122 protein-coding genes and 1 tRNA gene (2 of these 123 running past the window's edge) are annotated in these 110,516 nt (G+C 59.5%); 59 read left to right on the plus strand and 64 right to left on the minus strand.

Features of this window, described 5'->3' with window-relative positions; translation table 11 throughout:
- The 3 genes in view from JT51_RS17735 to dusB are tightly spaced (at most 17 nt apart) and all read right to left on the minus strand, a layout consistent with a single transcriptional unit that may run on beyond the window.
- Window positions 1-458, minus strand: partial view of a sigma-54-dependent transcriptional regulator gene (locus JT51_RS17735; RefSeq protein WP_037315911.1) — the start only. 910 nt of this gene lie to the left of the window's left edge; 458 of the gene's 1,368 nt are visible here — the first part of the coding sequence; the start codon lies at window positions 456-458; its stop codon lies beyond the left edge, outside the window.
- 17 nt (window positions 459-475) lie between these two features.
- Window positions 476-1,567 carry a two-component system sensor histidine kinase NtrB gene (locus JT51_RS17740; protein WP_037315915.1) on the minus strand — a complete coding sequence of 364 codons (1,092 nt, stop codon included), beginning with the start codon at window positions 1,565-1,567 and terminating at the stop codon, window positions 476-478.
- A complete protein-coding gene (gene dusB / locus JT51_RS17745; protein WP_037316340.1) occupies window positions 1,564-2,547 on the minus strand; it encodes a tRNA dihydrouridine synthase DusB in 984 nt (327 codons plus the stop codon). Before dusB ends, JT51_RS17740 begins: the two co-directional genes overlap by 4 nt.
- Window positions 2,548-2,733: 186 nt before the next feature.
- On the opposite strand from dusB, the gene JT51_RS17750 reads away from it, so the two are divergent.
- The 5 genes from JT51_RS17750 to JT51_RS17770 all read left to right on the plus strand — a co-directional run bounded on the left by JT51_RS17750 (window position 2,734) and on the right by JT51_RS17770 (window position 7,523).
- On the plus strand, window positions 2,734-3,864 hold the full coding sequence (locus JT51_RS17750; RefSeq protein WP_037315918.1) for a bifunctional 2-C-methyl-D-erythritol 4-phosphate cytidylyltransferase/2-C-methyl-D-erythritol 2,4-cyclodiphosphate synthase: 1,131 nt from the start codon (window positions 2,734-2,736) through the stop codon (window positions 3,862-3,864).
- Window positions 3,861-4,358 (plus strand): phosphatidylglycerophosphatase A, encoded by a 498-nt coding sequence (locus JT51_RS17755; RefSeq protein ID WP_037315921.1) that lies wholly within the window; start codon window positions 3,861-3,863, stop codon window positions 4,356-4,358. The genes JT51_RS17750 and JT51_RS17755 overlap by 4 nt, the downstream gene beginning before the upstream one ends.
- Window positions 4,355-4,846 carry a CinA family protein gene (locus tag JT51_RS17760; RefSeq protein ID WP_037315924.1) on the plus strand — a complete coding sequence of 164 codons (492 nt, stop codon included), beginning with the start codon at window positions 4,355-4,357 and terminating at the stop codon, window positions 4,844-4,846. The genes JT51_RS17755 and JT51_RS17760 overlap by 4 nt, the downstream gene beginning before the upstream one ends.
- Before the next feature lie 282 nt (window positions 4,847-5,128).
- Window positions 5,129-5,809 (plus strand): orotate phosphoribosyltransferase, encoded by a 681-nt coding sequence (locus JT51_RS17765; protein WP_037315927.1) that lies wholly within the window; start codon window positions 5,129-5,131, stop codon window positions 5,807-5,809.
- Window positions 5,810-6,032: 223 nt separating this feature from the next.
- The gene (locus tag JT51_RS17770; protein ID WP_037315930.1) at window positions 6,033-7,523 is read left to right on the plus strand and encodes a replicative DNA helicase; all 1,491 of its coding nucleotides are present in this window, start codon (window positions 6,033-6,035) and stop codon (window positions 7,521-7,523) included.
- 3 nt (window positions 7,524-7,526) lie between these two features.
- On the opposite strand, the gene JT51_RS17775 is transcribed toward JT51_RS17770, so the two are convergent.
- Entirely contained in the window at window positions 7,527-8,069 is a 543-nt protein-coding gene (locus JT51_RS17775; RefSeq protein ID WP_051927631.1) for a GNAT family N-acetyltransferase, read from the minus strand.
- A 217-nt stretch (window positions 8,070-8,286) separates the two neighbouring features.
- Here JT51_RS17775 and alr point away from each other — a divergent pair, with 217 nt between their 5' ends.
- The 12 genes from alr to JT51_RS17835 all read left to right on the plus strand — a co-directional run bounded on the left by alr (window position 8,287) and on the right by JT51_RS17835 (window position 18,427).
- The gene (alr, locus tag JT51_RS17780; protein WP_037316344.1) at window positions 8,287-9,321 is read left to right on the plus strand and encodes an alanine racemase; all 1,035 of its coding nucleotides are present in this window, start codon (window positions 8,287-8,289) and stop codon (window positions 9,319-9,321) included.
- Complete coding sequence (locus JT51_RS17785; protein ID WP_037315933.1) at window positions 9,318-10,100, plus strand: MlaE family ABC transporter permease; 783 nt, start codon at window positions 9,318-9,320, stop codon at window positions 10,098-10,100. The genes alr and JT51_RS17785 overlap by 4 nt, the downstream gene beginning before the upstream one ends.
- Window positions 10,097-10,843, plus strand: coding sequence for an ABC transporter ATP-binding protein (locus tag JT51_RS17790; protein ID WP_037315936.1), 747 nt, complete (start codon window positions 10,097-10,099; stop codon window positions 10,841-10,843). The genes JT51_RS17785 and JT51_RS17790 overlap by 4 nt, the downstream gene beginning before the upstream one ends.
- The gene (locus JT51_RS17795) at window positions 10,840-11,451 is read left to right on the plus strand and encodes a hypothetical protein (RefSeq protein ID WP_037315939.1); all 612 of its coding nucleotides are present in this window, start codon (window positions 10,840-10,842) and stop codon (window positions 11,449-11,451) included. The genes JT51_RS17790 and JT51_RS17795 overlap by 4 nt, the downstream gene beginning before the upstream one ends.
- An 84-nt stretch (window positions 11,452-11,535) precedes the next feature.
- Complete coding sequence (locus JT51_RS17800) at window positions 11,536-11,988, plus strand: paraquat-inducible protein A (RefSeq protein ID WP_037315942.1); 453 nt, start codon at window positions 11,536-11,538, stop codon at window positions 11,986-11,988.
- Between the two features lie 146 nt (window positions 11,989-12,134).
- A complete protein-coding gene (locus JT51_RS17805) occupies window positions 12,135-12,920 on the plus strand; it encodes a hypothetical protein (RefSeq protein ID WP_037315945.1) in 786 nt (261 codons plus the stop codon).
- Window positions 12,921-13,041: 121 nt separating this feature from the next.
- Window positions 13,042-14,406 carry a DNA repair protein RadA gene (gene radA, locus JT51_RS17810; RefSeq protein ID WP_037315948.1) on the plus strand — a complete coding sequence of 455 codons (1,365 nt, stop codon included), beginning with the start codon at window positions 13,042-13,044 and terminating at the stop codon, window positions 14,404-14,406.
- Window positions 14,407-14,447: 41 nt separating this feature from the next.
- Window positions 14,448-15,056 (plus strand): CvpA family protein, encoded by a 609-nt coding sequence (locus JT51_RS17815; RefSeq protein ID WP_051927632.1) that lies wholly within the window; start codon window positions 14,448-14,450, stop codon window positions 15,054-15,056.
- A 5-nt stretch (window positions 15,057-15,061) separates the two neighbouring features.
- On the plus strand, window positions 15,062-15,466 hold the full coding sequence (locus JT51_RS17820; RefSeq protein ID WP_037315951.1) for a hypothetical protein: 405 nt from the start codon (window positions 15,062-15,064) through the stop codon (window positions 15,464-15,466).
- Window positions 15,467-15,687: 221 nt separating this feature from the next.
- Window positions 15,688-17,211, plus strand: coding sequence for an amidophosphoribosyltransferase (purF, locus tag JT51_RS17825; protein WP_037315954.1), 1,524 nt, complete (start codon window positions 15,688-15,690; stop codon window positions 17,209-17,211).
- A 280-nt stretch (window positions 17,212-17,491) separates the two neighbouring features.
- Complete coding sequence (locus JT51_RS17830) at window positions 17,492-17,740, plus strand: hypothetical protein (protein WP_037315957.1); 249 nt, start codon at window positions 17,492-17,494, stop codon at window positions 17,738-17,740.
- A gap of 42 nt (window positions 17,741-17,782) precedes the next feature.
- Complete coding sequence (locus tag JT51_RS17835; RefSeq protein WP_037315960.1) at window positions 17,783-18,427, plus strand: SDR family NAD(P)-dependent oxidoreductase; 645 nt, start codon at window positions 17,783-17,785, stop codon at window positions 18,425-18,427.
- A gap of 60 nt (window positions 18,428-18,487) precedes the next feature.
- Here the strand turns inward: JT51_RS17835 and JT51_RS17840 are convergent, their stop codons facing one another.
- From JT51_RS17840 to tatA, 4 genes are all read right to left on the minus strand, one after another.
- The gene (locus JT51_RS17840) at window positions 18,488-19,330 is read right to left on the minus strand and encodes an ATP-binding protein (RefSeq protein WP_037316348.1); all 843 of its coding nucleotides are present in this window, start codon (window positions 19,328-19,330) and stop codon (window positions 18,488-18,490) included.
- A gap of 117 nt (window positions 19,331-19,447) precedes the next feature.
- Entirely contained in the window at window positions 19,448-20,365 is a 918-nt protein-coding gene (tatC, locus tag JT51_RS17845) for a twin-arginine translocase subunit TatC (RefSeq protein WP_037315963.1), read from the minus strand.
- Entirely contained in the window at window positions 20,362-20,820 is a 459-nt protein-coding gene (gene tatB / locus JT51_RS17850) for a Sec-independent protein translocase protein TatB (protein ID WP_037315966.1), read from the minus strand. Before tatB ends, tatC begins: the two co-directional genes overlap by 4 nt.
- Before the next feature lie 6 nt (window positions 20,821-20,826).
- The gene (gene tatA, locus JT51_RS17855) at window positions 20,827-21,042 is read right to left on the minus strand and encodes a twin-arginine translocase TatA/TatE family subunit (RefSeq protein ID WP_037315969.1); all 216 of its coding nucleotides are present in this window, start codon (window positions 21,040-21,042) and stop codon (window positions 20,827-20,829) included.
- Between the two features lie 216 nt (window positions 21,043-21,258).
- Here tatA and JT51_RS17860 point away from each other — a divergent pair, with 216 nt between their 5' ends.
- Both JT51_RS17860 and JT51_RS17865 read left to right on the plus strand, forming a co-directional pair.
- Window positions 21,259-21,567, plus strand: a complete 309-nt coding sequence (locus tag JT51_RS17860; protein WP_037316351.1) for a hypothetical protein — start codon at window positions 21,259-21,261, stop codon at window positions 21,565-21,567.
- Between the two features lie 15 nt (window positions 21,568-21,582).
- Window positions 21,583-22,254, plus strand: a complete 672-nt coding sequence (locus JT51_RS17865; RefSeq protein WP_037315973.1) for a helix-turn-helix transcriptional regulator — start codon at window positions 21,583-21,585, stop codon at window positions 22,252-22,254.
- A gap of 36 nt (window positions 22,255-22,290) precedes the next feature.
- Here JT51_RS17865 and JT51_RS17870 read toward each other — a convergent pair whose 3' ends face one another.
- From JT51_RS17870 to JT51_RS17905, 8 genes are all read right to left on the minus strand, one after another.
- Entirely contained in the window at window positions 22,291-23,448 is a 1,158-nt protein-coding gene (locus tag JT51_RS17870; RefSeq protein WP_037315976.1) for a peptidoglycan DD-metalloendopeptidase family protein, read from the minus strand.
- Window positions 23,449-23,512: 64 nt separating this feature from the next.
- The gene (locus tag JT51_RS17875) at window positions 23,513-24,163 is read right to left on the minus strand and encodes a protein-L-isoaspartate(D-aspartate) O-methyltransferase (RefSeq protein WP_037315979.1); all 651 of its coding nucleotides are present in this window, start codon (window positions 24,161-24,163) and stop codon (window positions 23,513-23,515) included.
- Window positions 24,160-24,942 carry a 5'/3'-nucleotidase SurE gene (gene surE, locus JT51_RS17880; RefSeq protein ID WP_037316354.1) on the minus strand — a complete coding sequence of 261 codons (783 nt, stop codon included), beginning with the start codon at window positions 24,940-24,942 and terminating at the stop codon, window positions 24,160-24,162. The genes JT51_RS17875 and surE overlap by 4 nt, the downstream gene beginning before the upstream one ends.
- Before the next feature lie 121 nt (window positions 24,943-25,063).
- On the minus strand, window positions 25,064-26,149 hold the full coding sequence (locus JT51_RS17885; RefSeq protein WP_200876106.1) for an ABC transporter ATP-binding protein: 1,086 nt from the start codon (window positions 26,147-26,149) through the stop codon (window positions 25,064-25,066).
- A gap of 80 nt (window positions 26,150-26,229) precedes the next feature.
- A complete protein-coding gene (locus JT51_RS17890; RefSeq protein WP_037315983.1) occupies window positions 26,230-27,276 on the minus strand; it encodes a methyltransferase domain-containing protein in 1,047 nt (348 codons plus the stop codon).
- A 108-nt stretch (window positions 27,277-27,384) separates the two neighbouring features.
- Window positions 27,385-28,497 carry a hypothetical protein gene (locus JT51_RS17895; protein WP_037315987.1) on the minus strand — a complete coding sequence of 371 codons (1,113 nt, stop codon included), beginning with the start codon at window positions 28,495-28,497 and terminating at the stop codon, window positions 27,385-27,387.
- Window positions 28,498-28,499: 2 nt separating this feature from the next.
- Window positions 28,500-29,279, minus strand: coding sequence for an SDR family oxidoreductase (locus JT51_RS17900; protein WP_037315990.1), 780 nt, complete (start codon window positions 29,277-29,279; stop codon window positions 28,500-28,502).
- A 70-nt stretch (window positions 29,280-29,349) separates the two neighbouring features.
- A complete protein-coding gene (locus JT51_RS17905; protein WP_037315993.1) occupies window positions 29,350-29,715 on the minus strand; it encodes a nuclear transport factor 2 family protein in 366 nt (121 codons plus the stop codon).
- Window positions 29,716-29,824: 109 nt separating this feature from the next.
- Here JT51_RS17905 and JT51_RS17910 point away from each other — a divergent pair, with 109 nt between their 5' ends.
- From JT51_RS17910 to JT51_RS17920, 3 genes are all read left to right on the plus strand, one after another.
- Window positions 29,825-31,432: a peptide chain release factor 3 gene (locus JT51_RS17910; RefSeq protein WP_037315996.1), complete on the plus strand. Its 1,608-nt coding sequence runs from the start codon at window positions 29,825-29,827 to the stop codon at window positions 31,430-31,432.
- 47 nt (window positions 31,433-31,479) lie between these two features.
- Window positions 31,480-32,241 (plus strand): hypothetical protein, encoded by a 762-nt coding sequence (locus JT51_RS17915; RefSeq protein ID WP_037315999.1) that lies wholly within the window; start codon window positions 31,480-31,482, stop codon window positions 32,239-32,241.
- A gap of 275 nt (window positions 32,242-32,516) precedes the next feature.
- Window positions 32,517-33,893, plus strand: coding sequence for a DEAD/DEAH box helicase (locus tag JT51_RS17920; RefSeq protein WP_200876108.1), 1,377 nt, complete (start codon window positions 32,517-32,519; stop codon window positions 33,891-33,893).
- On the opposite strand, the gene JT51_RS17925 is transcribed toward JT51_RS17920, so the two are convergent.
- From JT51_RS17925 to JT51_RS17935, 3 genes are read right to left on the minus strand one after another with little or no spacing between them, the layout of a single operon-like run.
- Entirely contained in the window at window positions 33,890-34,792 is a 903-nt protein-coding gene (locus tag JT51_RS17925) for a DMT family transporter (RefSeq protein WP_037316006.1), read from the minus strand. The two genes, JT51_RS17920 and JT51_RS17925, sit on opposite strands and share 4 nt — an antisense overlap.
- Before the next feature lie 20 nt (window positions 34,793-34,812).
- Entirely contained in the window at window positions 34,813-35,697 is an 885-nt protein-coding gene (locus JT51_RS17930; RefSeq protein WP_037316009.1) for a fatty acid desaturase, read from the minus strand.
- Window positions 35,690-35,893 (minus strand): DUF2061 domain-containing protein, encoded by a 204-nt coding sequence (locus JT51_RS17935; protein ID WP_037316360.1) that lies wholly within the window; start codon window positions 35,891-35,893, stop codon window positions 35,690-35,692. Before JT51_RS17935 ends, JT51_RS17930 begins: the two co-directional genes overlap by 8 nt.
- 106 nt (window positions 35,894-35,999) lie before the next feature.
- On the opposite strand from JT51_RS17935, the gene JT51_RS17940 reads away from it, so the two are divergent.
- Window positions 36,000-36,878: a helix-turn-helix domain-containing protein gene (locus JT51_RS17940; protein WP_037316012.1), complete on the plus strand. Its 879-nt coding sequence runs from the start codon at window positions 36,000-36,002 to the stop codon at window positions 36,876-36,878.
- 79 nt (window positions 36,879-36,957) lie between these two features.
- On the plus strand, window positions 36,958-37,140 hold the full coding sequence (locus tag JT51_RS17945) for a hypothetical protein (RefSeq protein WP_037316015.1): 183 nt from the start codon (window positions 36,958-36,960) through the stop codon (window positions 37,138-37,140).
- 3 nt (window positions 37,141-37,143) lie between these two features.
- Here JT51_RS17945 and JT51_RS17950 read toward each other — a convergent pair whose 3' ends face one another.
- From JT51_RS17950 to JT51_RS17965, 4 genes are read right to left on the minus strand one after another with little or no spacing between them, the layout of a single operon-like run.
- Entirely contained in the window at window positions 37,144-37,905 is a 762-nt protein-coding gene (locus JT51_RS17950) for an SDR family oxidoreductase (protein WP_037316018.1), read from the minus strand.
- Window positions 37,902-39,368, minus strand: coding sequence for a carnitine 3-dehydrogenase (locus JT51_RS17955; RefSeq protein ID WP_037316021.1), 1,467 nt, complete (start codon window positions 39,366-39,368; stop codon window positions 37,902-37,904). Before JT51_RS17955 ends, JT51_RS17950 begins: the two co-directional genes overlap by 4 nt.
- A 13-nt stretch (window positions 39,369-39,381) precedes the next feature.
- Window positions 39,382-39,729 (minus strand): hypothetical protein, encoded by a 348-nt coding sequence (locus JT51_RS17960; RefSeq protein WP_037316024.1) that lies wholly within the window; start codon window positions 39,727-39,729, stop codon window positions 39,382-39,384.
- A gap of 53 nt (window positions 39,730-39,782) precedes the next feature.
- Window positions 39,783-40,697: a 3-keto-5-aminohexanoate cleavage protein gene (locus JT51_RS17965; RefSeq protein ID WP_037316027.1), complete on the minus strand. Its 915-nt coding sequence runs from the start codon at window positions 40,695-40,697 to the stop codon at window positions 39,783-39,785.
- Window positions 40,698-40,829: 132 nt separating this feature from the next.
- On the opposite strand from JT51_RS17965, the gene JT51_RS17970 reads away from it, so the two are divergent.
- On the plus strand, window positions 40,830-41,816 hold the full coding sequence (locus JT51_RS17970) for a GlxA family transcriptional regulator (RefSeq protein WP_037316030.1): 987 nt from the start codon (window positions 40,830-40,832) through the stop codon (window positions 41,814-41,816).
- Between the two features lie 68 nt (window positions 41,817-41,884).
- On the opposite strand, the gene JT51_RS17975 is transcribed toward JT51_RS17970, so the two are convergent.
- From JT51_RS17975 to JT51_RS17985, 3 genes are read right to left on the minus strand one after another with little or no spacing between them, the layout of a single operon-like run.
- Complete coding sequence (locus JT51_RS17975; RefSeq protein ID WP_037316033.1) at window positions 41,885-42,931, minus strand: aldo/keto reductase; 1,047 nt, start codon at window positions 42,929-42,931, stop codon at window positions 41,885-41,887.
- A 37-nt stretch (window positions 42,932-42,968) separates the two neighbouring features.
- Complete coding sequence (locus JT51_RS17980; protein WP_037316036.1) at window positions 42,969-43,427, minus strand: DNA polymerase III subunit chi; 459 nt, start codon at window positions 43,425-43,427, stop codon at window positions 42,969-42,971.
- 4 nt (window positions 43,428-43,431) lie between these two features.
- Window positions 43,432-44,910: a leucyl aminopeptidase gene (locus JT51_RS17985; protein WP_037316039.1), complete on the minus strand. Its 1,479-nt coding sequence runs from the start codon at window positions 44,908-44,910 to the stop codon at window positions 43,432-43,434.
- A 241-nt stretch (window positions 44,911-45,151) separates the two neighbouring features.
- Between JT51_RS17985 and lptG the strand changes: the two genes are divergently transcribed.
- The 5 genes from lptG (at window position 45,152) to rsmA (ending at window position 51,547) form a co-directional block, all read left to right on the plus strand.
- On the plus strand, window positions 45,152-46,252 hold the full coding sequence (gene lptG / locus JT51_RS17990; RefSeq protein ID WP_037316043.1) for an LPS export ABC transporter permease LptG: 1,101 nt from the start codon (window positions 45,152-45,154) through the stop codon (window positions 46,250-46,252).
- Window positions 46,252-48,414 carry an LPS-assembly protein LptD gene (locus JT51_RS17995; RefSeq protein WP_037316046.1) on the plus strand — a complete coding sequence of 721 codons (2,163 nt, stop codon included), beginning with the start codon at window positions 46,252-46,254 and terminating at the stop codon, window positions 48,412-48,414. Before lptG ends, JT51_RS17995 begins: the two co-directional genes overlap by 1 nt.
- Window positions 48,405-49,658: a peptidylprolyl isomerase gene (locus tag JT51_RS18000; protein WP_037316049.1), complete on the plus strand. Its 1,254-nt coding sequence runs from the start codon at window positions 48,405-48,407 to the stop codon at window positions 49,656-49,658. Before JT51_RS17995 ends, JT51_RS18000 begins: the two co-directional genes overlap by 10 nt.
- Window positions 49,655-50,620, plus strand: a complete 966-nt coding sequence (gene pdxA, locus JT51_RS18005; protein WP_037316052.1) for a 4-hydroxythreonine-4-phosphate dehydrogenase PdxA — start codon at window positions 49,655-49,657, stop codon at window positions 50,618-50,620. The genes JT51_RS18000 and pdxA overlap by 4 nt, the downstream gene beginning before the upstream one ends.
- Window positions 50,621-50,704: 84 nt before the next feature.
- Window positions 50,705-51,547: a 16S rRNA (adenine(1518)-N(6)/adenine(1519)-N(6))-dimethyltransferase RsmA gene (gene rsmA / locus JT51_RS18010; protein ID WP_037316055.1), complete on the plus strand. Its 843-nt coding sequence runs from the start codon at window positions 50,705-50,707 to the stop codon at window positions 51,545-51,547.
- 60 nt (window positions 51,548-51,607) lie between these two features.
- On the opposite strand, the gene JT51_RS18015 is transcribed toward rsmA, so the two are convergent.
- The 3 genes from JT51_RS18015 to prfA form a co-directional block, all read right to left on the minus strand.
- The gene (locus tag JT51_RS18015; RefSeq protein WP_037316058.1) at window positions 51,608-52,189 is read right to left on the minus strand and encodes a DUF4167 domain-containing protein; all 582 of its coding nucleotides are present in this window, start codon (window positions 52,187-52,189) and stop codon (window positions 51,608-51,610) included.
- Between the two features lie 237 nt (window positions 52,190-52,426).
- Window positions 52,427-53,272: a peptide chain release factor N(5)-glutamine methyltransferase gene (gene prmC / locus JT51_RS18020; protein ID WP_037316060.1), complete on the minus strand. Its 846-nt coding sequence runs from the start codon at window positions 53,270-53,272 to the stop codon at window positions 52,427-52,429.
- On the minus strand, window positions 53,269-54,324 hold the full coding sequence (gene prfA, locus JT51_RS18025; protein WP_037316063.1) for a peptide chain release factor 1: 1,056 nt from the start codon (window positions 54,322-54,324) through the stop codon (window positions 53,269-53,271). The genes prmC and prfA overlap by 4 nt, the downstream gene beginning before the upstream one ends.
- A gap of 63 nt (window positions 54,325-54,387) precedes the next feature.
- On the opposite strand from prfA, the gene JT51_RS18030 reads away from it, so the two are divergent.
- A complete protein-coding gene (locus JT51_RS18030; protein ID WP_037316066.1) occupies window positions 54,388-54,675 on the plus strand; it encodes a hypothetical protein in 288 nt (95 codons plus the stop codon).
- On the opposite strand, the gene JT51_RS18035 is transcribed toward JT51_RS18030, so the two are convergent.
- From JT51_RS18035 to JT51_RS18050, 4 genes are all read right to left on the minus strand, one after another.
- Window positions 54,622-55,023, minus strand: a complete 402-nt coding sequence (locus JT51_RS18035) for a DUF1499 domain-containing protein (RefSeq protein ID WP_037316069.1) — start codon at window positions 55,021-55,023, stop codon at window positions 54,622-54,624. The two genes, JT51_RS18030 and JT51_RS18035, sit on opposite strands and share 54 nt — an antisense overlap.
- Before the next feature lie 63 nt (window positions 55,024-55,086).
- The gene (speB, locus tag JT51_RS18040; protein ID WP_037316072.1) at window positions 55,087-56,034 is read right to left on the minus strand and encodes an agmatinase; all 948 of its coding nucleotides are present in this window, start codon (window positions 56,032-56,034) and stop codon (window positions 55,087-55,089) included.
- A 92-nt stretch (window positions 56,035-56,126) separates the two neighbouring features.
- Window positions 56,127-57,089, minus strand: coding sequence for an agmatinase (gene speB / locus JT51_RS18045; protein ID WP_037316075.1), 963 nt, complete (start codon window positions 57,087-57,089; stop codon window positions 56,127-56,129).
- Between the two features lie 36 nt (window positions 57,090-57,125).
- Window positions 57,126-58,289, minus strand: a complete 1,164-nt coding sequence (locus JT51_RS18050) for a M20 aminoacylase family protein (RefSeq protein ID WP_037316078.1) — start codon at window positions 58,287-58,289, stop codon at window positions 57,126-57,128.
- A gap of 66 nt (window positions 58,290-58,355) precedes the next feature.
- On the opposite strand from JT51_RS18050, the gene mazG reads away from it, so the two are divergent.
- The 3 genes from mazG (at window position 58,356) to JT51_RS18065 (ending at window position 60,666) form a co-directional block, all read left to right on the plus strand.
- The gene (gene mazG / locus JT51_RS18055) at window positions 58,356-59,213 is read left to right on the plus strand and encodes a nucleoside triphosphate pyrophosphohydrolase (protein ID WP_037316363.1); all 858 of its coding nucleotides are present in this window, start codon (window positions 58,356-58,358) and stop codon (window positions 59,211-59,213) included.
- A 65-nt stretch (window positions 59,214-59,278) separates the two neighbouring features.
- Window positions 59,279-60,220, plus strand: coding sequence for a nucleoside hydrolase (locus tag JT51_RS18060; protein ID WP_037316081.1), 942 nt, complete (start codon window positions 59,279-59,281; stop codon window positions 60,218-60,220).
- Window positions 60,217-60,666: a GNAT family N-acetyltransferase gene (locus tag JT51_RS18065; RefSeq protein ID WP_037316084.1), complete on the plus strand. Its 450-nt coding sequence runs from the start codon at window positions 60,217-60,219 to the stop codon at window positions 60,664-60,666. The genes JT51_RS18060 and JT51_RS18065 overlap by 4 nt, the downstream gene beginning before the upstream one ends.
- A 370-nt stretch (window positions 60,667-61,036) precedes the next feature.
- On the opposite strand, the gene JT51_RS18070 is transcribed toward JT51_RS18065, so the two are convergent.
- The 7 genes from JT51_RS18070 to JT51_RS18100 form a co-directional block, all read right to left on the minus strand.
- Window positions 61,037-61,576: a GNAT family N-acetyltransferase gene (locus JT51_RS18070; RefSeq protein WP_037316087.1), complete on the minus strand. Its 540-nt coding sequence runs from the start codon at window positions 61,574-61,576 to the stop codon at window positions 61,037-61,039.
- Window positions 61,577-61,616: 40 nt separating this feature from the next.
- Window positions 61,617-62,894: a phosphopyruvate hydratase gene (gene eno, locus JT51_RS18075; protein ID WP_037316090.1), complete on the minus strand. Its 1,278-nt coding sequence runs from the start codon at window positions 62,892-62,894 to the stop codon at window positions 61,617-61,619.
- A 124-nt stretch (window positions 62,895-63,018) separates the two neighbouring features.
- Entirely contained in the window at window positions 63,019-63,903 is an 885-nt protein-coding gene (locus JT51_RS18080; protein WP_037316093.1) for a DMT family transporter, read from the minus strand.
- A 137-nt stretch (window positions 63,904-64,040) separates the two neighbouring features.
- A complete protein-coding gene (locus tag JT51_RS18085; RefSeq protein ID WP_037316095.1) occupies window positions 64,041-64,454 on the minus strand; it encodes a Fur family transcriptional regulator in 414 nt (137 codons plus the stop codon).
- Between the two features lie 72 nt (window positions 64,455-64,526).
- Window positions 64,527-65,231 carry an endonuclease/exonuclease/phosphatase family protein gene (locus JT51_RS18090; RefSeq protein WP_037316098.1) on the minus strand — a complete coding sequence of 235 codons (705 nt, stop codon included), beginning with the start codon at window positions 65,229-65,231 and terminating at the stop codon, window positions 64,527-64,529.
- Between the two features lie 48 nt (window positions 65,232-65,279).
- Window positions 65,280-65,642 carry a cupin domain-containing protein gene (locus JT51_RS18095; protein WP_037316101.1) on the minus strand — a complete coding sequence of 121 codons (363 nt, stop codon included), beginning with the start codon at window positions 65,640-65,642 and terminating at the stop codon, window positions 65,280-65,282.
- A gap of 132 nt (window positions 65,643-65,774) precedes the next feature.
- Entirely contained in the window at window positions 65,775-67,193 is a 1,419-nt protein-coding gene (locus JT51_RS18100) for a protein adenylyltransferase SelO (protein WP_037316104.1), read from the minus strand.
- Between the two features lie 88 nt (window positions 67,194-67,281).
- Between JT51_RS18100 and JT51_RS18105 the strand changes: the two genes are divergently transcribed.
- Window positions 67,282-67,701, plus strand: coding sequence for a cupin domain-containing protein (locus tag JT51_RS18105; protein ID WP_037316107.1), 420 nt, complete (start codon window positions 67,282-67,284; stop codon window positions 67,699-67,701).
- Between the two features lie 3 nt (window positions 67,702-67,704).
- On the plus strand, window positions 67,705-68,595 hold the full coding sequence (locus JT51_RS18110; protein WP_037316110.1) for a fatty acid desaturase: 891 nt from the start codon (window positions 67,705-67,707) through the stop codon (window positions 68,593-68,595).
- On the opposite strand, the gene JT51_RS18115 is transcribed toward JT51_RS18110, so the two are convergent.
- A complete protein-coding gene (locus JT51_RS18115; RefSeq protein WP_235216207.1) occupies window positions 68,561-69,637 on the minus strand; it encodes an anhydro-N-acetylmuramic acid kinase in 1,077 nt (358 codons plus the stop codon). The two genes, JT51_RS18110 and JT51_RS18115, sit on opposite strands and share 35 nt — an antisense overlap.
- A 356-nt stretch (window positions 69,638-69,993) precedes the next feature.
- Between JT51_RS18115 and JT51_RS18120 the strand changes: the two genes are divergently transcribed.
- Both JT51_RS18120 and tyrS read left to right on the plus strand, forming a co-directional pair.
- Window positions 69,994-71,259 carry an MFS transporter gene (locus JT51_RS18120; RefSeq protein WP_037316117.1) on the plus strand — a complete coding sequence of 422 codons (1,266 nt, stop codon included), beginning with the start codon at window positions 69,994-69,996 and terminating at the stop codon, window positions 71,257-71,259.
- Window positions 71,260-71,351: 92 nt separating this feature from the next.
- Window positions 71,352-72,605, plus strand: a complete 1,254-nt coding sequence (tyrS, locus tag JT51_RS18125; protein ID WP_037316121.1) for a tyrosine--tRNA ligase — start codon at window positions 71,352-71,354, stop codon at window positions 72,603-72,605.
- A 92-nt stretch (window positions 72,606-72,697) separates the two neighbouring features.
- On the opposite strand, the gene JT51_RS18130 is transcribed toward tyrS, so the two are convergent.
- Entirely contained in the window at window positions 72,698-73,657 is a 960-nt protein-coding gene (locus JT51_RS18130; protein ID WP_037316123.1) for a hypothetical protein, read from the minus strand.
- Window positions 73,658-73,866: 209 nt separating this feature from the next.
- On the opposite strand from JT51_RS18130, the gene JT51_RS18135 reads away from it, so the two are divergent.
- On the plus strand, window positions 73,867-74,622 hold the full coding sequence (locus tag JT51_RS18135) for a 3-hydroxyacyl-CoA dehydrogenase (protein WP_037316126.1): 756 nt from the start codon (window positions 73,867-73,869) through the stop codon (window positions 74,620-74,622).
- Window positions 74,623-74,631: 9 nt separating this feature from the next.
- Window positions 74,632-75,189 (plus strand): sugar O-acetyltransferase, encoded by a 558-nt coding sequence (locus tag JT51_RS18140; protein ID WP_037316129.1) that lies wholly within the window; start codon window positions 74,632-74,634, stop codon window positions 75,187-75,189.
- Here the strand turns inward: JT51_RS18140 and JT51_RS18145 are convergent.
- From JT51_RS18145 to JT51_RS18155, 3 genes are all read right to left on the minus strand, one after another.
- A complete protein-coding gene (locus JT51_RS18145; protein WP_037316132.1) occupies window positions 75,186-76,994 on the minus strand; it encodes an ABC-F family ATP-binding cassette domain-containing protein in 1,809 nt (602 codons plus the stop codon). The two genes, JT51_RS18140 and JT51_RS18145, sit on opposite strands and share 4 nt — an antisense overlap.
- A 41-nt stretch (window positions 76,995-77,035) precedes the next feature.
- Entirely contained in the window at window positions 77,036-77,770 is a 735-nt protein-coding gene (locus JT51_RS18150; RefSeq protein ID WP_037316366.1) for a GNAT family N-acetyltransferase, read from the minus strand.
- 100 nt (window positions 77,771-77,870) lie between these two features.
- Window positions 77,871-78,347 (minus strand): outer membrane protein assembly factor BamE, encoded by a 477-nt coding sequence (locus JT51_RS18155; protein ID WP_152563380.1) that lies wholly within the window; start codon window positions 78,345-78,347, stop codon window positions 77,871-77,873.
- Between the two features lie 84 nt (window positions 78,348-78,431).
- Here JT51_RS18155 and JT51_RS18160 point away from each other — a divergent pair, with 84 nt between their 5' ends.
- The 8 genes from JT51_RS18160 to JT51_RS18195 all read left to right on the plus strand — a co-directional run bounded on the left by JT51_RS18160 (window position 78,432) and on the right by JT51_RS18195 (window position 83,799).
- Window positions 78,432-78,968, plus strand: a complete 537-nt coding sequence (locus tag JT51_RS18160) for a YceD family protein (RefSeq protein WP_037316135.1) — start codon at window positions 78,432-78,434, stop codon at window positions 78,966-78,968.
- Window positions 78,969-79,174: 206 nt separating this feature from the next.
- A complete protein-coding gene (rpmF, locus tag JT51_RS18165) occupies window positions 79,175-79,381 on the plus strand; it encodes a 50S ribosomal protein L32 (protein ID WP_037316137.1) in 207 nt (68 codons plus the stop codon).
- Between the two features lie 24 nt (window positions 79,382-79,405).
- Window positions 79,406-80,494, plus strand: a complete 1,089-nt coding sequence (gene plsX, locus JT51_RS18170; protein ID WP_037316139.1) for a phosphate acyltransferase PlsX — start codon at window positions 79,406-79,408, stop codon at window positions 80,492-80,494.
- Window positions 80,495-80,515: 21 nt separating this feature from the next.
- A complete protein-coding gene (locus JT51_RS18175) occupies window positions 80,516-81,487 on the plus strand; it encodes a beta-ketoacyl-ACP synthase III (protein WP_037316142.1) in 972 nt (323 codons plus the stop codon).
- 97 nt (window positions 81,488-81,584) lie between these two features.
- Complete coding sequence (ihfA, locus tag JT51_RS18180) at window positions 81,585-81,887, plus strand: integration host factor subunit alpha (protein WP_037316145.1); 303 nt, start codon at window positions 81,585-81,587, stop codon at window positions 81,885-81,887.
- 18 nt (window positions 81,888-81,905) lie between these two features.
- On the plus strand, window positions 81,906-82,520 hold the full coding sequence (locus JT51_RS18185; protein ID WP_037316149.1) for a MerR family transcriptional regulator: 615 nt from the start codon (window positions 81,906-81,908) through the stop codon (window positions 82,518-82,520).
- 61 nt (window positions 82,521-82,581) lie between these two features.
- Window positions 82,582-82,658 (plus strand) — tRNA-Pro (locus JT51_RS18190).
- 61 nt (window positions 82,659-82,719) lie between these two features.
- Window positions 82,720-83,799 (plus strand): 2'-deoxycytidine 5'-triphosphate deaminase, encoded by a 1,080-nt coding sequence (locus JT51_RS18195; protein ID WP_037316152.1) that lies wholly within the window; start codon window positions 82,720-82,722, stop codon window positions 83,797-83,799.
- Here JT51_RS18195 and JT51_RS18200 read toward each other — a convergent pair whose 3' ends face one another.
- The 6 genes from JT51_RS18200 to argS form a co-directional block, all read right to left on the minus strand.
- Complete coding sequence (locus JT51_RS18200; RefSeq protein WP_037316155.1) at window positions 83,800-84,033, minus strand: hypothetical protein; 234 nt, start codon at window positions 84,031-84,033, stop codon at window positions 83,800-83,802.
- Window positions 84,034-84,097: 64 nt separating this feature from the next.
- On the minus strand, window positions 84,098-84,754 hold the full coding sequence (scpB, locus tag JT51_RS18205) for an SMC-Scp complex subunit ScpB (protein WP_037316158.1): 657 nt from the start codon (window positions 84,752-84,754) through the stop codon (window positions 84,098-84,100).
- A complete protein-coding gene (locus JT51_RS18210; RefSeq protein WP_037316161.1) occupies window positions 84,747-85,541 on the minus strand; it encodes a segregation and condensation protein A in 795 nt (264 codons plus the stop codon). Before JT51_RS18210 ends, scpB begins: the two co-directional genes overlap by 8 nt.
- Window positions 85,531-86,538, minus strand: coding sequence for a beta-N-acetylhexosaminidase (nagZ, locus tag JT51_RS18215; protein WP_037316165.1), 1,008 nt, complete (start codon window positions 86,536-86,538; stop codon window positions 85,531-85,533). The genes JT51_RS18210 and nagZ overlap by 11 nt, the downstream gene beginning before the upstream one ends.
- A complete protein-coding gene (locus JT51_RS18220) occupies window positions 86,535-87,599 on the minus strand; it encodes an SPOR domain-containing protein (RefSeq protein ID WP_037316168.1) in 1,065 nt (354 codons plus the stop codon). The genes nagZ and JT51_RS18220 overlap by 4 nt, the downstream gene beginning before the upstream one ends.
- Before the next feature lie 88 nt (window positions 87,600-87,687).
- Entirely contained in the window at window positions 87,688-89,433 is a 1,746-nt protein-coding gene (argS, locus tag JT51_RS18225; protein WP_037316171.1) for an arginine--tRNA ligase, read from the minus strand.
- Between the two features lie 133 nt (window positions 89,434-89,566).
- Between argS and JT51_RS18230 the strand changes: the two genes are divergently transcribed.
- Window positions 89,567-90,118, plus strand: coding sequence for a hypothetical protein (locus JT51_RS18230; RefSeq protein WP_037316173.1), 552 nt, complete (start codon window positions 89,567-89,569; stop codon window positions 90,116-90,118).
- Here JT51_RS18230 and JT51_RS18235 read toward each other — a convergent pair whose 3' ends face one another.
- Window positions 90,119-91,267, minus strand: coding sequence for a deoxyguanosinetriphosphate triphosphohydrolase (locus JT51_RS18235; RefSeq protein WP_037316175.1), 1,149 nt, complete (start codon window positions 91,265-91,267; stop codon window positions 90,119-90,121). It abuts the gene before it with no gap.
- A gap of 79 nt (window positions 91,268-91,346) precedes the next feature.
- Between JT51_RS18235 and JT51_RS18240 the strand changes: the two genes are divergently transcribed.
- Both JT51_RS18240 and xth read left to right on the plus strand, forming a co-directional pair.
- Window positions 91,347-91,670, plus strand: coding sequence for a HesB/IscA family protein (locus JT51_RS18240; protein WP_037316372.1), 324 nt, complete (start codon window positions 91,347-91,349; stop codon window positions 91,668-91,670).
- Between the two features lie 280 nt (window positions 91,671-91,950).
- The gene (gene xth, locus JT51_RS18245) at window positions 91,951-92,730 is read left to right on the plus strand and encodes an exodeoxyribonuclease III (RefSeq protein ID WP_037316177.1); all 780 of its coding nucleotides are present in this window, start codon (window positions 91,951-91,953) and stop codon (window positions 92,728-92,730) included.
- A 3-nt stretch (window positions 92,731-92,733) separates the two neighbouring features.
- Here the strand turns inward: xth and JT51_RS18250 are convergent, their stop codons facing one another.
- On the minus strand, window positions 92,734-93,885 hold the full coding sequence (locus tag JT51_RS18250; protein ID WP_037316179.1) for an FAD-dependent oxidoreductase: 1,152 nt from the start codon (window positions 93,883-93,885) through the stop codon (window positions 92,734-92,736).
- Window positions 93,886-93,955: 70 nt separating this feature from the next.
- The gene (gene dksA / locus JT51_RS18255; RefSeq protein WP_037316375.1) at window positions 93,956-94,378 is read right to left on the minus strand and encodes an RNA polymerase-binding protein DksA; all 423 of its coding nucleotides are present in this window, start codon (window positions 94,376-94,378) and stop codon (window positions 93,956-93,958) included.
- Between the two features lie 372 nt (window positions 94,379-94,750).
- On the opposite strand from dksA, the gene JT51_RS18260 reads away from it, so the two are divergent.
- The 5 genes from JT51_RS18260 to JT51_RS18275 all read left to right on the plus strand — a co-directional run bounded on the left by JT51_RS18260 (window position 94,751) and on the right by JT51_RS18275 (window position 98,885).
- Entirely contained in the window at window positions 94,751-95,596 is an 846-nt protein-coding gene (locus tag JT51_RS18260) for an AAA family ATPase (protein ID WP_037316181.1), read from the plus strand.
- A 113-nt stretch (window positions 95,597-95,709) separates the two neighbouring features.
- Window positions 95,710-96,159 carry a GNAT family N-acetyltransferase gene (locus JT51_RS18265; RefSeq protein WP_037316183.1) on the plus strand — a complete coding sequence of 150 codons (450 nt, stop codon included), beginning with the start codon at window positions 95,710-95,712 and terminating at the stop codon, window positions 96,157-96,159.
- Window positions 96,156-97,523, plus strand: a complete 1,368-nt coding sequence (locus JT51_RS18270; RefSeq protein WP_037316185.1) for a DUF2927 domain-containing protein — start codon at window positions 96,156-96,158, stop codon at window positions 97,521-97,523. Before JT51_RS18265 ends, JT51_RS18270 begins: the two co-directional genes overlap by 4 nt.
- A gap of 3 nt (window positions 97,524-97,526) precedes the next feature.
- Window positions 97,527-97,697, plus strand: a complete 171-nt coding sequence (locus JT51_RS22110; protein ID WP_200876110.1) for a hypothetical protein — start codon at window positions 97,527-97,529, stop codon at window positions 97,695-97,697.
- A 3-nt stretch (window positions 97,698-97,700) separates the two neighbouring features.
- Complete coding sequence (locus JT51_RS18275) at window positions 97,701-98,885, plus strand: vWA domain-containing protein (RefSeq protein ID WP_037316188.1); 1,185 nt, start codon at window positions 97,701-97,703, stop codon at window positions 98,883-98,885.
- Between the two features lie 47 nt (window positions 98,886-98,932).
- On the opposite strand, the gene JT51_RS18280 is transcribed toward JT51_RS18275, so the two are convergent.
- Window positions 98,933-99,415 (minus strand): hypothetical protein, encoded by a 483-nt coding sequence (locus JT51_RS18280; protein ID WP_037316190.1) that lies wholly within the window; start codon window positions 99,413-99,415, stop codon window positions 98,933-98,935.
- A 190-nt stretch (window positions 99,416-99,605) separates the two neighbouring features.
- On the opposite strand from JT51_RS18280, the gene JT51_RS18285 reads away from it, so the two are divergent.
- Window positions 99,606-100,295, plus strand: a complete 690-nt coding sequence (locus tag JT51_RS18285; RefSeq protein WP_037316192.1) for a M48 family metallopeptidase — start codon at window positions 99,606-99,608, stop codon at window positions 100,293-100,295.
- Window positions 100,296-100,365: 70 nt separating this feature from the next.
- Here JT51_RS18285 and JT51_RS18290 read toward each other — a convergent pair whose 3' ends face one another.
- The 5 genes from JT51_RS18290 to JT51_RS18310 are packed head-to-tail and all read right to left on the minus strand — an operon-like array spanning window position 100,366 to window position 105,592.
- Window positions 100,366-100,908: an RSP_2648 family PIN domain-containing protein gene (locus JT51_RS18290; protein ID WP_037316194.1), complete on the minus strand. Its 543-nt coding sequence runs from the start codon at window positions 100,906-100,908 to the stop codon at window positions 100,366-100,368.
- Entirely contained in the window at window positions 100,905-102,107 is a 1,203-nt protein-coding gene (locus tag JT51_RS18295) for an RSP_2647 family RNA methyltransferase (protein ID WP_037316197.1), read from the minus strand. The genes JT51_RS18290 and JT51_RS18295 overlap by 4 nt, the downstream gene beginning before the upstream one ends.
- 38 nt (window positions 102,108-102,145) lie before the next feature.
- Window positions 102,146-102,418, minus strand: a complete 273-nt coding sequence (locus JT51_RS18300; protein WP_037316201.1) for a hypothetical protein — start codon at window positions 102,416-102,418, stop codon at window positions 102,146-102,148.
- Window positions 102,405-105,194, minus strand: coding sequence for a [glutamate--ammonia-ligase] adenylyltransferase (locus JT51_RS18305; RefSeq protein WP_037316206.1), 2,790 nt, complete (start codon window positions 105,192-105,194; stop codon window positions 102,405-102,407). The genes JT51_RS18300 and JT51_RS18305 overlap by 14 nt, the downstream gene beginning before the upstream one ends.
- The gene (locus tag JT51_RS18310) at window positions 105,191-105,592 is read right to left on the minus strand and encodes a nuclear transport factor 2 family protein (RefSeq protein WP_037316209.1); all 402 of its coding nucleotides are present in this window, start codon (window positions 105,590-105,592) and stop codon (window positions 105,191-105,193) included. Before JT51_RS18310 ends, JT51_RS18305 begins: the two co-directional genes overlap by 4 nt.
- A gap of 217 nt (window positions 105,593-105,809) precedes the next feature.
- On the opposite strand from JT51_RS18310, the gene JT51_RS18315 reads away from it, so the two are divergent.
- Entirely contained in the window at window positions 105,810-106,100 is a 291-nt protein-coding gene (locus JT51_RS18315) for a hypothetical protein (RefSeq protein WP_037316212.1), read from the plus strand.
- 265 nt (window positions 106,101-106,365) lie between these two features.
- Here JT51_RS18315 and JT51_RS18320 read toward each other — a convergent pair whose 3' ends face one another.
- From JT51_RS18320 to JT51_RS18330, 3 genes are all read right to left on the minus strand, one after another.
- A complete protein-coding gene (locus JT51_RS18320) occupies window positions 106,366-107,067 on the minus strand; it encodes an RloB family protein (protein WP_037316214.1) in 702 nt (233 codons plus the stop codon).
- Between the two features lie 2 nt (window positions 107,068-107,069).
- Window positions 107,070-108,350 (minus strand): AAA family ATPase, encoded by a 1,281-nt coding sequence (locus JT51_RS18325; RefSeq protein ID WP_037316377.1) that lies wholly within the window; start codon window positions 108,348-108,350, stop codon window positions 107,070-107,072.
- Between the two features lie 479 nt (window positions 108,351-108,829).
- Window positions 108,830-109,255, minus strand: coding sequence for an NUDIX hydrolase (locus JT51_RS18330; protein ID WP_037316215.1), 426 nt, complete (start codon window positions 109,253-109,255; stop codon window positions 108,830-108,832).
- Window positions 109,256-109,675: 420 nt separating this feature from the next.
- Between JT51_RS18330 and JT51_RS18335 the strand changes: the two genes are divergently transcribed.
- Window positions 109,676-110,137 carry a hypothetical protein gene (locus JT51_RS18335; RefSeq protein ID WP_037316218.1) on the plus strand — a complete coding sequence of 154 codons (462 nt, stop codon included), beginning with the start codon at window positions 109,676-109,678 and terminating at the stop codon, window positions 110,135-110,137.
- 116 nt (window positions 110,138-110,253) lie between these two features.
- Here the strand turns inward: JT51_RS18335 and JT51_RS18340 are convergent, their stop codons facing one another.
- On the minus strand, window positions 110,254-110,516 hold the 3' portion of the coding sequence (locus tag JT51_RS18340; protein WP_037316221.1) for a hypothetical protein. 133 nt of this gene lie beyond the right edge of the window; 263 of the gene's 396 nt are visible here — the last part of the coding sequence; the start codon falls outside the window, past its right edge — the gene reads right to left on this strand; its stop codon occupies window positions 110,254-110,256.

The raw sequence follows: 110,516 nt of genomic DNA on the forward strand, positions 1-110,516 counted from the left end.
CGGTACAGCGTCTGCATGACCGGGGTACGCCCCACCAGAGGCAGGTCATCAGGCCGATCACCCGGCGTTTCCTGCACCTCTGCCTGCACGCGCTGCTTCTGTTCCAGCGCCCGCGCCGTGCGTTTCATCAGATCGGGCAGATCGAAGGGTTTGGGCAGATAGTCATAGGCCTCGGCCTCGGCCGCCTGAATGGCTGTCATGATCGTGTTTTGGGCCGAGATCACAATGACCGGCAACCCGGGTCGGTCCTGCGCGATCTTGGGCAGCATCTCTAACCCGTTGCCGTCTGGCATGACCACGTCCGAGATCACCACATCCCCTTTGCCTTCGCCAACCCAGCGCATCAGCGTCGTCAACGAGGATGTCGCATGCACCTTGCACCCGGCCCGCGTCAGGGCCTGGGTCAGAACGGTGCGGATCGTGCGGTCGTCATCTGCGACCAGTACTGTGCCATCCATCGGGTGCTCTCCTTGATTTATCCCGTCTCGGCTTTGACGTCTTGCAGGGTTTCTTGTGGCGCGCGCCTTAGCGAAAGGCGAAACACCGTGCGTCCGGGAACCGACTCGGCCGAAATCCAGCCGTCGTGGTCCGAGACGATCTTGCTGACCAATGCCAGCCCCAGCCCGGTGCCGTTTTCCCTGCCCGAAACAAACGGGTCAAAGATATCGCCGCGTATCTTTTCCGGCAGCCCCGGCCCGTCATCCACGATCTCAATCTGCAGCGGCAGCGAATGGCCCGAACCGTCACTGCGGCGCAGGCGAAAGGAATGTTCGAAGTAAGTACGCAGACGGATTGTTCCCCCTTTGGGATCAGCAACTTCTGAGGCGTTCTTGAGAAGATTTAGAACCACCTGCAAAAACTGATCCGCATCGCCATAAGCCAGTGGCAGGGACGGGTCGTAATCCTCGATGATGTTCATGTGCGCCCCGAACCCCAGCAGCGCGGATCGGCGCGCGCGGTCCAGAACATCGTGGATATTGACCGGCCTGACATCCGGTTGCGACAGGTTTCCGAATTGCTCCACCTGCTCTAACAGCTTTACGATCCGGCGACTTTCTTCGACGATAAGGTCAGTAAGTTCAACATCTTGCTGCGATATATTCATGCTAAGCAACTGCGCGGCACCGGTAATCCCGGCCAGCGGATTCTTGATCTCATGCGCCAGCATCTCGGCCATGCCGATGGCCGATTGCGCCGCAGATTTCACCGTGTTGCCGCGCGTCATCCGACCCGCCAGTTCACGTGGCGAGATGATCATGATCATTGAACCCGGATGCCCAACCAGCGGCGCGATCTGCAACGCACATTGCAATGGCGCGCGATTGCCCGATCCGGCGTCAACATCGTTTACGAACAGCGGCGTGCCATGCAGGCGTGCCCTCAGAAACGCCTCTTCCAGCGGCGCGTCCACGGCGATCTGGTCCCACACCGGATGCCCGATCACCGCCTTGCGTGAGGCATTCAGAAACCCCTCACCCGCCGAGTTCACATCCGCGATGCGGTCTTCGGCGTCGATGATGAAGGCCGGTACCGGCAGCGAGGTCCAGATGTTCTGATCCGATGTCATGCGGCGGCCTCCGCATTGCCGCTGAGCGCTTCGCCCAGCAGGTGCAGCACCCCATCCGTATCGCGCGAGGTCAGAACGGCGCGGCGCAGGGTGGTCGGTGTTGCGACCTCATCCATGTACCAGCCCAGATGTTTGCGTGCGACGCGCAGGCCCAGATCGGTGCCATAAAACTCCAACATCGACTGATAATGCGCCCGCACCATTTCGGTCAGGTCGTCACCCACAGGGATCTCAGGCGCATTGGCCCCGTAAAGGTCGTGGCAGATTTGCGCCAGCAGCCAGGGTTTGCCCTGCGCGCCACGCCCGACCATGACGCCATCCGCGCCCGACTGATCCAAAGCGGATCGCGCAGCGACGGTATCCACGATATCGCCGTTGGCAATAACCGGAATGGACACGGCCTGTTTCACCGACCGGATCGCGCGCCAGTCGGCGTGGCCCTTGTAAAACTGGCATCGGGTACGGCCGTGGATCGTGACCATGGAAATCCCCGCGTCCTGCGCCCGCCGCGCCACGTCGGGCGCGTTCAACAGGCTGTCGTCCCAGCCCAGTCGGGTTTTCAGTGTCACGGGGATATCAACCGCCCCGACCACCGCCTCGATCAGCCGCAGTGCATGATCCGGGGTCTTCAGCAGGGCCGAACCAGAATAGCCATTCGTCACCTTTTTGGCCGGGCAGCCCATGTTGATGTCAATTACCCGCGCGCCACGGTCGGCAACCTGCCGGGCGGCCTCGGCCATCCAATGCGCCTCGCGCCCGGCCAGTTGGACAGCGGTGTTTTCGACATCCGCCGACAGCTCGGCCCGCTCGCGCACGCCGGGCTTGGCCTGCACCATCTCTTGACTGGCGACCATCTCGCTGACGACCATGCCCGCACCAAAGCGCATCACCAAATCACGAAAGGGCCGATCGGTGATTCCAGCCATCGGTGCCAGCAATACCGGCGGGTTCAGAGCTTTGTCAGCAAGTTGCAGAGTCACCGTGCTTAATCCTTGGGCAGTTGCGGCTGTGATATAGAATTGAATGCATATGAACAACAAATCAGCGCCCATCAAGCCCGCAAAATCATCATTTGCCTATTTTTTAGGCAAGTTTACGCGGGTGATTGCCTCTGCATTCACCGCACCCTAAACAATGCCCTCAAACCATCCGGAGAGATTGCCCCCATGACCACCGCCGCCATCATCGTCGCCGCAGGACGCGGGCTGCGCGCCGGTGGGGGGATACCGAAACAGTGGCGCCCCCTTGGTGGGCGGCGCGTCGCGGATTGGACCATCGACAGGTTCCGGGGTCAGGTCGATCACATCGTGCTGGTCCTGTCCGGGGATGATCACGACGCCTGGGCCGAATTCGACGGGTCCGATCTGATCATAGCCCGAGGCGGCAACGATAGGTCTGAATCCGTGCGCAACGGGTTGAAGGCACTGGAAACCCTCAAGGTGCAGCAGGTTTTGATCCACGACGTCGCCCGCCCCTGCGTCAGCCTTCAGACCATTCAACAGGTATTAGGCGCGCTGAGCGCGCATCCCGCATCGGCACCGGGGTTGGCGGTCACCGATGCGCTTTGGACAGGGGATGGTGCCGTGGTGACCGGAACACAGGATCGCACCAGTCTGTTTGCCGCGCAGACTCCGCAAGGGTTTGACTATGACGCTATCGTCGCAGCCCATGCGGCCCACCCCGGAGGCGCCGCGGATGATGTCGAGGTCGCCCGTGCGGCGGGGCTGGACGTGGCCATCGTGCCGGGCGATGCAGATAACATCAAAATCACACGGCCCGAGGATTTTGCCCGGGCGGAACGCATATTGGGAACGGATATGGATGTAAGGCTGGGCAACGGGTACGACGTGCATCGGTTTGGTGACGGGGATCACGTGATCCTGTGCGGCGTTAAGGTGCCGCATGATCGGGGCCTACAAGGGCATTCGGATGCGGATGTGGGCATGCATGCCGTGACCGACGCGATCTATGGCGCATTGGCGCAGGGCGATATCGGCCAGCATTTCCCGCCCTCGGACCCGCAATGGAAAGGCGCGGCCAGCAAGATTTTCCTGCGCCACGCAGTCAAGTTGGCCCAGCAGATGGGCTATCAGATCTCAAACGTCGACTGCACGCTGGTCTGCGAATTCCCCAAGATCGGCCCCCACGCCCCCACCATGCGGAGTGAAATGGCGCGGATCATGGGTCTGCGCACTGATCAGGTCTCGGTCAAGGCAACAACATCCGAGCGTCTTGGCTTTACCGGTCGCAGTGAAGGCATCGCCTCGCTTGCCACAGCATGTCTGGTGAAATCATGACCGCCGCGCGCCTGATCGGAACCGTCTGCGGTGTCGGCTATCTGCGCCCCGCACCGGGCACATGGGGGTCACTGGCCGCCCTGCCCCTGGTGTGGGTTCTGCATACGCTGGGTGGTTTTCCCCTGCTGGTGATCGCAACGGTTGCCGTATTCTTCGGCGGACTATGGGCCACTCGGGTGATGACCGCCGGCAAAGACAATCACGACCCGTCGGAAATCGTCATTGACGAGGTCGCCGGGCAGTTCATTGCACTCTGGGCGATCTCTTACCCCTCCTGGGCGCATGGGATCGAGATCACGGCGCTCTGGCCCGGTTGGGTCGCGGGGTTCGTGCTGTTCCGGCTGTTCGATATCACCAAGCCCGGTCCCGTCGGCTGGGCCGACCGGCGCGATGATGCGATGGGGGTGATGCTGGATGATGTGATCGCGGGTATCCTTGCCGGGGTCGGTGTGCTGATCCTTGCGGGCATCGCGCATGGGGTCATGGGCCTGTGACCGTCGCCGACCTTTTGGACCGCGCCAAGGCGCAGCGGATGATGATCGCCACCGCCGAAAGCTGCACCGGCGGCATGGTCGCGGCGGCACTGACCGATATCCCCGGCAGCTCTGCCGTGGTCGAACGTGGGTTCGTCACTTACACCAACGCCGCCAAACAGCAGATGCTGGGCGTCCGGGCAGAAACGCTGACTGCGCATGGCGCGGTCTCGGAACAGGTTGCGCGCGAAATGGCTGACGGGGCATTGGCACAGTCGCAAGCACAGCTGAGCGTTTCGATAACCGGCATCGCCGGTCCGGGCGGGTCCGAATTCAAGCCCGAGGGGCGCGTCTGCTTTGGTCTGGCCGCAGTCGGCCAGCCGACCCACACCGAAACCGTCGAGTTTGGCGCGTTGGGTCGTGCCAACGTACGTCTGGCCGCGCGCGATCACGCGTTGTCTCTGCTGGACCGGGGGCTTTCCAAATCTACCACGGCATTGCCAGGATAATCGGGCATCCGTTCATTCAACCCCCATGGATTGACAGCGGTGCCCTGACGGCAACCACGGGTATTGTCACCCGCTGGGTGGTTGCACTTGGCACGTGGCATGGCGTAAAGGCACAAGCGGAAACAGACACGCGTCGCCAAGCCCACCTTGGCGCGCGCGGCCCGCAAGGGCCAAAGCGGACCTCTTGAGGGTCCGCTTTTGTTTTGCGCACAACCCTCTCGACTCTGGGCCAAGGCTCGGGCTATCAGCCCGCAACGCCATTCAGCCCCGAGGTCTCCTGCCATGATCCCCAGTTCATTCCCCGATAGCACCGAAATCGCCCGCCTGACCGCGCGGATGCTGCTGGAGATCAAGGCCGTTCATTTCAATGCGCGCGAGCCGTTCACGCTGGCCAGCGGCCTGCCCAGCCCGACCTACATTGATTGCCGCAAGCTGATCTCATACCCGCGCATCCGCTCGACCCTGATGGATTTCCTGACCGTCACCGTGATGCGCGACGCCGGGTTCGAGGCCTTCGACAACATCGCCGGTGGCGAGACCGCGGGCATTCCCTTTGCCGCGCTGGTCGCCGAACGCATGGCCCTGCCCATGACCTATGTGCGCAAGAAACCCAAGGGCTATGGCCGTAACGCCCGCATCGAAGGCGCGATGAGCGAAGGTGAACGCGTGCTGCTGGTTGAGGACCTGACTACCGATGGCGGCTCAAAGCTGTCGTTCGTCGATGCGATCCGCGAAACCGGCGCAACGTGTGGGCATACGGCTGTCATCTTTTACTATGGCATCTTCCCGGAAACGGAAAAAACGTTGGGTGATCACGGTGTGCAATTGCATCACCTTTGCACCTGGTGGGACGTACTTGCCGAAGCTAAGGCGCAGAAAGCGTTCGACAAAGAAACGCTGGACGGGGTCGAGACCTTCTTGAACGACCCCCGCGCCTGGCAAGATGCCAATAAATCCACGTAAACTTGCTGTGGATATTTTGGGGATAACCTGATTGGATTCGGCGTCGACTGAACAATATATGGTGACATTCCGATAATATCCTACATAATACGGCACATCCATTCTGGATCTGTGGTTATCCCGAAAGTTATCCCAAGGCTTTACCACCGGTTAACCACAGGTATTTCCAGATAGCCTGCACGTCAAAATTGCGTGTAAGAACACCGTGGGCAGCGGGGACAATATGAACGAGATTAGCAGCATCGAGCAGGCAGCGGCGAAGATTCAGAACGCCGAAACCATGCCGCATTCCATTGAGGCCGAGCAGCAGCTTCTGGGTGCGATTCTGACCAACAACGACCTGTATGACCGGGTTGCCTCGATTATCGGGGCAGAACATTTCTATGATCCGGTCCATTCACGCATTTACGAGGTCGCTTCGACCCGCATCGCCAAGAACGCGCTGGCCTCGCCCGTGACGTTGAAATCTTTCATGGCCGAGGATGAGGGCCTGAAAGAACTGGGCGGTCCGGCTTATCTGGTCAAACTGGCCGGGGCCTCGATCAGTGCCTTTGCGGTGCATGACTATGCCCAGATGATCTATGATCTGGCGATCCGGCGCGAGTTGATCCGGCTGGGCCGCGACATCTCGGACAAGGCGGCGCGGGTCGATGTATCAAGCGAGCCGAAAGAACAGATCGTCGAGGCGGAACAACAACTCTATCAGCTATCCGAGCAGGGCCAGACCGAACAGGGTTTTCAATCCTTCCTCAAGGCGGTCACAGAAGCCGTCAACGTCACCAACGAAGCGTACCAGCGCGGTGGCGGCATGGCGGGGATTTCCACCGGTCTGGCCGACTTGGATAAGCAATTGGGCGGATTGCACCCGTCTGACCTGATCATTCTGGCGGGTCGTCCGTCGATGGGAAAAACCTCGCTGGCGACCAACGTGGCGTTCAACGTGGCCAAGGCATACAAGCGCGGGCTGAAACCGGACGGCACCGAAGGCGCGATTGATGGCGGTGTTGTCGGCTTTTTCTCGCTCGAGATGAGCGCCGAGCAGCTGGCGGGCCGGGTTCTGGCCGAAGCGTCCGAAATCTCTAGCCACAAGATCCGTCAGGGTGACATGACGGAATCCGAGTTCCGCCGCTTTGTCGATGCTGCCAAGGAACTGGAAGCCTGCCCCCTGTTCATTGATGACACCCCTGCCCTGCCAATCTCGCAACTCGCCGCCCGCGCGCGCCGGTTGAAGCGGACGCACGGGCTGGACCTGTTGGTGGTCGACTATTTGCAACTGTGCCGCGGCATGGCCGAAAACCGCGTCAACGAGATTGCCGAGATTTCGATGGGCATGAAAGCCATCGCCAAAGAACTACAGATTCCGGTGATTGCCCTGTCCCAGTTGTCGCGTCAGGTTGAAAACCGCGACGACAAACGTCCGCAACTATCTGACCTGCGGGAATCAGGCTCAATCGAACAGGACGCCGACGTTGTGATGTTCGTGTTCCGCGAGGAATATTATAAGGAACGTGAAAAGCCCGGCGATCATGAGCTGGAAAAGATGGAAGAGTGGAAGCAGGCCATGGAGCGCCTGCACGCCAAGGCCGAAGTCATCGTCGGCAAGCAGCGCCATGGCCCCATCGGCACGGTCGAGTTGTCGTTCGAGGCGCAGTTCACGCGTTTCGGCAATCTGGTCAAGCCCTGGCAGCAGGATGCCCAGGTCGAAGGCTATTGACGCCTACCAAAGCTCGGGCCTGTTGAACGCGCTGACACAGTGGGACGGGCCTGACAATGGCGACGCATCCACGCCATTCAGCGATTGCCCCAGCCATCCATGCGGCTGGCTCAGCGGCATGGGCGGTTGTGCGAACGTGTCAGTGATTGGCTGAAACCCGGTTTTTCCATAATAAGCCGGATCGCCGTAGGTCACCGCGTAATCTACCTCGTTCCGGCGCAGCTCATCCAACCCAAAGCGGATCAGCTTTTGGCCAATTCCGGTTTTTTGCCGGTTGGTCCGCACCGCCACGGGCGACATCAAAAACACCTGTCGCGGGTCCTGATCATAGCGCAGCCGCGAAAACAGAATGCAGCCCGCCACTTCATCCCCGTCCAGCGCCAGAGTGGCCAGTAAATCGCCATCCAAAGTCGTCGCCAACAGGTCATCAACCAACGCACCAATCGCGCGCCCTTCGCCCTCGCCCTCAGAGGCCGCAAAGACATCACGAAACAGCCCCGGCAATTCGGTCACCCGCGCGCGAAAATCAGCAGTCAGCTTTACCATGTTCGGCCCCAGTCCATTTCGATCAACCACCCTGTTTCGACGCCGCAAGTTGATCATAGAACAAACAAAATGACGAGGCGTGGGCCGAACTCATCAAGGTATTTTTCCGCCATCCCCCCATGATACCAGCCACAATCGGCGCACGATCACCACCATCCGGGCAAGAATTGATGCATACCCCCTTGACCTGCCGTGATCCAATGTCATGAACAGCACCATGAGTACCGCACGTTTAACGATCAATCTTCAGGCGCTGGCCAGCAACTGGCGGGCGCTCAACGCGAAAACGGATGTCGAGACCGGCGCTGTGGTCAAAGCCGACGCCTATGGCCTGGGTGCCGGACCAGTGTCTGCGACCCTGGCCGAAGAAGGTGTCCGCAAGTTCTTTGTTGCCGTCGCCGAAGAAGGCGTGGCAGTGCGCAAAGCCATTGGGCCCGGTCCGATGATCGGCGTATTTTCGGGGCATGTCGAAGGTGACAGCGACCTGCTGCGCGACCACGACCTGACGCCCCTGATCAACTCACCGGAACAGTTCGTGCGGCACCAACAGGCGCTGCCGGATCAGCCATTTGGCATTCAGCTGGACAGCGGTATGAACCGCCTGGGGCTGGAACCATCCGACTGGGCCGAGCTGCGCCCCCGGGCCGAAGCCCTGAACCCGGTTGTGGTCATGTCGCATCTGGCCTGCTCGGACGAACCGGAACACCCGATGAATCGTCAGCAGCTAAAGACGTTCCAAGAGATGACGGATGGCGTCACGGCCCCCCGGTCGCTGGCGGCCACCGGCGGCACGTTTCTGGGCCCCGAGTTTCATTTTGATTTCTGCCGCCCCGGCGTTGGCCTTTATGGCGGTATGCCTTTTGCGGATGCAAAACCTGTGGTGACCGTCGATCTGCCCGTCATTCAGGTGCGCCCCGTCGCGGTTGGCGAATCCGTCGGCTATGGCAACAGCTGGATCGCCCGGCGTCCATCGCGAATTGCAACCGTCGCCGCGGGCTATGCGGATGGTCTGCACCGGGCCATCGGGGGTGGTATCGACACCTTTGCCGGTGATCAACCCTGCCCTGTGGTTGGACGCATCTCGATGGATCTGATCACCGTAGACGTGACCGACCTGCCCAAGGACCCTGAGCGTCTGCGCATTCTGAACGGACATCAAACCGTCGATGATCTGGCCGAGGCCGCAGGCACCATCGGATATGAAATCCTGACCTCGCTTGGCGCGCGGTATTCCCGGGGTTACGTGGAATGAACCCTTTTGATTTGCTGGGCGGACTGGGCCGTGCGGTTCTGGCGATGCTGGCCACTTTTGGTCAGGTCGCCCTGTTTGCCTTCAACGCAATCTCGCACATCTTTCGCCCACCGTTTTATCCGCGTGAATTCATCGTTGCCCTGATGAACATCGGCTGGCTGTCCCTGCCCGTTGTCGGCCTGACCGCCATTTTCACCGGCGGTGCGCTGGCCTTGCAAATCTACGCCGGCGGCGCGCGATTCAACGCCGAGGCCGTTGTGCCGCAAATCGTCGCCATCGGCATGGTCCGAGAGCTTGGCCCCGTGCTGGTCGGCCTGATGATCGCCGCCCGCGTGACCTCATCCATCGCTGCAGAAATCGCCACCATGAAGGTGACCGAACAGATCGACGCTTTGGTCACCCTGTCGACTCATCCGATGAAATACCTGACCGCCCCCCGCGTTCTGGCCGCCCTGATCACCGTTCCCGTGCTGGTCGGTATCGGCGACATCATCGGCATCGCAGGCGGCTATGTCGTAGCGACCCAAAACCTGGGCTTCAACGCGGCGGCCTATCTGCAAAACACGGTCAATTTCCTTGAGCCGCACGACGTCTTCTCGTCTCTGGTCAAAGGTGCGGCCTTTGGGCTGATCGCCGCCATCATGGGTTGTTATTACGGCATGAATTCAGGCCGGGGCGCGCAGGGCGTGGGCCGGGCCACCAAGTCCTCGGTCGAATCCGCCGCCATCATGATTCTGGCCGCCAACTTCGTTCTGACAGGGGTGTTCTTCTCGCTATGATCCGGATGGAGAACGTACATAAAGCCTTTGGCGACAACCCGGTGCTGCAAGGCATGAGCCTTGAGATCCCCAAGGGCACCTCGATGGTCATCATCGGCGGTTCAGGCACGGGCAAATCCGTGGCGCTGAAATGCGTGCTTGGCCTGATCAAGCCCGACAGCGGCATGATCTACGTCGACGGAAAGGATGCGAAAAAAGGTGACCGGGATGCGTTTCTGGCCCGGTTCGGGATGCTGTTTCAGGGCGCGGCGTTGTTTGACTCATTGCCGGTTTGGCAAAACGTCGCCTTCCGCCTGCTGCGCGGCCCATTGAAACGCCCGCCGGAATACGCCCGCGAGATCGCCATCGAAAAGCTGCGCCGCGTGGGGCTGAAATCCGACGTGGCCGACCGTTTTCCCTCCGAACTGTCAGGCGGGATGCAAAAACGTGTGGGCCTTGCCCGCGCCATCGCCGCCGAGCCCGAGATCATTTTCTTCGACGAGCCCACCACCGGCCTCGACCCGATCATGTCCGGCGTCATCAACGACCTGATCCGCGAGATCGTGACCGAGATGGGCGCCACCGCGATGACCATCACCCACGACATGAGCTCGGTCCGCGCGATTGCCGACAACGTGGCCATGCTGCACGGAGGCGTCATCCAATGGACCGGCCCGGTTGGGCAGATGGATGCCTCGGGTGATCCTTATGTCGAGCAGTTCATCAGTGGCAGCGCGGAAGGACCGATTGAGGCGGTGCGGTGAGCGAAGATATCGAAGAAATTGTCGACTTTTTCTACTTCGCGGATGCCTATTTCAAACTTTGTAGAACGCTCGTTCCGGAAGGAGATCTTGGAAAGAGCGTGAAGGGACTTTCAAGTCTGAAAGCGCAGATTTTTAGAATCGGGCCAGTTTACCAAAATCTTGGATTGGCAACGGAGCTTACGTTCAAATCCGCTCTGCTTCTTAAGGGTTGTTCAAAGGCCAAAGTTAGAAAAATGGGGCATGACCTCAGCGCACTACATGTTCATTTAAGTACTATCTATGATTTATCGAAAGTAGAAGATATTGCATTCCATGCGGCCGCATTGATTGGTCCACCCGCTGGTATTTTGTCGCGCATAGAGAGCACTGGTCAACCTACAAGTAGGTGGTTCAACCTTTCGACGCACATTAAGTCACTCAACAATAACTACAATTTGTTTGAGAAGATGTCTGGGGGACACAGCCAAGAAAAATTCCGTTCCCGTTACCCAGCAAAAGATCGAGCGTATAGAGAGGTTTGCGTTGAAGCTGTAATGGCTGGTATCGATGCTCTATTGTCGGAATTGCAGGTTGAATTGAACGCGAAGCTTTCGAATGACGAAAGATAAAGTGCTCAACCGAATGAGACACAATCGAAGCTTGCTGTTTGGGAAGCAGGCAGAAACTTTTTTTTGATCGAGATACACTGACACGTGACCCTCCGCCTCGCCACCCTCTCGCTCCTGATCCTCTACCCTATCGCATGGTTCGCCCCGCTGATGCGCGCAGGGCTGCTGCCGATCTTTGGCCTGTCCGAGATCAGCGTCATCACTGGCCTGCAATCCTTGTGGAAATCGGACGTCTTTCTGGCGCTGGTCGTCACCATCTTCGCCCTCTTCGCGCCCTACATCAAAACCATTGGCACCGCTTTGATCCAGTGGGACCTGCTTGACCCGCGCGTCCAACCCGCCCTGAACATCCTCGGGAAACTGGCGATGGCCGACATTTTTCTGATCGCGCTTTACATCACGCTGGCCAAAGGAATCTCCTACGCGACCGTTGAGACCGCATGGGGTTTGTACCTGTTCACGGGCTGCATTCTGGCCTCGCTCGCACTGGGCTACATTACCGAAATGACACGCGGATCACGAAATCCTCAGACGTAATTGATTGAAAACGCTTATCTGAGTACCATCTTTATATTTCGAGCAGTAAATTTTGTAGTTTCGGTCCTAAGCGGATCATTCTGTGTGTTTTAGGTGTTCCCCGCTTTGGGCCGGTGTGTTCCGGTTTCAAAAGGAGTTCGTCTAAGATGACTGCCCTCCACAATATTACATTGCAATTTCAAAATGCCTTTTTGAGGCTGACTTTCTTCCTGATCTGTATGGCGGCATTTCTCGCGGTTGCCACCACGATGTTGTCCGCGCTGGGGGTCCTTCCTTGGCTATCCATGCAGGCGGGCTTCGGGGACGGAACTGTCATCGACGCAGGCATGTACATTCAGATTGCCTTGACGGCTTTGGTTCTGATGCTGGCATTCTACCTGCCAGCCAATGCCCGCATGATGGCCTTGGAAAACGCCCATCGTAAATTCGCGTTGAACATGCACGACATATCGACAGCGTATCAGGTCGCTCATGCCGCAGATCGTGGCGATACCTTCCTGATGTCTTCGGAATTTGACGCGGTTAAGGAACGAATGGCCTTTTTGCGCCAACACCCCAACCTGCAATCGCTGGAACCCGAAATCCTGGAACTGGCCGCACAGATGAGCCAGATCAGCCAGGAACTGGCCGAAACATACGGCGATACTCGCGTCGCCCGCGCGCGGTCCTTCCTGCAGCAACGCCAGGAAGAGATTGAACTGTTCCAGCAACGGATCGAAGAAGCCCAGGTCATTCAGCATGAGTTGCGCCAATGGACTCAAGATGTCGAAATGGAAGAAACCATCGCGAAATCTCAGCTGACCCGCCTGCGCGACGAATTGTTCGAACTGTTGCCCGAGCTTTCGGCACAGTTGCAATCACCACCCGGTGACAGCGCGCCCAAAGCGTCCAGCGTCATTGCCATGTCGCCCCCCCCGCGCGCCGCAGAATAGGCGCGTCAGCGCCCGCCGGGGACGATGGCCCAAGGGGCCTGAGGACGTGGCGCGCCACCGGCGGGGATGAAAGCCCTGCAAGGGCTTGAAGAACCGCCCATCCTCGGGCACCAAGGGCCGCATGGCAAAGACGACAACTTTCTCCTGCTCGGCCTGCGGAGCCGCCCATACCCGATGGTCCGGGCGTTGCGACGGCTGTGGCGATTGGAACACCATCATTCAGGACGTCCCGATTTCGGCGGGCCCGGCCAAGAAATCTCTCGGCGGCAAGCGGGGCCAGTCTATCGTACTCACTGACCTGTCGACCGAGGAAACACCCCCGCCCCGCACGCTCTGCGGGGTCGAAGAACTGGACCGCGTGTTGGGCGGTGGCCTCGTCCCCGCCTCGGCCTTGCTGGTGGGTGGGGATCCCGGTATCGGTAAATCCACCTTGCTGTTGCAAGCGGCGGCGCGGTTTTCCCGGGCGGGGGTGAAAACCATCTATGTCTCGGGCGAGGAAGCCAGCGCGCAGGTGCGTATGCGCGCCCGCCGTCTGGGGTTGGAAGACGCCCCTGTCCAACTGGCGGCCGAGACCAACCTGCGCAACATCCTGACAACGCTTGAGGCTGAAAAACCCGGCCTTGCCATTATCGATTCGATCCAGACCATGTGGGCCGACAATGTGGACAGCGCCCCCGGCTCGGTCTCTCAGGTCCGCGCCGCCGCGCATGAGCTGACGACCTTTGCCAAGCGTCATGGCGTGTCGATCATCATGGTTGGCCACGTCACCAAAGAAGGCCAGATCGCAGGTCCCCGCGTGGTCGAACATATGGTCGACACAGTTCTGTATTTCGAAGGCGAACGCGGCCACCAATTCCGCATCCTGCGCGCAGTCAAGAACCGCTTTGGCCCCGCCGATGAAATTGGCGTTTTTGAAATGACCGGCAAAGGCCTGGCCCAGGTCACCAATCCTTCGGCCCTGTTTCTGTCGGAACGCGGCACGCCCAGCCCCGGATCGGCGGTGTTTGCCGGGATTGAAGGAACCCGCCCCGTATTGGTGGAATTGCAGGCGCTGGTCGCCCCTTCGCCCCATTCGCAACCGCGTCGTACCGTGGTTGGATGGGACAGCGGGCGGCTCGCCATGATCCTCGCGGTGCTCGAGGCGCGCTGCGGCATCCCCTTTGCCGGGCTGGATGTGTATCTGAATGTCGCCGGAGGGTTGAAGATCGGCGAACCCGCCGCCGATCTGGCCGTGGCAGCTGCCCTGCTCAGCGCGCGCGAGGACACCGCCCTGCCCGTTGATACGGTCGTTTTCGGAGAAATCTCGTTGTCAGGGGCACTTAGACCGGCCCCTCAGACAGAAAACAGGTTGAAAGAAGCGCAAAAACTTGGTTTCACATCGGCAATCGCTCCGGCGGGCGGCAAAACCGGTACTGTGGCAGGTCTGACACTCACCCGACCCTCTGATTTGGTAGGGTTTGTTGGCGAAACCTTCGGAGCAGGTTAAGGTAACGCCTTGAGGGGCAGAAAAAATTACGGGCGAGGGCCATGGAAGGTTTTACAATAATTGACGGGGTTGTTGCCCTGATCATCGTCGTGTCGGGCTTGTTGGCCTATTCGCGCGGCTTCTTGCGCGAGGTTTTGGCGATCGCTGGCTGGGTTGCAGCCGCCGTTCTGGCCTTTATCTTTGCGCCCCAGGCGGTACCGCTGGTGAAAGAGATCCCGGTGGTCGGCGATTTCCTGCGCGACAGTTGCGAACTTTCGGTCATTACCGGATTTGCCGCAGTCTTTGCCATCGCGCTGATCGTGGTCAGCATCTTTACGCCGCTGTTTTCATCTATCGTTCAGCGCTCGGCCCTGGGCGGGCTGGATCAGGCGCTTGGCTTCTTCTTCGGCATCGCGCGCGGCATCCTGTTGGTTGCCATCGCCTTCTTTGTTTATGACACAGTGATGCCCGGGGAAACCTACTCAATCGTTGATGAAAGCCGCTCGGCCAAGGTGTTCGAACAGTTCAGCGACCAGATTGAGGAACAAAACCCCGAGGCCGCGCTTGGCTGGGTGACCCGGCAATATGAAGAACTGGTGGCAAGCTGCACCGGAGACACCGGCGGCTCTGAAACCACACAAGAGCCGACAGCCCCGGCCACAACAGAATAAGAAAAATGCCCGGCTTTGACCGGGCATTTTTTTTGGCTCATGCGTCCAAAGTCTGGTCAGACAAACCCCTCGCCCGCGCAGACCGTACATCTGGTGTTCTTGAGGCCAAAGCAGCCATCACAACGACTGAACAGCGGCTTGCCAAAAACATCGCGACTTTTGACAACCTGTCCGGCCCCGTTGCAAATCTGACAAGAGGAACGCCCCATGCCACGACACCGGTGGCACCGGCGCTTTACCGGCTCGTCCTTTTTAACGCCCTGCTTGTGTTCCCACATGATGCTGTTCCAATCGAAACTCTGAATTGGGAAAATACCATTTGCTACCCTCATGACAGCACAGGCCAATGCGCATGTCACCTTTTGATACCGTGTTTGGCAAAAACCACCTGCGGGAAATCACATTTGTGATCCTTTGATGACACAGGCACCGTAAGGCATTATGTGAGGGCCGAACTGACATGGAATCGGAGCCGCCGATCTTGCTGTACCTGTTTTCTTTCGCGCTTGCCCTCGTGACAATGGCGCGTTTGCACCACCATCGGGGTTGGCGACAGGACGCACAGGTATCGCCATGCAGATGTTCGAACCATCGCCGCTAATCATAACGTCATAGAAATTGGAGCCCGTACATGTGTGGGATTTTGGGGATCGCAAGCAGGACGCATGATGTCTTTGCGGAAATCTATGACGGGCTGCTGATGTTGCAGCACCGGGGTCAGGACGCTTCGGGCATCGTCACTTATAATGATGAGTTCTTTCGTGAGAAAAAGGCCAACGGTCTGGTCAAAGACGTTTTCAACGCCAACGATGCCGATACCCTGGTGGGCAAGATCGGCATGGGCCATGTCCGTTATCCGACCGCAGGGTCGCTCAGCGCGTCCGAGGCACAGCCGTTCTTCGTGAATGCGCCCTATGGCATCTATCTGGTCCACAACGGCAATATCACCAATACGGCCGAGCAGCGTGAAAAGGTGACCGCCAAATACAGCCGCCACCTGCGCACCACATCGGATTCGGAAATCCTGCTGAACGTGCTGGCCGATAAGGTCGCCGATGCGATCAAGGTCAACGGAAGCGGGGAACCCATCCGCAACATCTTTGCTGGTGTGAAGATGACGATGGAGCGGGTACAGGGTGCCTATTCGGTCATCTGTCTGGTTGCCGGTGTCGGTATGCTGGCTTTCCGCGACCCATATGGCATCCGCCCCCTGTCGGTGGCCAAGCGTGAAGTGGATGGTCAGGGCGACGATTATGCCTTTGCCTCGGAAGATGTGGCTTTTGGCATCAACGGTTTTGATAAGCTGCGCGATGTTAAGCCCGGCGAGGCGATCCTGATTGACCTGAACGGTAACATGCACACATATCAGGCGGTCGAGGGGCAACTGACCCCCTGTATCTTTGAATATGTCTATCTGGCCCGCCCGGATTCGCTGTTGGATGGCGTTTCCGTCTATAAAACCCAGATGCGCATGGGTCAGACGCTGGCTCGTCAGATTGAGGCCGCAGGCCTTGAGATCGACCGCATCATCCCCGTACCCGACAGCGCCCGCCCGGTTGCGCTTGAGGTCGCCAAGGCCACGGGCATTCCCTATCGCGAAGGTCTGGTGAAAAACCGATATGTGGGCCGGACGTTCATCATGCCCGGTCAGGAAGAGCGTCAGAAATCCGTGCGCCGCAAGCTGAACGCCGTGCCGCTGGAGTTCAAGGGCCACAATGTCTTGCTGATCGACGATTCCATCGTGCGTGGTAATACGATCAAAAAGATCGTGCAGATGTGCCGCGAGGCTGGCGCCAAGAAAGTGTTCATCGCCAGCGCCTCGCCGCCGGTGAAATTCCCCAACGTCTATGGCATCGACATGCCCACAAAGCATGAGCTGGTCGCCAACGGCAAAAACATTGAGGAAATCCGGCAGGAGCTTGGTGCAGACGCCCTGTTCTATCAGGACCTCGATGATCTGATCTGGTCGGCCAAAGAAGGCAACCCCGAGATCGAAGCCTTTGATTGTTCGTGTTTTGACGGAGAATACATCACCGGAAGCGTCAGCGGCGACTATCTGGACAGTCTGGAAAACAGCACCCGGGTCAGCAAAAAGAAACAGGATATGCAGGTGCCCGGTGGGTCGTGGAATGCCGCGAAACTGGCTTCGGGGTAGCCCCGGCTGGTGACACCCGGCACCGAATCAATTCAACCCAAGGCCCGTATCGCCACCGCGATGCGGGCCTTTTTCTGCCAGCGATCCGGCCCGGTCGGTGGGTTTTCGCCCACAACCCACCGATGAAGGAAACGTAATCGCAAGGGTTTCGCGAGGACGCAAAACCCTGTCGAATTGGTGATCCCGCTCGGCCTTTCCCTTCACACCTCGGTTTGATAGCTCGCATGCAACCAACCACTCATAACAAGGGGTCGGACCAATTGGGTCGGACCGGATATTCATGTCAAACGCCACCGTCAAAGGCGCGGCCACGCAGAAGGGCGCGCTAAAGAGGAATTCCGTTTCAGTCCTTGGGGTCTTTGGTCCAAAGGCTGATATGCGCGCGTTGATGCGACTGTCCTCGGGGCGCGTGAAAGAGGTCAAACTGGGCAGCCGGGTCACCTCGGGCACTGTCGTCGCCATTGATGCCGATAGCGTCATCCTGCGACAAAGCGGCCAGACCAGGCGGATCGTCATCCCTGGCAGCTAATCCTGTCTTGACGCTTTGCGTGCAGAGGTTCAAACCGCTGTCATGACCGATCAGACCAAAATTGCCCTTATCACCGGGGCCTCTCGTGGGCTGGGCGCTGCCCTGGCCGAAGCGCTGGCACCTGAATACCACATCGTCGCAGTCGCCCGCACCACCGGCGGGCTGGAAGAGCTGGATGACCGCATTCAGGCCAAAGGCGGCGCGGCTACGCTGGCCCCCATGGATATCGCCGATCCGAATGCCATGGCGACACTGTGCCGTGGTATCCATGATCGCTGGGGCAAGGTGGATCTATGGCTGCACACGGCCGTCCACACATCGGCCCTGACCCCGACGCATTTCATTGACCCGAAAGAATGGACCAAGGCCGTCAACACCAATGCCACGGCCACATCGGTTCTGATCCCCTACATCGCGCCCCTGCTTGGAGAAACCGGCCACGCCGTGTTCTTTGACGACCCCAAGGCGGGTGAGAAATTCTATGGCATCTATGGCGCAACCAAGGCGGCACAGATGGCACTGGCCCGTGGCTGGGCGCAGGAAACCAAACGCACCGGCCCGCGCGTATCAATTGTCGAACCCGCGCCGATGCCAACCGCCGTACGTGCGCGGTTTCACCCCGGTGAGGATCGCGATGCCTTGACCAGCACCGCGACAGAAGCCGCGCGAATTCTGTCTTTGTTGTAGGAATGGCCCTGTGGGCCATGCCTCCGGCGGGGATATTTTTGGCCAGATGAAGCGGGCAGGTCAGTTGATGTGGACGCCGTTGCGCCCAGCCAGATCGACAAAGAACTGCCAGGCAACACGACCTGAGCGCGCACCGCGCGTGGCCTGCCATTCGATGGCTTCGGCCCGCAGGGTGGCCGGATCGACCGACACGTCATATGCGCCGCAATAGCGGTCGATCATCGCCAGGTATTCGTCCTGATCGCAGGGGTGAAACCCCAGCCACAGGCCAAACCGGTCAGAAAGCGAGACCTTTTCCTCGACCGCTTCGGACGGGTTGATGGCGCTTGAGCGTTCGTTCTCGATCATATCCCGCGGCATCAGGTGGCGGCGGTTCGAAGTGGCATAGAAAACGACGTTTTCAGGGCGGCCTTCGATGCCACCATCCAGCACCGCCTTGAGCGATTTGTAGTGCTGGTCATCATGGCTGAACGACAGGTCATCACAGAACAGGATAAACCGGTGCGGCGCGGCGCGCAGGTGGTTCAGCAGACGCGCGACCGAACCCATATCCTCGCGCTGCAACTCGACCAATTTCAGATCAGGGTATTCGGCTTGCAACGTACCGTGGACCGCTTTGACGAGGCTGGATTTGCCCATCCCCCGCGCGCCCCACAAAAGCGCGTTGTTGGCCTTGAACCCGCCCGCAAAGCGGCGCGTATTGTCCAGCAGCGTGTCGCGCGACCGGTTGATACCCACCAGCAGATCCAGATCAACACGGCTGACCTGTGTGACCGGTTCCAGACGATCCGGCTCCACATTCCAGACAAAAGCCGATGCGGCGTTGAAGTCCGGCGCGGCCAGAGGGGCTGGAGCCATGCGTTCCAACGCGTCGGCGATACGGTTCAGGGCTTGGTCTTCCATTGGGGCCTCCGGGTCGTGTTTGCAGGTTTCAAACCATGTTCCCACCTGCGCAACAAGCGTTGGATACGAAAAAGGCGCGCTGGGTAAAGCGCGCCTGATCCTTGGGTTGTGACAGGTTTACTTGTCTTCTTCTTCCTGCACGATCTCTTCGTCGGCCTCTTCTTCGTCGTCATAGAAGCCGTCAGCGCGCAGCTGATCTTCGCGCTTTTTCTCAACGCGGGCGACCAGGAAGATCGAAACCTCATACAGGCCATAGACCACCACAAAGAGGATCGCCTGAGTGATTACGTCCGGCGGCGTCACCAGCGCGGCCAGTACCAGAATACCCACCATTGCGTATTTCCGGACGCTGCCCAGCCCCTCGGCGCTGACCAGCCCGGCCTTGCCCATCAGGGTCAACAAAACCGGAAGCTGGAAGCACAGGCCAAAGGCCAGGATGAATTTCAACGTGATGTCGAGTGACTCGTTGACCTTGCCAAAGAATGTGATCTTCACGCCCTCGGTGGTTTCGGGAACGACAACGATTTCCTCTGGCACATCCCCGGTTGTCGCCGACAGCAGATTGGCGAAAATCGAGCTGACATCCGCGAAGCCCAGAAAGAACTGCATGGCCAGCGGTGTCACCACAAACTGCGCAAAAGCTGCGCCCAGCATGAACATGAACGGCGATGCAATCAGGAACGGAAGGAACGCGCCCTTTTCGGACCGGTACAGGCCCGGCGCCACAAAACGCCAAAGCTGATAGGAAATCACCGGGAACGCCAAAGCAAACCCAAACACCATCGAGATCCGGAACAGCGTAAACAGATATTCCTGGGGCGACGTATATTGCAACGTCGGAGAGGGATCCCCTAGATCCCGCAGCGTTGCCTCAATCGGTTGGACCAGAAACTGTAGGATCGGTTCTGCTACCGTGAAGGCCAAGACTATGCCGACGACGAATGCAATAACCGACCGGATCAACCGCGTGCGCAGTTCCGCCAGATGTTCAATTAATGGGGCCGAGGAATCCTCGATCTCTTCGGTGTTGGTCATGTCTTGCTTTCAGTTTTCAGCGCGGCTTCGGCCTCTTCGGCCTTGGCCAGCGCATCCGCAGCTTCTTTGGCCTTACGCTCGGCCGCGGCGCGGGCGGTCGAGGCCTGGATCTTTTTGGCCTGCTCAGCCCGCTCTGTCGCTAGCTTGCCGGTTTCGCTGTCGGGGTCGAACTTGGTCGGGTCCATGCTGGCGGCCATTTCCTGCGCGGCTTCTTTCACGCCGTCCATGGCGCTGCCCACAGGGTTGGCAGCCGTCTTCAGACCTTTCTTGATCTCGTTCACGCCCGCCTCGTCGGCTGCCTCGTTCATGGCGCTGCTGAATTCGCGCGCCATGCCACGGGCCTTACCGACCCAGCGGCCGGCATTTCGGAACAGCACCGGCAGGTCTTTTGGCCCTACAACGATCAGGGCCACAACGCCGATGACCAGAAGCTCGGTCCAGCCCAGATCAAACATCTGCGCTTAGGCCTTGTCTTTGTCGGTCTCGGGCGTGACGTCCTTTGCCACTTCGGACGCGTCCTGATCCAGCTCGTCCGTGCCTTCTTTGACGCCCTTCTTGAACGAGGTGATGCCTTTGCCCACTTCGCCCATCAGGGAACTGATTTTGCCGCGACCAAACAGCACCAGCACCACAACGGCGATCAGCAGCAGACCGGGAAGGCCGATATTGTTGAGCATGTCTCTTCTCCTTGTACGTCGACGCAATGCGCCGGGAATGTGATTTGAGTGTGTGTTTACGCCCGCTGGGCCGCCGGCAAAAGTGAGGCAAGTCAATTTCGGGTTCAAATTTGAACGGATCACGCTTTTTTTGCGGGTTGGCAATTCACAACTGACAGGTTTATGTCAGTTGGTGATGGTTACACCGACCCTGTCCCAACGAAACAGGAGCGTACCGTGACACAAATCGCAGAAACCGTAACATTCAAACTTGCGAACAATGTAACCGAGGAGGATTTCGTGAATATCATGAAAGGTACAGAATCCTTCGTTCGAAACGCGCAGGGCTTTGTTTTCCGTCGCCTCAGTTCTGGGGACGACGGGCTTTGGACCGATACGGTCATATGGGCTGACATGGACAGCGCGCAGACCGCCGCCGCTGCCTTCCCCAAGCAAGAGTTCGCGCCCGCCGTGATGGCGGCAATTGCGCCGGACACCGTGACCATGCGCCACGATGCGATCCATTGGACTATTGGGGCGTCATGACAAACAGGAGCCTTCATGCGCCGCACTGACCGGCTGTTCGATATCATTCAGATCCTGCGTGACGGTAAACTGCACCGCGCGCAGGACATTGCGGACCGGCTAGAGGTGTCGGTCCGCACGATCTATCGCGACATGGACACTCTGGTCGCTTCGGGCGTCCCGGTCGAGGGCGAGCGCGGTGTGGGCTACATGGTGCGCGAGCAGATCACCCTGCCCCCCCTGAACCTGACCCCAGCCGAGCTTGAGGCGCTGAACCTTGGGATGGCCATCGTGGCCGAGGCCGCGGACCCGGACCTGAAGGCCGCCGCAGAAACACTTGCCGACAAGATCGACGCAGTACTGCCGACGCAGGTCGTGGCCGAGGCTGATGCCTGGAAATTTGCGGTCTATCCCTTTGCCGATGCCGCGCGCGGGCTGGCGCATATGGCTCCGATCCGGGCGGCGATCAAATCCCGCCAGAAACTGCAGCTATCTTATCGCCGGATTGACGGGGTTTTGACTGACCGGACCATTCGCCCACTGCACATGGAATACTGGGGCCGCGTCTGGACCCTGACCGCATGGTGTGAGCTGCGGCAGGGGTTTCGCGTCTTTCGCATCGACCTGATCGAAACCGTATCGCCGCTGCCAGAGATTTTCGCCGACGAGCCGGGAAAGCGGCTGGACGACTATAACCCCACGGACTGAACCGAACACCTTTGGCAGGTCAAAACCGCACCCGGATCAGTTCAGATAGGGTTCCGGATCAACGGATTCGAACCCTTTGCGGACCTCGAAATGCACATAGGCATTATCCCCGCCCCGCAACGACGCGATCTTTTGCCCCCTGCTCACCCGAGCGCCCTTCTTAACATTGATCTTTTCAACATTGGCGTAAACGGTCAGCAGATCGTTGTTGTGCTTGACCACAATGATCGGAACCTGATCGGCATCTGCAGTGATCGCCGCCACAGTACCCGCCTCGGCCGCTGTTACAGCTGTGCCCGGCGCACCGGCGATGTCGATCCCTTCGTTCTTGCCTTTGTCATAGGCGCGGATAATCGTACCCGAAACCGGCATAGCCAGGACTGAATTGCTTTGGTTCGTGGGCGCTTCGGCTGTGACATCCGGCGCAGGTGGCGGCGGGGCGATCTTTTCGTCCGGCAAGGGCTGTGTCGCACTGGGGGGTGTCGGCGTTGGCGAACCCTGCCCAGGCTGCGTCACATTGGTCGCAGGCACCGGGGTCGGTTGCGGTGCAGGCTGGTTCTTGATCGGAATCAACAGGAACTGACCTTCACGCACCGTGAATTCCGGCCCCAGCCCGTTCCATTCTGCCAGGGAATCCACCGGCACCTGATACAGCCGCGAAATCGTGTAAGCAGTCTCGCCCCGTTTGACCTTGTGCCGAACCGGCTCGGGTCCCGCGGGTACGGCTGCTGGCGCTGCGGCTGGTGTCGCCGGGTCCAGATTTGACACACGAACAGAGCCATCCGCCGGGGCCTGGTCAATCGCTGTACCTGCGATCGAGGCGATGTCCACATTGCTTGCGCCGCCAACCGGACGCGGCAAAGCGATCACCTCGCCATCGCGCAACGTATCTGCGGGCTGCAACCCGTTGAACCCCGCAAGCTCTGCCGCAGGCAGGCCAACCCGCGCTGCGACGTCGCTGACCGTGTCGCCACCGCGCGCGACGGCAACCTGATAGGTCGCATAGGTTATCACACCCCGCGCGTCCGGGGCTGGTCTGTTGGTGGTCGCCGCCTGCACCGCGTCGGTGGTCGAGAAACCGCCGACCTGACCGCGCAAATCATAATCCAGCGGGCCTTCGCACCCAGCCACAAGCGCTATGACCGCGGCCCCTGTCGCGCAGCGATATATCGCTGATTTGGAAACTGCTCTCATTTCATTTATCCTCAACACCTGCCCCTGTTCTCCGGGGTTCCGGCGCATTTTGCAGAATATTCCTTTATGCCCCGTCTTTTCCAAGGCCCTCTAACAAGGGCACGAAACGAACGGGTAACAATTCGTCATAGTCCAAACCGGTTTCGGTTCGCTTGACACGGATCAGGGTCTGAACCGTATCCGACTGCCCAACCGGCAATACCATAATACCGCCGATTTTAAGCTGCGCCAAGAGCGGTCCGGGCGGGTCCTCTGCCGCGGCGGTCACAATGATCCGATCAAACGGCGCTTGTTCGCGCAAGCCGAACGACCCGTCCGACAGCATCGCGGTGACATTGGTCAGGCCCATATCGCGAAACAACTGCCCGGTTTCCCGCACCAGCCGCTTGTGACGTTCGACCGTATAGACCCGGCGCGCCAGCTTGGACAGGATCGCCGCCTGATAGCCCGAGCCGGTTCCGATCTCAAGAACCGTATCCCGTGGACGGACATCAAGGGCCTGTGTCATCAGCCCCACGACCGAAGGCTGGCTGATCGTCTGCCCGCAGGCAATCGGCAGCGGCGTATCCTCATAGGCGCGTTCGGCGAACAGGCCTTTGACGAACTGCCCGCGATCAACCTGCTCCATCGCAGCCAGCACACGTGCATCCGTCACCCCACGCGATCGCAGGGCAAACAGGAATTGCATGATTGTTTCGGGGTCCAGTCCGCTCATTCGATTGTCTTCAGCGCCTCAAGCGCGTCATGCGCCGTCAGATCCGCCCGCATTGGCGTGACCGAGATATAGCCCGCCAGATTGACCGCCGCATCCGTACCCGGCGCGGTCGGGTTATGCTGATACCCGCCCTTGATCCACAGAAACCTGCGACCCGAGGGCGAGCTGTGCGGTTCAACCGAGAAATGCGTATCTCGGCGAAAGCCTTGCGCGGCGACACGGGTTCCCAACACCTCATCTGCGGGAACAGGCGGGAAATTCACGTTATAGAACAAGCGGTAATCGCTCTGCTCTGCAGGAGATGCGTCCAGAATTTTCCGCACCAGATCGGCGCCAAAACGGGTCGCGGCCTCGAACGGGTCATCCAGCCCCAGATTGCGCGGGCCGAAATACTGCGACAGGGCAATCGACGGAATGCCTTGCAAAGCGGCCTCCATCGCGCCGCCGACAGTGCCGGAATACAGCGTGTTTTCGGCCGAGTTGTTTCCCCGGTTCACACCCGACAGAACCAGATCGGGTGGTGCGTCCTTCATCACGTCATGCAATCCGGCCAGCACGCAATCGGCTGGCGAACCTTCGGCGGCAAAGCGGCGCTCGCCCAGTTTTGCGACCATCATGGGGTGTGTATAGCTGATGCAATGGCCAACGCCCGATTGTTCGAACGCGGGCGCAACCACCCAAACTTCGCCCTCGGGTCCGGCCAGATCGGCGGCAATTGCCTCCAAAGCGATCAGGCCCGGCGCGTTGATGCCGTCATCATTGGTCAGAAGAATACGCATTTGCCCCATCCACCGCAGCGTTTTGACCTTGATAGACCCGCCCCCGCGCGGCGGCAAGCAAAGCCCGCGCGCAATCTGAGGCTTTCGCGCACCACTTGGCCTTAAACTGGCGGTTCAGGCGTCAAACGGTGAAAACAAAGCACCGGTTCCGACGAATGGTCAGCCACATGGCCCGCCCGGGATTGGGCACAAACACATTCGGCACCGTCGCCCTGAGGATCGAGCCGTCGTGATCCATCCGGAATTCCACAAGGCTTTCGTTGCCCAGAAACCGCGCGCGCTCAACCACTCCGCGCGCGGCGACACCGTCAGTTGCCGTGGGCAAAGGCCCCTTACCGCTGCGGTCAAAATCAAGCCGAACGTGCTGAGGTCGGAATACGATCTCAACATCCGTACCATCCGGCACACCCGGTGCCAGAAACTGACCAAAGGGGGTTTCGGCCAATGCGCCATTAACTTGCGATTTCAGGACATTGATATCGCTGAAAAATGCCACGGCCGCCTTGTCGATAGGACGCGTGTAAACGTTGTACGGCGCCCCTTGCTGCACAATCTTGCCGCGCCGCATCAACGCGATTTCGTCGGCCATGCGCATCGCCTCTTCCGGCTCATGCGTCACCAGCAAGACCGCGGCGTCTTCTTCCTTGAGGATCGCCAGCGTTTCATCGCGAATACCGTCCCGCAACCGGTTGTCGAGCCCCGAGAACGGCTCATCCATCAACATGATCCGTGGGCGCGGCGCCAGCGCACGCGCCAGTGCAACACGCTGCTGTTCCCCACCTGACAGGTGATGCGGAAAGCTGTCAGTAAAGCGCATCAGGTCAACCTTGCGCAGCAACTCTTCGACACGGGCGCGCTTTTCTTCCTTGTGGCCTTTCAGGCCAAAGGCGACATTGTCGGCCACGCTCAGATGCGGAAACAGGGCAAAATCCTGAAACATCAGGCCGATCTCACGTCGTTCCGGGGGCACCCGGAACACCGTGTCGCAGATCAGCTTGCCGTCGACATAAATCTCGCCGGATTCCTGCATCTCGACCCCGGCGATCATACGCAGCGTGGTGGATTTGCCGCAGCCGGACGGCCCCAGCAAACAGGTCACCTGCCCCGCCTGCACGGTCAGCGATACGTCATCAACGACGACCCGCCCATCGTACCGGGCGACAAGATTGCGGATTTCCAGACGAGGAGGAGTTGCGTTTTCTGTCACCGATGGACCCCGTTGCCTTTCCCGATCAATTCCATCGGGCTTGGGCGGGGATAACAACCCCGCCTGTCAGGCGCAAGAGATCAGCAACATCCGCCGGATGTGGCCTCACCCACGGCTTCAAACGGGCTTTCACCACCGCAGCCGTCGAAAATGCCATAGTGGGTCGCGAAATCGCCGATGAACTCGAAATGCCGGGCGAAACGCGTATCTTTCAGCATCATCCAAGTGTTGCCACAGACAGGAAACACCTTGCCGGTTTCAATCGCGTGGTGGTCGTCCAACTCGAACAGATGCGGGGCATCGGGGATGGTGCCTTTGTAGATGACGGCCTGGCCGTAATCCTCGCAGGCGGGTTCCAGTTCGTGCAGTTTGAACAGACGATAGGTGGCCGACAGGAATTTGAGCGGCGCGACGCGCTCTTCCAGTACCGGGTTTTCGATGGTCAGCGGGCGGTGGGTCACACGGCGCGGATCACCGAACCCGGCCTTGCGCGACATCGACAGGAAATCGTTCCAATACAACGCGCCGGACAGGCATTCGCCGTACAGCACCTCATCCTCGGCCATCGCCTGCGGCACACGGCGGTCGGCATAGACGTCCGAGAAATACATCTCGCCGCCTTCTTTCAGCAACCGATGCGCGCCGCGCAGGACGGCGTCCTTGTCGGTGGCCAGATTGATCACACAGTTGGATACGATGATATCGAACGAACCCGGTTCAAGGTCCAGCTCATCCAGTTTTTCGATGAAGCCATGGTGGAATTCCACGTTGCTGGCGGCATATCCGAATGCATTGGCGTGATAACCCTGATGCGCGCGGGCAACGTCCAGCTGCTCGGGCGTCATGTCGACGCCAACCACACGGCCCTTTTCGCCAACCATCGCCGACAGGGCGTAGACATCGCGCCCGGCACCGCAACCCAGATCAAGGATGCTCATCCCTTCCAGATCCAGCGGCGCGATCAGGCCGCAGCCGTAATAGCGGGTCAGCACCTCATCATGGACTTTGGACAGGATCTTTTTCAGGTGATCCGGCATATCATCCGGCGTGCAGCACGCGTTGGTCTGCAAATCTGCGCTGCTTTGCAGGACTTCACCATAGTAATTCTGCACCGACTCATGCTTCATCGCAGCTATCCTTCCTTCAATCTCTGGCTTGCAGCTAATACAGCGCCGCCCGGCACGCAATCCGGCAGATTCGTTTTTGACGAAAGCGTGAGGTCTGGAGCGCCCCCATCAGCCCAGCAAATCGAAATCCACACCGGCACGCACCCGCCCGTTCACCTGTATTTCTAACCGATGCGCGCCGGGCACCAGCTTGAATGTGGTCGCGTTGCCCTTCAGTTTGTGCTTTTTGCTCAGGTTCAGGGCGCCATTGCGCAACGCGGCTTGCTTGAGCTTGTGAACCTTGGGTGAGATTTTTCCACCAGGCCGCTGAAAGTGAATGATGTAATCAACCAGGACCGGCTGATCATCCGCCCCGCGCAAATCGACGTCAAACGCCAGCACCTCTCCAATCCGGGCCGCGCCGTCTAGCTGGATCGACACGGCAATCTCGGCGTCAGGATCATAGCCCAGCATCTTCATCGCCCCCGCATGACCGGATTTCACCAACCCGCGCAGGGTATGAGAGGTCATCCAGCGCAGCTCATCAGCGTCCTGTTGCGCGCCACTTTTCCAGCTTTGCAACCGGCCCAGCACCAGATCGGGGTCTTTCTTGGTAATGTCGTTCAGATGGTTCGCGACCGAGCGTGTCACGTAACGCGTCTTGTCGAGGTGCAGCCGATCCAGCAACGGCAGCGGTTCTGTCAGCTCCAACCCGATACCCTGCCCCCAGGGCAGCCGCGGCCGCGTGCCTTCGCTAACCAGACGGCGCACATGATAACTGTCGTGATCGCACCACGCGCCCATCCGGGTCAGCACCTGATCTGGATAGTGGTTGAGGAATGGCCGAATGGCCCATTCCATCGAAAACCTCTGCGTCAACTCTGCTAGCACGTCCAGCGCCAGATCGGGGTGATCCAGACCGGTGGCAACGACCCACTCACCCAGCGGCGCAAAGATGAAATCGCCGAAATCATCGTCGGTCTTGTCCGGGTCCAGCGGCGGCGGCAGTGCGCGCAGCAGAACAGGCGCGATGGCCGGAAGATCTCCGGGTATGGCCTGTTGCAGGCATTCGGCAATCCAGGCGATCCGCTCTTTCAACTCAAGATCCGGCAGGCGGGACATTACCTGCGCCTCGAACGCCTGCGCGTTGAACGCAGGCTCTGCCGCCGCAAAAAGTCCAGCCAGGTAGCGGGTCTTTTCCGCGTTGAACAGTTGGTCTTTCAGGGAAAAATTCTGCGCCATCGTCACATCGTCAAATTGGTGCCGCCACCGTCCAGCAGGATATTCTGCCCAACGATGAATCCCGCATGTTGCGAGCATAAAAACGCGCAGGCCGCGCCGAATTCCTGCCGCGTGCCATAGCGACGCGCCGGGATCGTGGCGGCACGCTCGGCGCGGGCCTCGTCCATCGAAATCCCCTTTTGCGCAGACACACCGCCATCCAGCGCATTCGCGCGATCAGTCGCGTGAATACCTGGCAACAGGTTGTTGATCGTCACCCCTTGCGGGGCAACCTGCCGCGCGGTTCCGGCCACATAGCCGGTCAACCCGGTGCGCGCGGCGTTGGACAGGCCCAGCACAGCAATCGGCGCACGCACAGATTGCGAGGTGATGTTCACCACCCTCCCCCAGCCGCTTTCCATCATCCCCGGCAACAGCGCCTTCATGAAGGCAATCGGCGTCAGCATATTGGCGTCCAGCGCCTTGATGAAATCGTCCCGTTCCCAGTCCGACCACAACCCGGGCGGTGGACCACCTGCATTTGTCACAAGGATATCAACGCCTTGCGCAGCTTCGATCACCTGCGCCTGCCCTTCGGTCGAGGTCACGTCACAGGCCACCGTCTGAACATCTACGCCATGTTCGGCCCGCAAACGCGCGGCCTCAGCCTCCAACGCCTCGGCCCCGCGCGCATTCATCACCAGATCAACACCAGCCGCCGCCAGAGCCTCGGCGCAGCCAAGGCCCAGACCCTTGCTGCTGGCGCAAACCAGCGCGCGTTTTCCGCGAATTCCAAGATCCATTCTGATCCTCCCTATCCTTGCCTCACATCTAGCACCGGCCCGGCAAGGAAGACCAGAAACGGATCAGGGATCAGTAGAAGAATTCCTCGCGCACGATTTTGCCGTCGGCGACGTGATAGATCGCAACCTCGCGCATATCAAAACTCTCGCCGCTTTCCTTAACCTTGCCTTGCACTTCGAAAATCACGGCAAAGCGATCTTCGCCATGCAGGAACGGATCGCTGACCGACGCGCCTGATACCTCATGCGCGCCCTCCCACCATTCGTGCTTGCCTCGGATCGCGTCGCGGCCGTGGGCTTCGCGCCCCATCGTGCCACTTGCGTCAACCGCTTCGACCGAAACGGCATCCGCCGCATATAGCTTATCCAGATTGGCCTTGGCCCGGTTTTCCCGACAACCCGCCACCAGTTCTTCGGCGATTCCTTTCAAATCCATTGATCCACTCCATCATTTGTTCACTATATGTTCTTTTTGCCAGAACCATCTGATTCGAACCAGCCCCAATGTCTTGCCTCGGCAGGTTTCCCCGCCTATACGCGCCATCATGCTTGATACCGCCTCGAACCAACCCGTATTGCCGCCCGAGATCGCCCGGCGCCGGACATTCGCCATCATCTCGCACCCCGATGCGGGCAAGACGACGCTGACTGAAAAGTTCCTGCTGTATGGAGGTGCTATCCAGATGGCCGGTCAGGTGCGCGCCAAGGGTGAGGCGCGTCGCACGCGGTCGGACTTCATGCAGATGGAAAAGGATCGGGGTATCTCGGTCTCGGCCTCGGCGATGTCGTTCGACTATCGGGAATTCCGGTTCAATCTGGTGGATACGCCCGGTCACTCGGATTTCTCCGAGGACACCTATCGCACGCTGACGGCGGTGGATGCGGCGGTGATGGTGATCGACGGCGCGAAAGGTGTGGAAAGCCAGACCCAGAAACTGTTCGAGGTCTGCCGCCTGCGCGATCTGCCGATCCTGACCTTCTGTAACAAGATGGACCGCGAAAGCCGCGATACGTTCGAGATCATCGACGAAATTCAGGAAATGCTGGCCATTGACGTCACCCCCGCCGCATGGCCCATCGGCGTGGGCCGGGACTTCATCGGCTGCTATGACATGCTGCGTGACCGGTTGGAACTGATGGACCGCGCCGACCGCAACAAGGTGGCCGAAAGCATTCAGATCAACGGACTGGACGATCCCAAACTGGCTGAACACGTGCCCGAGCATCTGCTGGACAAGTTGCTGGAAGAGGTCGAGATGGCGCGCGAGCTGCTGCCCAAGCTTGACCCGCAAGCGGTGTTGGAGGGGCATATGACCCCGATCTGGTTCGGCTCGGCCATCAATTCGTTCGGTGTGAAGGAACTGATGGAGGGCATCGGGGCCTACGGCCCGCAGCCGCAGATTCAATCCGCCGAACCGCGTCAGATCGCACCCGAGGAAAAGAAGGTCGCAGGTTTTGTCTTCAAGGTGCAGGCCAATATGGACCCCAAGCACCGCGACCGGGTGGCCTTTGTCCGCATGGCCTCGGGCCATTTCAAGCGTGGCATGAAGCTGACCCATGTGCGCACCAAGAAACCAATGGCCATCTCGAACCCGGTGTTGTTTCTGGCATCCGACCGGGAATTGGCCGAAGAGGCCTGGGCCGGCGATATCATCGGTATCCCCAACCACGGCCAACTGCGCATAGGCGACACATTAACCGAGGGTGAGGCGATCCGTGTCAAAGGCATCCCTTCATTCGCGCCGGAATTGCTGCAAACCGTCCGCGCGGGCGACCCGATGAAGGCCAAGCATCTGGAAAAGGCCCTGATGCAATTCGCCGAAGAAGGCGCGGCCAAGGTGTTCAAACCCTCGATCGGTTCGGGTTTTATCGTGGGCGTCGTCGGCGCGCTGCAGTTCGAAGTTTTGGCCAGCCGGATTGAGATGGAATACGGCCTGCCCGTGCGATTTGACGTGTCTCAGTTCACCTCGGCCCGGTGGGTCAGCGGTGACAAACCCGAGGTCGACAAATTCGTAAACGCCAACAAGCAGCACATCGCCCATGACCATGATGGCGACATTGTCTATCTGACCCGCCTGCAATGGGACATCGACCGGGTCGAGCGTGACTATCCGGCGCTGAACCTGACGGCGACCAAAGAGATGATGGTGTAACCCGGCAATGTAAGGCGGCCACAGATCACCAAGGGGACAGACGCGCGATGGATATCGACAAGGAAAACTATCCCGGTGGTTTCTACGCGCTGATGCGTCATCTGGAACGAAAAGAAGTGCCCTATCTGGATTCGCATCTGGCCCTACCCGGGGCGGATGTCGATCTGGACGACCTGTCACAAGCCCGGGTCAATGCCCCCGACCCAGAGGCGGTTTTCGAAAACCGCCGGGATGCCCGCAGAAAGCTGCACGACTTGCAGCTGGAACTGGCCGGGTCGACGCAATTGCATCTGGTGCACGCGCTGTGCATTGCGCTCTTGCGCCGCCGCCCTGCCCCGCCCGAGGCCCGCGCCCTGTTCTTTCGGATGTGGAAAGAGAAAGGGGCGGAACTGGCGCAGGATCTGCCGGTGCGCTGGCTGATCTCAAGCGCCACGACATTCGCCGATCACGGAGAGACGATGGACCAGCGCCTTGGTGGGCAAGGTCTTTCTATGCTGTTTGATCTGATCAAATTGCACGACAGCGAACGGCGCATTTCCCTGCAACCCAACGATCAGGGTTTCCGGGCGCAAGGCAACAAACACTCGGATGTGCCTTTGGCCTTCGATATGGGCGGATATTCATTGCCGAGCGGCGATCTGGATCGCAACATGCTGGCGCGCCTGTGGCGCTATGCCGAGAACGACCCGGTGCTGCGCCCTCTGGGTGTTCGCATGTTGAAAATGGTGATGTACGACCGGCGCAGCATCTTCGGGCGGATTCAGAAGTACAAGGGGCGGCAAAGTATTATGGATTACCTGCCCGAGTGATCATCTGAACCGCAGATTTACGGCCGATCCGCCGACACCTGCCGAATTCGGGGTGGAAAGCTCAGAAACACTGCACCGGAAGTCCCTGAATTGTTGCGGAAAATCTCCACTACGCACCGGCGCCGTTGCGTTAATTTGTCTTCATTTGACCCTGACCGACGATTTTGTTATGTCCCCGTCCAAGCCGAATTTGCGCAATGATGCGTATGGCCATCCGGGCCCGGCATTCCTCTGACGCGCGGGCTAGGTCTAGTGTCCGCATGAACCGGACATACATGACAAAATTCAACGAACTGAACCTGAACCCGAAGGTCCTCAAAGCAATTGAGGAAGCCGGATACGAATCCCCCACACCGATCCAGGAAGGTGCGATTCCCGCGGCCCTTGAAGGGCGCGACGTATTGGGGATTGCCCAGACCGGCACCGGCAAGACTGCCAGCTTTACGCTGCCGATGATCACGCTTCTGGCCCGTGGCCGCGCACGTGCGCGGATGCCGCGTTCGCTTGTGCTGTGCCCGACGCGCGAACTGGCCGCCCAGGTGGCCGAGAACTTTGATACCTATGCAAAACACCTGAAGTTGACCAAGGCGCTGTTGATCGGCGGTGTCAGCTTTAAGGAACAAGATGCCCTGATCGACCGGGGCGTTGACGTTCTGATCGCCACCCCGGGCCGTCTGCTGGACCATTTTGAGCGCGGCAAGCTGTTGCTGACCGGCGTACAGATCATGGTCGTGGACGAAGCCGACCGGATGCTGGATATGGGCTTTATCCCCGATATCGAACGCATCTTCTCGTTGACGCCGTTTACCCGTCAGACCCTGTTCTTCTCGGCCACCATGGCGTCCGAGATTGAGCGCATCACCGACACGTTCCTGTCCGCCCCCGCCCGGGTCGAGGTTGCGCGCCAGGCGACTGCGTCCGAGACCATCGAACAGGGCGTTGTCATGTTCAAAGGCGGCCGCCGCGATCGCGAGGCCAGCCAGAAACGCAATGTCCTACGCGCGTTGATTGATTCAGAGGGCGAAAAATGCACCAACGCGATCATCTTCTGTAACCGCAAGACCGACGTGGATATCTGCGCGAAATCGCTGAAGAAATACGGCTATGATGCCGCGGCTATCCATGGCGATCTGGATCAGTCACAGCGCATGAAAACGCTGGACGGGTTCCGCGACGGTTCCTTGCGGCTGCTGGTCGCGTCAGATGTGGCAGCGCGCGGGCTGGATGTGCCTTCGGTCAGCCATGTGTTCAATTTCGATGTCCCCGGCCACCCCGAGGATTATGTGCACCGCATCGGCCGTACGGGCCGCGCCGGGCGCGAGGGCAAGGCCATCACGATCTGTTCGGGTCGCGATGAAAAAGCCCTGGATGCGATCGAAAAGCTGATCCAGAAGGAAATCCCCCGGATCGACAACCCGATCAAGGATGAACCCAAGACCGAGGCACCGAAACCCGAAAGGAAATCACGGGAATCGGAAGTCAAAAAGAGCGAACCCAAAGAGGCCAGAGAGCCCCGGAAAAGTGATCGCAAGAAAGACAACGAGCCCAGAGGCCGCGGTCGCCGCGACAACAACGGGCCCGCTGTGGTGGGCATGGGTGATCACCTGCCCAGCTTCATCGCTCTCAGCTTTGATGAACGCCGCACGGGTTAGATTGTCAGCACCAGCGCCAGAATTGAGGCGCCAAGCAAAGTCATCCCGGCGATCTCACGCCGGGTGATGGTTTCCCGAAAGAACAGGATCGACGCAAACAGGCTGAGGATCAGCTCTACCTGCCCCAGCGCTTTGACATAGGCCGCGTTCTGCAATGTGAACGCAAAAAACCAGCAGAACGATCCACACAAGCTGGTCAGACCAACAAAAACTCCGGTTCTGCGGGTGTCCCATACGGCGCGCAGTTCGGCCCGGTCGCGCCACAGCAACCACAACCCCATGCTAAGAAACTGGAACGTCACCACCACGGCCAGCGTGACCAGCGCGCGGAACCAGGCATCAATTTCGCCCAACTCCAACGAGGCCCCGCGATAACTGACCGAGGAAAAGGCGAATAAAACCCCCGATCCCAGTCCCAGCCGCGACGCGCGGTTCGTCAGATGTTTCCACCAAGCCCCTTCGCCTCCGGGCGATTTGGACAGCAACAGCACCGCCAGTAACCCCAGAAAAATCGCCGCCAGCGCACCGCTTGATATCTGGTCGCCCAGAACCAGAAAGCCGACAATGGCGGTCTGGATCACTTCGGTCTTTTTGAACGTGATCCCAACCGCAAAATTGCGCTGTTTGAACAAAGCGACTACGCAGATCGTGGCCAGAATTTGCGCCGTTCCCCCGATGACCGCGAACAGCCAGAACCACCCGGTAAAAGGTGGCAGGCTGAACCCGGTTGCCTTGAGCGCCATAAACAGCCCGATTACCGCCAGCGGCATCGAATAGGCGAACCGGGCAAAGGTCGCCCCGGCCGCAGACAGCTTTACGCTGCTTAGTGATTTTTGCAGCATGAACCGCACGGTCTGAAACGTGGCGGCGGCGATGGTGACGGGAATCCAAAGGCTCATGCGTCAGTTGTGTCGGGATTTCAACCCTTTGGCCAGAGCGGATGCGCCACCGGATCTTTGGCGCGCCAGAAATACTCGCGGAATATCTGCGCGTAAGACCGATAGACGTAGGTCTCGTTACAGGCCAGATACCGGTCTTTTCCATGGCGATAAAGTGCTGGCAGCCGGTACCATGGCGCGTTGGGGTGCATGTGATGAACGACGTGTAGGTTATTGTTCAGAAACAACAATGCCAATGGGCCGCGATCTTCGACAATGACCGTCCGCGCCCGCGACCTTTCGTGCGCGCGGTGTTCCAGAAAGGTGCGAATCTTGACCAGACCCAACCCGATATAGGCCGACAGAACATAGCCCCAGATCGGCATCGGTGATTGGGCAACGACCCAAAGAACCATGGCCACGCCGCATAGGTGCAATGCCCAGGCCAGAAGAATGGTCCGATCCCCCCGTAAAGCACCCCAAATTTCGCCGCGTAAAAACGCGAACTGAGCAATCGCCGGGCCAAGCACAATGCGCCCCAATAGCGTGTTGTTCGCGGTCAGGAACAATTTCTGCCAGCCGGGCAACGTGCGCCAGACCACGGGGTCAAGGAAATTCGATTCGGGATCGTCATATGGGTCGGTCAAACCCGCGTCGCGGTGATGCGCAAGATGCAGGTCCCGAAATCGGTTGTAGGGAATGAACAAGGTCAGGGGCAGCGCCATCAGCGCCTCATTCAGCCACTTTGCGCGAAACGGATGGCCGTGCAGCGCCTCGTGCGTCAGGGACGAATGCAGGGCCGCAACGATACCCATGATCGGGATCGCCAAGCACAAGGGCAAGCTGAAGATCACCACCAGCCAGGCGGCGTAGCAGGCCAGAATCAGCGTAAATGTGCCCCACTCGGGCTTCATACGCTCAGACATTTCGGCCCCAGGTGATCCCGGCCCAGACGCGCTCGTAGACGACATATAGTGTCAGACCGATTGCGGTGTTTATGACCGCCAGTGTCCCGCCCACCGCCGCCGAGCCTGTGGCGATCAGACCAACCAGCGTCATGACCGCCAGGCCCATCGCATTCCACACCACAGCCTTCACGACTGATCTGCGTCGTGTTTCCATTCCGTCACCCATATTATTGTTATGCCTTCAGAATTGCGGATCGCCGCGCTGTTGAAAATTCTGAATATGATTAACAAAACTCATCATTTGTGATATAAATCAGCATATGACGGATAAAATCGACAAACGGGACCGTGCGGCCCAATTCCGCCTGCGCCTTGCCCGCGCGATGGAGGACCGCACTGTCAGCCAAAGCGCCCTGGCCCGCCATATCGGTGTGGATCGTTCGACTGTGTCCCAGCTGTTGACTGATGGCGGGGCGCGGTTACCGAACGCTCATGTGGTTGGCAGCTGCGCCTCGGCGCTGGGTGTATCGGCTGACTGGCTGCTCAGCCTGTCTGACCGCCCCGAAAGTGCGGCCGAACTGTTGGCCAGTTCGCTATCCATGACCGAAGCCCCCCGCGCGCTGGTGGATGAGCGCATCTTTGAATGGCATCAAGAGGCCGCAGGCTATAAAATCCGTTATGTTCCAGCAACTTTGCCCGACATGCTGAAAACCCGCGCCGTGTTGGAATGGGAATATGCCCCGCATCTGGGGCGGACGGCGGATCAAGCCATCGGTGCCTCGGCAGACCGGCTGACATGGATGCGCAGCGCCCAGTCGGACTATGAGATCGCCATGCCCCTGTATGAGATCCACAGCTTTGCCCATGCGACCGGATATTATGAGGGCCTGGATCTGCAAATCCGGCTGCAACAGATCGACCACCTGCTAGAGATTTGCCAGCAACTTTACCCACGCTTACGCATCTATCTGTTTGACGCAAAACGCCTTTATTCTGCCCCGTTGACAATATTCGGCCCGCTGCTGTGCGCCTTTTACGCCGGCAGCCACTATATGGCGTTCCGCGACCGTGACAGGGTAGAGATTTTCTCTCGTCACTTTGACACGCTGGTACGCGAGGCCGACCTTACCGCACGGGATTTCCCGGCGCATCTTGGCCGGTTGCGGGCGGCGATTTCTGGCGTAGCTGACGCTGATTGATGCGCCGGGGCCGAACCTGTGCTATCGTCCTTGGGCGCGAACCTTCGGGCATTCCGACAACCAACGGAGGACCACAGGAATGGACGCACTACAAGCCGCTCAATACGCACGGGCCCTGTACACCGCTCATGGCGACCGGGCCGAGGCGGAAGCCGCGCAGAAAATGCGCGAATGCGAGGCCGCCGGAAACAAAAAGCAAGCGCAGGACTGGCAGGCGGTCCGCCAGAGCATCCGCCAAATTCGCGGGCCAAATCAGGCTTGATGCCTAAAGCTTGGGGTCAGGGTTGACCGTATGACCGTCCACGGCAATCACCTGCCCTGACACCAGCCGCGCCGCATCCGAGGCAAGGAATACCGCCATATTGGCGATGTCCTGCCCCTCGACGAAACGCCCCATTGATGTGCCTGACGCGTAGCCGTCGTAAATCTGATTGCGGGTCACGCCCTTGGCGTCAGCCTCGCGTTGCAGCACGCCTTCCATCCGGGGGCCTTCGACCGCGCCGGGGCAGATGACGTTGCATCGAACACCATGCGGCCCAAGTTCCATCGCCAGTGTCTTGCCCAATCCGACCACGCCCCATTTCGCCGCTGCATAAGGCGCGCGGTTGGGGTAACCGTACTGACCCGCTGTAGAAGAAGTAATCAGGACCACGCCCTTCCGCTGCCGCTTCAGGATCGGGGCGGCGTATTTGGAACACAGAAACGCGCCCTCAAGATTAACCGATAGACAGGCACGCCAATCCTCCAGCGCAACACCTTCGACTGGGGCGGTCGGCCCTGCAATCCCTGCGTTGGCACATAGAACATCCAGCCCGCCCCAATCGGCCTCAACCTCCGAGAACCAAGTGGCGACGGCACCCTCATCGGACACATCGACATGGGATTGCCGCCAATGCGATGGGCACCGCGCCAGCGCCGCGTGATCCATATCCGCAACCCAGACGTTGGCCCCCGAGGCGTCAAACGCCTCGGCCATTGCTTTGCCTATGCCAGAGGCCCCGGCGGTGATCAGAACCCGCATGGTCATGCGGGTTTCCGAATGGCCGCACCTGCCCCGTCCGGGTAGGGCAGATCGGCCTGCGCCTCGGCAATCCGCGCCATTGCGGCCTCAATTTCGGCGGCAGGTGCGCTGGGGCGACGGGTGTCGAGGCTGACATGCAGCAAAAAGCTCTCGCCCGTCGCCAGCAGCTTGTCGCCCTCATACATACTGTGGAACACGTGCAGCTTTTTGCCCTGCCCCAACAGCATCTGAGTACGCACCGCGATCTTTGCGCCCGCATGAGCTTCGTCGACATAGCGGATGTGGTTTTCCGCCGTGAAATAGCTGCCGCCCGAGGCGATATAGTCTGCGTCGCAGCCGATGATCTCCATGAACCGGTCGGTGGCGGCGGCGAAGGCTTCAAGATACCGCGCTTCGTTCATGTGTCCGTTGTAATCGGTCCAATCCAGCGGCACGGCGCGGGACAGGGTCAGGATTGGCTGACTCAGGTCCGCCTGCTCCAGCGTTGGCAGCGCGCCGGGTTTCAGCACGGCGTCATGCTGGTTCAGCACCGCCCCTGCACCCCAGTTCTGCGCCTTCAGCGCGCGCATCATCCCAACCAGATTGTTGTCGCGGATACGCTCCAACTCGCGGATCGAATGCGCCCCCGATTGCGCATCGGACTGATCTGCGATCATGTCCACCAGTTCATCGGTGAAATCCGGAACATCCATCAGCTTGGTCCACGGCCATTTCAGCGCCGGGCCAAACTGCGCCATGAAATGCCGCATCCCGGCCTCGCCGCCGGCCACCCGGTAGGTCTCGAACAGACCCATCTGCGCCCAGCGGATGCCGAAGCCCATGCGGATGGCCTCGTCGATCTCTTCGGTGGTGGCGATACCGTCTTTCACCAGCCACAACGCCTCGCGCCAGACGGCTTCCAGGAACCGATCAGCGATATGCGCGTCGATCTCTTTCTTTACGTGCAGCGGGAAGAACCCGACCGAGGTCAGCAGGTCCTTGGCCCTGGCAATCATCCCGGGCGCGTTCTTATCGGTCGGCACCAGTTCGATCAGCGGCAGCAGGTACACCGGGTTGAACGGATGCGTCACCACGATCTGTTCAGGCCGCAGCGCGCCCTCCTGCAGTTCAGACGGTTTGAACCCGCTGGTCGAGGACCCAATGGTGGCATCCGGGTCGCAGGCCTCCTGCAAACCCTTATAAACCTTCAGTTTCAGGTCGAGCCGTTCCGGCACGCTTTCCTGAATCCACTTGGCCCCTTGCACGGCTTCGGCCATGTCATCATGAAAACTCAACGCCCCTTCCGGTGGTAGGGGAACGTCGCTTAGCCCCGGCAGCGACCGGCGCGCATTGTCCAATACCTCACCGATCTTGCGCTGTGCCTCGGGGTCAGGGTCGAACACCCGCACATCCCAACCGTTCAGCAGGAAACGGGCGGCCCAACCGCCGCCTATTACTCCTCCGCCAATGATAGCTGCTGATTTTATCATTCCTTGTTTCCCGTCACGTAAAGGCGTTCATCACAAACCAACTGAAGGTGAGCATCCAACCGCCAATAAATACTATTCCTGCAATCTGTCCCGCTGACTTGAAGGAACGCAAAACCAGACCCGCGATGCTGCCCAATCCGATTATTACAGCGCACAACCACGCACCAACGCTGAGATATGCTACTGGCGGTAATGATCCCCCAATTTCAGGAAACTCAACAAACACGGCTATGAAAAACCCAAAAAGGAACAGCAGGATCGCGGCCAGCAGCCCGGTCCACCAACGGGATTCAGATTGCAGATACGCCGTAAGGGCAAGCATCGACGCGACGAAAAACGAGAGCAAAAAGAACATAATCATGCCGAACCGATATCTTTACACGCGAATCTTGTCACCCCAACTCTCGAATTACATTACTTGGCCACCGGCGTGCGTTTCACCAGCCCTAGCTTCTCACGCACTTCCTGCGGTCCAATCACCCGCGCGCCCATGTTCTCGATGATGTTGCCTGCACGTTCGACCAATTGCCAGTTCTCGGCCAGCACGCCCTTTTCCAGCCACAGGTTGTCCTCAAGCCCCACACGCACGTTGCCGCCTGCCAGAACCGAGGCCGCGACATAGGCCATCTCATTGCGCCCCAGCGCAAAGGCGCTGAACGTCCAGTCGTCCGGCACGTTGTTCACCATCGCCATAAAGGTATTCAGGTCGTCGGGCGCCCCCCAAGGCACCCCCATGCACAGCTGGACCAATGCATTGGGTTCCAGAACGCCTTCTTTCACCAGCTGCTTGGCAAACCACAGATGACCGGTGTCAAACGCCTCGATCTCGGGCTTTACACCCAGATCGGTCATCATCTGCCCCATCGCCCGCAACATGCCGGGCGTGTTGGTCATCACGTAATCGGCCTCGGCAAAGTTCATCGTGCCACAGTCCAGGGTGCAGATCTCGGGCAGGCATTCGGCGATATGCGCGACCCGCTCGGTCGCGCCGACCATATCGGTCCCCTCTGCCACCGGAAGCGGGGCCTCGACCCCACCAAAGACGATATCCCCGCCCATGCCTGCCGTCAGGTTCAGCACCACGTCAACGTCGGCGTCACGGATACGGTCGGTGACTTCACGATACAAATCCAAACGGCGGCTGGGCACGCCTGTTTCCGGATCACGCACGTGGCAATGCACCACCGCCGCGCCCGCCTTGGCTGCGGCGATCGCGCTGTCTGCAATCTGCTGCGGTGAACGCGGCACATGCGGGCTGCGATCCTGCGTACTGCCCGAGCCGGTGATCGCGCAGGTGATGAAGACGTCGCGGTTCATTTCCAGCGGCATTGTGTTTTCCCCAAGTTATACCCGGTTTTGACCTGAGTTTTCCCCAGGCTTCTCCCCGGTTATCGAATTGCGTTCGCCCCCGACTCTGACGCAGCTTTGTGGAAACACTTGTCAGAATGCGAATCGTACTTGATGAAATCCGCAAAAAACATACTCCAACCCGAACATCGCGCCCTGAAAACGGCGGTGCTGGTGCTCGACGAATGCAACACGCTCAGCTTCGCATCAGCCGTTGATCCAATGCGCGCGGCCAACCGTCTGGCAGATCGCCCGGCATTCGATTGGGATTATGTGACCGCCACGGCGGAACCGGCGATCCTGACAAGCGCGCTTAACGTTCCAGGCATCCCGCTGGCGCGTCTGCAAAGTTGCGACCTGTTGATTGTGGTGGCCGGGTTCCAACTGGCCCGTCACGCCACGCCCAGCCTGCTGGCTGGCCTGCGACGCATCGCAGGCACCGGAGCCACAATGGCCGGGATCGACGGAGGTCCATGGCTGCTGGCCGAGGCTGGCCTGCTGAACGGCCACGCTGCCACGACCCATTGGGAAGACCTCGACAATTTCGCCGCCCGCTTCCCCGAGATTGACGTCCGCCCCGATCGTTTCACCATCTCGGGCAACCGCCTGACCTCGGGCGGTGCGATCCCGGCGGTCGAGATGATGCTGCACATCATCGCCGCGCGCCACGGCGCGGGATTTGCCGCGCGTGTCTCGGGCTTGTTCCTTTATGACGGCGCGCCCGAACCCTCAAAACCGCAAAGCCGCACTGGGGCACCGCACCGCCACACTGCCCTGACGTCCAAGGCAAACACCTTGATGGAATCGTCGCTCGACGACCCCCTGCCACTGGCTGACATCGCCGAAACCCTGGGAACCAGCCCCCGCACCCTGCAACAACAGTTCCGCCTGCGCCTGAACACCACGCCGCAAGACCACTACCTGCAACTGCGCCTGGCCGAGGCCCGCCGTCTGGTCACAGACACCGAAATCCCGCTGATGGAGGTCGCGCTGGCCACCGGCTTTATCTCGCAATCCAGTTTTGCGCGCGCCTTTCGCACCGCCCATGGGCTGTCCGCCCGTGACCTGCGGCAAAAACACACCCAGCCCACCCATCACTGATGGGGCCCCTTCATCTGGCCCCAAATATCCCGGGGGAGTCGCGCACAGCGCGGCGGGGGCAGAGCCCCCTAGAACGGCATCGGATGCGCGCGATGCGCTTCACTGATCTCGGCCAGAACCTCATCCGACAACCGCAGGTCCTTGCCGCCCAAAATATGCGCAAGCTGGTCCATTGTCGTCGCGCCAAAAATCGCCGACATCATGAACGGGCGGGCCTGACACCACGCCAGCGCCATATGAACCGGGTCCAGCCCATGGCGATTGGCAATCTCAAGATAGGCCGCCACCGCGTCGAACACCCGGAAACGGTGCCGCCCACCCATCTCGGGGACAATCGACATACGTGATCCTTCGGGCACCGCACCGCCCTGATACTTGCCGGTCAGAAATCCGGCGGCCAAAGGTGAAAAGGCCATCAGCCCGACATCTTCGTGCACGCTCAGCTCGGCCATATCAGTATCGAAATGGCGACACAGCAAGGAGTATTCGTTCTGCACCGATACCACCCGAGGGGCACCCGTCTGCTCGGCCAACCGCAACCATTGCGCGGTGCCCCAGGCACTTTCGTTGGACAGGCCAAAGGCGCGGATATTGCCCTTGTCGACCTGCGACTGCAGGGCCTCAAGGCATTCCTGCATGTTGCCAAGAACTTCGTCGGTATTATGGCCTGATGGTTCGTAATTCCAGTTCTTCCGGAACATATAGCTGCCCCGGTTCGGCCAGTGAAACTGATAAAGGTCGATGCAATCGGTCTGCAAGCGTTTCAACGACCCCTCAATCGCCTCGGGAATCGTTTGCCCGGATATATGCGCCCCGTCGCGGGCGTGCATAAAGCCCGCCCCCGAATGCTTGGTCGCCAGAATATATTCCCCCCGCCGCGCCGGGTTGGCGGCGTTCCAGTTACCCAGAATCTCTTCGGTCCGGCCCACGGTCTCTTTCGAGATCGGATTGACCGGATACATCTCGGCCGCATCGACAAAGTTGATCCCGGCCTCAAGTGCCATGTCCACCTGCCTGTGGGCATCAACCTCGGACGTCTGGGTGCCAAATGTCATGGTGCCAAGGCACAGGTCCGAAACCATGATACCGCTGCGACCCAAAGGTTTCATTTCCATCTGCCACTCTCCAAGATTTATGCTTGAAACCAGCCACTTACGCTTCGGCCTTCTTCTCCCACCGACCCGATTCCTCGGACCAGTATTGCGCCGAGCACCCCGCGCCGGTCAGGGTTTTCCACTGCCCCCGCGCGTACTGAACAGCTTCTCCGTCATTGCCGTCAAACAGGATGCACACCCGTTCCAGCGCCGTGACCTCATCCGGCTCAACCTGTGCGCCATCCACGGCCATCACGCAGGCCGGATCGTTGGCCGCCTGCGCCCCGGTCGTCAGCAGAATGGGTTGCGCCGCGTCATGCGGGCCACCGGCGCGGCCGTGTGGCAGGAACCCGTCCTCGGACCCCAGCCACAGCCTTTCATCCAGCCAGTCCATCCGCGCGGGATCAACGCCCCGCACGGCAATCTTCCACCCGGCCTGTCGCGCCTTGTCCAGCAGAACCGGCAGCGTATGCTCCAGCGGCTGACGGGTCAGGTGATAGAAATAGACGGCCCCCATCGGTTTACTCGACAACCGTCTCAAAGTTGTCCAGCACGAACCGGCTGATCGCACGCACGCCCCAGCCGGTGGCCCCTTTGGGCGCATAAGATGTCTCGGACGAGACAGAGGCGACACCGGCGATATCCAGGTGAATCCAGGGGGTGTCTTCTTTGACAAAGCGTTGCAGGAACTGCGCCGCGGTGATCGAGCCCGCCGGACGGCCACCCACGTTCTTCACGTCGGCAATCCGCGATTTCAGCTGTTTGTCATAGCCTTCGCCCAATGGCAGCCGCCATGCGCCCTCATCCTCGGCCTTGGCCGATTTCAGGAACGCATTGCAGAAGGTATCGTTGTTCGAAAACACACCCGCATTCTCATGCCCCAGACCGATGATCACAGCGCCGGTCAGCGTCGCCAGATCAATCATACCAACCGGTTGGAACCGCTCTTGCGCATACCACATGACATCACACAGAACCAAACGGCCCTCGGCGTCGGTGTTGATGATCTCGACCGTGTCGCCCTTCATCGACTTGACCACATCGCCCGGACGGGTGGCATTGCCCGACGGCATATTCTCAACCAGGCCGACCAGCCCCACGACATTGGCTTTGGCCTTGCGCTTAGCCAGTGCGCGCATTGCCCCTGCCACGACACCGGCACCGCCCATGTCCATGGTCATGTCTTCCATGCCTCCGGCAGGCTTCAGCGAGATACCACCAGTGTCGAACACCACGCCCTTGCCGACCAGCGCCAGCGGCGCGTCGTCTTGCTCGCCACCCTTCCAGTGCATCACAACAACTTTCGACGGGCTGACAGAACCTTGCCCGACGCTGAGCAATGTGCGCATGCCCAGTTCGGCCAGCTTTTCTTCTTCCAGCACTTCGACCTCAAGACCCAAGGCTTCCATCTCGGCCAGACGGTCGGCAAATTCGGTCGTGGTCAGGATGTTGGCCGGTTCATTGGTCAGATCGCGGGTCATCCGAACACCGTCAGCAACGGCATACAGCGGGGCGAACGTGGCCTCGATCTCGTCGGCTTTCTGATGGCCGATTGTGACTGTTCCGACCTTGTCCGCCTCTTTGGTTTTATGCGCATCAAAGTCATAGCTGCGCAGCACGATCCCCAGGGCCAATTCGTCGCACCGGACCTGATTGCCTGCCATCACCAGCAGGTCCTTGCCCCCTGCCAGTTTGGCCAATGCAGCGCCGGCTTTGCGCGCCTCGGCCTGATCAGGGCGGCGCGGCAGAACCAGAACGTCCAGCGCCTCGGCTGCCATACCGGCGGGCCACGCCAACGAGATCACATCACCCACTTTCGCCTTTCCGAAGCGCTCGCTTTCCACCAGCCGCGCAACTGCGCCACGGGTCAGGCGGTTGGCCCGGCGCACGGCGGGACCCATCTTGCCTTCGGGCGGAACGATCACAACCACACGCCCTGCGGCTTCGGCCATTGTATCCACGTCAAAGGGCTGAAAACGGATCGGTACCAGACTGCTCATTGCAAACTCCTCAAAATCTGTTCCCCAAGACCTAGCCCGCGCCGGGCGACTTGACCAGATAGCAGTTTTCCCCGCCAACCATTTGCATTACAGTGCCGAAAAAATATCCGACCAGATCGGGGGAGAACGAATTGGCAAGACTGGGCAGGCATACGCCGTTGCGCATCGGCGCAGGCAGTGGTGATTCTGGTCATCTGTTCGCCCGTTTCCCTTTGTCCGCAGCCCAGGCGGGGGCACCTTCGTGATCCTTGACCGCTATTTCGCCCGCCGTTTCATGCAGAGTTTTCTGGTTATCGGCGGCATCTTCCTGACGTTGCTGATTCTGATCGACCTGATCGAACAGGTGCGCCGGTTCGACTCGGAAAACCTGTCCTTTGGTCGGCTGTTGCATCTGACGTTGCTCAACACGCCCGCCGCGATCAGCGAAATGCTGCCCCTGCTGGTCATCCTATCCACAATCGCGCTGTTCGTCGGGTTGGCGCGCAGTTCCGAACTGGTGGTGACACGGGCCACCGGGCGCTCGGGCATACGGGCGCTGCTGGCGCCGGTGATGCTGGCCCTGGGTATCGGTGCGCTGGCTGTGGCATTGCTGAACCCGATCGCCGCGGCGACATCCGAAGAATACAAACGCCTTGCGGATACGTACCGCAACAAGGGCGGGTCGACCCTGTCCATCAGCAGCGAGGGTTTGTGGCTGCGGCAGGGGTCGCAAAACGGTCAGTCTGTGATCCATGCCCGTGGCACCTCGAATGGTGACACGTTGAAATTGGATCGCGTGACGATGATAACCTTTGCACAGGACGGCAAACCCACACGACAGATCGACGCTGAACTGGCCGAGCTGAAAGGCGGCAACTGGGTTCTGCACAACGCCAAGATCTGGCCGCTGGAAGACGGGGTGAACCCTGAAATCAACGCGGTCGAGCATCGCCAGCTTGAGGTGCCAACAACGCTGACGCGCCAACGTATCCTGGACACACTGGGACAACAGGATTCGGTTTCGGTCTACGATCTGCCCCAATTGATCCGTGACCTGCGCGAGGCCGGATTTTCCACCAAACAATATGAGGTCTGGTTGCAGGTGCAACTGGCGCGGCCGCTGTTTCTGGTGGCGATGGTCATGATCGGTGCCGCCTTTACCATGCGCCACGTACGTTTTGGCGGCACAGGCATCGCAGTTCTGTCAGCGGTCCTGTTGGGGTTCTCGATTTACTTCGTTCGCAACTTTGCCCAAATACTGGGGGAAAACGGTCAATTGCCTATCTTCGTCGCAGCCTGGGCCCCGCCCTTTGCAGCCATCCTTCTGTCCCTCGGCCTGTTGCTGCACGCGGAGGACGGCTGATGCGGATATTAGCCAGCCTGTTGTTATCCGGCGCGGTGGCGGTGGCCATGCCGTCTGGCACCTTGGCCCAGACCCAACCCGGCCTGACCCCCTCCCCTGACGCAGCGCAGGAAGACCAGCCAGCCCTGCTGGTGGCCGATAAGGTCTTTATCACACCCGAACGTGTTCTGGTGGCCGAAGGCAACGTCGAGGCGTTTCAGGGAGACGTCAAATTGACCGCAAAGCGCGTGACCTTTAACCGCGACACGGGCGAGCTGACACTGGAAGGCCCGGTCCGCATAGATCAGGGCGGCGCAACCACGATTTTGGCGGATTCGGCGGAACTGGACAGCGGGTTTCAAAACGGCCTGCTGATCGGCGCGCGCATGGTGTTCGACCAGCAGGTTCAGATCGCCTCGGTACAGGCCACGCGGGCGGCGGGTCGATACACGCAGTTCAGCAAGGTATCAGCCACCTCGTGCCATGTCTGCGCCAATGGGGAACCGCCGATCTGGCAGATTCGCGCGCGGAAGGTCACGCATGACCAGTTGGAACGCCAATTGTATTTCGAAGGCGCGCAATTCCGCGTGCTGGACGTTCCTGTGTTCTACTTCCCCTACTTGCGGCTTCCGGACCCGACTTTGGATCGGGCGACCGGCTTTCTGGTTCCGTCCATCCGGACCACATCGCAGCTTGGGACCGGCCTTCAGGTGCCGTATTTCATCAAGCTTGGCGATCACAAGGACCTGACGCTGACGCCTTATCTGTCACCGCGAACCACAACCCTTGGTTACCGTTACCGGCAAGCCTTTAAGCAGGGGCGCATTCGGTTTGAGGGGGCATATACCCGTGACGACCTGCAGCAGGGCGAAGACCGGGGGTACCTGTTTGCAGATGGCTGGTTCAACCTGGGCAACGACTTCCGCTTTACCTTCGACATCAAGACAACGTCGGATGACGCATATCTTGCCGATTACGGCCTGCCCGACTTTGATCGGCTGCGCAGCGAAGTTGCCCTTGAACGGATTAAGCGGGACACGGCTTTCCGCACCAGTTTCATCCACTACAAGACCTTGCGTGACAGCGAAAATCAGGATGATATCCCGTCTCGTGTTTTCGATCTGTACTATCAAAAACGCTATTTCCCGACGTCTGCTGGTGGTGAAGTCCGGCTGGGTTTCATCGCCCATTCACATGAACGCACCAGCGACGCCGACGTCACAGGCCGCGACGTGGCCCGCGCGACCTTTGATGCGGAATGGCTGCGCAGTTGGACCTTCGCCTCGGGGCTGCGGGCTGATGCCCGGCTGGGCGCGTCCGTCGATACTTTCAACATCCGCCACGACGACGCCTTTCCCAGTCAAGTCACCCGGTCCACACCGCGGGCTGCACTGACCCTGCGATATCCGATGCGCCGACGCGAGGCTTCTGGCGCAACTCAGATCCTGGAACCGATTGCACAGGTCGGCTGGACCCATGTTTCCGACACCAATGTGCCAAACGACGAAAGCACCTTTCAGGAGTTCGATCAGGGTAACCTGTTGTCCCTGTCCCGCTTTCCGGCCCCGGACCGGCGCGAAGACGGTGTAACGGGCGTTGTTGGTGTCAACTGGTCCCGATTTGGGCCAAAAGGTTGGCGGGCCCTGGCCACAATCGGTCAGGTATTCCGCGCAGACGCGGACCCCAATTTCAATCGGACCTCGGGTTTGCAAGGCACCGCTTCGGATCTGTTGATCGCGGGTCAGCTTGTGACGGCCAATGGTTGGTCTCTGGCCGGTCGCGGGCTGCTGAACGGCGATTTCAGCTTTGCCAAGGCCGAACTGCGCGCGCGTTGGCAGCAAGAGGCGACGGCCATCTCTGGCAGCTATGTCTGGCAGGAACCCGACCCAGCAGAAAATGTGAATGACGAGATATCGGAAATCCGAATGTTCGGCTTCCACCGGGTGGATCAAAACTGGCTGACAAATGCCTCGGCACGTTATGATCTGAACGAATCCGAACCGATCCGCTTTGGACTGGGTGTCACGTACCAGAATGAGTGCGTACAAGTTAACATGACCGTCAACAGGCGATTTACCTCATCATCAAGTATTGAGCCTTCGACAGAATTCGGCTTTACCGTGGCCCTGACAGGATACTCTGTCGAAGGCGGTGGCCAACAGTACAAGAGAAGATGCAGTTGAATTTAGGTTTCTCAAGTTTCATTCGTTCCGGTTGGCTTAAACCGGTGGCACCGGCACTGACTGCGGTAGTATTGGCGTTGGCCGCACCACAGGTCGGCGCCCAAAGCCTGTTCTCGCCCGCCGTCAAGGTCAATCAGGACATCGTCACCTGGTATGAGCTGGATCAGCGACAACAGTTCCTGACGCTTCTGGGCGCTCCTGGGGCATCCGACGACGAAGTGCGCCGGGCTTTGATTGACGACCGGCTGCGCAAACAGGTCATGCGCGAGGCAGGCATCGAAATCGCGCCCGAGGAAATTCAGGTCGGCATCGACCAGTTCGCCGCACGCGGCCAACTATCAACCGATCAGTTCATGCAATTGCTGTCCGATCAGGGTATTTCGCGCGAAACCGTTCGGGATTTCGTCGCTGACCAATTGACCTGGCGCGATTACGTCAGTTCTCGTTTCCTGTCGCAGGCCCGCCCGACCGAGGATGAGATCGACCGCGCACTGGGTCAAGCCGGCAGTGGTGGCTTGCAGGTGCTTTTGTCTGAAATCATCATCCCGGTTAATCAGCAAACCATCGCTCAGGCCGAGCTTTTGGCACAAGAGATTTCGCAGCTTCAGGGATTCGATGCGTTTTCCGCCGCAGCGGCTCAGTATTCGGCTGCGGGCACGCGCGACAACGGTGGCCGGTTGGAATGGCTGAACCTGACCAATCTGCCCCCCGCCTTGCAACCGGTTATCCTGGGGCTTGAAAATGGGGACATCACGCAACCGTTGACGTTGCCCAACGCCATCGCCCTGTTTCAGATGCGCGGTCTGCGCGAGGCTGCGTCCAGCACGCCCCGTTATTCCAAGATCGACTATGCCGCCTACTACTTGCCTGGTGGGCTTAGCCCCGAAACATTGGCCAAAGCCGCCAAACTGAAAGAAAATATTGATACCTGCGATGACCTTTACGGTATCGCCAAGGATCAGCCTGCCGAAGTTCTTGAGCGGACCGAGGCAAGCCCGGCTGACATCCCCCGCGACATTGCGCTGGAACTGGCCAAACTGGACCTGAACGAGGCCTCGGCAACCCTGACGCGCAACAATGGTCAAACGCTGGTGTTCCTGATGCTGTGCAAGCGCACCGCTGACGGCGGCGAAGAGACATCGCGCGCAGATGTGGCCAATGCGCTGACGCAACAACGGCTGCAGGCGTTTGCCGATAGCCTGCTGGAACAACTGCGGGCCGACGCAATTATTGTCGAGCAATGATCGCGCCGATCGCGCTCAGCTGCGGTGATCCCGCCGGAATAGGCCCCGAGATCGCGGCCAAAGCGTGGCTCGAACTGCGGGACACATGCCCGTTTTTCTACATCGGTGACGCCACCCACCTGCCCGACTGCACCCCGACGGGCCGCATTTCGCACCCGTCCGAGGCGCATGATCTCTGTGCCTCGGCCCTACCTGTGCTGCAATTGGATTTCCCGGCACCCAACCGTCCGGGGCACCCCGATCCGGACAATGCGCCCTCGGTGATCTCTGCGATCCAACGCGGCGTATCGCTGGTTCAATCCGGTGCCGCGTCGGCGCTATGCACCGCACCGATCCACAAAAAAGCACTAATCGACGGGGCCGGTTTCGCCTACCCCGGCCATACAGAGTTTCTGGCCGCCCTGGCCGGGCGCGACCGCGTGGTGATGATGCTGGCCAGCGATCAACTGTGCGTGGTGCCCGCGACAATTCACATCCCACTGTCACAGGTCCCGTCCACACTGACCCCGGACCTGCTGCGCGATACCATCACCATCACTGCCGAAGGCCTGCGCACCCAGTTTGGCATCGCGCATCCCCGGCTGGCCATCGCGGGACTGAACCCTCATGCGGGTGAAGGCGGCAAAATGGGCAATGAAGAACTGGACTGGATTGCCCCGCTGATCGCCGGGATATCGGCGGACGGCTATTCCGTCACCGGCCCGCATCCTGCAGATACGATGTTCCACGCCGCAGCCCGCGCGCGCTATGACGCGGCAATTGCAATGTATCACGATCAGGCCCTGATCCCGATCAAAACGTTGGACTTCGACCGGGGTGTTAACGTGACGCTGGGCCTGCCTTTCATCCGCACCTCACCCGATCATGGCACCGCTTTGGACATCGCCGGACAAGGTATCGCCACCCCGACCAGCCTGATCGAGGCCCTGACCCTTGCACAAAAAATGGCGCAAACCCGATGATGCTTCACCTGGCTGAAAATATCCCCGCCGGAGGCAAAAAATCACTGGCGTATCCCCCACCATTCGCGCCACGGTGATCAGAACATGAGCGCAATCGACACCCTCCCCCCCCTGCGTGAGGTCATCGCGACCCATCAGCTTTCGGCTCGCAAATCGCTGGGCCAGAACTTTTTGCTGGACTTGAACCTGACCGCGAAAATCGCACGTCAGGCCGGTGACCTAACCGAATGCGATATTCTGGAAATCGGCCCCGGCCCCGGCGGCCTGACCCGTGGCCTGCTGTCTGAGGGCGCGCGCAAGGTCGTGGCCGTTGAAAAGGATACGCGCTGTATCGCAGCCCTGAACGAAATTGCCGCCGCCTACCCCGGCCAGCTTGAGGTGATCAATGGCGACGCGCTTGAAATCGACCCGCTGCAACATCTGACGCCGCCGATCCGAATCGCGGCGAACCTGCCCTATAACGTGGGGACCGAACTGCTGGTGCGCTGGCTGACGCCACCCCAATGGCCCCCGTTCTGGCAAAGCCTGACCCTGATGTTCCAACGCGAGGTCGCCGAGCGCATCGTGGCGCAGCCCGGCAGCAAAGCCTATGGGCGTCTGGCCATCCTCGCCCAATGGCGGGCCGAGGCGCGTATCGCCATGTCGCTGCCGCCCGGGGCCTTTACGCCGCCGCCCAAAGTCTCCAGCGCCGTGGTTCACCTGACCGCCCTGGCCGAGCCACGCTATCCAGCGGACGCCGCGACTTTGTCGCGCATCGTGGCCGCAGCGTTCAATCAACGCCGCAAAATGCTGCGCGCGTCGCTCAAGGGGGCCGCCCCGGATATCGAAGATCGCCTGATCGCCGCCGGGATCAAGCCCACGGACCGGGCCGAGCAAATCCCGCTCGAAGCATTCTGCGCATTGGCCCGCGAGATTCGAAAAAGCTGACCCTCAAAACAAAAAAGCCCCGGGCCATGCCCGAGGCTTTCTGAAACAGGCAAACCGCTATTACTCGGCGGCTTCGGGGGCGTCGTCGCCACCGCTGGGCGCGTCTTCAGCCGTCGCAGCCTTGGGCTTGCGCGGGCGCGGACGTCGCGCCGGTTTTTTCTTTTTCTCATCCGCATCTGAAACAGGGGCTTCATCTTTGCTTTCAGGCGTCTCGACCAGACCGGATTCAGGAGCCGCCGTTTCGGCCGTGAAACCCATCACATCAGGCTGCGGGGCCTCTGCCGGATCAGCCTGGCGGGCAGATTCGCGTTCCTGCCGCTCGGCACGCTCGCGATCACGCTCGGCTTGGCGTTCACGGTTCTGGCGCTCCTGCTCTTCACGGCGTGCGTCAACTTCGCGCTGTGCTTCGCTCAGCATGCGCAAATAATGCTCAGCGTGCTGTTGGAAGTTCTCGGCAGCCACACGGTCATTCGACAGCTGTGCGTCACGGGCCAGCTGGTTGTATTTGTCGATGATCTGCTGTGGGGTGCCGCGCACCTTACCTTCAGGACCCGAGCTGTCAAAAACCCGGTTCACGACGTTGCCGCCAGAAGGACGATTTCGGTTATTCTTGGCCCGCGAGCGGGATTTGGAAGATCTCATCTACTTTAGTCAGCCTTGTCATTCGCTGTCGATCACCTCGCGTCGGGCACTGCTCAAAGGCTTTTGCTGTGACGCGATGTCGACTTTTTTGGGCTTGGCGTCAGGGGCCCGCTGAAACAGCGTCAACCTCTCCGACTAACCCTGAGTAAGCATGTCCAGCGCGTGCAGACAAGGGGTTTGTCCAAAAAATCGCAGGTTTTTTACATCAATCGGCGTTTTTCGGCCTCACTTGCCCTGTCACTGCGGCATTCTTGCGACAACGACGCGGTCACGACCATCCAAATCGGGAATGATGCCCGTATCAGACAGCCCTGCTGCGTCAAAAAGCGCGGATACGCTTTGCCCCTGCGTCGGCCCGATTTCGACCAGAATACGCCCACCCGGCAAAAGGAAATCCGGAACCGCAGCCGCGATACGGCGATAGGCTTCCAACCCGTCGCCCTCATCCGTCAACGCCATCCTAGGTTCATGCTCGCGCACTTCTGGCGACAGATCTTCCATTTCCATCAATGAAATATAGGGCGGGTTAGAAACAATCAGGTCGAACTGACCTTGAATGTCTTCCAGCCAATCGGATTGCAGAATCTCAGCCCGGCCCTGTACCTGATGCTGCACCACATTGGCGCTGGCCTGCAGACATGCGGCTTCGCTCAGGTCCGCACCAATACCCGACGCGCTTGTCCGTTCCGCCAAAAGCGTGATCAGAATGCACCCCGAACCGACGCCCAGATCCAGCACATGATCAAACGGCTCGCTCAATGCGGCCTCAATCAGGGTTTCGGTTTCCGGGCGCGGATCCAGAACGTCACTGCTGACACGGAACCGGCGGCCATAGAATTCACGCTCACCCAACAGATGCGACACCGGCACACGGACGGCCCGCAGCGAAATCAACTGGTCATAGCGCTCTGCAATTTCAGGCGACAGTTCCTCGGGCGCGATCAATGTCACCCGGCTGGCTTCGATCCGCGCCGCATGGGCCAGCAAAACCCGCGCGTCCCGCGCCGGGTCATCAACCCCTGCCGCGCGCAGCCGCGCCGTTGCGGCCACCATCGCCTGCGCTGCTGTCTGCGCCGCAATCATTGTGCCATCTCGGCCAGCAGCCGCGCCTGATCATCGGCAGTCAGCGCGTCGATCACTTCGTCCAGATCGCCCTGCATCACCTGATCCAGCTTATAAAGCGTCAGGTTGATGCGGTGATCCGTCATGCGTCCCTGCGGAAAATTATAGGTCCTGATCCGTTCCGACCGGTCGCCCGAGCCCACCTGACTGGCCCGATCCGCTGAACGTTCACTGTCGATCCGCTGCCGTTCCAGATCATATAGCCGCGTTTTCAGCACCTGCATGGCGATCTCGCGGTTGCGGTGCTGCGATTTCTCGGAGCTGGTCACGACAATCCCGCTGGGCAAATGGGTGATCCGCACCGCCGAGTCGGTGGTGTTCACATGCTGCCCGCCCGCGCCTGAACTGCGCATGGTGTCGATCCGCAGGTCATTGGCGTCGATCTGAATATCCACATCCTCGGCCTCGGGCAGAACCGCCACGGTGGCCGCCGATGTGTGAATACGCCCGCCGCTTTCGGTTTCGGGCACCCGCTGGACGCGATGCACACCTGATTCGTATTTCATCCGGGCAAAGACATTGTCGCCCTTGATATGGGCCACGACCTCTTTGATCCCGCCAAGGTCTGACGCCTGTTCCTCGATGATCTCGAACTTCCAGCCCCGCGCTTCGGCATAGCGTTGGTACATCCGCAGCAGGTCTCCGGCGAACAACGCGGCCTCATCCCCACCCGTTCCGGGGCGGATTTCCAGCATCGCCGGACGTGCATCCGCCGCGTCCTTTGGCAACAAAGCCAGTTGCAGCGCATGTTCGGCCTGCGGGATACGCGCTTGCAGTTCGGGAATTTCCTCTTCGGCCAGTTCTTTCATGTCCGGGTCCGACAACATCGCCTGCGCCTCGGTCAGGTCGCCGACCAGTTGCCGCCACGCCATGATCTGATCGACCACCGGCTTGAGGTCCGAGTATTCCTTGGCCAAAGCCGCAATATCCCCGCCCGCAGCGCCATCAGCCATGGCCGCTTCGAGGTATTGGAATCGCTGGGTGATCTGTTCAAGGCGTTCTTCGGGGATCATCCGGGCGGTGTCTCTCATCCACGGGCTTTGGTCAAGGCCCAGCCTTGTGCTAAGCTATGTGGCATGAAACGAACTGTTCTTGCTTTGACCCTTTGCGCAACCCCCGCATTGGCGGATGTCACAGGACCCGGCGGCAAGGTTCAGGATTGCTATTGCACCGACAAATCCGGCACCCGCATCGAATTGGGAGAGATGATCTGCCTGCAGGTTGATGGCCGCATGTTCACCGCCCAATGTCAGATGTCGCTGAACGTACCCATGTGGCGCGAGGTGCAGGAAGGTTGCCTGTCATCGCGGCTAGAGCAGAGCCAGCCACCCGTCAACACGCTCACGGTTCACCCCAAGATCTGACTCACCAAACCGCAGCCGCCCGTGAATGCGCAGAACGTCGCCGTCCTGTTGCACGGTGGTGTAATCGGGGAAGCCGAAAACCAGGCTGCGGGTCACATAGGTGATCATCCCATCCTCCACCGAACCCGCCAGAACCGTCGTGCGGGACGTTTCGCGTGCGATTGCGTCAAGGCGCGCCAACCCGTCCGGGCCGGTTTCCACAACGCGCAAAACGCCGCCTTCAAGGTCCTGATCGGCCTGCACCTGCGGGGCAACATGCCAGAATTCCGGGTCCGAGGGCGCAAGCCGGATGTACCCTGCACCAACAACGATCAAAACAACCAGCAGCCACATTAGTTTCTTTTTCATAGCGCCCTTCCTCTGCGCTGAACTTAGCCGGACCGGCCACCGGCGCAAGGTCGCCTTGCCGGATTACCGTGACGTCACGCCGGGCATAATGCACAGCAGTTCAAACAGCAGGCTGGCCGCCGTCAGCGCGGTGGTGCCTGCCGGATCATAGGGAGGCGAGACCTCGACCAAATCGCAGCCCACCGCGTTCACGCCGCCAAGCGCGTGGATCAACTGCAACGCTTGCGGCGTGGTCAGGCCGCCGATCTCGGGCGTGCCGGTGCCGGGGGCAAAAGATGGGTCCAGGCTGTCGATGTCAAAGGTGATATAGACCGGGTGATCCCCGATCTCCTTACGGATCTGCGCCCCGATCAGGGTCAGGTTTTGTTGCCATAACTCCCATGCCGGAAACTGGCGCACCCCCCACCCCTTGGCCTCGGTGAAATCTCCGGCGGCATATCCCGACCCGCGCAAACCTATCTGGAATGTCTTGTCGGGGACGATCAACCTTTCTTCGTGGGCACGGCGCAAGAAGGTGCCGTGGGTTTCCTTTTCACCGAACATCTCATCATTCACATCCGCATGCGCATCCACATGCACCAGCGCCACAGGTCCGTGTTTGGCCGCAACAGCCCGCAGGATCGGCAGGGTGATCGAATGATCGCCCCCAATCGCCATCGGCGTCACATCCTGCGCCAGAATGGCGTCATAGCTTTCCCTGATGATCCTGAGACTGTCAGGCAGCGAGAACGTATTGATCGCCAGGTCCCCGATATCGGCAACTTGCAAACTGTCGAATGGGGCCGCAAAAGTCGCCATGTTATAGGGCCGGATGATCGCGCTTTCACTGCGAATGTGCTTTGGCCCGAACCGTGCGCCCGTCCGCCATGAGGTGCCAATGTCCATCGGAATTCCCAAGACGGCCACATCCAGCCCGGCCAGCGTGTCAGCCTGCGGCAGCCGCATGAAGGTGTTTGGCCCGGAAAACCGGGCCAGATCGTTGCCGCTGATCGGTTGGTTCAAAATTGTCATACGCCCTGCTTCTCCATCCGGTCTGACCGTTTAGAAAAGCAAATACCGGAAGGATGACTAACCAATGGTTAAGACGCGCCGGACAAGCCCAGTTAAGCCAGCCTGTTCCACCCCAGCAAGCAGATGATCTGCATCGCCACATGGGCACCTGCAATGGCTGTTGCGCCGGTGGTATCAAACGGTGGCGATACTTCGACCACGTCGCCACCTTTGATGTTGATCCCGGCAATGTCGCGCAGAATGATCTGCGCCTGAGCCGAGGTCAGTCCGCCCCAGACCGGCGTTCCGGTGCCGGGGGCAAAAGCCGGGTCCAATCCGTCGATGTCAAAGCTCAGGTACACGGGATTGTCCCCCAGAATGCCCTTGATCTTTTGCGCCACGGCGGCGGGGCCGGTCTCGTGCACCTCACGCGCGTCAATGATGTTGACGCCCAGCGTGTCCGTGTTGGTGGTGCGTATCCCCACCTGAACCGAGCGTTTCGGGTCCACGATTCCGGATTTCACCGCCTTGTAGAACATCGTGCCATGGTCCACGCGCGACATGTCATCATCCGCCCAGGTGTCCGTATGGGCATCAAATTGCAGCAGCGAAATCGGGCCATATTTCTCGGCATAGGCCTTCAGGATCGGAAAGCTGATATAGTGATCACCGCCCAACGTGACCGAGGCCACGTCAGCGGCCAGAATCTTGCGGATATGTTCGGTCAAAGTGTCGGGAAAAGCGGGGATATTGGCATAGTCAAAGGCCATATCGCCGTAATCGACAATCGCCAGCTCGCTGAGCGCATCAAACGGCCAGCCATAGGGCGCGTCGGGCGATTGCAGCGCGCTGGCCTCGCGGATGGCGCGGGGGCCAAGGCGGGTGCCGGGGCGGTTGGTCACCGCCTGATCGAATGGAATACCGGTCACGGCGATATCCACACCGGTCAGATCCTTGGTATAGCGCCGCCGCAGAAACGACGTGGCCCCGCCAAATGTATTTTCAAAGGACAGGCCCTTGAGGTTTGGGTTGGTAAATGCCTCATCCACCTGATTTTTTGCGTCTTCCAGTGACATCTTGCGCCTCTTCCCTTTCGATTGTTCCACTGGGCCTCAGCCCAGTGGCTGTGCCTTTTCAACGAGCCGTGCGAAAAACGATGCCCCGACCGGAGCAATGTCGTCGTTGAAATTGTATTTGGGGTGATGCAGACCTGCCCCATCGCCCTGACCCAGAAACAGATAGGCCCCGGGCCGCGCCTGCAACATGTAGGAGAAATCCTCGGCCCCCATCTCACGCCCGCAGGCCTCGGTGACCCGCTCGGCACCTGACACGTCGCGCGCCACATCGGCCGCAAACCCGGTCTTTTCCGGATCGTTGACCGTGGCGGGATAGCCGACCTCATAGCCCAGCGTTGCCTCGACCCCGTATGACACCGCCTGCCCTTCGACAATCTGTGCCATCCGCTGCATCACCATCTTTTGGACAGCAGGGTCGAAGGTGCGCACGGTGCCGTTGATATACGCGGTATCGGGGATCACGTTGTTCACCGTCCCGGTGTGGATCTGTGTGACCGAGATTACCAGATCATCCAGCGCATAGTGGTTGCGGCTGACGATGGTCTGGATTGCCTGCGCGATCCCACAGGCCGCCATCACCGGATCGCGGGTTTCATGGGGCATCGCGCCATGTCCGCCGACGCCCTGTATATGCACCTCGAACGTATCCACCGCCGCCATGATCGGACCGGGCGTGGTTTGAAACATCCCTTCGGGCCGACCGGGCGTATTGTGGATGCCGTAGACCTGGGTGATGTCGAACCGGTCCATGATACCCTCTTCGACCATCACACCGGCACCGCCGCCCTCTTCTTCGGCGGGTTGAAAGATCAGCGCCACGCGGCCCCGGAAATTGCGCGTCTCGGCCAGATAGCGCGCCGCGCCCAGCAACATCGTTGTGTGCCCGTCATGGCCGCACGCATGCATTTTACCGGGGTTTTTCGAGGCATATTCAACGCCCGTTTCCTCGGGGATCGGCAGCGCATCCATATCGGCGCGCAGACCGATGGTCGGCCCCTCACCCTGCCCGTTGATGATCGCCACGATCCCGGTTTTGGCGATCCCTTCGTGCAGCTCATCCACCCCGAATTCGCGCAGGCGATCTGCGACAAAGGCTGCGGTCTCGTGACATTCGAACTCCAACTCGGGGATCGTATGCAGGTGCTGGCGCCATGTGGCCATGTCAGCGGTGTAATCGGCAATTCGGTTGACGACGGGCATCTGGGGTGGACTCCTGATCGGGACTGCGGAATGGATGCATCTGACACCGGAACGAAAGGGTTCGCAATGGCCGAAAATCCTCTGATCCACGACAGCGCTGCGGGTATCGAACGCCTGCTGGAAATCATGCGCCGCCTGCGCGACCCGCAATCGGGCTGTCCGTGGGACATCGAACAGGATTTCGCCACCATCGCCCCCTACACCATCGAAGAGGCCTATGAGGTCGCCGACGCCATCGAACGGCAGGCTTTTGATGAGTTGAAGGGAGAGCTGGGCGATCTGCTATTCCAATCCGTCTTTCACGCGCAGATGGCCGAAGAAGCCGGGCATTTCACCTTTCAGGACGTAGTGCGCACCATGTCCGACAAGATGGTCGCCCGCCATCCGCATGTCTTCGGTGATGAATCCCGTGACAAATCGGCCGAGCAGCAGACGCTGGACTGGGAAACCATCAAGGCGGCGGAACGCGCGGGCAAGGAACAAAAGGGCGCGCTGGACGGCGTGGCGGCCAACCTGCCCGCCCTGCTGCGGGCGCATAAACTGCAAAAACGCGCCGCCCGCGTGGGGTTCGACTGGCCCGATGCCAGCCATGTGCTGGCCAAGATCACCGAAGAGGCGGCTGAGCTTGAAGAGGCACGTGATGCCAAAGATGCCGACGCACTAGAGGATGAATTCGGCGATCTGCTGTTCGTGATGGTCAACCTAGGCCGCCATCTGGGCATCGAACCCGAGGCCGCCCTGCGCCGCACCAACGCCAAGTTCACCCGCCGTTTCGAACAGGTCGAGGCGCGGCTGGCGGATCGGGGAAAAACCCCATCGGACAGCACCTTGCAAGAGATGGACGCCCTTTGGGACGAGGTCAAAATCGAGGAGCACCGCGCCAACGGCAAACTCCCGCCGGTGGATGCGACAACCGACGCCTAAAACAACTGGACAAGGCGGGTCCCACTTGTCAGTGTCCGCGCTTTACGACCCTCCGGAGGCAGCCCATGACCGCGCGCAAGATCATCATCGACACTGACCCCGGACAGGATGATGCCGTCGCCATCCTGCTGGCGCTTGCCAGCCCCGAAGACATCGAGGTGTTGGGCATCACCGCCGTTGCCGGAAATGTGCCTTTGGCGCTGACCGAAAAGAATGCACGCATCGTCTGTGAACTGGCCGGTCATACCGAAGTGCCTGTTTACGCAGGCTGCGACCGGCCGTTGAACCGCCCGCTGGTCACGGCGGAACATGTGCATGGAAAAACTGGGTTGGATGGGCCGGACCTGCCCGAACCAAAGATGGAACTGGCCGAAGGTCACGCCGTCGATTTCATCATCGACACCCTGCGCGCGCATGATCCGGGGACCGTCACGCTATGCCCCTTGGGACCGTTGACCAACATCGCAACGGCCTTTCAGAAGGCCCCTGACATCATCGACCGCGTTCAGGAAATCGTACTGATGGGCGGGGCCTATTTCGAAGTTGGGAACATCACTCCTACCGCCGAATTCAACATCCATGTCGATCCCGAAGCTGCTGATGTCGTGTTCAAATCTGGCAGACCTATCGTGGTCATGTCACTGGATGTCACGCACAAGGCGCTGGTCACCAAACCCCGCAACGACGCCTTCCGCGCGCTTGGCAGCAAGGTCGGCGTCGCCGTAGCCCAGATGACTGATTTCTTTGAACGCTACGACAAGGAGAAATACGGCAGCGCGGGCGCGCCGCTGCACGATCCCTGCGTCACCGCCTATCTGATCCGGCCCGAGCTGTTCACGGGTCGCCATGTGAATGTGGAAATCGAAACCCAGTCTGAACTGACAATGGGCATGACCGTCGCCGACTGGTGGGGCGTCACGGACCGCAAACCGAACGCGATGTTCATGGGCGATCTGGACGCCGACGGCTTCTTTACCCTGCTCACCGAACGGCTGGCCAAGCTATGAGCGCCGCGCTGAGACTTGCCCGCCCCGAGGATCTGGACCGCCTGATGGGTCTGGTGACCGCCTTCCATACCGAGGAAGGGATCGTTCAGGACGCCGATCAGACCCGCGATGCGTTGACCCCGTTGCTTGAGGGCATCCCCCACGGCTGCATCTATCTGATCGGCCCGGGCCGTGCGCCACTGGGCTACATCATCCTGACCTTTGGCTGGTCCGTCGAATTTGGCGGATTGGACGGTTTCGTCGACGAAATTTACATTCGCCCCGCCGTTCGCCGCCGTGGTATCGCCAGCGAGGTTCTGCTGGATCTGCCCAAGGCCCTTGCCGCAGCCGGCATGATAGCCCTGCATCTGGAAGTCGACCGCACCAACAGTACCGCGCACAACCTGTACCTGCGCACCGGTTTCAAACCGCGCGATCAGTACATGTTGATGAGCAAAAAGCTCTGACCAAAAGGTGTGATCACGGGCCGAAAAGCCCGTGGTCCGGCAGGCACATCCTAGCGGGCTTCACCGCGGTAGATGTAAGTCGGCGATTGCATGTTCCTGACGGGATCGTCTGCCGACGTCTTATCACCGGAAATTGGATACGTGCCGGGCGTAGAACAGGCCGCAAGGAACACAGTGCCTATTACCGATGCTACGAGAAGGAATTTCGAACCAGTCATGGTATTCTCCTTTTCTGTAATACCCTTAAAATAGGAGATACTTTGGCCAGCCCAATAGGAAAAAGTTCACACATAATGAATTTTATGCAAGGCCAAACCTGCCAATTTGTTACTTTTTGCAGGGAAAACAAACTGTAGCTGGCAATAATCTTTTAGCCACTTTCCTCTGGATCGAACGTGTTGGGGCCTAGCTGCATCTCAAAAAACAGCAAATGGCCCTCTGCGATCTCTGGCACTTCGGCATATGCATCCCGCAGGTGAAATCCCATCGAAAGATACAGGCGCGCCGCTGTCTCAAGCGGTTTTCCAGTGTCCATACGGACATATTCAAACCCCTGACGACGGCACTGTTCGATCAAAGACTGCACGATGGCATACCCCGCCCCGGTTCCCCGCGCGTTTTCCGTCACAAACACCCGTTTGATTTCAGCGACACTGGGCGCAATCGTGTGAAACATCCCGCATCCAATGGGTTGGCCTTCTTTCAACACCAGACAAGCGCCGCCTTTCGGAGGGCTATGTTCAACCTCGATCACATCCATCAGGCGCACGTATTTTTCACGCGGGTAAACTGTTTGGACGATGCTCTGCGACTTTGGATCAAGCGTCAGAAGGAAATCGCGATAATCCCAACACAAACGCCGGACCGCATCAAAGTGGTCCGGCGTTTTTGGTTCTATGATGCTTAGCATCGGCTGATCCTCAAACAATTTTCAAGGATCAGGATAACACTTAGCGTTTCAAGATCGAAGTCCCGGCGTATTCGGCAACCTCACCCAGCGATTCTTCGATGCGGATCAGTTGGTTGTACTTGGCCAACCGGTCCGACCGCGCCAGCGAGCCGGTCTTGATCTGACCGCAATTGGTTGCCACCGCCAGATCGGCAATGGTCGCATCCTCGGTCTCGCCCGAACGGTGGGACATGACATTGGTGTACCGCGCCCGGTGGGCCATATCGACGGCGCGCAGGGTTTCGGTCAGCGATCCGATCTGGTTCACCTTGACCAGCATCGAGTTTGCGCAGCCGCGCTCGATCCCTTCGGCAAGACGTGTGGGGTTGGTCACGAACAGGTCGTCGCCCACCAGTTGCACCTTATCGCCGATGGCGTCGGTCAGGGCCTTCCAGCCGTCCCAGTCATCCTCGGACATGCCATCTTCGATCGAGATGATCGGATAGTCGTTGACCAGCGCCGCCAGATAGGCCGCGTTCTCTTCCGAGGTCAGGGTCGTGCCCTCGCCTGACAGGACGTATTTGCCGTCCTTGTAGTATTCGGTCGCGGCGCAATCCAGCGCCAGGTGGATTTCCTCACCCGGCTTGTAGCCTGCCTTTTCGATGGACTTCAGGACAAAATCCAGCGCCTCACGGGTCGAGGCGATGTTGGGCGCAAATCCACCCTCATCGCCGACACCGGTGGCCAGACCAGCGGCCGACAGCTCTTTTTTCAGCGTGTGGAACACCTCGGCGCCCATGCGCACCGCCTCGCGGATATTCGCGGCCGAGGTCGGCATGATCATGAATTCCTGAATGTCGATCGGGTTATCCGCGTGCTCGCCCCCGTTGATGATGTTCATCATCGGCACCGGCAGAACACGGGCCGAGGTGCCGCCCACATAGCGGTACAACGGTTGCGTAGTGAAGTCCGCCGCCGCCTTGGCCGTGGCCAGCGAGACACCCAGAATGGCGTTTGCGCCCAGGCGGCCCTTGTTCTCGGTCCCGTCCAGTTCAATCATCGCGCCGTCGATGGCAACCTGTTCGGTTGCGTCAAAGCCGACCAATTCCTCGGCGATCTCGCCGTTCACTGCGGCGACGGCCTCCAGCACGCCTTTGCCCAGATAGCGCGACTTGTCACCGTCACGCTTTTCAACCGCTTCATAGGCACCGGTCGACGCGCCCGAAGGTACAGCAGCGCGGCCCATGGTGCCGTCTTCCAGAATCACGTCCACTTCAACTGTCGGGTTGCCCCGGCTGTCCAGAATTTCGCGTGCGTGAATGTCGATGATCGTGCTCATGAGGCCCGTCCCTGTGGCTGCATTTGGTTGCAAGCCTCATAGCATCACGCGGCAAAAAGTAAACCAGCCATGTTATCGCTAACACGTCTTGAGGCCGATGTTTGCGCCAACCTGCGACGATCCGTCAGGTCGCGGCGGGCACCATGGTTCGGGCCAACCGTCGTTCGCGCAAGAAAGTGTAAAGACCAGAGCCGATGATCAGCGTGGCACCCGCCAGCGTCATCGCGTCCGGACGCTCGCCGAACATCAACATGCCCGCCATGATCGAAAAGACCAGCCGCGTATAGCGGAACGGCGTCAACGCCGAGGCATCCCCCACCCGCATCGCGGTGACGATCCCGTAATAGCCCAGAACACCAAACCCGATCGCGCCAATATAAGGTCCGATCTGACCCGATCCAAGCGGCACCAAGGGCTGACCGCCGAACACCATCATCGCAAGCCCCGACAGCGCCACGGAAATATAAGCCTGCAACGCCACAACCGAAGACGCCACACGGACATCCAACCGACGGGTGATCAGATCGCGCGCGGCAATTGCAACGACCGTGGCCACAACAAACAACGACTCGGGCTGGAACCCCTCAACGCCGGGGCGGATGATCATCAGAACGCCAACGAAACCAACGCCAATCGCGCTCCACCGCCGCCAGCCGACCTGTTCGCCCAAAAACAGCGCAGCCCCCATGGTGACCGCCAGCGGCATCGCCTGAAACACGGCGGCCACGGTAGACAGTTCCACCAGTGACAGTGCGGTCACAAAGCTCAATGCGCCGACCGCTTCGGTCGCGGCGCGGGCCATGGGCAGAAACTGCCATGCTACAGGGTCAAAGATGCGTTTGCGCGTCACGATCGACAGTGCGGCGAACACCAGCCCGCACATTACGCCCAGCACAATCATGATCTGCCCGGTCGATACGCTGATCGACAGGTGTTTGATAAACATGTCCTCAAGCGCAAAGGCCGCCATCGCGCCGACAACCAGCATAATGCCGTTCACGTTATTCATGGTCGTGTCCGTTGAAACCTGCGACCCGAATTGCCGCCATCGCCGTCAGCAAAATCGAAAGACGCCTTATCTGGCAAGTCTTATTCCCGCAGGAAACATGAATTCCCGTGCGTCCACCGTTCGTGTTTTGTGATGGGTCAGTCTTGTTCCAGCGGAACGCCGTACAACTCCAGCCGGTGGCCTTTCAGCTTATACCCAAGCTTGGCCGCGATTTTTTCCTGCAGGGCTTCGATCTCGGGGTCTACGAATTCGATCACCTCGCCCGACTGCATGTCGATCAGGTGATCATGGTGATCACGCTCGGCGTCTTCGTACCGCGCGCGCCCGTCGCCGAATTCCAGACGGTCGAGTATCCCCGCCTCTTCGAACAGTTTCACGGTGCGATAGACGGTGGCGATGGAAATGCCCGAATCCACCTTTGAGGCGCGGGCATACAGCTCCTCTACATCCGGGTGATCCGCGCTTTGTTGCAACACCTGCGCAATTGTGCGGCGTTGACCCGTCATGCGTAGGCCCTTGGCTTCGCAACGGGCGATGATCGTATCGGACATGGTGACTCTCGGACTTGTTCGGGTCTCTGTCTTAATACGTCTGCGCGGCTGGCGCTACAGGGTAATTGCGGTTTAGGCCGCAGGTCGCACATCGGCCCAAATCGGCAGGTGATCCGAGGCAATATGCGCGGGCCGCGCGTCGTGTACGCCATGCAACACCGCCTCAAGCCCCGCGCCCAGCGCGATCCGGTCCAGCGCCCCCAGCGGCTGTGCGGCCGGAAAGCTGGCGACCGGCGGCAGAAACCGCATATCCGGGGCCAGATGATCCAGAACCGGTTGCCGCGACCATTCGTTGAAGTCCCCCGCCCAGACGGTTGGCATCGCATCCAGCCCGGAATCGCAGTGGCGAATATGGGTGATCTGCCGACGCCGCGACGCGGGCAGCAGCCCCAGATGCATCCCCATCACCCGCAGCGGCCCGATCTGGGTATCGAATTCCACCCGCACAGCCCCCCGGGGTTCCAACCCCGGCAAATCGTGATGGCCTGTCTGCCGCACCCGGATGGCATCGCCGCGCCAGATCATCGCGTTGCCGTGCCAGCCCAGGCTGCCTGCGCCCCCCAAATCGACAACCTGCCACCCGGCCTCATCCAGCATGAAATGCGGCAGGGCGGCCGGGCGCGGCGGCAGGCGTTTGTCGGCCTCTTGCAGCACCACGATATCGGCCTTCATGCCGTCGATGACCTGCATGATGCGTTGCGGCTGCCGCCGAAAATCAAGGCCGACGCATTTCTGAATATTGTAACTGGCGATGCGCAGAGTTGAAGGATGGGTCATAAAGATCCTGTGATTGACATGATACGGTCCCGTAGAACCCGATTTCTTTCAAAACTGCGTAATCATCAGATTGGCCGGCTCGTCCCCTTCGGCAGATGAGGCATGGCCCGTTCCGGTGACATCTTCGGCCCAGAACAGATCGCCAGCCGTAAAATCCCGCACCTCGCCCGATCCGGCCTGAACACGGAACCTGCCCGACAGAACCGTTGCCAGTTGACGGTTGGGAGAGCGGTGCTGAACCCCTTTCCACCCCGCAGGCAGTGACAGGAAGACAAAGCGCGATGCGTCATATTCCTGAGAGACTAGAAACGGGTTGGCGGGTGGGGCAAAACTCTTGAGCTCGGCATCAATATCGCGGTCTTCAAAATAGGAAACACCGTCCGCGTCTTCCAGCAAGATCGAATAGCGCATTATATGCTCCTTAAAACAAATCTGAAAAATCCAGCAGTGTTACCCCTGCACCCATTATGCAGCATTCTTTCAGGATGGTAAGCCGCTGTCGTTTCCCCCAGACAAACGTCAACTTTGGCAATCCATCGGCCCCTAAGTCCCGCAGAACGTCGCATGGACGACTTCGCTTTTGGTCGGTGGGCGTGTCAGGTCGTCGGCCTCGGGCTGATCCTCATAAGGCTGTGCGAGTACCGTGTTCAATCTGTGGAATGGGGTGTAATCGCCTTGCACGGCGGCCTCGATCATCTGCTCAACCCGGTGATTGCGCGGGATGAAGGCCGGGTTTGCCGCCGTCATGGTTGCCACCGGGTCGCCCTCTTGGCTCAAACGCGCCTGCCAGCCGTCCGACCATTCGTCAAAGGCTTCGGGGTTCAGGAACTGATCACGGGCCTTATCACCGCCCAGCGCCCGGAAAGTGTTGGTGAAATCGGCCTGGTTTTGCGCCATCCGCGTCAGCAGGTCCGAAATCAGCGCCTCGTCACCTTTGTCTTCGGTGGTCAGCCCGATCTTGGCCCGGAAACGCCTCAGCCAGTTCTTCTGCAACAGATCGGGCATGGCGTGCACGATCTCGGTCGCCTCTTCCACGGCGGCGTCTTTGTCTTTCATCTGTTGGATCAACGACGTCGCCAGCTGGGCGACATTCCACACCGCGATGTCTGGCTGGTTGGAATAGGCATAGCGCCCCATCCGGTCGATCGAACTGAAAACAGTATTCGGGTGATAGCTGTCCATAAAGGCACACGGGCCATAATCGATCGTCTCACCCGCAATCGAGCAATTGTCGGTGTTCATCACCCCGTGAATAAAGCCCACGCTCATCCATCCCGCGATCAGCTCGGCCTGCGATTGCACAACGCCGCGCAACAGCCCCATGGGACCATCCGCGCCGGGGTAATGACGTTCGATGGCGTATTCCGTCAGCCGGTGCAGACTGTCCATCTGCCCCCGCGCGGCAAAGACCTGAAACGTGCCCACGCGCAGGTGGCTTTGCGCTACACGGGTCAGCACAGCGCCGGGCATCGGCTCTTCGCGCCGCACGACCTCTCCGGTTTCTACTGCCGCCAAAGCGCGCGTGGTCGGGATGCCCAGCGCGTGCATCGCTTCGGACACCACATATTCCCGCAACACCGGCCCCAACCAGGCGCGCCCGTCACCTTGGCGGCTGAACGGTGTCGGCCCTGACCCTTTCAACTGAATATCGCGCCGAAGACCGTCCGCCCCGACCGTCTCACCCAGCAGCACGGCACGCCCGTCCCCAAGCTGAGGGTTGTAATTGCCGAACTGATGCCCGGAATACAGCTGCGCAATCGGCTCTGCCCCATCCGGCAGCGTGTTTCCGGCAAAGGTCTCGGCCATCTCAGGCACGTCGCCCGGAGAAATCCGCAGGATCTGCGCCAGGTCGTTGTTAAACGCGATCAGTTGCGGCGCGCGCACAGGAACCGGCGCCTGCCGTGCGAAAAAGCTGTCGGGAAGGCGGGCGTAGCTGTTGTCAAACGGGATCATAAGGGTCATGCGGCAAACATATTGCTGAAACGCACGAATACCATAGCGGATCGCCCGCCCGCGTGCATAATCGCCCCGAACAACGCACGAGGCCCGGATGACCGCGCAAGAGATCATCGACCACCTGAAACTGGCCCCTCATCCCGAGGGCGGCTGGTTCCGCGAAACATGGCGGGCGGAAAACGAAGGCCGCGCGACAGGCACCTGCATCTACTTCCTGCTACAGGCCGGTGAAAGCAGCCATTGGCACCGTGTCGACGCGACCGAAATCTGGCTGTACCACTCTGGCGCGCCGCTGACCCTGTCGCTCAGCGCCACTGATGACGGCCCCGCCACCGATCATCTGCTGACCCCGGACCTTTCGCAAGGTTCGCCGCAACTGATCGTGCCCCAAAACCACTGGCAGGCGGCACGAACGGCCGGAGAGTATACGCTGGTCAGTTGCACCGTCTCACCTGGGTTTGAGTTTGACGGCTTTGAACTGGCCGCGCCCGGGTTTGACATTGCGCGCGGGTAAGGCGTGGACCATCGCGCCCTCATAGCGTCCCTCCCACCCGAGGCGAAAGACAGCCTTCAGCGACGGTCGGACACAGCCGGGCTGCGCCATCTTGTGCTTTATGGAGCGGCGATGGCGGGAACCACCGCATATATCGCGGCAGGAAACCCGCTGTGGCCGCTGTTTATCCTTCCTCAGGGTATCCTGCTGGTTTTCCTATTCACCCTAAGCCATGAATGCACCCATAAAACGCCGTTTCGCAGCGGTTGGCTGAATGACGTAATCGGGCATCTTGTTTCCATCCCCATTGCCCTGCCTTTTATATGGTTTCGGTACTTTCACCTGGCGCATCACAAATGGACCAATCGCCCGGACAAAGACCCCGAACTGGCAGGCAAACCCCGGCCCGGGAATTGGCCCGAGCTGCTGCTGTACCTCAGCGGGCTGCCGTATTGGGCGGGGATGTCCAGGGTTCTGATTCAAAACGCCGTTGGCCGGATCGATGCCCCATACCTTCCGGCCCGCCAACACCGTGCCATGCGTATCGAGGCGCGCCTGCTGCTTGGCTTCTACGCCATCGCATTTCTCAGCCTGTTCTATTCGTCGGCTCTGTTCTGGCTCTGGGTTTGTCCGGTTCTGATCTGCCAACCGTTTCTGCGGCTTTACCTTCTGGCCGAGCACGGCTTGTGCCCCCCGGTCGCCAATATGCTTGAAAACTCACGTACCACATTCACCAACCGTATCGTCCGGTTTCTGGCCTGGAACATGCCCTACCACGCCGAGCATCACGCCTTTCCCAATGTGCCATTCCACCAGCTGCCTGCGTTGCACGACTGGACCCGGTCGCATCTTAAATCGACTTCTGATGGGTACTCTGAGTTTACGGCAGACTACGTGAACTCTCTACGGTACTGACAACACCGCCACCAACCAGCGCCTTGACCCCGGTGGTACCGGGACATGACGTTGGCAGCCCACGGGCCACACGCACCGCCAGATAAGCAAAGGCCTGCGCCTCAAGCATGTCTCCGTCCAGTCCCACTGCCTCGACCGGTTCGACCGGGCAATCCAACGAGACGCGCAGCATCTCCATCAATACGGGATTATGCCGCCCCCCCCCTGTTACCAACACGCGGGAGGGCGGTTTGGGGCAATGCTCCATCCCCTGCACCACACCTGCGGCGCACATACCGGTCAGCGTCGCCACCGCGTCAGCGTCGCTGAGTTCTTTGACCAGCCCGATCATCTCGGCAAAGTCATTACGGTCCAGCGACTTCGGCGGCAGGCGGTTAAAGAACGGCTCGGCCAGAAACAACTCAAGCGCGCCGGTTTCCACGGTCCCACCCCGCGCCACCGCGCCATCGCGGTCCATCGGCAGGCCAAGGCGCGCCTGCATCAGATCATCGACCGGCGCATTGGCCGGACCGGTGTCAAAAGCCAGCAGCGCGCCGGGGGCTTCGGGACCGTCAAAGCTTGGGTCGACATAAGTCAGGTTCCCGACCCCGCCCAGATTCAGGAAACACAAGGGGGCATCGGCCTCGATCCATTTGGCACAGGCAAAATGATAAAACGGCGCCAGTGGCGCGCCTTCGCCGCCCATAGAGACGTCATCGCTGCGAAAATCCCAGACCACAGGTACGCCAAGCGCCTGTGCAAGCCCCTTGCCATCGCCCACCTGCAACGTCCCGCGCCCTTGGGGTTCATGCGCAAGGGTCTGGCCGTGAAAGCCGATCAGATCGACCTCTTCAAACTCGGACAGAACCTCGGCATGGGCAAAGGTGACCAATTCGGCCGCCTTATCGACCATGGGTCCCTGCCATTGCCCCAACGCACCGCGCAGGTCGGTGCGTTCGGCCTTGGTATAGGCGCGATAGTCGCTGGGGCCAAAGCCGAAAATCCTGTGCCCATCGGTTTCGACCACAGCGGCGTCCACCCCATCCAGCGACGTACCGGACATTGCCCCCAATGCCCTGATCGCCCCAACTTTCCTGATGGATTGGCCCACGCTCACCTCATTTCCGTTTTTTGTCTTCTACCACACCGATTGACGGGTACGGCGCGCTCAACCTGCCTTTTTCCCCAATCACAAAGCAACCCACATCACCCGGCGGGCGCGGTTTTTGACGCCACTTGGGCGCAGAGGCCACATTGCTTTGGCGGATACAGATCCCTGCACTCACCCTACGGTGACAGTTGCAACCCTCCGCAGCCTGAGTAACCATTGCCCAAACCCCACCCTACGCACAGGAAATCACTGGCGCCGCGTGGTGAAATGATCATGAATGACATGACCTGGACCAAAGCGAACAGAACATGACGGACACGCAAACCCCCAGACAACCATCGCAAGGCCGCAATTATCAGTTGATCTTCTGGTCCGGGTCACTGGCTACGATTGGCGGGCAGTTGGTGAACCCCAATCTGGTGCTGCCTTTTCTGTATCTGGCTTTGGGGGCGCCCACATTTTTCGCGGGCATGTTGCTGCCCTTCGTCACCGGCGCGCGTCTGATCGCGGAAATCTTTGTGTCGCCATTCATCAACCGGGTGACCCGCGCGAAACTTGCGGTCTATGTGCCCAATATCATGACCGCTTTGGTTTTGTCCGTGGTGGCGCTGTTCGCAACGAACCTGCCCCGGATCATGATCGTAATGCTGTTCCTGGCGACTGCGGTTGTCATGGGGTTGTGTCAGGGGATCGCCAGCCTGGGTACCAGCCAGATTTACGGCATTTCCGTCCCGGATGCGAAACGCAACCGGATGGTCTTTGCCCAGGCGACGATCTCGGGGGTTTTGGCCATCGTCATCGTCTGGCTGACACGGGACCTGCTGGCCTCGGACCAGCCGATGCAGCGCCATATCGTTGTCCTGTGGTGCGGTGTCTTTGCCATGTTCGCCGCCGGCATCAGCTTTGCCGGTGTGCGCCTGCTGGAAGAAGAACCTGCCCGCGCGCCCGCCCCGAAGAAAAAGCCCAAACCCCTGGCCGAGCTGGCGACGGGTTTCAAAACCGGCATGGCCTATCCGTGGTATCGAAAATTTCTGACGGCGCGGTTGCTTTGTGTCTCGGTCGAACTGGCGATGCCGTTCTACACGATCCACGCCGCGACATTCCATGTGGGCACCAAACATTCCCTCAGCTATTTTGTCATCGCGGCCAGCGCCGGCGTGGTGATCGGGTCACTTCTTTGGGGTTGGCTCAGCGGGCGCATTTCGGTCAAACCGGTGATGTGGCTGGGATGTATGATCTCAACCGTTTCGGCCATTCTTGCGCTGGTCTTCACCTTCCTGGGCTATGCGCAGGATGTCTGGCTTTACGCGCTGATCATCCTGTTGCTGTCGCTGGGCGGGAACGGTGTGATCTATGGGCGCTATCTGTACATCATTGACATGACCGGAGAAAAGGAACGCCCCTATCTGGTTGCGTTGGGCGATGTCAGCGCCGGTCTGATCGGTATGGTCTTTGCCGCCATCCTTGGCGCTGTGGCACATCTGCACGATCCGGTCACCCCGATCTTTGCGCTGGCAGTGCTGAACCTGATCGCGATGCTTTACGCCTTTCGCCTGCCACCAACCAAAAGCTGACACAGGCGGCGGTTTTCTTGGAAAAGGTGCCTTTTCCTTGTGCAGCCCGCCGCCTATACAGTGCCCCGCAACATCAACCCCGAGGGCACGATATGACCTACCACCCCAAGTCGGATTTCATCGCCACGATGATCGAGCGCGGCTTTCTTGCCGACTGCACCGATTATCAGGGCCTTGACGAAGCGCTGATCAGCGGGTGCCAGTCTGCCTATATCGGGTTCGATGCCACGGCAAAATCTCTGCATGTGGGCAGCCTGATCCAGATCATGATGCTGCGCTGGTTCCAGAAAACCGGCCACAAGCCGATCACCCTGATGGGTGGCGGCACCACCAAGGTGGGTGATCCGTCCTTCCGCTCGGATGAACGCCCCCTGCTGGGCCCCGAACAGATCGACGCCAATATCGCGGGCATCAAGAAAGTGTTCTCGGCCTATATCGACTATGACACAGATGCCGAAAACGCCGCTCTGATGCTGAACAACGCGGAATGGCTGGACGATCTGAACTACCTCGATTTCCTGCGCGATATCGGGCGGCATTTTTCGGTCAACCGGATGTTGGCGTTTGAATCGGTGAAATCCCGGCTGGACCGCGAACAGTCGCTGTCCTTCCTGGAATTCAACTACATGATCCTGCAGGCCTATGACTTCCTGGAACTGAACCGCCGCTATGGCTGCGTTCTGCAACTGGGCGGCAGCGACCAGTGGGGCAACATCATCAACGGCATCGACCTGACCCGCCGCGTGCTGGATCATGAAATCTATGGCCTGACCTCGCCCCTGCTGACCACCAGCGACGGCAAGAAGATGGGAAAATCACAGGACGGGGCCGTCTGGCTGAACGCCGAGATGCGTTCACCTTATGAGTTCTGGCAGTTCTGGCGCAACACAACGGATGCCGACGTGGGCCGGTTCCTGAAGCTGTATACCGAACTGCCCGTGGACGAATGCGACCGGCTGGGCGCGTTGCAAGGGTCCGAGATCAACGAGGCCAAGATCCGCCTGGCCAATGAGGTCACGACCCTGTCGCACGGACCCGAGGCTGCGGCCACGGCCGAGGCCACAGCCCGCGAGGTCTTTGAAAAAGGCGGTGTGGGCGACGATCTGCCCACCCTGACACTCAGCGCGGATGATCTGGGTGATGGCATGTCCATCGTGCAGTTGATCGTGAAATCCGGTCTAGCGAAATCGGGCAAAGAGGCCAAGCGCCTGATCGCCGAGAATGGCGCCAAACTGGACGACGCTCCGCTGACGGATGCCGGGCTTATGATCGACGCGGCGGCGCTGTCCTCACCTATAAAGCTGAGCGCGGGCAAAAAGCGCCACGCGTTGGTGCAACTGGGTTAAGCAAGCGTTGAACTGAAACGAAAAACGGCCACCCAATTGGGTGGCCGTTAACGTTTCTGACGCGGTCAGTGACTTCACAAGCGTTCGTAAAGTTACCACTTTCCGCCTTTACCGTGACCGCCGCCGTGGCCGCCCTTGCCGCCGCCATGGCCACCTTTACCGTCGCCACCCTTGCCGCCGCCGTGGCCGCCCTTGCCGCCACCTTTGCCGTCGCCGTGGCCACCACCGTTGTTGCCGCCGTTGCCACCACCATTATTGCCGCCGTTGCCGCCGCCATTGTTGCCGCCGTTGCCGCCGCCATTGTTGCCGCCGTTGCCGCCGCCATTGTTGCCRCCGTTGCCGCCGCCATTGTTGCCGCCGTTGCCGCCGCCATTGTTGCCGCCGTTGCCGCCGCCATTGTTGCCGCCGTTACCGCCGCCATTGTTGCCGCCGCCATTGTTGCCGCCGTTGCCGCCGCCATTGTTGCCGCCATTGCCGCCGCCACCGTCACCGGGATCGCCACCGCCATCACCGGGATCGCCACCACCGTCACCGGGATCACCACCACCGTCACCGGGATCACCACCACCGTCACCGGGATCACCGCCGCCGTCACCGGGATCACCGCCGCCGTCACCCGGGCCACCGCCGCCGTCACCCGGGCCACCGCCTCCGTCACCGGGGTTGTCGCCTCCGCCACCCCCGCCCGAGCCGCCGCCGCTGCCGGGATCGGCCTGGGCAAGCTGATCATTGTCGCGATTTTCTCCGGAATTGAACGCAGTGCCGATCGACGCCGTCGGCTGGTCGCTCAGCAACGCCGCCAATCCGGGGCATTGCGCGCTGGTATTGCGCAACGTGGTGCCAAAGTCAGACCGGGTTTGAAGCCGCTTCAGAAAGCTGGGCGTCACATGCGTGCAATCGCACATCGCAGCATAATCCCCGTTGTTTGCGGCGTCGCGCGCGGTCTTCCAGTTACAGACCTCGGGCGCGGCGGCGGCACTGCTGGCTGCCATCACACTCAGAATCGGCGCAGCGACCAGTGCGGATAGTCCAAACTTCATACTCTTAACCATAACGCTTCTCTCCTTGCGCGGCGTCTCGTCGACGCGTCATTTCGTTAGGTTTCGATGTGAGACTTGCGCATTAAGCACGCCTAAAGATCACCTGAGAAAAGCTTGAGAAACGCCGCCCCGGCCTAAAAACCGGCGTAAATTTTGTGGACAGAGTCTAAATCCCCGGATTAAATGAACACACGTTCATATCCAGACACGAGGGATCCGCCATGCAATTGTCCACCACAGCCGCGATCATCACCGGCGGTGCATCGGGACTGGGCGAGGCCACCGCCCGCCATTTCGCCGAACAGGGCGCGCAGGTCACCATCCTGGACCGGGATGCCGAGCGCGGCGCACAGGTTGCCGCAGACATCGGCGGGCATTTCGCGGAAACCGATGTGACCAACGAGGTATCCGTGGAGGCGGCGATTGCCCATGCGATGAACAAGATGGGTCGCATCACCGCAACTGTGAACTGTGCCGGGATTGCCTATGGCATCAAGACGGTGGGCAGGGATGGCCCGCACCCTTTGGACGCATTTCAGCGCACAATCGACATCAATCTGGTGGGCACATTCAACGTCTCACGACTGGCCAGTGTCGAGATGGCCAAGAACGATCCCGAACCCGACGGCGCGCGCGGGGTGATCATCAACACCGCCTCAATCGCGGCCTTTGACGGGCAAAAGGGACAGGCGGCTTACTCCGCGTCCAAGGGTGGCGTGGTGGGCATGACGCTGCCCATGGCGCGCGATCTGGCCTCAACCGGTATCCGCGTGATGACCATCGCGCCGGGTATCTTCATGACCCCGATGCTGGCCGACCTGCCGCAAGAGGTGCAACAGCAACTGGCTGGTGACGTCCCCAACCCCGCCCGTCTGGGTGACCCTCGCGAATATGGGCGGTTGGCCGGTTTCATCGTCGAAATGGGCTACCTGAACGGAGAGGTCATCCGCATCGACGGCGCCCTGCGGATGCGCTAAGCCTGACACATGACAGAGCGGGAAAAGATGCAGGCCGGGCAGTGGTATTGCTGTCTGGACCCGGAACTGGATGCGCTGCGTGCACAGGCGCGGCGCGCGGTTCACGCGCATAACTGCTGCCCCCCGGATACGCGGGGTTCGATGGCACCTGATTTGCGTGCCTTATTCGCCAGAACCGGCAGCGATTGCTTGATCGAGGCACCGTTTCATTGTGCCTACGGAATGAATATCCACCTTGGTCACCGGGTATATTTCAACGCAGGCTGCACCATTCTGGACACCGCGCCCGTTCATGTCGGTGACGACACGATGTTCGGACCCAATGTGCAGATCTATTCCGCCCAGCACGCCAAAAACCCGGGCGAGCGCGCGCAGCGACTGGAGATCGCCCTGCCCGTGACAATCGGCCCAAATGTCTGGGTCGGTGGTGGGGCGATCCTGATGCCGGGCATCACCATCGGCGACGGTGCCACCATCGGCGCAGGCAGCGTGGTCACCAAAGACGTGGCCGCTGGCGAAACAGTGGTCGGCAACCCTGCCCGGCCCCTGAAAACAAAGCTGACCTAAGCGCCCTCGGCCTTTTCTTCGAGTGTCAGCCACTCTTCCTCGGCTGCGGCCAGTTTTTCCTGCCGCTCGACCAGCGCCTCTGTTGCCTTTTGAAACTTGACCGGCTCACGCGTGAACAGCGCGGGGTCGGACATAAGATCTTCCAGCTTCCCAATCTCTGCTTCGAGGCGGGCAATCTCGGCTGGCAGCTTTTCGAGCCGGTGCTTTTCGGAAAAGGACAGGCCCGATTTTGACTGCGTCTCTTGCTTTACCTTCGGCTTGGAAGCTTTTGTTTTTTCTTCTTTCTTCGGAAGATCGCCGCCCCGTTGTGTGATGTAATCCGACCACCCGCCCGCATAGACGGTGGCGCGGCCGTTGCCTTCCATCGCGATGGTCGTTGTGGCCACCCGATCCAGAAAATCCCGGTCGTGGCTGACCAGCAGAACGGTGCCGTTATAATCGTTCAGCAACTCTTGCAACAGGTCCAGCGTTTCAACATCCAGATCGTTTGTCGGCTCATCCAGCACCAAAAGATTCGAGGGCCTTGCCATCAGCTTGGCCAACAGCAGCCGCGCCTTTTCACCGCCGGACAAGGACTTTACTGCCGCTCTGGCCTGTCGCTCGTCAAACAGGAACTCTTTGAGGTAGCCGACCACATGCTTGGGCTGGCCCCCGACCATCACCTGATCGGCCTTGCCGGATACCCGCATCTCGGGGTCGCCGGTCAGGCTGTCCCAAAGGGTCATTTCCGGGTCCAGCTGCGCGCGGGTCTGGTCGAACACCGCAATCTCAAGGTTGGTGCCTTGAGTCACGCTGCCCTCGTCCGGTTGTTCCTGACCCAGCAGCATTTTCAGCAAGGTTGTCTTACCCACACCATTGGGTCCGACAAAGGCAACCCGGTCGCCACGCAGCGCCAAAAGATCAAAGTTCCGGACAATTGTCTGCCCGCCAAAAGATTTGGACAAACCCTTGGCTTCAATTACTTTTCGACCGGATTTTGGGCCAGATTCCAGCGCCATTGCCGCGGAACCCTGCCGTTTGATCTGCGCCGATTTCTCGGCCCGTAACGCTTGCAAGGCACGCACCCGGCCCTGATTGCGCTTGCGCCGCGCACTGATGCCTTCAACAGCCCATTTCGCCTCGGACTTGATCAGACGATTCAGCTTGTGCCGCTGTTGATCTTCCTCTTCCCAGACCTTGTCGCGCCAGGATTCGAAGCCTTCAAACCCCTGCTCATGCCTTCGAACCATGCCACGGTCGATCCACAGCGTCGCGCGGGTCAAGGCGCGCAGAAAGGCACGGTCGTGCGAAATCAGCACATAAGCCGCCCGTGTCGCGCCCAACTCACGCTCCAGCCACGCGATGGCTTCGATATCCAGATGGTTGGTCGGCTCGTCCAGCAACATCAGATCCGGCGCTTCGGCCATCAGCTTGGCCAGGGCCGCGCGCCGGCGCTCTCCGCCCGAGGCGGTTTCAACTGGGCGGGACGGGTCGAATTTCAGCCCTTCACCGGCACGTTCAACCCGATACAGCTCACCCGGTTCCAACCCGCTTGAGGCATAATCCCCCAACGTGGCAAACCCCTGCATTCCGGGGTCTTGCTCCATGTAACCCACCGACTTCCCGGGGGGAATTACGATGTCGCCACGGTCAGGTTCAACCAGACCGGCCATCACTTTCATCAAGGTGGATTTACCCGACCCGTTGCGCCCCACCAAAGCGACACGGTCGCCCGGTTGAACCACCAGGTCCAGTTCCGAAAACACCGGATCACCCCCGAAGGTCAGGGAAATGCCGGACATCTGCAACAAAGGAATTCTCGCCATGCCAGCCAGCTAAACCGGCAGACACAGGGCGTCAACGCCGATTACCTGACAACAGACCTGAGTAGACGTTTCCGCGCCGGTGGAATCGCCCCGATTTCAAGCCCGGTAAAGACGTGCAGCGTGTTCAAGTTTCGGTCGACCACCGCGTGATCGCTGACCCACCCCCCCATCATCAGATAGGTGCGCAACAGGGGCGGCATCCGCAGCATGGCTTTTTTCGCATCCGGCCTGCGGCGCAGACGTGCGGCAAAGCGGAATACATCCGGTGCCTTGACCCGTGGCAACCAGCGTTTGGGTGCCAGATGCCGGTGCTTTAACATGGCAAAGGCATCCAGATATTCCTCGGTCTCGGTTCCCGCAAACGAGGAACAGCCAAACAGCATCTCGACCTTGTTCTGATCCACATAGGCGGTCATCGCGCCCCAGGCGACACGCAGGATATCCGGGTCTGTCCGGTCGGGATGAATGCAGAATCGCCCCATCTCGACCAAACGCCCGCTGAACGCCGCAAGCGCAGAGAGGTCGTAGAATTGCGCAGAATAACTGCGACCGATCTCGGACCCGTTCTCCATCGACAGCATTCGGAAACAACAGACCAACTGACCGCCGCTGCGCATGTCTTCGACCATAATATGGGCGCAGAGCGGATCGAAATCATCCTGATCGGTCTGTTCGGTACCAAAAGCCAGCGTACGCAGTTGCTGCGCTGCTGCCACATCCTGCGGCGATTGCGCCAGGCGTGCGCGATATCGGTCTTTGCCAGGCAGTAATGCCATGGTCGCATCCTCCGCCGGTTGCTGACCCGTTCTCATCCTGCTGCGATCATACCACAGGCCGTGTGACCGTCGTATGACCATCGCAGGACGTGGCTGGAATTTAATTCGACGCCCCGGGAATATTGGCCGGGTTGAAGTTGCCGATGTTGCCCAGCACTTGACGCAGGAAGCCCTGGCTCTGAATTGTGGATTCGGTTATGCGACGGTCCAGTGTAATGACGTTACCGTCCTCAAGCCCAAAGCGTTCGATATTGCGGACGACCCCACGACTATCAAAACTGATGGCCACCAACTCGCGCGAGACGACCTCGGGCCGTTTCGGGCCATAGTGGCGAACGCGCGAGCGGACATAATAAAAGCCCGAGTCGCGAACCACCCCGGACGAACTGGGCGCCCCGATGGTTTCTTCAACGCTTTCACGGGTGTCGACGCCCACTTTGATCTCGGCCAGATCCTCGGCCGGGGGGACATACCCGTGATTCTTAAAGATCGGGGTGCACGCCCCCGCTGCCGCCAGACAGGCCGCAAAGACAAGCGTTTTCGACGCTGGTTTCAACCTGTTCACAACCTTCAACATTTACACCCTCTTGCCTTGGCTCTCTGCGGCCCCTATCCGATTACAGAAACCACAGCCCCGGTTCAACACAGGAAAGGGTCACAAATGAGCAACCAGACATCTCTGCGGGTGGCCGACCTGCCCCAAAACGCACCAACACCGTTCGATCTGCGCCCTGACGCCAGCAGTTTAACAGCGATAAAAGACGATCTTGGGCTGCTTGGCCTGCGCAAACTCAGCTTTGTCGGCGACATTCGCGCGCAAGGGAAACGCGATTGGGCACTGACCGGGAAACTGGGCGCCACGGTGATTCAGCCCTGCATTGTGACATTGGAACCGGTGACCACACGCATCGACATTCCGGTGTCGCGCATTTTTCTGGCGGAATGGTCCAACCCCGATGAACCCGAATTCGAGATTCCAGAAGGTGATGAGACCGAACCGCTTGGCCCCGAAATCGATCCGGGCATTGTTATGATCGAGGCGCTGTCCCTGGCCCTGCCCCTATACCCACGCAAAGACGGCGCAGAACTTGAGCAGGCCGGCTATACGGAACCCGGAAAAAAGGCGATGACCGACGATGATGTTAAGCCCTTTGCCGGGCTTGCTGGCCTGAGGGACGCATTGAAAAAAGACGAGTGACAGAGGCAGGAATTCCTGTCATAGCAGGCGCTCAGAAAAATCGCTTGAACATGTCGAGAATCCCAGTATTTTCGCGCGCTCATCGGAATTTGGGTTGGACATTGCGGGGCCCGTACCCTAAACGCGCGTCAAACCACGAGATAGACGAAGAATGAAACCCGGCCCGCAGCGAATCTGTCGGCCCTTAGTAGACAAAGGTTGAGACCATGGCTGTCCAACAGAACAAAGTTTCCAAGTCGCGCCGCAACAACCGCCGCGCGCACGACGCTCTGGTTGCTGCAAACCCGAACGAATGCGCAAACTGCGGTGAGCTGAAGCGCCCGCACCACGTTTGTGCGTCCTGCGGCCACTATGATGATCGCGAAGTCGTCGCACAGGCCGACGAAATCGACCTGGACGAAGACGCGGCCTAAGCCTTTAAAAGCGCAGGCCAAGGCATGACAGATCAGCCCACGCACGCCGAACGGATTGTAATCTCGGTTGACGCAATGGGCGGAGACGCGGGACCCACCGTCGTTGTGGCGGGTATTGCGAAATCAGCCAAAAAGAACCCGGACATCGGGTTTGTCCTGCACGGGCCGGAAAAAGCACTGCGCAAGCTTGTAGCAAAACGGCGCGTCCTTGACGGGCGCGTCGTTTTTCGTGACTGCCCGGATGTGGTCACGATGGAAGACAAGCCCAGTCAGGTTGTGCGCAACGGCAAGCAGACCTCGATGTGGTCAACGTTGGATTCGGTCCGTCAGGGAGAGGCGCACGGCGCTGTCTCCTGCGGCAATACCGGTGCGCTGATGGCCTTGTCGATGATGCGGCTGCGCAAATTGCCAGGCGTGAACCGCCCGGCCATTGCGATTCTGTGGCCGTCGCGCAACCCGCATGGGTTCAACGTGATGCTGGATGTGGGCGCGGATGTGCGTGCCGATGCCCAGGATCTGTTGCAATACGCGCTGATGGGCGCATCTTATGCCCGCAACGGCATGGCGCTGGACCGTCCCCGCATCGGTCTGCTGAATGTTGGCACCGAAGAACACAAAGGCCGCGCTGAGCTGAAAGAAGCCCACGCAATGATCTCGGATTTCGCAGAGCAGGCAAATTTCGATTTTGTAGGTTTTGTCGAAGGCAGCGACATTCCCGGCGACAAGGCCGATGTCATTGTTACCGATGGCTTTACCGGCAATGTTGCCATCAAGACAGGCGAAGGTACGGCCAGCCTGATCGGTGATCTGCTGCGTGAGGCGTTCAAATACTCTCCTTTATCGCGGCTGGCCTCTGTTCTGGCGATCACATCGCTGCAACGTCTGAAAAAGCGCATTGATCCACGCCGTGTGAATGGCGGCGTATTCCTTGGCCTCAATGGCACAGTGATCAAGTCGCACGGCGGCGCAGACGCCACAGGGGTTTCGGCGGCAGTTAAACTGGCCTTCACCCTTGCCCAATCTGGTTTCGCCGAAAAATTGGCGGCACGGGTTGCATCAACGACCGAGCTTGCACAAGATGCCGCGCAGACCCCGCCAAAGGCGGGAGAATAACAAAAAAGGCAGTACCCCAAAATGGCAGGCCGTTCAGTTGTCGTAGGCGTCGGACACTATTTGCCAGAGCGCATCGTTCCGAATTCCGAGTTCGAAGAAACGCTCGATACCACGGACGAGTGGATCAAGTCCCGGTCGGGAATCGAGCGGCGCCATTTTGCCGCCGAGGATGAGAATACGTCGGATCTGGCCACCAACGCGGCCGAGGCCGCGCTGGCCGATGCGGGGCTGACCGCTGATGACATCGACGCGATCGTTCTGGCAACCTCGACCGCCGACCTGACCTTCCCTTCTGCCGCGACGATGGTTCAGGCGCGGCTGGGTATGACCAAAGGTTTTGCCTTTGACGTTCAGGCGGTCTGCGCCGGTTTTGTCTTTGCACTGAGCAACGCAAACGCCCTGATCGTGTCCGGTCAGGCCAAACGGGTTCTGGTTATTGGCGCCGAAACGTTTTCGCGAATCATGGATTGGTCGGATCGGTCGACTTGCGTGCTGTTTGGCGACGGGGCTGGTGCGCTGATTCTTGAACTGCAAGATGGTGCAGGAACCGCGCAGGATCGCGGTATTCTGGCAACCGACCTGAATTCGGATGGGCGGTACAAGGATCTGCTTTACGTTGATGGCGGCGTATCGACCCAATCGACCGGCCATCTGCGAATGCAGGGCAACCAGGTCTTCCGCCACGCAGTCGAAAAGCTGACCAAGACGGCGGAAACGGCATTGGAACGCGCGGGCCTCGGCAACGCCGATGTCGATTGGATCGTGCCGCATCAGGCCAATATCCGCATCATTCAGGGCACCGCCAAGAAGATGGGCCTGCCCATGGAAAACGTTGTTGTCACGGTTCAGGATCACGGAAACACGTCTGCCGCATCGATTCCCCTTGCGCTGTCCGTAGCCAAGCAACGTGGCCAGATAAAGCAGGATGATCTGATCGTAACCGAGGCAATCGGTGGTGGTTTGGCCTGGGGGTCGGTCGTTCTGCGCTGGTAACTGGCGCAAAACAGCTTACACACCCGCGCGCAATTCATTGATATTGACAGCGAATTTGCCCTGCCCCTATGCTTTGCTATCAACAGGGGAAAATGGCATGAGCGACAAAACACTGACCCGTATGGATCTGAGCGAGGCCGTCTTTCGAGAAGTTGGCCTTTCACGCAATGAAAGCGCGCAGCTGGTTGAAAGCGTATTGAACCACATGTCCGACGCCTTGGTGCGCGGCGAACAGGTCAAGATTTCGTCTTTCGGCACGTTCAGTGTTCGGGACAAAACCGCTCGTATCGGTCGCAATCCGAAAACCGGCGAAGAGGTTCCGATTCAACCCCGCCGCGTTCTGACGTTCCGCCCATCGCACCTGATGAAGGATCGCGTCGCCGCAGGGAATCGCAAATAAAATCAGGACGACAAGATCATGAGCAAGTCCCCCGACGCCTTTCGCACCATCAGTGAAGTTGCGGACTGGTTAGGTGTGCAGGCGCATGTTCTGCGTTTCTGGGAAAGTCGCTTCAATCAAGTCAAACCCGTAAAGCGCGCAGGCGGGCGTCGATATTATCGGCCCAACGATATGCGTCTGCTGGGCGGCATCAAAAAGCTGCTGCACGAGGATGGGATCACGATCAAAGGCGTCCAGCGCATACTGCGTGAACAGGGCGTGGCCCATGTGGCCGCGTTATCTCAGGGGTTGGATGAGGTCTCTGAGACGGACACAGCCGCACCCGAAAGCGTTGTTGTTCCCTTTGCCGCCAAGCCTGTCCCATCAAACGAACAGATCAAGCTGGACCTGGGCGAGGCCAAACCAGTGGCCAAGCCCCAGCAGGCCGCACCCGCCGTTACAACGCCGCAGGCCGAACCCGAGCCGCAAGAGCCAGAGGCCGCGTATCTGGACGAGGCGCCCTTGCTGGGCGGAATCGCAACCCGGGCCTGGAATCAAACCGATTTTGACGAAGACATTCTTCGGCAGATCGCGCCGGTCGCGAAAGAGCTGCGCGCCGTTTTGGACCGAATTGAAAACCGATCGGCGGGATAAGAAAAAAGGCGATGATTTCCTCTTGCCCCTGCCGGGAAAGTCTTTATGAACACCTCAACGTCGGGCTATGGCGCAGCCTGGTAGCGCGTCCGTCTGGGGGACGGAAGGTCGCAGGTTCGAGTCCTGCTAGCCCGACCAAATTACACCGACGTTTATGGCACACAGGCCGGATCCCGCTCTGGCATCAGGGGGGATCGGAATGACTGGTGTATGCCCAAACCAGCAGCTAGAGGCGATGATTGCGCGCGGCGAGATTACCGCCAGCCCCAAGATCATCCCTGCGCAAGTTCAACCGGCCAGCCTTGATTTACGCCTTGGAACAGTGGCTTACCGCGTTCGCGCATCCTTTCTGGCCGGCGAAGGACGTTCAGTCGCTGATCGACTGGCCGAGTTCGAGATGCACCAAATCGACATCTCGGACGGTGCGGTTCTGGAAAAAGGCTGCGTCTATCTGGTGCCGCTGATGGAATCACTGGCCCTGCCCGATGACGTTACTGCCGTGGCCAACGCCAAAAGCTCGACCGGGCGGTTGGATCTGCTGACCCGTACCATCACCGATGGCGGCACCGAGTTCGACCGTGTACCCGCGGGTTATGCCGGACCACTTTACGCCGAAATCTGTCCCCGCTCTTTCTCGGTTCTGGTGCGCCCCGGAATGCGATTGAACCAGATTCGGTTCCGTCAGGGTCAGGCTGTGCTCAGCGACGCTGAACTGAAGGCGCTGCACACAGAATCGCCGCTGGTGGACGGGCCTGCCGTCATTCAGGATGGGCTGGGGTTTTCCGTCGATCTGCGCCTGCCCGAAACCGATCTGGTCGGGTATCGCGCCAAGCCGCATACGGGTGTGATCGACCTTGACCGGATCGGCGAATACGACCCGCAGGAATACTGGGAGGAAGTGCGCACCAAGGACGGCCGCATCATCCTGGACCCCGGTGCGTTCTACATTCTTGTCAGCCGCGAGGCCGTGCACATCCCGCCCCTCTATGCCGCCGAAATGGCACCCTATCTGGCGATGGTGGGTGAGTTCCGGGTGCATTACGCGGGCTTCTTCGACCCCGGTTTCGGTCACGCAGCCGCCGGGGGCGAGGGTTCGCGCGGTGTGCTTGAGGTCCGCTGCCACGAGGCGCCTTTCGTGCTGGAACACGGTCAGGTCGTCGGGCGGCTGGTCTATGAAAGAATGGCCGAGATGCCCACCCAGCTATACGGTGCTGGCATTGCATCCAACTATCAGGGGCAAGGCCTGAAACTGTCCAAGCATTTCAAAGCCGTCAGTTAATCAGAATCGCATGAACCGGCGCATCTGGCGGGTCATCCGCTGCGCCTGTTTAATGCCCGGCGATTGATGACCGGGGGTTTCCTGCACGCGCCGGGATGATTCCGGGTCGTCTGACGGCTGCCCCGGCTTTCGGGTCATCTTGCCCGCCATGTCAAAACCTTTGTCCACGCCCTTGGTGACAAGGCGGCGCATGACCTGACGTACGATCATGTCGATGATCCGATTGGCGTTCATTGTTCAACTCCGTTTCCTGTGCCCTAACATAGGCGATCTGTGCGGCAACAAAAGGGCCGCGCGATCACTCTTCCTCGAACAGTTCGGTCTGATCTTCGTCTTCGAGGTCTTCCTGCCCCTCGCCCAGGGGCATCGCCCCCGGAGGCGGCCGGTTTTCCAGCAACCCGGCCGAGCGCAATTCCTTCAGGCCCGGCAGGTCGCGGGCGTTTTCCAGCCCGAAGTGATCCAGAAATTGCGGCGTGACCACAAAGGTCACCGGACGGCCCGGCGTCATCCTGCGGCGACCCAGCCTGATCCACTCCATTTCCAGCAGTTGATCAATGGTGCCGCGCGACACCGAAACGCCGCGGATTTCCTCAATCTCGGCCCGGGTGCAGGGCTGGTGATAAGCCACGATCGCCAGCGTCTCGATCGCGGCGCGGCTGAGCTTTCGGGTTTCAACCGTTTCCTTCTGCATCAGAAAGCCCAGATCGGGGGCGGTACGGATGGCCCAGGCATCCCCAACCCGCACGACGCGCACGCCGCGTCCTTCATACCGTTTCTGAAGCATTTCAACCGCTTGCGCCGCAGTACTGCCATGGGGCATCCGCGCCTCAAGATCGGCGATTGTCACCGGCTCGGCGCTGGCGAACAGCACGGCCTCGACCATGCGTTCCTGTTCGGCCAATGGGGGGGCTTCGAACAGGGTGCCGGTGCCGTCGTCTTGGGGGGGGTCAGTCACGTGTGTCAGTCCTCTTGCGCAAATGGATCGTGGCAAAGCTCTCGCTTTGCTTGATCTCCATATGTCCTTCTTTCACCAGCTCCAGCGAGGCCGCAAATGTCGCCGCCGTGGCCGAGCGTCGGCGCATCGGGTCAACATCCCAGCCCTCGGGCAGATAAGTTTCCATATCCGTCCAGGTGCCCGCAAAACCCATCAGCGGGCGCATTCGTTCCAACGCCTGCTCCATCGTGAACACGGCATCACGGTCCATCACAAACGGGCGGAATTCGTCGCGGGTACGAATGCGTGCATAGCCTTGCATCAGATCCAGCAGGGTCGCCGAATAGGTCACGGTGCGGATGCGGGTGATATCCTCGCCCTGCCCGCGCTTGAAAAAGTCACGCCCCAGCTGGTCACGTGCCATCAGGCGGGCCGCTGAATCCCGCATCGCCTGCAAGCGTTCAAGTTGGAACGCCAGATGCGCGGCCAATTCTTCGCCTGACGGGCCTTCGTCATCCGGGTCGGGCGGCAGCAGAAGGCGCGATTTCAGAAACGCCAGCCATGCGGCCATCACAAGGTAGTCGGCAGCCAGTTCGATCCGCAGGGCGCGCGCCTTTTCGACAAAGGCCAGATATTGCAGCGCCAGCGCCAGAACCGAGATTTTCCGCAGATCGACCTTTTGCGTACGCGACAAGGTCAGCAGCACGTCCAACGGGCCTTCAAACCCGTCGACGTCCACAATAAGGGCCTCGGCCGCAAGGCGATCCGCGACCGAGACCGGGTCTTCGCTAAAAAGGTTATCCGACATACACCTGCCCGCCCATTAGGGCAGATAGTTCCGCCTCGGCGGCTTGGATGTCAAGTTCCGCAGGCTTTTGACGCATCGACAGCGCCTTTTCCGCGCGTTTCTGTGCTGGCACGGTCATCTGCCCGGCGGCCTCAAGCACCTTGGCCCGGGCCGCGAACGGACCGTTGCAATGCAAAACCACATCACACCCGGCGTTCAGCGCCTGTCCGGCGATGTCCTCGGGTTCACCGCTAAGCGCCTTCATCGAGATATCGTCCGTCATGATCAGCCCGTCAAAGCCGATCTTTTCCCGGATCAGGCCAATCATGGTGGGTGAAATCGTCGCTGGTTGCGGGTCAATCCGGTCATAGACCAGATGCGCGGTCATCCCCATCGGCAGATCGTTCAGCGCCCGGAACGGGGCGAAATCAGCTTGCTCCAACGCGTCTTGCGTTAGATCGACGTGTGGCAAGTCATGATGGCTGTCCAAGGTTGACAGCCCATGCCCCGGCATGTGTTTCAGCACCGGCAGCACCCCGCCATCCAGATGCCCCTTGGCCGCAGCCTTGCCCAGTCGGGAAACCGATTTGGGATCAGAGCCATAGCAACGATTTTTCAGGAACGGATGGGTTTCATTCCGCGCAAGATCGACCATGGGGGCGCAGTTGCTGTCGATGCCCAAACCGAACAACTCATGCGCAATCAGGCGATAGCGTAGGTACATGGCCCGTTCCGCCTGCTCGCCCGCCTTTTCCACGTGCTCCAGCGGTGGCAGCCATTCGCGGGCCAACGGTGCGCGCAGGCGCTGAACGCGGCCGCCTTCCTGATCAATGGTGATCGGGCAATTGCGCCCCACGGCCTCGCGGAAATCGTCGCACAAGGCGCGAACCTGATCCGCGTTGTCGATATTGCGGGCAAACAGAATGAACCCAAACGGGTTCATCTGACGAAACAGGGCCTTTTCCTCGGGCGTCAGGCGCAGACCTTCGGCATCTGTGATCGTAGCGCCAAAGGTCACCGAATAGCTACCGGGATGCAATCAGCCCCTTGCGCCTGCAACGCGGCACAAAACTGGCGCGAGTCGCTCAGATCGGCAAACCCCAGAACGCGCAAGCGATAGAAGGTGCGTCCACCACTTGAGGTTTTCTGGATAACGCGCTGTTTTCCATTCATATACTCGCCAAAGCGCCCATTCAGACGATCCCATTCAGCCTGGGCCACATCCGAGCTTTCATAAGCCCCCAACTGGGCCAGACGCGTCCCCTTGGACAGGGTGTCCGGATCAACATCCAACCCTACGGCCGCCTTGACGGCCACATTGATCGAGGTTTCGGTATTGCTGTTGGTGGCGATCCCGCCAGGTGTGGCCCGCGCCGGGCGCGTGATCGGACGCAATGACCGGCGCACACCGGGCAGCGCGGCCAATTCAGGATCGGGCAATTGCGCCGCCAGATCGGCAGGGTCAATTGCAGGTTCTTCATCAGGGGTCGACAATGCGGCCAGTTGCACGCCCTGCTGCGCAGGTGTGTCTGTCTTTGCCGCCTCGCCCGCCAGTTCTGCAACAAGGGCGTCAACCGCGCCCTGACGCAGTTGTGCGGCCTCTTGGTTGGTGATCTCTTCCTCAACGACATGAACGGCTTTGGTCGGCTTCAGTGCCTCAACCGGCGTATCCTCGTCAGTCAGAGAAACCGGACGCGGGGCCAGGATCAGACGATCCGCCGGGGGGGCCGCCGAACCGACGGCTGCCACCGTATTGACGGCCAGACCCTGATGGTCCGCAGGCGTTCCACCGGGGTTTTCGGGTTGAATGCGCATCGGTCCTTCGATGGCGCGGACGACCGGCACGCCACTGACATCCCGCATCACCAGCTTATAGCCCCAAACGCCAATTCCGGCCACCAAAGCCAGCGAAGCAACAGCGCCCAGTGCATTGACGATGCGGCCCAGCCCGGCTGCGCGCGGGGCCTCGTCATAACCATAGGCGTCATCGGGATAGTCATAGCTATCCACGGGATGGGTTTGATTCGTGTAATGCATATGCTCGGGGCTTGCCTGCCCCGAGTAATCGTAACTCGCCATGTCCGCCTCACTGCCCGTTTTGCGCCTGAAAATAGGGCGCGCGGGTCATTTCTTGCCTACCTCGTACCGGCGACTTGGGCGGTGTTGGTCACCGCATCTCCTGCGCCGGAGTGACTCCAAGAATACCCAAGCCCGCTGAAATCACAACAGAAACAGCCCGGGCCAGTGCGATTTTTGACTGGCTTGTGGCAACATCGCCATCCTGAATGAAACGCAGCTGGGTTTCATCGTTACCCTTGTTCCACAGCGCATGGAAATCTCCGGCGAGTTCATAAAGGTAGAAGGCAACGCGGTGCGGCTCATTGGTCCGCGCAGCGATTTCAACCAAACGTGGCCATTCGGCCAGTTTCTTGGCCACGGTCAGTTCCGAGGTATGGTCGATCTTGCCCAGATCAGCGCCCTTCAGGGTCGTATCGTCCGTCGCGATGGCGGCCTCGGCCGCACGGCGCAGCACACTCATGACGCGGGCATGGGCGTATTGCACATAGAACACGGGGTTCTCGCGGCTCTGCTCCAGCACTTTGTCGAAATCGAAATCCAACGGCGCGTCATTCTTGCGGGTCAGCATCACAAAGCGGGTCACATCCGGGCCAACCTGATCGACCACATCGCGCAGAGTGACAAAGTTCCCGGCCCGCTTGGACATCTTGAACGGCTCGCCATTCTTCCACAGCTTCACCAACTGCGTCAGTTTGATATCCAACGACACCTTGCCATCAGACAGCGCCGACACAGCCGCCTTCATCCGTTTGACATAGCCGCCATGATCCGCGCCGAACACGTCGATCAGCGCGTCGAACCCACGGCCTACCTTGTCATAGTGATAGGCGATGTCCGGGGCGAAATAGGTCCAGCTGCCATCCGATTTCTTGACCGGGCGGTCGACGTCATCACCGTGCTCGGTCGATTTGAACAGGGTCTGCTCGCGCGGTTCCCAATCCTCGGGCTTTTTGCCCTTGGGTGGTTCCAGCACGCCCTCATAGATCAAGCCCTTGTCGGTCAGCGACTGCAACGCAGCTTCGATCTGACCAGTGCCATAGAGTGATTTTTCCGAGTAGAACACATCCATCTCGACACCCAGCGCCTTCAGGTCGGCCCGGATCAGGTCCATCATCGCGTCGGTGGCAAAGTTCCGCAGATCTTCCAGCCATTCGCTTTCCGGCTTGTCGATCAGGCTGTCGCCATATTTCTCTTTCAGCGCCTCACCGATTGGGATCAGGTAGTCACCGGGGTACAGACCCTCGGCAATCTCGGGGCTCAGGCCATTGGCCTCGCGATACCGCTCGAACGCGGACCGCGCCAGCACATCGACCTGCGCGCCACCGTCGTTGATATAATATTCGCGGGTCACATCATGACCGGCATAGGCCAGCAGGCTGGCCAGCGCGTCGCCGAACACAGCGCCCCGCGTATGGCCCACATGCAGCGGCCCGGTCGGGTTGGCCGAGACGTATTCCACGTTGACCTTCTGCCCCTGCCCCATGGTCGAGCGGCCATAGTCTGTGCCCTTCTCCAGCACAGTCGCCAGCACGCCCTGCCAGACGGATGGGGCCAAACGCAGGTTCAAAAACCCCGGGCCTGCCACCTCGGCACTGGTGATCCGGTCATCTGCCGCCAGCTTTCCGGCCAAGGCGTCGGCAATGTTGCGCGGCTTCATCTTGGCAGGTTTCGCCAGCACCATCGCCGCGTTGGTCGCCATGTCGCCATGCGCCGCATCGCGCGGCGGTTCAACCGCCACGTTGTCAAAGCTCAGCCCCTCGGGCAGAGCACCATCGGACTGCATCTGCGTCAGCGCGTCCAATACAAGGCCACGGATCTCGGAAAACAGGTTCATTTCGGATGTCCTTTTGCTTGTCCGGCGGTTTACCACGCAGCACGGCAAGGTCAATGGAAGCGATCAGTTTGGGCTTGGATTAGCCGCAAACCGGGCTAAGGTCGGAAAAAATTCCCCAACAGGAGACCACCCAATGCGCCTCGCCCTGCCCCTGAGCCTGCTGCTGACCACCGCCATGCCCGTTTGGGCCGACATGCCCGCGCCACAGGGCCATGTGCTGCTGACACTGGGCGGTGCCGTGACCGAGACAAACCTGCCCGCGCGCGGCGAAAACGACGGTGGGCTTCTGGGATATCTTGAGGTCCAGCATGACGGCGCCGCCGGTTTGGACGCCGCAATGCTGGATGGGCTGGAGCAGGTTGAAATCACCATCACCTATGGCCCCGAGGATAATCAACGCGACATCGCGTTTTCAGGCCCCCGCCTGTCGGATGTCATGGTGCTGGCCGGGGCTGAGGGGAAGACCGCCAAACCCATGGCCATGGACGGCTATCAGGCCGAGATTACATGGGACAGCATCACTGCGCATCAACCGATTGTCGCCACCCATGCGGACGGTGCCCCGATGGGGATTGGCGGCTATGGCCCGACAATGATTGTCTTTCCGCCCATAGATGACGAAGACCTGGCGCAGGAACAGGCCGGGCAACAGGTCTGGGCTCTGGCATACATCGCGGTCGAATAATCAACCCACGGCTTGACCGGTCAGCCTTGCGTGATCCTGCAGGGCGAACCGGTCGGTCATACCCGCAATGTAATCCGAAACGATACGCGCCAATCCGGTTTCGTCCACTGCCGCCTCGATATCGCTATGCCAGTGCCGGGGCATTTGTCTCGGATCGCTCAGATAGATCGGGAACAGGTCTTCGACCACTTTTCCGACCTCGGCCCGAACTTTCATGACACTGGGCGCACGGTACATTTGTGAAAACAAAAAGGCGCGGATTTCTTTCAACTGGGTCCAGAGACCGGCCGAAAACTGAATCACCGGATACCCCAGATCACGAATATCCTCGACCGTTTCAGCGCCGGACCCGGCGATCAGATCGCGCGAGGTGTCGATGACATCCGCCACCATGACACCAAACACCCGCCGCAACGCCTCGTGCCTGCGACGATAGGCGTCCAGGCCGGGATACTTGCGATCCACCTCGGCGTAGCAATCGACGACAATGGGCAATTGGCAGATCTCTTCATCCGTGAACAGCCCCGCCCGCAACCCGTCCAACAGATCGTGGTTGTTGTACGCAATATCATCGGACAACGCAGCCACCTGCGCTTCGGCGCTGGCGTGGGTGTGTAATTCCAGATCGAAACCGTGGTTGCATTCGGCCAAGGCCCAAGGCAAATCGCCCGTGACCGGACCATTGTGCTTTGCGATGCCCTCAAGGCATTCCCAGGTCAGGTTGCAGCCATCAAATTCGGCATAGTGACGTTCCAGTTTCGTAACGATCCGTATGGCTTGGGCATTGTGGTCGAACCCGCCGTAGGGCTCCATCAAAGCGTGCAAGGCGTCCTCACCTGTGTGGCCAAACGGCGTGTGCCCCAGATCATGCGCAAGGGCGACAGCCTCAGTCAGTTCCGGGTTCAGTCCCAAAGCCCCGGCAATCGTGCGCGCCACCTGCGCCACTTCGATGGAATGGGTCAGGCGCGTCCGATAGCTGTCCCCTTCATGTTCCACAAAGACCTGGGTCTTGTGCTTGAGGCGACGAAACGCGCTGGCGTGAATGATCCGATCCCGGTCACGCTGGAAACATGACCGGAAACTGCTCTCCTCCTCCGGCACCAGCCGCCCCCGCGCCCGCCCCGGATCCGAGGCAAAACCTTCTCGCATCAATGCTCTTGTCCTTGTCGCCTGTCCTTGCACTTTCTATATTGTAAGGCGTAAGGGAAATAAACCTTTGGAGACCGGCATGAATCTGCCCCCAACAGTCACGGAACGCGCCTTTGATCGCCTGGCCGAAATCGGCGCGGCAAATCAGGGTCAAGCCCTGCGCGTCGCAGTGGAAGGCGGCGGATGTTCCGGTTTTCAATATGAAATTGCACTGGACTCGCCGAAAGACGATGACCTTGTGCTTGAGGGCAAAGGTCAAAAGGTCATTGTTGATGCGATTTCGCTGCCATTTCTTGAAAATGCGGTGATTGATTTCACTCAGGAACTGATCGGCGCGCGGTTCGTTATCGAAAACCCCAACGCCACCTCATCCTGTGGCTGCGGCACGTCTTTCTCAATGTAAACACCGTGGGGGCTTTGCCCCCACACCCCCAGGATATTTTCAGCCAGATGAAGCAGGGGTCCGCTCTCCGACATTGATGCCGGAGAGCTTCACCTGGCGCGGTCATCGGCGTCCCCGCCTGTACCGCAGGACCAATTCAACCCAATTTGATTAAAAATCCGTTTCTTCATCTGGCCAAAAATATCCCGGAGCGCGAGGCAGAGCCTCGCAAACCCGCTCACCACCTTGCCGCTGGGTCTATTCTGAGCGATAGGTTGCCAAAGGCTTCGGAGGATCGCGCATGAAAATCGCCACATTTAACATCAACGGCATCAAGGCGCGGGCCGAAGCCCTGCCCCGCTGGCTTGATGATGCTCAACCCGATGTGGTGCTGCTGCAGGAAATCAAATCGGTCGACGAGAATTTTCCGCGCGAGATATTCGAAGAGCGCGGCTACAACGTCGAAACGCATGGTCAAAAAAGTTTTAACGGTGTGGCGATCCTGTCAAAACTGCCGCTTGAGGACGTTTCACGCGGCCTGCCAGGCGACGATGATGATGAACAGGCGCGCTGGATTGAGGCTACGGTGGTCGGCAAACAGGCGTTGCGCATCTGCGGGTTGTACCTGCCGAACGGAAATCCGGTTCCTGGCCCAAAGTACGATTATAAACTGGCGTGGATGGAGCGGTTGCATCACCGGGCGCGCGATCTGATGGCTGCAGAAGAACCTGCCCTAATGGCGGGCGACTACAATATCATTCCGCAAGCCGAAGATGCCGCGCGCCCCGACGCCTGGCGCGAGGATGCCCTGTTCCGCCCCGAAAGCCGTGCGGCGTTTCGGAAGATCCTGAACCTTGGTTTTACCGAGGCCTTCCGGGCCCGAACCCAAGGGCCCGGTCATTATTCATTCTGGGACTATCAGGCCGGTGCGTGGAACCGAAATGACGGCATTCGTATCGACCATTTCCTGCTGACACCGCCAGCCGCTGATCTGTTACGCGATTGCCGCATTGATTCCGAGGTGCGTGGGCACGAGAAGCCCTCGGACCACGTTCCTGTCTGGGTCGAACTAGATCTGTAACGCTCAGGCGGTTGCGTCGTAGGAATAGATCCACTCATATTTTCGCGCCAGCCGGGACCCTATCGCCATCAGCGCCATTTGCGCACCCAGTCGCATCGGCCCGCGCAGGTGGAAATTGCGCGCGTTTGCGCCGGCGGCGGCGACAACCTGTGTCGCCCTTGGACGGCGGCGCGTTTCATAGGCTTCAAGCGCCTGTGCCACCCCGGATTGTTCCTCAAAGGAGCGGATCAAAACCCACGCATCCTCGAGCGCGAGGCATGCGCCCTGCGCCATGAAAGGCAACGTGGGATGCGCGGCATCGCCCAACAGCGCCAATCTTCCGTTTTGCCAGGTTTGCGCCACAGGGCGAAGGAACAGGGCCCAAATGTGGGTTTCGCTCACCTCGGCTAGGATGTCACGCACCGGACCGCCAAAATCCGCGAACCGGGTTCGCAATTCGTCCGGGTCCCCCGGCAGACGCCAGCCTTCGTTTTGCCAATCAGACCGTTCTTCAATCGCGACGACGTTCATCAGGGTTTGATCCCGCAACGGATATGTCACCACATGCCGCCCCGGCCCCATTGTCAGCGAGGCGCGCGGGGATAGTTGGGATTGCGACCAGGGAATGGTCGCCCGCCAGGCGACCTGATGGGTGAATTTCGGGGTCTCGGCCCCGTTCAGGATCGGCCGGATCTGACTGCGCCCGCCATCGGCGGCGATGACGCATTCGGAGCGCAACCGCTCACCGTTCTCCAGTATCACTTCCGCTTCCGAAGGGTGTTTCAGAACCTGTTTGACACGCGCACCCAGCCGAACCTCGACACCAGCGCGCAGGGCTGCCTGATGCAGCAGGTTCAAAAGGTCCGCCCGGTGGTAATAATAGGTCGGCCCCGCGGTTGGCCCAGAAAGTTGGCTTATTATCCGGCCCTTGCGGTAATCTCGCACCATGGTTCCGTGGGAAAGCTGTCCACCCTCGGGCACAACGCCGACGACCTTCAGCGCACGCAGGACCACCATCCCGTTGGCACTGATCTGCAGCCCCGCGCCAACCTCGGCCAGTTCGGGTGCTTGTTCCAGAACCGTCACGATGGCACCGCGTTGCTGCAACGCCAGCGCAGCGGCCAGACCGCCTATTCCGCCGCCAACGACACTGAATTTCCGACCGTCTAATTTCATGGTCCCGGCTTAACGCAAAAACGCCGGAGCGAAAGGCCCCGGCGTCAAAGATTTTCCGATTTCCCAGCGATCAATCGTCGCGGTGAACTTTTTCCCGGCGCTCGTGGCGTTCCTGCGCCTCAAGCGTCATGGTCGCGATCGGACGCGCGTCCAGGCGTTTCAGCGAGATCGGATCGCCCGTCATCTCGCAATAGCCGTACTCGCTCTCTTCGATGCGACGCAAGGCCGAGTCGATCTTGGCGACCAGCTTGCGCTGACGGTCACGCGTGCGCAATTCCAGCGCACGATCGGTTTCCTCGCTTGCGCGGTCAGCGACGTCTGGAATGTTTCGGGTGTTATCCTGCAGCCCTTCGATCGTGTCGCGGCTGCCTGCCAGAAGCTCGGTCTTCCAGTCCAACAGCTTGCGGCGAAAATACTCAAGCTGCTTGTCGTTCATAAATGGTTCGTCTTCGGCTGGACGATAATCCTCGGGCAGAAATACTTCCTGCTTCATTTTTGCTCCCTCGGTGTGGCCTGCAACGCGGGTTACTTTTTCTTCACCTGACATGCGGCATTCCCTTCTGCGGAGCGTTTATCTGACAGCGCAAAGAATGTCACTATGCAAACGTCGCCCCGGTGATGCGTCATCGCGCTGTGTCTAAATATGAGACATCAAACAACAAAACCTTGTTTTTCTGTGAAAATTAGCGGGCCTTTTCGGGGCACTCTCATAAAATTCAAACCTGATGTTAGCGCCCGAATCAACCAAAAGCATTGGAGTTGCACGTCATTTTTGCACGTGGCGACGCAGCGACCTGCCTTGTCAAATTTTTCGCCCCGCTATAACCCCGGTAACCGATGCCGCGCGACACTTAATGAGGGGCCAATGACCGCACGTTTCCAAGGTACTGCAGAATATGTTGCCACAGACGACCTGACCATTGCGGTGAATGCCGCCGTGACGCTGGAACGTCCCCTGCTGGTCAAGGGCGAACCCGGCACCGGCAAGACCGAGCTGGCCAAGCAGGTCGCTGGCGCGCTGGGTTTGAATATGATCGAGTGGAACGTGAAATCCACCACCCGCGCGCAGCAGGGTCTGTATGAATATGACGCGGTCAGCCGGTTGCGTGACAGCCAGCTGGGCGATGAGCGCGTGCATGACGTGTCGAACTATATCCGCAAGGGCAAGTTGTGGCAGGCATTTGATGCGGACGAAAAAGTGGTCCTGCTGATCGACGAGATCGACAAGGCCGATATCGAATTTCCCAACGACCTGCTGCAGGAACTCGATAAGATGGAGTTCCACGTTTATGAGACGGGTGAGACGATCCGGGCCAAGCAGCGCCCCATCGTTATCATCACCTCGAACAACGAAAAGGAACTGCCCGACGCATTCCTGCGCCGCTGTTTCTTTCACTATATCCGCTTCCCGGACGACGCGACCATGCGCCGGATCGTCGAGGTGCATCACCCCGGCATCAAGGACGCGCTGCTGACCACCGCCCTGACCCAGTTCTATGAAATCCGCGAGACACAGGGCCTGAAGAAAAAGCCCTCGACCTCGGAGGTGCTGGACTGGCTCAAGCTGCTGCTGGCCGAGGATCTGAGCGCCGAAGACCTTAAGCGCGACGGAGCCAATGCCCTGCCCAAACTGCACGGGGCGCTGCTGAAGAACGAACAGGATGTGCATCTGTTCGAACGTTTGGCCTTTATGGCGCGCAGCAAGCGTTGAACCGCTGACTATCCGATGATGACGGCTTGCCTTGGGGTGGGCCTGATGTCAGCATTGCTGAACGGATGCCCGGTCTTGCGCCGGGCATAATCTGATATGATGGGACATAAATTTTGCCAAACTCTCTGACGATCCGCGCACTGCGGCCCGAAGACCGCGCTGAATGGTCTGAAATGTGGTGCGATTACCTTGCGTTTTATGAAACCTCTGTCCCGGACGAGATTTACGAGAGCACCTTTGCCCGCCTTTTGGGGGACGACGCCCAGGATTTTTCTTGTTTTGTGGCAGAATCCGGTGGGCGGCTTGTTGGCCTGACACACTATCTGTTTCACCGCCACGCCTGGAAGGTTGAATCGGTGTGCTATCTTCAGGACCTCTTTGCCCGCCCCGAGACGCGCGGAACGGGTGTCGGGCGCGCACTTATTCAGGCAGTCTATGACGAGGCTGACAAACAGGGGGCGCCGTCGGTTTACTGGCTGACGCAGGATTTCAATCACACCGCCCGCAAACTGTATGATCGTATCGCCAAGCAGACGCCATTCATCAAATATCAGCGCCCATGATACGATGGGCGGTGATCCTTGCAGGCGTCGTTCTGGCGGGCTGCACATCGGTCGAACCGACCGAAGTTCCGACCCGCGTTAAGGCGGTCGAAGCAACCCTGCCCCCGCCCAAGGTGTTTACCCGCGCGTTTCCGACGCCACCCGCCCGATCCAATCAGAACATAGCGTCTGATTTCGTGTCTTTGCACTTTGCGCTGGAAAGCGGCGCAGAGCTGCCGACGTTCACACGCTTCGAAACCCCGATTACGGTGCGTCTGACCGGGACGACCACCCCGTCGATGCAGCGCGATCTGAACCGTTTGCTGAACCGTCTGCGGCGCGAAGCCGGAATTGATATCACCCAGATATCCGAAGGGCAGGCAAACATCACAATCGAATCTGTCAGCCAGGCCCAGATTCAACGCATCCTGCCGCAAGCCGCCTGTTTCGTTGTGCCCAATTCCTCAAGCTTTGAGGAATACAGCCGCGACCGACGCAAAGCCAAAAGCAGCTGGACCCGGCTTCGCAGCCGCGAACGTCTGGGCATCTTTATCCCCTATGACGCCAGCCCGCAGGAAAAACGCGATTGCCTGCACGAGGAAATCGCTCAGGCGCTGGGGCCGCTGAACGATCTGTATCACCTGCCGGATTCAGTGTTCAACGATGACAATTTCCACACCGTTCTGACCGGGTTCGACATGCTGATCCTGCGGGCGGCCTATGCGCCCGAACTGCGCAGCGGCATGACTCGCGATCAGGTTCAGGCCGTGATCCCCGGCGTTCTCAGCCGCCTGAACCCACGCGGGGACAACCTGCCCGCGCAACCGAGATCAGAAACACCGCGCGACTGGGTGAATGCAATTCAGAAATCCCTGCGCCCATCACGTAGCGCCCAAAGACGTCTGCAATCTGCGCAACAGGCCGCGCGGATCGGAAAAGAACAAGGTTGGACCGACCACCGCCGCGCCTATCCGTATTATCTGATGGGGCGAATGGGACAGTTCGACAACCCGCAAGAAGCCTTGCGTCAGTATCAGATCGCCTTGCAATTCCTGCGCGCCACACCGGGCACCGAACTGCATCAAGCCTATGTGACGACACAGACGGCGGCCTATGCGCTGGCGCAGGGAAAAGGCCCCCAAGTCCTGCCCGAGCTGGACAAAGCGATTGACGTGATGACCCGGGCCGAAAATGCCTCGCAGTTGGCCACGCTGCTGTTGTTGAAATCCGAAGCGCTCAATCAGGCTGGCCGCACCAGCCAGGCACGTTCCGTCAGGCTGGACAGTCTTGGGTGGGCGCGCTACGGCTTCGGCTCGGACGTGGTGGCCCGGTCGCTGATGCAGGACGTCGCGGAAGGATCGCCCAACAACAACATAGGCGGGTAACGCATGGTAGTGGTTCTGGGAATGGCGGTACTGGGGGCGATCCTTGGGGCGCTGACAGCACGCAAACGCAACGGCAGCGGTGCGGATTTGGCGCAATACGCGGCCGGTTATGGCATCGCCTTTGCCCTGGTCGGGCTGGTGCTGTCTCTGATCCTTGTCCGTCTGGTGAGTTAACCCATGTTTCTGCCCTTTTTCGATAACCTCCGCAAAGCTGGCATTCCGGTTTCGCTACGCGAGTATCTGACCTTTCTGGAAGGCATGAAAAAGGGCCTCGCCACTTACGATGTCGAAGCTTTCTATTACCTCGCCCGTGTGTCGATGGTGAAGGACGAGCGTAATATCGACAAATTCGACCGCGCCTTTGCCGCCAGTTTCGAAGGGTTGGGCGAGATCTCATTCGATCAGGTTCTCGAGGCTGTCGACATCCCCGCCGAGTGGCTGGCCAAGATGGCTGAAAAGCACCTTTCGGCTGAGGAAAAAGCCGAGATCGAAGCCCTAGGCGGGTTCGACAAGCTGATGGAGACGTTGAAAGAGCGCCTCAAGGAACAGCAGGGCCGCCATCAGGGCGGCAACAAGTGGATCGGCACCGCCGGGACCTCTCCGTTCGGGGCTTACGGGTATAATCCCGAAGGCGTCCGCATCGGTCAGAAGGAAAGCCGCCACCAACGCGCAGTCAAGGTCTGGGACAAACGTGAATTCCGGAACCTGGACGACACTGTTGAGCTGGGCACCCGCAACATCAAGGTCGCCCTGAAACGCTTGCGCCGCTGGGCGCGCGAAGGTGCCGCAGACGAGCTGGATTTGGACGGTACCATCAAGGCCACAGCCGAGCACGGCTATCTGGACGTCAAAACCCGCCCCGAACGCCACAACGCGGTCAAAGTCCTGCTGTTTCTGGACGTAGGCGGATCAATGGACCCGCATATCAAAGTGGTCGAAGAGCTGTTTTCGGCCGCGCGGACCGAGTTCAAGCATCTCGAATATTACTATTTCCACAATTGCCTGTACGAAGGCGTCTGGCGCGACAATTCCCGCCGTTGGGATCAGCAAACGCCCACACATGAAGTACTGCGCACCTATGGCCCGGACTACAAGTGCATCTTCGTCGGGGACGCCTCGATGAGCCCTTACGAGATCGCCTACCCCGGCGGCGCGAACGAGCATTGGAACCAGGAGGCCGGTCAGGTCTGGCTGCAACGTGCGCGTGAACAATGGGCGTCAAATCTGTGGATCAACCCGGTGCCCGAGAAATACTGGGAATACACCCATTCCATCGGCATGATCCGCGAAGTTTTCGAGGATCGCATGGTGCCAATGACACTGGCCGGGCTGGAACAAGGGATGCGCGAGCTGACGCGGTAGCGCGCCTGGCTGGTTCGAATTAGTGCAGTTTGTGCTGCTAGCCGGAGTTACTGCTGCTGGCGTATGCAGCGCGTTCTTGTGAGAGTCGCGCGTTCACCGGGCCGTGCATCAATGAACTCGAACTCTCCGGGCTTAATCAGGCGACCGGTCTTGCGTGCCTCATCTGCGGCGTCGACCATGTGCAGGTTGTATTCCCCCCACCCGATCATACCCAGCAATTCCTCGCGGATCGTAACTTTGCTGCCTTCCTCGGATACTATCGTCTGGCCGGGGCGGTCGATCTGCTCATCCGGCAGGGTCTTGCGGTCGCCGACCCAAATGAAATACCCCTCAAAAGCCGCACCCAGCTGACTTGTGATGCCAAGCTCGTAAGCATATGGCCCCTGGAGCAGGCCAAAAAACATAGCGCCATATTCAATGTTACACTCGTACGTCCCAAGCATATCCGGAAAGTCATCGGATGACTGGCCATAAGACGCGACCGGGCATACCGCTGCAACCGCAGCTGAAATCAGTGTTTTGAAGCGCATGATCAACCTCGCAATTTCATTTCATCCCTCCGCCGCGCTTACGGGATGGTGACAGTCTATGCGTGGTACAGAAGAGGTTTTTTGGCAAGGAATTTCAGAAGGATGAATTTTCGCCGTTACCTTGTGTCAAATGAACCCCATTTTGCCTTTTCTGTTTGCTTCAATGGGATATGAAACCCATATCTAGCCTATGCTTCGTCTGACCCCGATCTTGTTGGCCATCGCCTATGCCGTTGTGATGTACCGGATATCCGTCTGGCGCACGCATCGCGAGTTGGATGTCAAATCGACCGAACTGGCCGATCCGGCCCTCAATCGCATGACCGATCGGCTGGCGGCGGCGCTGGAGATCGAACGGGTGCCCGTCTACATCTATGAGATTGACCCGGTGAACGGGTTGGCCGCGGCCGATGGGCGGATTTTCATCACGCGCGGATTTTACCGCAAGTTCCGCAACGGAGAGGTTTCGGCCGAAGAAATGGCCAGCGTCATCGCCCATGAGCTGGGGCATGTGGCACTGGGTCACGCGCGGCGGCGGATGATCGACTTTTCAGGGCAGAACGCGCTGCGTGCAGCGCTGATGATGCTGTTGAACCGGTTCATTCCTTTCATCGGCGCATGGATCGCCAATATGCTGACGCACCTTCTGGCCTCGCGCCTGTCGCGGGGGGATGAATATGAGGCGGACGAGTATGCCGCCGCATTGCTGACCAAGGCCGGGATCGGGATCGGACCGCAGAAATCGCTGTTTCATAAGCTCGAAGAGCTGACACAACAGCGGTCGGGCGTGACGCCCGCGTGGCTGATGAGCCACCCAAAGACGGATGAACGGATTGCGGCACTGGAGGCGCTGGAACAGCGTTGGGGCGCAGATGGATAGGTTGGGCAGCGAGAGGCCAGCCTCTCGCGCTCTCCGGGATATTTTTAGCCAGATGAAGAGGGGACTGGTCTTAGGTGGTAAGCGCTTTGCCTAGCCGTGGCAGGCGCGCTTTTTTCATCAGGGCGCGCAGGGTCCATTGGTCGCCCGATAGCCGGTTGGCCTCGGCCAACACACGGTTGGCGGTTTCGGTCATGCCGTCGGGGTCAGCCTGCCAGAAACCTTGCAGCAACCCATCGGGGTCGTGGCGGTCCAGGCCTTCTTCGGACAGGATATTTTTTGGGAAATCTTTAGCGTTGAGAGTGACAATCACATCCGCCGAAGTTGAGATCGCTGTCGCCAGAACGTGAATATCGGCGCTGTCGGGCAGCCAGAGTCGATTTTCCAACCCCGGGGCTTCGGGGCGTTCAGCATTTGACCAATGCGCCTGGGCCAGGGCGATTTCGGCGCGGGCCTGCGCCTCGCCCTCGGGGCCGAGTTTGCGGGCGGCGCGGGCCCATTCTTCGAGGATGCGGGCGGACCAGATGGGTGTGAAATGACCCAGCTTGGCGGCGCCCAGCAACATCTCTCGCATCACCGTGGGATAGATGACGCAGGTATCCAGAACCGCCTTCACAACCGGTAGAACGCTGCTTTGAGATACCCGCTTTCTGCCAGCTGCGGCAATTGCGGGTGGTCCGGCCCGGCAAAGCCGGTGTGGATCAATTGGGCCTGTCGCCCGGCCCGACCAATTCCGCGGGAAGACGCATCGCGGAACCGGCCCAGATCGGCGGCATGCGAGCACGAGCACAGGCCCAGATAGCCACCTGGTTTCACCAGAGCAGCGGCAAGGCGAGCCACGCGTTCATAAGCACGCAGTCCCGCGTCCAATGCCTGCCTTGAAGGGGCAAAAGCAGGTGGGTCGCAGATCACGACGTCGAATTGCACGCCCTCTTCCCCCAATTGGGTCAGCACGTCGAAGGCGTCGCCCTGTCGGGTCTGGAACTGGCCGTCAAATCCTGACGCCTGTGCGCCCTGCGTGGCCAAATCCAGCGCGGCGGCCGATCCGTCGACCGCCACCGCCTGCCCTGCTCCGCCAGCCAGCATCGCCAGACCGAACCCGCCCACGTGGCTGAACACATCCAGCACCTGCGCGCCGGGTTGCACCAGCCGCGCAGCGAAGGCGTGATTGGGGCGCTGGTCATAGAACAGACCGGTTTTCTGACCACCGGTCAGGTCGGCCATGTAGGTGGCGCTGTTCATGGGCACCGGCAGCGGTGCGTCGGGCGCGGTGCCGCGCAGAGTCTTGTTTACATCATCCAGCCCCTCAAGCCCGCGGGTGCGGCCCGAGGCGTTCTTTAGCACAGTCGTCACGCCGGTCACGGTGACCAGCGCATCGGTCAGCGTGTCCAGATGTGCCTCGGCCCAGGCGGCGTTGGGTTGGATCACGCAAGCATCGCCGAAACGGTCGATGATCACGCCGGGAAAACCATCCGCCTCGGCGTGGATCAGGCGGTAATAGGGCGCGTCGAACAGGCGTTCGCGCATCGCCAGCGCACGGCGCAGGCGGGTTTCGAACCACGAGGCGTTCAGTTCCGCATCAACGTCGCGGTCCAGCACGCGGCACATGATCTTTGACTCGGGGTTGACCGCAACCAGCGCAATGGGCGCGCGTTTCTCATCCTCAAGCACAGCCAGCGCACCGGTCGGTATCTTGCGGGTACGGCGGTCGGTGACAATGTCATTGGCATAAACCCAAGGGAAGCCATGGCGCAGGCCGCGCGCATTGGCTTTGGGCTTTAGTCGGATACGGGGGCGGTCGATGGTTTGGGTCATGACGCCCTCATAGTGGTGAACGCGCCCGGGGAAAAGCCCTAGCGGGCGCGCGACCGCCAGCCACCACGTCGTTTCGGTGCCTGCGCCGACTGCAACCCTTCGGCCAATACCTGTGTCATCGGGTGCTCGGCCTCTTGCGCCGCGTAAGACGCGTGCAGCTCGGTCAGGGCCTGCGCCTGATCCCGGTCCGCAGGCAGGCTGAGCGCCCAGTCCAGAAAGATGCTGCGGCATTCGGGCAGCGTGATGCCGTCGATCCGATAGGCTTCGCGGATCAGGCCCTTGTGGTCGTTTGGGTCGTCACTGCGCGGCATCCCGCCCCTCCTCGACTGCGCAGCCGATGATGTCGGCGGCAATGGCATAGCTTTCCTGCAAGGCGGCCTGCAGCTGTTCGACCTGTTCGAATCCGGTGGCGCGGCACAGGAAGGCCGTGCCGCCCTCGCCGATCTTGTCGGCTTCGATCACTTTACCCGACAGCAGCCGCGCGGCGCATTGCACCGACCAGCATAGATCGTAGCAACCCTTGAGCGTTTGCGCCTGAGCGACGTCCAGCAGTTCGGCAGCGACAGCCCCGTCCAGCCCGGCAGATACGTCGCGCTGGGTGACACTGGCCAGCAACGCGCCGGTTTCTGCCAGCAGTTCGATATCCATCATTCGGCCGGGGCCATTCTTGGCATCCCATATCCCTGCGGGCGCTTTGGCTGCTGCCAAACGCGCGCGCATGTCAGCCACTTCGCGCAGCGCCTTCTGCCGGTCCTCGGGCTGCGATAGAAAATCGGCGCGGAAGGTTTCGATATCCTGCGCCAGCCCGGCATCCCCCGCGACCACGCGCGCGCGGGTCAGAGCCAGATGCTCCCACACCCAGGCTTCTTTCTGCTGGTAGTTGGTGAAACTGGCCCAGCTGGTCGCCACCGGTCCCTGATTGCCCGAGGGGCGCAGGCGCATGTCGACCTCATACAGTCGCCCCTGAGACATCGGTGCCGACAAAGCGGTGATCAGCGCCTGCGTGAACCGCGCGTAATAAGTGCGCGTGGCCAGGGGACGCGGACCATCGGACATATCCTGATCCTGCGGGTCGTAGATCACGATCATATCCAGATCGGATTGGGAATTGATCCGCCCCGCCCCAAGCGAGCCCATGCCCAACACCGCAGCACCCCGGCCCGGCGCAGGCCCGTGTTTGCGGGTGAATTGCGCGACCACACAGGGCAGGATGGCGGTGATCACGGCACCGGCCAATTCAGCATACTGCTGCCCGGCCTGCGCCCCGTCGATCAACCCCCGCAGGTGGTGAACACCAATGCGGAAATGCCATTCCTTGCACCAGCGGCGCGCGAAATCGAGTTGCGTTTCATAGTCCGCCTCGTGCGACAGCGCCTGTTGCAGCTCGGCCTGCAACACCGCCTGCCCCGGCCAGTCGTCGAAAAAGCTGCCACCAATGACTGCGTCGAATACACTGGCGTTGCGCGACAGATGCGTCGCCAGCGCGTGCGATGTGCCGACGATATCCACCAGCAGGTCGATCAGATGCGGGTTGGCCTCGAACAGGGAAAACAGCTGCACCCCGGCGGGCAGGCCGGACAGGAAGCCGTCCAGCGCCTGCAACGCCTCATCCGGTTTGGCGGTTTTCGACAGGCGCGACAGCAGCTCGGGCTTGAGCCTTTCGAATATCCGCGCACCGCGTTGCGAACGCAGCGCCGGATAGGTCGGCCAGCGGGCCAAAACATTCTGGTCGAATTCGACCTCTTGGGCGGGTGCAGGTGGCGATGCACCGGGCGCAAAGAACCCTTCGGTCAGCTCGTGCACCTCGGTCAGGCGGCGGGTCAGATCAGCGGTCAACTGGGCGGTGTCCATGCCCATCAGACAGGCGACGCGTTCAATGCCATCAGGCGATTGCGGCACCTTATGGGTCTGGGCGTCATGGATCATCTGGATGCGATGCTCGACCTCGCGGTGGGCGCGGTAGTGATCTGTCAGCTTGTCGGCCACATCCTGCGGCACCCACTCTTTGGCGGCCAGCGCGGCCAGACCGGGCACAGTCCCCCGCAGGCGCAGATCGGGATCACGCCCGCCCGCAATCAACTGGCGGGTCTGGGTAAAAAACTCGATCTCGCGAATTCCACCCTGCCCCAGCTTCATGTCGTGGCCAGGAATGGCCAGCGCGCCACCCGTTCCCTTGTTCTCGCGTATGCGCAGGCGCATGTCATGGGCGTCCTGAATCGCCGCGAAATCCAGATGCCGCCGCCAGACAAAGGGGCGCAGAGTTTCAAGAAACCGCTCACCTGCCGCAATATCGCCAGCACAGGGGCGGGCTTTGATGTAAGCGGCGCGCTCCCACGTGCGGCCCAGGCTTTCATAGTACCGCTCGGCGGCTTCGGCGGCCAGACAGACCGGGGTTACAGCCGGATCGGGGCGCAGGCGCAGATCGGTGCGGAACACATACCCATCCGCAGTCTTGTCGCTGAGAGTTGCGCAGAAATTCCGCGTGGCCCGCACCATACCCTGCCGCGCATCATAGAAATCGTCGGGGTCAAAGCGGGTCTCGTCAAACAGCACAATCAAGTCGATATCCGAGCTGTAGTTCAGCTCGTGCGCGCCCATCTTGCCCATGGCCAGAATGATCATTCCAGCGGCGGTTTCGACATCATCCGCCGTCATCCCCGGCAGTTTGCCGCGCCGGATCAGGGCCGCGATTTCGGCTTTGGCCGCCACATCTGCTGACAGGGCGCCGAAATCCGTCAGGGCTCCGGTCACTTTTTCCAGCGGCCATGCGCCCGCCAAATCCGCCAGCGCCGTCAACAGCGCAACGCGGCGCTTGGCCTGCCGCAATCCCGGCTTCAACTGATCCGGCGGCAGCGTCCGCACCCCGGCCATAACCTCGGCCAGCGCCTGATCGGACTGGTGCAAAGCCTGCGGCAGCCAGTCTTTTTCGTGCTCGATCAACCCTTTCAGATAAGGGCTGGACCCCGCCGTACCTGCGATCAACTCACCCTGCTCTGCCGGAACATCAGGAACCAAAGCCTGCGCCTCATCCCCAAGGGACGGGTCAAAGGGGCGTGGCAGCCGGTGAATGGGTAATGGGCCGGTCATGTCCCCTCCAGCGGCGTATCCTGACTGAAACTGTTCAGCCACGCATCGTGGCGACGTTCCCACATTGATGAGATCAGCGCCACCTCGCGCCGTGGCGACCCAGGGCGCTGAAACTCGGCGCGATAGGACAGTAGTACAATGTCTGGCGTCATCACACGCAACTGCGTCTGGCTCAACTCGTAATTCTGGATGGTCGGCGCATCGGCGAACTGCCCAACGTGATCATCACGATTGGCAAAACCCGTAGGGTATACCCCAAGGAAATCCGCGCTCAGCAGCGCCCGGTCCGCCGCACCGTTACCTTCAACCAGAGCTGCCCAAACCTGCTTTTCCAGATTCAGGATTTCATCAAGTGTCGGGGGTGAGGAATTTTTGGTTTCAAGTGTAGTTTGACACATTCATTTACAGTAACCCGGAACATGCCGAATTATCCCGGAAGAATACGGATGGGTGTTTAAAATTAGGGGTCAACTGCGCCTCCTGTGATTCAGATGTGTGTCAGCCTATTGCGTTTCAAACATTGTTAAAACCGGCCTGTAAGGTCTACCCCTCAATAACGCGACACTAAAGCCTGCAAACGCACATGAAGCAGGCTTACCCGCTCCGATTCGGAAGTTGATCACCAAATCGGCGAGTTGGTTTTTCAAAGATGCCAGCTGGCGGCATCACGATTTTGGCTATGACGTCGGCGGTGATCGCTGGGACCGCGCCCGCTGCGATTGGAAGTTCTTTGTCGCCATGACCAAGGACGCGCTGACACAGCGCTGGCCGTTGGCCCTGATCACCATCCCGGCCGCGCTGATCCTTTCGGTGGCTTTCTACCTGGCTGTGCGGATCGGCGGGCAGTTCGGGTCGTTTGAGTACCGCGACGGATACGCCACGCTGGAAGAGATTTTGGTCGCTTAAATTTCGGAGTAAGCGCGTCACAGGGCCACCAAGCTGCCATTCGCTGCGGTCACAGGATTGATCATCTCAAATGGCAGCTGAGCGCAGATAGTGACCTTTGCATAGTTTGGAAAACCGTCCAGACCTGACCTTGTGCAAAATACGATTGACGGAAGCACCCATTCCTAAGTGGAGTTTAAGATCCAGCTTCCTGACTATTCTCTTATTGAGTCCGCATTTATGTCCAACCGCCGATCAAGATTTGCTGAGTTAGTATGGTATCCTTTTAGCTTTTAGACAGCTTTTCCAAGGCACCAACAATGAAATGTACTCGCGTTGAAGGGTTTTCATGGTGCTCTTTGTCACCTGCCTGTCTAGCTCGCTGCAAAATACGCTCTGCTCGTTGCTTTGCGACTTCACGCTGAGGGGCAATCTCAAAAAATTGCTTTTTACAACCTGATTTTTCATACTCAGAAAACAAGGCAACTCCGTTTAGTTTCGCCCTCTTCAGATCCGATATTAGAGATTTGGCGGGGGAACCACCTGTTGAAGTCGAACAATATGGCTTGCAGCTTTCCGATACGTGGAGTGAGTACCAAATCTCAAAGCACGGCACCGATGTCACAGCGACAACAGTTTTGTCATCAAAACCGGAACGCCCCTTCAAGATTGCGGTTTTTGCAATCGCGTCGTCATAGCTAGCATGACGGTCACGATCAAAAACCATATAAATCTGCTCATAGTCATCATCGTGTTCTAGAATGCCTTCAGCCATCTCGACGACACTGATTGGCGCTGATCCCCCTTCTCCGGTAATCCTTACTTTGGCTGTGGTTAGGCCCAATTCAGAAATAAGTCGACGAAAATAGTCTGGTTCAGTCTTTTCGCCCTCGGTCACGATCAAGACCTTATCGCGCTCCTGGCGTTTCGCACGGCCTCGCGCAAAATCTTCTTTACCCTTCGCCCGGCGGCGGCCTCTTTTAACCATGATCAGCGCTCCACCCTAGGAACCCCACCGAAACGACCATCCAGGTACTTCTTCTGAAAACCCTTCGCTCCTCGCTCCTTAAAATCAGTCAAGGGAACAAGCGCTGCAGCCAAATCCCTAGCCTTTTCCACAATCCATATTTGGTCCCTACCCAAGCATTCCTGCTCGCTGATGGACGTATCGTGCGTGGTAAAAACTAGCTGTGCGCCCTTATCATTAACTTCAGGATCAGCAAAAAGACCGACCAAATACTGAAAGGCCAGTGGATGCAAACCCGTATTCAATTCATCAACTACAAGCGTACTTCCAGAATCCAGTGCCTTCAAAATAGGACCAGCAAGACTAAATAATGCCTTTGTTCCTGTGGATTCCTCGTCCATTGGCAAGCTCGTTGGTTTGTCCGAGTTGTCCATTCTGAAAGTAGAAACTGAAGGGATTTTAATTGTTGGAAATTCAGACGCGTCTTTCTTACCGTCAAGTGCTTTATACATGGCTATAGCTAAATCTCTCACCTCTGAATCTGGTTCCTGCTCCTCCAAATGCAGATCGTACAAAGATATGTCAGCTTTTCTAAGGAACTCCAGAATACGCTTTTTTTCACCGTCATCCTTGAGCCACTCCACGGTCGACCCGTTTCTGAAACCATTAGAATTAGGCACGAGCAAACGCCAATCACTTGTAATCCACTTGAATGGCTTTGCTAACACTTCTGCATTCAATCGAACTGCGGTACTTAAAAACAAAGCATTTGGTAGTGTTTGGGTCCGCCAGCTTTCACGTGGACCCCTTAATTGGACCGCGTTCAACTCCCATTCATATTCGTCGTTCTCTTCGTCGTATATGCGAGAAAAAAGCTGCCTCTCACGCCCTGTGGTTTTGGGGCGCGAGAAAAGCCATTCTTCCAACACTCGCTCACGGCTTACAACAAAACCGTATTGGTACAATGTGCCATCAAGTACGAACACTACCTCAAACTCAGTTGGTTTCTCCCTCCAGTCGCTGTGAAAAATAAAAGGTTTTGTAGGAATTTCGTCTTCCGGAGAATTTTTCCCAGACTCCCTTACAATTCTCTTCATCACCGACATCGCAGAAATTAACGAGGATTTCCCTGAACCATTTGCTCCAAAAATACAGGCTTCACTTAGCACCTGAGGAACAACGGACAACCCCGTCTGCAACACATGGCCATGACCTGACCTTTCTGTAGTGGTGCTCGCTGCCAACGAAAAAGTCTGCTTTTCGCGGAAAGCTCGATGGTTCTCAACTGAAAATTCGATCAACACCTGAGTGACTCCATGTTTCAGGTTGCTTTTTTGCATCTTTTTGCAAGAATGGCTACCAGTTTTCTTTTAAAAGTAAATTAACCGGGGGACGATCACCTTTGGCAAAGTAGCCGCTACCGATGCAAGTCTGATGCAAGTCTAGTGTGTCGGTCAGTATTTAGTATGACCAACGACTTCCCTGCGAGCCAACGCCGGACAGGCAAGAACATCATCGGTAGGCGACTAATTTTGCCGTCGCCGCAAACAGATTCAGGACCTGGGGGCCTTAATATCCACCTGGACAAACGCTTCAGCTCGGCAGTCATATAATCCAAGCGCCGACAAGGTATTCTGCTGGAAAGAAAAAACCCTTGCAACGCAGGAGCTACCGAAAGCTGCCGAATGCATCCGCAGCGCCTACGCTAAGCGGCAATGACCGCTGTGGGCTCGGAGCAGAGAGTGGCGGCAGCGAGACCAGATCACCCAATTCTCATCGCGGTTTACTGAAGCCGAGACATGTAGCAGGCAAGTCTTGATTTGAGTTGAGGGACCGCTTTCGGGTGTTCCAAAAACTCTAGGATATCCATCATTCGCCAGAACTGCCCTTCTTTGCCAAACTTTATCTCTGAAACCTCAGTCTTCGAAATCTGCGCGACCATGAAGTAAGCATGCTCGCTCGGCGCGCTGGCATTTGGGTATCGCCGTCTCCACACAATGCGGGCAATATCTAGTTTTAAATCAAATTCTTCTTCAGTTTCCCTAAGCACGCATTGTTCCGGTGTCTCGTTCCCCTCTCGTCCCCCGCCCGCCAGGTCCCAATGGTCCGGAAATGGGATTGATGGTTTGTTGTCACGCAAGTAGGTGACAACCTTTTCTTCACAGATGAGCGCGATTTTTGCACCAGATAAGCTATCAAAACGCTTCATGGCATTTGTCTCCTGAGGCCATCTTGCTACGCATTCTAATGCAAGATTTCAAAGCAGTCACATGACCGTTTCGTTCGCTTACCGGACGCATGCACGCGCAAAGATCAAGTAACTTGGGAAAGGCAGGAAGGGGCTCTACGCACCAGCTCGGGCACGTCGCAGAGAAAGTCGGCAGTGAGCCCAACCCAGAAGTGTTGATTTGTTGCTGCGTGCACTCGCGGCGCTGATTTTTCTGCAACGGCAAAATGTTTCATGCCGTCTTGCAGAGGTGAGATCGGGCATTCGTTGGTCGCGCAGTAATTCAAAGAGGGCCGTGTCACAGGTCACTGACTTTGCTGCCGTTGCGCATCCTCCCGTGAAAACATTACAATTTGGAAGCAATGATCGATACAAAATAGCTGTATTTGAGGTGAGGGATTGATGGTTGATATTTTTGCGAGCGTCGAACACCCCATAGCCGTGCACGTAAATAGGGGAAAAAATTGGCTAACCAAGCAGATACAACCGATCAATCAACGCCTGCTAGTTGTCGACATAGCCGCCGCCATCGTTAACGATGAAACGACTAGTTTGGCTGGAATTGAAAATGTTCATTCTCTTGAAGTAAAACCAGAAAGCGAAGCTGTTAGGTTGAGCTTCGCGGATTTTGTATGTTACGCTGTAACAGAAGAAATGTTCGCCCAACAAAATGATGAGGAAGTTTCGACAGGGCTATGGTTGCGAATTTTTTCCAAATCCTTTTTCTTGGATTTTGTAGGCCACACTACGTGGGCGACATCAGACTTTCCGGGCCAACTCGTTCATTATCAGATCAACACACTCGACCACACTGTCAACGTGGTAACAGCTAACCCTCCTGAAATTCTCAAGTTGAGCCGATGACATGTGGCCAATAAGGGCTCACCACCGCTATTTCTGCGGTGGGCATCGATTGGAGACAGAAGCCCGAAGCGGGCTGCTTCGGAGTTAACCCTGCGAAACTAATGGAAAAAGAGAACTCACCATTGGCCATCGGATGAATAGCTAATTAAAATAGAAATTTCTTCATCGTTCTCACCGCCTATCCATTGGTAGCTCCCAACTTCCGCGCGCTCGGCAATAGGTTTGATCAGTTCCGCAACTTTGCTCCAACTGTTCCGCGTTAGGGACCAGATAAATGCACCATCGCCTGATGATCGAACTGGACCACTGTCGGCGTCGCCAAGCTTCATGACCAAGTGGCAATTTTCAAATGCCTGCGCCCCGAATAGCTCCGCCGTTG

Source organism: Ruegeria halocynthiae, from assembly GCF_000743705.1.
GTDB classification, from domain to species: Bacteria; Pseudomonadota; Alphaproteobacteria; order Rhodobacterales; family Rhodobacteraceae; genus Ruegeria; species Ruegeria halocynthiae_B.

Excerpts from the sequence above, each read along its gene's own strand:
- JT51_RS17740 (WP_037315915.1), bottom strand. The coding sequence starts at position 1,567 with ATGACATCGGATCAGAACATCTGGACCTCGCTGCCGGTACCGGCCTTC.
- JT51_RS17750 (WP_037315918.1), top strand. The coding sequence starts at position 2,734 with ATGACCACCGCCGCCATCATCGTCGCCGCAGGACGCGGGCTGCGCGCC.
- JT51_RS17755 (WP_037315921.1), top strand. The coding sequence starts at position 3,861 with ATGACCGCCGCGCGCCTGATCGGAACCGTCTGCGGTGTCGGCTATCTG.
- JT51_RS17765 (WP_037315927.1), top strand. The coding sequence starts at position 5,129 with ATGATCCCCAGTTCATTCCCCGATAGCACCGAAATCGCCCGCCTGACC.
- JT51_RS17770 (WP_037315930.1), top strand. The coding sequence starts at position 6,033 with ATGAACGAGATTAGCAGCATCGAGCAGGCAGCGGCGAAGATTCAGAAC.
- JT51_RS17775 (WP_051927631.1), bottom strand. The coding sequence starts at position 8,069 with ATGGTAAAGCTGACTGCTGATTTTCGCGCGCGGGTGACCGAATTGCCG.
- alr (WP_037316344.1), top strand. The coding sequence starts at position 8,287 with ATGAGTACCGCACGTTTAACGATCAATCTTCAGGCGCTGGCCAGCAAC.
- JT51_RS17785 (WP_037315933.1), top strand. The coding sequence starts at position 9,318 with ATGAACCCTTTTGATTTGCTGGGCGGACTGGGCCGTGCGGTTCTGGCG.
- JT51_RS17790 (WP_037315936.1), top strand. The coding sequence starts at position 10,097 with ATGATCCGGATGGAGAACGTACATAAAGCCTTTGGCGACAACCCGGTG.
- JT51_RS17805 (WP_037315945.1), top strand. The coding sequence starts at position 12,135 with ATGACTGCCCTCCACAATATTACATTGCAATTTCAAAATGCCTTTTTG.
- radA (WP_037315948.1), top strand. The coding sequence starts at position 13,042 with ATGGCAAAGACGACAACTTTCTCCTGCTCGGCCTGCGGAGCCGCCCAT.
- JT51_RS17815 (WP_051927632.1), top strand. The coding sequence starts at position 14,448 with ATGGAAGGTTTTACAATAATTGACGGGGTTGTTGCCCTGATCATCGTC.
- JT51_RS17820 (WP_037315951.1), top strand. The coding sequence starts at position 15,062 with ATGCCCGGCTTTGACCGGGCATTTTTTTTGGCTCATGCGTCCAAAGTC.
- purF (WP_037315954.1), top strand. The coding sequence starts at position 15,688 with ATGTGTGGGATTTTGGGGATCGCAAGCAGGACGCATGATGTCTTTGCG.
- JT51_RS17830 (WP_037315957.1), top strand. The coding sequence starts at position 17,492 with ATGTCAAACGCCACCGTCAAAGGCGCGGCCACGCAGAAGGGCGCGCTA.
- JT51_RS17835 (WP_037315960.1), top strand. The coding sequence starts at position 17,783 with ATGACCGATCAGACCAAAATTGCCCTTATCACCGGGGCCTCTCGTGGG.
- JT51_RS17840 (WP_037316348.1), bottom strand. The coding sequence starts at position 19,330 with ATGGAAGACCAAGCCCTGAACCGTATCGCCGACGCGTTGGAACGCATG.
- tatC (WP_037315963.1), bottom strand. The coding sequence starts at position 20,365 with ATGACCAACACCGAAGAGATCGAGGATTCCTCGGCCCCATTAATTGAA.
- tatB (WP_037315966.1), bottom strand. The coding sequence starts at position 20,820 with ATGTTTGATCTGGGCTGGACCGAGCTTCTGGTCATCGGCGTTGTGGCC.
- tatA (WP_037315969.1), bottom strand. The coding sequence starts at position 21,042 with ATGCTCAACAATATCGGCCTTCCCGGTCTGCTGCTGATCGCCGTTGTG.
- JT51_RS17865 (WP_037315973.1), top strand. The coding sequence starts at position 21,583 with ATGCGCCGCACTGACCGGCTGTTCGATATCATTCAGATCCTGCGTGAC.
- JT51_RS17870 (WP_037315976.1), bottom strand. The coding sequence starts at position 23,448 with ATGAGAGCAGTTTCCAAATCAGCGATATATCGCTGCGCGACAGGGGCC.
- JT51_RS17875 (WP_037315979.1), bottom strand. The coding sequence starts at position 24,163 with ATGAGCGGACTGGACCCCGAAACAATCATGCAATTCCTGTTTGCCCTG.
- surE (WP_037316354.1), bottom strand. The coding sequence starts at position 24,942 with ATGCGTATTCTTCTGACCAATGATGACGGCATCAACGCGCCGGGCCTG.
- JT51_RS17890 (WP_037315983.1), bottom strand. The coding sequence starts at position 27,276 with ATGAAGCATGAGTCGGTGCAGAATTACTATGGTGAAGTCCTGCAAAGC.
- JT51_RS17895 (WP_037315987.1), bottom strand. The coding sequence starts at position 28,497 with ATGGCGCAGAATTTTTCCCTGAAAGACCAACTGTTCAACGCGGAAAAG.
- JT51_RS17900 (WP_037315990.1), bottom strand. The coding sequence starts at position 29,279 with ATGGATCTTGGAATTCGCGGAAAACGCGCGCTGGTTTGCGCCAGCAGC.
- JT51_RS17905 (WP_037315993.1), bottom strand. The coding sequence starts at position 29,715 with ATGGATTTGAAAGGAATCGCCGAAGAACTGGTGGCGGGTTGTCGGGAA.
- JT51_RS17910 (WP_037315996.1), top strand. The coding sequence starts at position 29,825 with ATGCTTGATACCGCCTCGAACCAACCCGTATTGCCGCCCGAGATCGCC.
- JT51_RS17915 (WP_037315999.1), top strand. The coding sequence starts at position 31,480 with ATGGATATCGACAAGGAAAACTATCCCGGTGGTTTCTACGCGCTGATG.
- JT51_RS17920 (WP_200876108.1), top strand. The coding sequence starts at position 32,517 with ATGACAAAATTCAACGAACTGAACCTGAACCCGAAGGTCCTCAAAGCA.
- JT51_RS17925 (WP_037316006.1), bottom strand. The coding sequence starts at position 34,792 with ATGAGCCTTTGGATTCCCGTCACCATCGCCGCCGCCACGTTTCAGACC.
- JT51_RS17930 (WP_037316009.1), bottom strand. The coding sequence starts at position 35,697 with ATGTCTGAGCGTATGAAGCCCGAGTGGGGCACATTTACGCTGATTCTG.
- JT51_RS17935 (WP_037316360.1), bottom strand. The coding sequence starts at position 35,893 with ATGGAAACACGACGCAGATCAGTCGTGAAGGCTGTGGTGTGGAATGCG.
- JT51_RS17940 (WP_037316012.1), top strand. The coding sequence starts at position 36,000 with ATGACGGATAAAATCGACAAACGGGACCGTGCGGCCCAATTCCGCCTG.
- JT51_RS17945 (WP_037316015.1), top strand. The coding sequence starts at position 36,958 with ATGGACGCACTACAAGCCGCTCAATACGCACGGGCCCTGTACACCGCT.
- JT51_RS17950 (WP_037316018.1), bottom strand. The coding sequence starts at position 37,905 with ATGACCATGCGGGTTCTGATCACCGCCGGGGCCTCTGGCATAGGCAAA.
- JT51_RS17955 (WP_037316021.1), bottom strand. The coding sequence starts at position 39,368 with ATGATAAAATCAGCAGCTATCATTGGCGGAGGAGTAATAGGCGGCGGT.
- JT51_RS17960 (WP_037316024.1), bottom strand. The coding sequence starts at position 39,729 with ATGATTATGTTCTTTTTGCTCTCGTTTTTCGTCGCGTCGATGCTTGCC.
- JT51_RS17965 (WP_037316027.1), bottom strand. The coding sequence starts at position 40,697 with ATGCCGCTGGAAATGAACCGCGACGTCTTCATCACCTGCGCGATCACC.
- JT51_RS17970 (WP_037316030.1), top strand. The coding sequence starts at position 40,830 with ATGAAATCCGCAAAAAACATACTCCAACCCGAACATCGCGCCCTGAAA.
- JT51_RS17975 (WP_037316033.1), bottom strand. The coding sequence starts at position 42,931 with ATGGAAATGAAACCTTTGGGTCGCAGCGGTATCATGGTTTCGGACCTG.
- JT51_RS17980 (WP_037316036.1), bottom strand. The coding sequence starts at position 43,427 with ATGGGGGCCGTCTATTTCTATCACCTGACCCGTCAGCCGCTGGAGCAT.
- JT51_RS17985 (WP_037316039.1), bottom strand. The coding sequence starts at position 44,910 with ATGAGCAGTCTGGTACCGATCCGTTTTCAGCCCTTTGACGTGGATACA.
- JT51_RS17995 (WP_037316046.1), top strand. The coding sequence starts at position 46,252 with ATGCGGATATTAGCCAGCCTGTTGTTATCCGGCGCGGTGGCGGTGGCC.
- JT51_RS18000 (WP_037316049.1), top strand. The coding sequence starts at position 48,405 with ATGCAGTTGAATTTAGGTTTCTCAAGTTTCATTCGTTCCGGTTGGCTT.
- pdxA (WP_037316052.1), top strand. The coding sequence starts at position 49,655 with ATGATCGCGCCGATCGCGCTCAGCTGCGGTGATCCCGCCGGAATAGGC.
- rsmA (WP_037316055.1), top strand. The coding sequence starts at position 50,705 with ATGAGCGCAATCGACACCCTCCCCCCCCTGCGTGAGGTCATCGCGACC.
- JT51_RS18015 (WP_037316058.1), bottom strand. The coding sequence starts at position 52,189 with ATGAGATCTTCCAAATCCCGCTCGCGGGCCAAGAATAACCGAAATCGT.
- prmC (WP_037316060.1), bottom strand. The coding sequence starts at position 53,272 with ATGATTGCGGCGCAGACAGCAGCGCAGGCGATGGTGGCCGCAACGGCG.
- prfA (WP_037316063.1), bottom strand. The coding sequence starts at position 54,324 with ATGATCCCCGAAGAACGCCTTGAACAGATCACCCAGCGATTCCAATAC.
- JT51_RS18030 (WP_037316066.1), top strand. The coding sequence starts at position 54,388 with ATGAAACGAACTGTTCTTGCTTTGACCCTTTGCGCAACCCCCGCATTG.
- JT51_RS18035 (WP_037316069.1), bottom strand. The coding sequence starts at position 55,023 with ATGAAAAAGAAACTAATGTGGCTGCTGGTTGTTTTGATCGTTGTTGGT.
- speB (WP_037316072.1), bottom strand. The coding sequence starts at position 56,034 with ATGACAATTTTGAACCAACCGATCAGCGGCAACGATCTGGCCCGGTTT.
- speB (WP_037316075.1), bottom strand. The coding sequence starts at position 57,089 with ATGTCACTGGAAGACGCAAAAAATCAGGTGGATGAGGCATTTACCAAC.
- JT51_RS18050 (WP_037316078.1), bottom strand. The coding sequence starts at position 58,289 with ATGCCCGTCGTCAACCGAATTGCCGATTACACCGCTGACATGGCCACA.
- mazG (WP_037316363.1), top strand. The coding sequence starts at position 58,356 with ATGGCCGAAAATCCTCTGATCCACGACAGCGCTGCGGGTATCGAACGC.
- JT51_RS18060 (WP_037316081.1), top strand. The coding sequence starts at position 59,279 with ATGACCGCGCGCAAGATCATCATCGACACTGACCCCGGACAGGATGAT.
- JT51_RS18065 (WP_037316084.1), top strand. The coding sequence starts at position 60,217 with ATGAGCGCCGCGCTGAGACTTGCCCGCCCCGAGGATCTGGACCGCCTG.
- JT51_RS18070 (WP_037316087.1), bottom strand. The coding sequence starts at position 61,576 with ATGCTAAGCATCATAGAACCAAAAACGCCGGACCACTTTGATGCGGTC.
- eno (WP_037316090.1), bottom strand. The coding sequence starts at position 62,894 with ATGAGCACGATCATCGACATTCACGCACGCGAAATTCTGGACAGCCGG.
- JT51_RS18080 (WP_037316093.1), bottom strand. The coding sequence starts at position 63,903 with ATGAATAACGTGAACGGCATTATGCTGGTTGTCGGCGCGATGGCGGCC.
- JT51_RS18085 (WP_037316095.1), bottom strand. The coding sequence starts at position 64,454 with ATGTCCGATACGATCATCGCCCGTTGCGAAGCCAAGGGCCTACGCATG.
- JT51_RS18090 (WP_037316098.1), bottom strand. The coding sequence starts at position 65,231 with ATGACCCATCCTTCAACTCTGCGCATCGCCAGTTACAATATTCAGAAA.
- JT51_RS18095 (WP_037316101.1), bottom strand. The coding sequence starts at position 65,642 with ATGCGCTATTCGATCTTGCTGGAAGACGCGGACGGTGTTTCCTATTTT.
- JT51_RS18100 (WP_037316104.1), bottom strand. The coding sequence starts at position 67,193 with ATGACCCTTATGATCCCGTTTGACAACAGCTACGCCCGCCTTCCCGAC.
- JT51_RS18105 (WP_037316107.1), top strand. The coding sequence starts at position 67,282 with ATGACCGCGCAAGAGATCATCGACCACCTGAAACTGGCCCCTCATCCC.
- JT51_RS18115 (WP_235216207.1), bottom strand. The coding sequence starts at position 69,637 with ATGTCCGGTACGTCGCTGGATGGGGTGGACGCCGCTGTGGTCGAAACC.
- JT51_RS18120 (WP_037316117.1), top strand. The coding sequence starts at position 69,994 with ATGACGGACACGCAAACCCCCAGACAACCATCGCAAGGCCGCAATTAT.
- tyrS (WP_037316121.1), top strand. The coding sequence starts at position 71,352 with ATGACCTACCACCCCAAGTCGGATTTCATCGCCACGATGATCGAGCGC.
- JT51_RS18135 (WP_037316126.1), top strand. The coding sequence starts at position 73,867 with ATGCAATTGTCCACCACAGCCGCGATCATCACCGGCGGTGCATCGGGA.
- JT51_RS18140 (WP_037316129.1), top strand. The coding sequence starts at position 74,632 with ATGACAGAGCGGGAAAAGATGCAGGCCGGGCAGTGGTATTGCTGTCTG.
- JT51_RS18145 (WP_037316132.1), bottom strand. The coding sequence starts at position 76,994 with ATGGCGAGAATTCCTTTGTTGCAGATGTCCGGCATTTCCCTGACCTTC.
- JT51_RS18150 (WP_037316366.1), bottom strand. The coding sequence starts at position 77,770 with ATGGCATTACTGCCTGGCAAAGACCGATATCGCGCACGCCTGGCGCAA.
- JT51_RS18155 (WP_152563380.1), bottom strand. The coding sequence starts at position 78,347 with ATGTTGAAGGTTGTGAACAGGTTGAAACCAGCGTCGAAAACGCTTGTC.
- JT51_RS18160 (WP_037316135.1), top strand. The coding sequence starts at position 78,432 with ATGAGCAACCAGACATCTCTGCGGGTGGCCGACCTGCCCCAAAACGCA.
- rpmF (WP_037316137.1), top strand. The coding sequence starts at position 79,175 with ATGGCTGTCCAACAGAACAAAGTTTCCAAGTCGCGCCGCAACAACCGC.
- plsX (WP_037316139.1), top strand. The coding sequence starts at position 79,406 with ATGACAGATCAGCCCACGCACGCCGAACGGATTGTAATCTCGGTTGAC.
- JT51_RS18175 (WP_037316142.1), top strand. The coding sequence starts at position 80,516 with ATGGCAGGCCGTTCAGTTGTCGTAGGCGTCGGACACTATTTGCCAGAG.
- ihfA (WP_037316145.1), top strand. The coding sequence starts at position 81,585 with ATGAGCGACAAAACACTGACCCGTATGGATCTGAGCGAGGCCGTCTTT.
- JT51_RS18185 (WP_037316149.1), top strand. The coding sequence starts at position 81,906 with ATGAGCAAGTCCCCCGACGCCTTTCGCACCATCAGTGAAGTTGCGGAC.
- JT51_RS18195 (WP_037316152.1), top strand. The coding sequence starts at position 82,720 with ATGACTGGTGTATGCCCAAACCAGCAGCTAGAGGCGATGATTGCGCGC.
- JT51_RS18200 (WP_037316155.1), bottom strand. The coding sequence starts at position 84,033 with ATGAACGCCAATCGGATCATCGACATGATCGTACGTCAGGTCATGCGC.
- JT51_RS18210 (WP_037316161.1), bottom strand. The coding sequence starts at position 85,541 with ATGTCGGATAACCTTTTTAGCGAAGACCCGGTCTCGGTCGCGGATCGC.
- JT51_RS18220 (WP_037316168.1), bottom strand. The coding sequence starts at position 87,599 with ATGGCGAGTTACGATTACTCGGGGCAGGCAAGCCCCGAGCATATGCAT.
- argS (WP_037316171.1), bottom strand. The coding sequence starts at position 89,433 with ATGAACCTGTTTTCCGAGATCCGTGGCCTTGTATTGGACGCGCTGACG.
- JT51_RS18230 (WP_037316173.1), top strand. The coding sequence starts at position 89,567 with ATGCGCCTCGCCCTGCCCCTGAGCCTGCTGCTGACCACCGCCATGCCC.
- JT51_RS18235 (WP_037316175.1), bottom strand. The coding sequence starts at position 91,267 with ATGCGAGAAGGTTTTGCCTCGGATCCGGGGCGGGCGCGGGGGCGGCTG.
- JT51_RS18240 (WP_037316372.1), top strand. The coding sequence starts at position 91,347 with ATGAATCTGCCCCCAACAGTCACGGAACGCGCCTTTGATCGCCTGGCC.
- xth (WP_037316177.1), top strand. The coding sequence starts at position 91,951 with ATGAAAATCGCCACATTTAACATCAACGGCATCAAGGCGCGGGCCGAA.
- JT51_RS18250 (WP_037316179.1), bottom strand. The coding sequence starts at position 93,885 with ATGAAATTAGACGGTCGGAAATTCAGTGTCGTTGGCGGCGGAATAGGC.
- dksA (WP_037316375.1), bottom strand. The coding sequence starts at position 94,378 with ATGAAGCAGGAAGTATTTCTGCCCGAGGATTATCGTCCAGCCGAAGAC.
- JT51_RS18260 (WP_037316181.1), top strand. The coding sequence starts at position 94,751 with ATGACCGCACGTTTCCAAGGTACTGCAGAATATGTTGCCACAGACGAC.
- JT51_RS18270 (WP_037316185.1), top strand. The coding sequence starts at position 96,156 with ATGATACGATGGGCGGTGATCCTTGCAGGCGTCGTTCTGGCGGGCTGC.
- JT51_RS22110 (WP_200876110.1), top strand. The coding sequence starts at position 97,527 with ATGGTAGTGGTTCTGGGAATGGCGGTACTGGGGGCGATCCTTGGGGCG.
- JT51_RS18275 (WP_037316188.1), top strand. The coding sequence starts at position 97,701 with ATGTTTCTGCCCTTTTTCGATAACCTCCGCAAAGCTGGCATTCCGGTT.
- JT51_RS18280 (WP_037316190.1), bottom strand. The coding sequence starts at position 99,415 with ATGCGCTTCAAAACACTGATTTCAGCTGCGGTTGCAGCGGTATGCCCG.
- JT51_RS18285 (WP_037316192.1), top strand. The coding sequence starts at position 99,606 with ATGCTTCGTCTGACCCCGATCTTGTTGGCCATCGCCTATGCCGTTGTG.
- JT51_RS18295 (WP_037316197.1), bottom strand. The coding sequence starts at position 102,107 with ATGACCCAAACCATCGACCGCCCCCGTATCCGACTAAAGCCCAAAGCC.
- JT51_RS18300 (WP_037316201.1), bottom strand. The coding sequence starts at position 102,418 with ATGCCGCGCAGTGACGACCCAAACGACCACAAGGGCCTGATCCGCGAA.
- JT51_RS18305 (WP_037316206.1), bottom strand. The coding sequence starts at position 105,194 with ATGACCGGCCCATTACCCATTCACCGGCTGCCACGCCCCTTTGACCCG.
- JT51_RS18310 (WP_037316209.1), bottom strand. The coding sequence starts at position 105,592 with ATGTGTCAAACTACACTTGAAACCAAAAATTCCTCACCCCCGACACTT.
- JT51_RS18320 (WP_037316214.1), bottom strand. The coding sequence starts at position 107,067 with ATGGTTAAAAGAGGCCGCCGCCGGGCGAAGGGTAAAGAAGATTTTGCG.
- JT51_RS18330 (WP_037316215.1), bottom strand. The coding sequence starts at position 109,255 with ATGAAGCGTTTTGATAGCTTATCTGGTGCAAAAATCGCGCTCATCTGT.
- JT51_RS18335 (WP_037316218.1), top strand. The coding sequence starts at position 109,676 with ATGGTTGATATTTTTGCGAGCGTCGAACACCCCATAGCCGTGCACGTA.